Raw genomic sequence first — 113679 nt, 5'->3', positions numbered from 1 at the left:
ACGTTTGACGCCTACAGGGATTTGGGAACGTCAGAGGATTGACGGAGGGGCTGCAAAGACGTTCCGAATGCGACGCGCGTTAGGGCGGCGAAGGTCAATGCGATCGGCAAGCATGACGCGGAGGCACGGGCGGCGGTGAAAACTGAGTAGGCGTTAGGCGCTAACGTATCCCCGAGAACCCGAAACATTTTAGGGTAATTGCATTTTCGACCCGTTGGCGCATGTGTCGCATCATTGGAGATCGCGATCATGCTCGAATGGCTTTCCTGCCTTCTCCGCGGCCACCGACCCCATAGGCGCCGGGTCAAAGCTGGCCCGAACGGGCTGCTCCGCGGTCATTGCAAACGCTGTGGCCGTGCGATTGTCAGAATCAAGGATGCCGAGGGCAGGCGCTGGCGCTTGGACGACGGATAGTGTGAGGACGGCGCGGCTACGCGCGCCTCCAAGAGTCCACTGTTCGCTCGATCGCAACCGCACCGGCATAGGGTACACAGAGCGCCCTTGCGTCCTCTGCCGGCGCTGACTGCCACCGCTCGTAATCATCCGGACGCAGGATCACCGGCATGCGGTCGTGCACTTCAGCCGCAGCGCCGCCCGCATCGGTCATGACCATCGAATAGCAGTCGCCCCACTCGTCGCTGCCGCGCCAGATCCCCGCGCAGGCGAAGATCGGCTGATCGGGCAGGCTTAGCCAGGTGCGGGTCATGGCGCCCTTGGGCCCCTCGGCTTCCGCCCACGCCGTGAGCGGGATGAGGCAGCGCCGTTCCTGAAAGCTGTAGCGCCACATGAAGCTGTCGAGATTGTCAGTGCGCGCGTTGTTCACCGGGCGGGGCTTGAGCGGCAGTCCGGTCCTCGCGCTCTTCTGCGCCAGCGGGAAGCCCCAGACCATCGTCCGCAGCGCGCCTTCGGCCACGACCAGGCCGGGATAGCCGGGGTAGACCTCCTCGGCCGCGTTGCCGATTGTGTTCTCGACACGGAAAAGGCGGGCGATCTCGTCGTTCGCCTTCGTCATGCGGTACAAGTTGCAGATGGCGGGCCTCCCCTATCGGAACGAATATAGAACAAACCGCTTGCGTCGAATCGGACGGCCGGTGTTCCAGTGAGGCATGTGGCCGCCCCCGAAGCAAGAGCGATTGCAGCGAAAGACAGGTGCGCCTCCACGGCGCTTCCCGCTGCCGTGGACGGTGCGTAGCAGCGAGGAATGCTACTGGATCGAGGACGCAAACGGGAAAAGATTCGCGCACACGTATTTCGTAGATCGCGATCTTCCCATCGGGCCCGATTATGAGAGGCGGCTGACTCGGCGCGAAGCGCTGATGATCGTCCGCAACATCGCTAAGCTGCCGGACTTACTCCGGAAGTCCTGACGGGCAGTCCTTCAGCTCCAGCCCCTGCTCTCGCCGGCCGGTCAATTGGCAGATGATCAGGCTATGCGGAACAGCGATACGAGCACGACGGCGAAGGAAACCGCCACCAGCGCGCCGAACACGCCTTGTTCGATGCGGTGAAGGATGCTCGGCCGCTCTTCGTCGCCCCAGGGTTTCATTCGCACCAGACTTCTCTGCGCCCGCTCCACGTTCGAGCGAGTCCTTCCGCGACGAGCTGGTCGCCGACCGAACCGCGTGCGTTCACGACGATCGCGAGCGTGCGGCCGTAGCGGTCCTCTCCCTGCCGATGGATCTCGAACGGCGCGGCGTTGAGGATCGCGAGCAGTCGATCCCGTGCCTGGCGCGCGCGGGCCTTTTCGCTCGGACATTCGCCGCTGAGCTCAGGCGCATCGATATCGGCGATGCGCACCTTCTCGCCGGCAAGCCAGAAGGTGTCGCCATCGACCACGCAGTTGTCGCGAGGACCCGGAGCGCAGAGGGTTAGGGCGATCGCGGCTAGAATCATCCAATCCCGTTAGTTTTCACCGGCAGTAGGATCAACGACAGACGTTGATGCTTGGGTTACCACGGGTTCGCTAGCTATTACGGGAGTCACCGCTACGGCCTGAACCGGCACAGGTGCGAGGGTGGCGCCCTCCGGTAGTGCAACGGGTAGATCGGACTCCAACGTCGCCATGAGTTCCCGTCCCTGTGGGATCACACCGCTGCGCCCGGTAATGAACCCCGCAAAAATCCCCGCCGCAATAACGCCGCCCACAGTGGCGAGAGTGGCACCGTTCCCTTCTTGCCGGTATGTCCCGTCGATGTTGATACGACGACCGGCGAGTTCGAGATATTCGAGCTCAATGTCCATCTTCCCCGACTTGCCGAAAGCGCCCCGGCTGGTCAGCCAGGTTATCCGTCCGACGGCCTTGGTGCCTTCTGGGATGACCACGAAGTCGCCAAGCATGACAGGCGAGGCGACGTTGAGATTGAATTGATCGCCCTCTTCCCAGCCACGCCCTTTCGTGGTGACTTCCTGGGCCATCTTGAGCGCGATCTCGGTGCCGGCCGGCAATCGGGTCGCAGGCTGCGGAGCGAGAGGAACGGCTTGAACCGGCAGCGGCGATTGAGTGTCCTGCGCAGCAAGCGGCACGGCAACGAATGCGGCAGACGCCGCCAAAAGCGTGAATTTCATACTTCCCCCCATTTGAGGGAGCGCTTCCCCAAGCGCTCCTCGCCGGGAGGATGCAAAGAAATCGAGCAGAGTTCCAGTCAAATTTATTTTGCTGCAAGCGGAGGGCGGAGAGAAGCCAGGCTGGTCTCAGGCTATTCGGGAACGCTGACACTCGCTCGGCCTGAGCGGCGAGAGAAGTTCGCTCCCGCCTCTTCCAAGGCTTTCGCAAGTTTCAATCTGTTCTCATCGGTGATGTTCGACCCCGCTTCAAAGCGCGCGATCGTGGCGTATCCCACACCCGACAAATCCGCGAGTTCACGACCCGAGATGTTGAGCCCGCTTCTCGCCATACGGCACTGCTTCGCATCCATGTGATAGCAAATACCGCACGAGAGGGATTGACGCAACTATCGAACAGGTGATAGCAATGCTATCGCCAAGGCATAAGCCAAGGCGACCGAGCAATGGGGCGGCCACCCCAAAAGCCCGGTCTGATCGAAACCCTTGTTCACGAAGGGATACGACTATGAATGCACCTATCACCACACCCGTGGCGGGGAAAGCCGCGCCAGAAATCTACAGACACTCCACTGACGTGCAGATCCTCTGCACTCGCGCTCGAAGCCTAGCCCGCGCGATCGATACGGCTGCGGATGAAGCGCTCGGAGAGGAAAGTCCGGAACTTCGGCGAAGGGCACTCAGCTTGATCGTAGATTTCGCCTCCATGATCGAACGTGAGGCCGAGGACGCGATCGCAAAGGCGGAACGTATTGAAATTCTGTCGAGGGCAATCAAGCCGGTCGCCGAGGAGGAGCAATGATGGGGGCGGTAGTTGACCTTGCCGAAGCCCGCCGGCGCCGCCACGAGCGGCAACGGCAGGAGAGCGACGCACCCGAATGGGCGCACGACATCCAGCATTGCTGCCTTTATGCGCAGATGCTGAAGGCAGAGCACGACGCCGAAACGGCGAGACTCCGATTTGAAAAACATCGGGACGGCATCAGTGCCTGGTGGGAGGCGCCTTCAGATGTGCAGGATCGGGTGCACGCCAATAATCGCGAGTGGGAACGGTACCGTGCGCTGATGCAGCACATCGCCGCATTGCCTGCCCAGACTCGCCAGCAGGCGCAGATGAAGCGCAATACGATCGGGAGCCTCTGGCTTCGGCCCCATCGTGACGAATGGTATGCAAGGTTGCGCGCTGGATGCGAGCAAGACGATCACCTTTTCCCGGCGAGCGCTAAGTTAGCGCGAACTAGCCGAAGCTGACATTGGCCTTTCAGGAGTCACTACCCCCAGATTGCGCCCCGGCCCCTCCGCCGGGGCGTTTCCCTGTGGAGCCGCGAACGCACGACTTCCATGCTAGCCTCGCGCTTTCCAATCAGTACTCTGAAGCGCCGTGGTGGATGGATATCTACCGCCGCGCCTTCCCGACGCTCGTCAGCGCGGTTTCAGTTCGCGATGATGGATGGGCGCAACGCGGCGGCATCGATCGCATCCTGACGCTCGCCTGTGGTCGTGTGTTCACCGTCGACGAGAAGGTCCGCACCAACGACTGGCCCGATATCCTGTTGGAACGGTGGAGCGATGAGGAACGACGCAAGGCCGGCTGGATACAGAAGCCGCTGGCGTGCGACTTCATTGCCTACGCCTTTGCTCCCAGCCGCCGGTGTTATTTATTGCCGGTTGCGCCGCTACAGCGCGCCTGGCGCATAAATGGGCGGCATTGGATCGAGCAGTACGGCCAGCGTCAGGCATTCAATCCGGGGTATCGCTCAACGAGCGTGCCAGTACCGATCTCGACGTTGATGGATGCGATCTCGGCGGCGATGGTGCTCTAATAGATAACGGGAACCACCATGAATTTGGCCGGTTTCATCCGTCAACGGCGAGCAAAGGGGGATCGCCGTGCTGCACCCCCATACCCAAATGCCATCAGAGCACGTCAGCCAGCCGCCCCCGACCCCTTGGCTGGCTTCCTCGACCCCGCTTCGGCGGGGTTCTTTATGCGTTCTTGACGGCCAGCCGCTTCTCGCGTCATTCTGCCGTGAGGGGGAGGGGTAATATGGCTGGTTTGATAGGTTTCAGTATTGGCTGCCTTTTGGGCGGCATGGTCGGGGCTGCGCTTTTCGGGTGGATCGTCGAGCGCTTCGCGTTCCGTGACAAACCCCCTGCCACGAGGGCCGCGTTGACGATTGGCGTGGCGTGGTTGCTGACGGGGACTCTGGCCGCATGGGGATTTGGCAGGGGCGTGGACCTCTACTGGCCAGCAGCTCTCTACTATGTCCCAGGGTGCTTCCTCTATTACCTGCTCTATCGCCGTCGCCTTGAGCGGGCTTATGTGGAGGACACGGACGCTGACGTGTTTACCTGATGGCGGAGGGTGGCGAATATTTCGTGAAGCACTGGCGAGGCGAAATGCCTCTATTCCGGTCGTTTTGGGTGAACTTGGCGGGCACCAACGTACTGTCTGCCATTGTCTTCTTGCTGAGCGAGCCGTGGCCTATCGTAGCGTTGCTCGTTTTCTTTTTAGCCTTCGCCATTTGGCTCTGGGCGGCAGTCGGTGTCTGGCGGAGCGCGGATGCTTATTCCAAGCGCTATCGAGGGAAGGTCTGGGGGCACATCGCATCGACAGTGGTGGTACTCCAAGGCTTAAGCTGGATTGCGCGAGCTATCCCGTAGCATCGCAAGCCCGCGTCGCTGAGGATCGGACGGAGGTGTTGAGCTTGGTCTGCAATCGCTCTGCGGGCACTCAGGGTATGGTCGTGCTGCCCACACCCCAAAACGGTTGAATCTCTCGGCTGCCCGTTTGGTTGAAGGTTTTCGTCTCTCCGTGCACCCGCCAGCTCGCCGTGTTCGCCGTCATCACTAGGCCCGGCCGATCGCGCAGATGACACAGGCCCTTGCTGAAGCGGTCGATGATCCCGCCGAGGCCCGGCATGCCGGGAAGCACCCCAAAGACATCCCCGGTTCCCCATCCGTCGTGGGCGGCTGTCCGCCCGAAGGCATCGAGCCACCAGATAGAGCAGTCGTAGAGATCGGCCCAGCGATTGCGTTCGAAGCCCGGCAGGGGCGCGCAGGGATCGACTGCGCAGAGGCTTTTCCACCAAAACCGCAATTGCTCGGCTGGCGCTCGATTCTCACGAAGACGCGCGGGGGAGGCACTGACGAAACTGACAGAACCTCCTTTTGTCGGTTTTGTCAGTGCCTCGTCAGGCCCTTTCTGCGAAACGAACGCGCGCAGCTCGTCGAGATAACCCATCAGGGCCTCACTGCGGGATTGATGATGTAGGTGGGTAGCGAGGGTCGGCCGCCACGCTCGCCTGGACGATCCCCGGCGACCTCGCGAATCCAGCCGTAGTCGATCAGTATCGAGAGACCCGCCTGTATGCGCTCGCTGTTCGATTGCAGGCCTGCCCAGCCGCGTCGTTCGATCTCACGGCGATTGAAGCCGTCCGGCAGATCGCCCGCCTTCAAGTGGCGTAGGATTGCCTTCGCTGCCTGCGCCGGCTCGTTGACGGCCGATTGGTAGACCCTGAATGCATGGCCTTCCAGAAAATCGCCCCACGCTATGGCCGACAAAAGCGACAAAAGCCCGACCGGCCCCCGCTTTCCGCTCATCAGGTGATGGAGGAGCGCCAGGGAAGGGATGAGCGAGCGATACTTGGAAAAGTGGCTTTCGATCGCAGGATGCAACTCGTCGGAGCGGAGCCGCTCCATGAGTTCGGTTAGCCAGACCTTGAAACGCTCGCCTGCCTCAGCGTCGAAGCGCAGGTAAGGGAAGCGTTGATCGTATTGGTCCGTCTCCGCATCGACGCTCTCTGCAGTCAGCCCGTTCAGGTGATCGAAGACATCGAACGCAGCCTGCCGATATTCGGAGCGCGGCTGTCGGTCGATGTATTCCCACGAGGGCGGTGTGTCCGGCCAGACCATCATTGAGAAGCGCTGAAGAAGACCGTCGTCCCCATCGCCGCCTACAATCCTATCGACGTAGCCCTGGATCTTGGCGGGCTGGGTAGAGCCTAAAACCGAAAGGGTGAGGGCGGGGACATGCAAATTCTCTCCGCGGCCGATGCGGTCGAAAGTGTAGCTGCCATCGCCGTTCCAGCCCTGGAGATAGAAGGCCCGCGCCTCGCTGTTCTCTTCGCGATCAAGAGGCTTCAGCAATCCCATCAGTTCGTCTTTCGAGACGAGCAGTCCGTTCGTGTTGTGCCGCAGCAGCTCTCCGAGCATCTGATAGCTCGAATCGTTCGTGCTGAACCTGCGCAGGGAAGGGCGATCTTCTTCCTCTGCCCGCAAATGCGACACGTCTGCCCGAGGATCGGCGCTGAGCGCCTTCTTCATCGCAGCCTTTGCCGCGTCTCGCCGCAGTTCACGCTCCATGTTCGCAGCGTCGAATTCAGCCTTCTCAAACTGGAACTGCTCGTCTGCAAGGGCCGCCAGCCGCCCCAGGGGCTTGAGCGCTTGCCCGATTGCGGGCGACTTCAGCACGCCGGGGCGGCCGATAATGCAGCCCCACAGGTTTGGTACCTCTCTCCAGTCGTCATGCTGCTTGGGCCGAATCGCGACCTTGCGTCCGACCACGGTTGCCGCCGCCACCATGGCGGGGATTGCCACGTACTCCGGCGGGGTCTGCATCCGCTCGGCAATGTCCTCCACCCACGGGCGAAGCGTGACCGGCAGCAACTCGCAACTAAAGCTCTCCACTGGATGAAGGCCACCGGGAAGCTCTCTCGGCTCCGGCCATGCGTTGATGATTTCGGCGCTCGCGAACGCCTCCTTGATTGTGGCGGCAGTCATGCGCGCGCCCCTTCCATAAGTTCAGAATTGAAATCCTTGGCGCCGACCGGGAAGAACACCCGCGTCTCGATGCCGCGTCTGGTGAAGGCCTTGGCCGCTTTGTCGGCTGCCTCGCGCCCCGCTTCGTCTGCATCTCCGCCGATGGCGATCGACCGAACCAATTCGGGCAGTCGCATCGCCGGCAGCATCGAGGCGCCGGCGGCGACCCAGACTGCCGCTCCGAGCTCTTGCTGAAGCGTCAGCCCGTCCTCCAGACCCTCGCAAACGATCAGGTTGGCAGCAGCGGGCGCCAGCCTTATTGCGCCGCCCGAAACGCGACCAAGCGACAGCTTCGGTTTTGCGACCGCAGCCTTGCCTCGGCCATCATCCGCCAGATAGGTGCGCTGGATCCCCGACAGCCTGTTGTCAGCTCCAGCGACGGCGGCAACCAAACATGGATAGTCGCGCCCCTTCCTGCCGTACCGGAGCTGTGCGAACCGAATTGTCGGCGGAATAGCTAAGTCCAGACCGCGCCATCGCAGATATGTTTCAACCGGGGTGCCCTGGGGCGGTTCTGCATTTCGCCAGATGGCCCGCGCCTCATCCAGCCGGTCGCCTTGATCGTTTGCTGGCAGGGGCTCGACCTCGATGGTCGGCGCATATCCTCCTGTCAGCATGTCCGCTGCCTCGCGCAGGCCGACACCGTGGAGCCGCTGGATGAAGTCCAAGACATCGCCCGAGGCACCGCAGCCGAAGCACTGAAAGCGCTTGCCATCGTCAAAGATCGTGAACGAGGGACTGCGATCCTGATGCAACGGACAGCAAGCCTTCCACTCCTGCCCGGCGCGTTGGAGCTTTACGACAGCCCCCACAACTTCGGGCAGGGCGTAGGATCGCTTGATTGCTTCGAGGTCGATCATGCCGCACCTCCACGCCGCAAGCTCGCGAAGTATGCGTTGCAGTCCCAGAACCCCTTCGCCTCGCGCCGGGTAAGGTGGCCCCCGTCCGCGATGTATCGGAGCAACGACCGCTCACCATCGCTCCAGAACGGCACGACCGACAGCAGCGTAGCCGCCTCTCGTTGATAGTATGGATCGAGGCAGTGCTCGCCGCGCCGCAGGAGGTAGCGCCCCGCATTGGTTCGAATAGCGAGGATCATGCCGCCAGCCTTTCCCCGAAACGCTCCGCCAGCCGGTCGAGCCAGTAGCGTTGCCCCGGTGTCAGTGGCGCGGCTTGCAGGAGTATGGTTTGCAGGAAGTCTCCCTCCCACTGGCTTTCCGGAGCGCGGGCCTGGAGCAGTTGCTTGGCCGTGAATTGGTCGATGGAATAAAAGCCATCGCGCAACTCTCTCGTGCACGGCAGCCTCCATAGCCCGTTCCACGGCTGGAGCCCTTCGACGGGTTGACTGTTAGGCGCCATCATGTGCGCCTCCGTCGATCGCAGCGAGTGCATTGCGCTTGCGCTCCGCACTCCTGTTCAGAGCGGCAAACGCTTCCCGCAGCAGGCGCTCGGCATCGCGGCGAGAGAGTTTACCTCGCCCTGCAAAGCCGCCCCCGTGCAACCAGCCTTCCGCGTCGTTCGGCAGAGACCGCCGCGCTATGTCCCAGCTATTGCGTGCGGCCCACAATGCGTCCTCGAAGCGTTGCGTTTCCGACCGGGTTTCGCTAGATTGTTCGTGCTCGACGCCGCCAAGCTGAGCACTCTTTCTGGAGCCGTTCGATCCTTTCCCCAAGGTCAGGATCGGGCGGCTTCGGCCTTTACGGCTGGCCGAAACACCATCCCTGATGGAAACCACGGCTCATGCGGCCTCGGTTCCTGAGGTCGACTGGAACCTCTGCCGCTCGGACACCCACCTGCGGTAATCGCCAAGACGATATCGGACGAGACGCCCGTCTTTCAGGAACGGCGGTCCATCGCCCTTGAGGCGCTCCTTCTCTATCCGGTTGGGTGGTACATTCCGGAGAGCCGCAAGCTGTTCCGTCGTAAGCAGTGTATCATCATCTGCCATGTGTAGTCTCCGCTACGTCTTCCCGCTGCTGCGGGGCGGCGCAACTGCGCGTCGCGGAAACCCATAGAAGGCATAAGAAATGTTCTGGCCACAGCCACCCAAATGACGCGACAATTCTTTCGCACGACGTTTGGAATGACGGCTAGGAAGCCGTGGGCCGCCGTCCTTTGCGTTGGCCGGTCATAAGTCCTGTAATCGTCTCCTTCTTCGGGACGGGGCCGTCCGTGGTGTCCCAAAGCCTCGCAATCAGGGGGGCTTTTACGTCGCGTATGGCTACCCCCTCGGAATCCAGCCGCGCCGCCAGTTCTTTGCATTTCGCTTCGTCGGCTTTGGAGGGAGCCTCGCAGTCGCCTTTCGCCTCCGGTTCCTCAGGACCTGAGGAAATGCGAATGATTTCACCGTCCGGGTTTATTGGGTCGGGGAACTCGACCGGGACGGCCGGCATGAAGGCTTCCGCGAACGGCTCCTCCTCATCCGGTTCGCGAAGCTGAATGCGCAAGAGGAGCTTCTGCCCCTCAAGGTAGGATGTGAGATCCCGCCAGTCGATCATCACGCCGCTCAGCTTGACCCTGTTGCGTTCGTTAGGAATGGCGACAAAGGTACCAGCGGCCCAATTCTGAGCTGGCGAGAGCTCAATGGACGTCCATAGCTCCGCCGGAATGGGCCAATCGTTCTCTGCTTCAACTAGCTTTCCATTGCCTCCTAGGCCGGCTGCATCAAAGCTTCGCTCCATCCGAGTAGCGATGGCGCGAACGGCGCCTGAAGCGCAGGCATCTCGAAGTTCCTTCGCGCCGTCCGGCGCGCCCAGTCGCATTGGCGGCCCTGAAATGTGAGGGACAAACGGGGCCAGTACCTCAAGTGCATCCGAGACGCTGAGCAACGTTTCTTCGTCGACGAACGTCACCTTATTCACGTTATTGTTGTAGCGCCAAATCTTATCGCACATGCGTTTCAGCCCAATTTCCTCCACCCAAATCCAGTGAGGGAGATCGGGCCGGCTGCTCAGCTCGTCGTCGGGGTCGATGCTCCAGGTGCGGAAGCGAAGAAAAATGTCTTCCGTGTCCCACCATTCTGAGGGGATGGGCTCGACGGGACCTGCGCCACCGATGCGACGATGCCCTGTCACTAGAAACTCGCAGCGGCAAAGCTCAGTAAATTGCTCCGCAATCTGCGTCGCCAGCTTACTGCGGTACTTTGCGAAGCCCGGATTCTCCGTTGGGCCAGGCGATTCCAGCGCATGCACGAAGGAATAGGCCGCTTCGAGACCACTGCCTTCATTTAGCAGCGCCTCGGCTACGGCTGCCACAGCCGCCGATAAGTGAACCCACCCTTCGGGCCACCTGGCCGGATCGGGTATCGGCGTTCCGTCCATCCGGCTCGCCGCCGCGGCCCTTACCACACTCTCCATATCATTCACGCTCGCCTCCGCTGGCGATCCGCATTGTCGGAAGTGGCGCGGCAGGCCGGGCGGAAACCGGCTGTTCGGGCGCTACCCTAGCCGCGCCACGATCACGCTCGCCGATTGGCAAGCGGGACCACGTTTGACTCCTCTGCGCCTCTGACCAGTTGCTCCAGGTGTGCGCCCCACTTTTCGAAGGCGGTGCGCTTCTCCGGTTCGTACTTCCAGAGGTGATAGACCTTTGCAGCACCCGTACCGGCCTCGCCGGACTTGTGGTTCAGGCAGGCATCGGAATGCTCGACTGGGATGCCCAGACTTTGCATCGCGGTGGTCCCTGTCCGCCGGATATCGTGCAACCGCCATGGCTCGAGTTGAACCGACTGAGCCTCTTCGCCCAGCGCCTCAGCGCGACTGTCGGCAAGCTCCTGCAGTTTCGCGAGCATCAGCTTATCCAGCCGCCTTTTCATACGACTGAAACCACTGACTGGCGTTTTCCCGGTTGTGGTGAGGACGAGTCCTCGCCGCTTCCAGCCTCTTTCTGAAAGCTCTCGCAGGGCAAGTTCATTCAATGGGACTAGGTGATCCTCACCGTTTTTCGCGCGCTCGCCGTGAATGTGCCAAAGTCGCCTATTCTGATCGAGTTCCTTCCACGGCAACCCTGCAACCTCGTTACGTCGCTGAAGGGTCGCGAAGAGCAGGCGAATAAACGGACCCCACGGCTCGCCAACTTCAAAGCTGGCACGCCAGGCGGCGATGATTTCGTCAGGCGAAAGAACGCGCTTGCGATCTGCGGGCTTAGGTGGGGGCTTCATTCCCGCCATAGGATTGCTGTTGGCGGGGAGGTCGTGCTGTTCGATGGCCCATGTGAATAGGCGGTTGAGCACTGCCCAGACCTTCCTGGCCAACGCCCTCTGCGAACGGATCGGATCAATCACCGCCCTGATATCAGCCGCATCGATCTCGGGAAGAGCGCGAGATTTCAGCCGAGGGACCACGTGCAAAGTGAGGCAGCGCTCTGCGTCTTCCCACGATCCCTCCCACTCCACCTTCAGGCACTCGTCGGAAAAGCGCTTGGCGTACGCCTCGAACCCTAAAGTGCGCGCATCCTGCGCCTTCTTCTTTGCCATGGCGACGGGATCGATCCCGCTCTTCACCTCGATCAGGATCTGCTCGGCACGTGCTCGCGCCTTGTCGGGGGTCCAGGGCGAGCCGTGGATGCCAAGCGTCATTCGCCGCGCTGGGCGTCCCTTAAGGCGATACTGCACAACGTAGCTCTTGACCCCTCGCGGGGTGACGCGGAGGCCGAAGCCACTCAGTTTGTCGTCCCAGTAGTAGATGTCGCCTGAGGCTCGCGCTCCGGCGGCATCCACTTCCCGCTTTGTGATCCGCATCGATGGCACTGCTTGCCCTCACGTAATCGCCACGTAATCGGTTCAGGGGAAACCCAAAGAACCTTATGGGAACATAGCGGCAAGAACGCGAGTGGAACAAGGGCTGTTTTCTGCGGATAGCGGAAAGCTGGGGAAACTCGATGAAATAGCGACCACCTAATTCGTAATGATGGGGTCACGTGTTCGAGTCACGTAAGCGGCACCATTTCCGACCCACTTTTCCTGACATGGCATCTGGCCGCGCGTAAGTCCGTCACAGGCTTCGCAAGGACGTGCTCGCTGTGGCGCTCCGTCGGCGGGAGAATCGCCGGCAAACCGCACATCCGCGCGCCGGCCGCTGGCGCAGATGCCGCCGAAACGGATCAAGTTGCGGGTCTGAGCGTTTCTTAACATTGATATCAATGTCAGTTGTGATAGAAACGATACCAGATTTTAGCAACGGGTCATCAAGATCCGCGAGAAAATGGAGAGAGGGAATCTGCAGACGCGCCTTGGGCCCCGCGCCGCGCCGGAGCGATCGGTGCGGTGACGCTCGGCTGGGTTTATACGCCCTGTGTTCCTACTCGTCCGCATTGTGACGGGCCATGGACCGTCCGTCCGGCGCCACCGACAGTGCGAGCCGCACGCCGAAGGGTTCGCCCGCCTCGAACAACGCGCGTGTCGGCGTGTGGGCGAGATCGGCGTTCGCGGCCACGCGCTCGCCCGCCTCATTGCGCCCAAGCACCACGGCGACCGGGCCTGAGCGGCTCTCCAGCACGGTATAGGTTTCGACGGTTAGCCATGCGGCCGGCTCCTGCGCCTTGCGCACGGCCTCGGTGGGGGTCGGAACCGCGATCCAGCGGTCGGCGCCCGACCAGTCGGCGGGTTCGGCCGAGTAGATGCCGGCCGAGTACTTGCTCATGAACCCGCCGTTCGCGCCGACCAGCGCATAGCTGCCGCGCCGTTCCCGCAGGCGCTGCACCGCTTCCGCGATGGCATGGGCGGAATAGTTGTTGCCCGCGCCTCCGAAGAACGGCAGCCCGCCGGTCAGGGTCAGCCCGCGCGGATCATCGATCGCCAGTCCGAAATGGTCGGTCACATTGAATACCGGAATCGCGAAGCAACTGTAGAGGTCGAGCAAGGCCATATCGCCGAGCGTACGGCCGCTGCGCTCCAGTGCGGTCTCGATCGAGGCGATCGAGGCAGGGCTGCGCGCAAGATCGGGCCGTTCCATCACCGGCAGCTCCTTCGCGTCGGCGACCGCGTGGATATGGACCCACCGGTCCTCTGAGATCCCCAGCGCGCGCGCCTTGCCGGCCGATGCGATCACGATTGCGGCCGCCTGGTTCACCTGGTCGCGCGCGACCGTCATCCGGGGGTAGGGCTCGGCCACGATCCGGTTGCGCGGGGTCACGCGCGCCAGCTCTGCCGCGCTGCGCACCTCGCGCGCGGCGGCGTGCGGATTGGCCGCCGCCACTTCGGTGAACGGGGCGAAGAGCTCGCCGATCGCCGCGCGATATTCCCCGAGCGAACATCCCAGCCGCGCACGCCGGGCATTCTCGAACAGCGCGTAGTGCGCGATCGCGCTGACCGCGCCGTGGCGAAGCAACTCGGCGTCGAACATGCCCTCCAGCCCGAAGCCGCGGTCCTCCAGCTCGCCGCCGACCTCTTCCGACCAGTCGCGCGTTTCGCCGGCGCCGAGCAGCGCGCGCACGGTCGAGATCGCCTCGGCGCCGACGATCGCGGCCATTTCGCTCTCGCCGCGGGCGATGGCGGCGGCGAACTCGCCGACCAGCTTCTGGTTGGTCTGCCCGCCGGTCGTCTCCAGAATCGCGCGCCGCGGCTCGGCACCGACCCGACGCCCGATCGCGCGCGGCGGATTGTCCGCCCGGCCGAACGGCGCCTTTGCGTCGGGACGCGAGATTTCGAACTGGCGAATGGCGCCGATCGTGTCGATCGCGCGCGCGGCGTCGCCGGCAGCGCGAGTGTCGGCAAGCGCGGCTTTCAGCGCTTCGCCCGCCAGATCCATGTGCGACAGTGCGCGATAGCCCGGGTCCTGGGGACGCTCCGAGGCTTGCCCGACCCCGACGATAACGGGTGTCAGCTCATGGATTTCGGACATCGCGGTTGCTCTTCCTCCCCGGCGAGATTAGCGACGGATGCGTGTTCGACAAGGCCGCTTTCCGCAACGCGCTCGGCAGCTTCGTGACCGGCGTGACGATCGTCACCACCCGCGACGCGTCGGGCCACCCGGTGGGCCTGACCGCCAACAGCTTCAACTCGGTCTCGCTCGACCCGCCGATGGTGCTGTGGAGCCTGTCGCTCGACAGCGGCAATCTCGCGGCCTTTCGCGACGCGCAGAGCTGGGCCGTTCATGTCCTCGCCTCGGGGCAGCAGGCCATGTCCGACCGGTTCGCGCGGCGCGGGGCCGACAAGTTCGCCGGGCTCGAGGTGACCGACGGGCCCGAGGGCGCGCCGCTGATCGAAGGCTGCGCGGCGCGCTTCGGCTGCTGCGCCCGCTTCGAGTACGAGGGCGGCGATCACGCGATCTTCCTCGGCGAAGTGGTCGATTTCGGCCGCAGCGAGGCCGATCCGCTGATCTACCACGGCGGGCGATATGGCCGGGTCATGCCCCCGGCGCGGGAGGAGCTCGATCCGCAGGACCACGCGCAGCTCGTCGCCTCCGGCCTGCTGCGCGAGAGCGGCGGGAAATGGATCCTGACCGGGCAGGGCGAAGCGCAGCTCGCGCTGCTGCAGCGGATCGCGCGCGACAGCCCCGGCTGAAGGCGCCGCAGCCGCAGGATTCTGCGCGCTTGCACATATAACAATATCTTTATATGTAACTCGCATGCGGATCGAGACGATCATGCGGGCGCTTGCCGACCCCACCAGGCTGCGGATCATGCGGCTGCTCGCTGCCATGGAACTGGCGGTGGGGGAGCTGGCGCAGGTGCTCGGCCAGAGCCAGCCGCGCGTCTCGCGCCACGTGGGCATCCTGTGCGATGCCGGCCTGGCCGAGCGGCACCGCGAGGGGAGCTGGGTCTTCCTGCGCGCGAGCGTCGGCAAGGAACGCGGCACGCCGGTGGGCGAGGCGGTCGCGCGGCTGCTCGCCACCGCCGAGCGCGAGGACGCGGACTTCGCCGCCGCCTGCGCCGAGGACCGCCGCCAGCTCGCCGCGATCCGCGCCGCGCGCGAAAGCAGCGCGGAGACCTATTTCGCGCGCCACGCCGAAGTCTGGGACGAGCTGCGCCAGCTCCACAGCCCGGACGAACTGGTCGAGGCGAAGCTGGTCGAGGCGCTGGGCGACGAGCCGCTCGGCCACGTGCTCGACATCGGCACCGGGACCGGCCGCATGGCCGAACTCTTCGCCAGCCGGGCGGAGCGGGTCGTCGCGCTCGACAAAAGCCTGGACATGCTACGCTTCGCACGCGCAAAGTTGCAAAACTTGCCCTCCGGCGCAGTAGAACTCGTCCAGGGCGATTTCGCCGCGCTCCCTTTCCCGGCACGCGGGTTCGACACGGTGCTGCTGCATCAGGTGCTCCATTTCGCACAGGACCCGGCCGCGCCGCTCGCCGAGGCGGCGCGGGTCACTCGCCCGGGCGGGCGGATCGCGATCGTCGATTTCGACGCGCATCAGCGCGAGGAGCTGCGCGACCGCCATGCCCATGCGCGGCTCGGCTTCACTGACGCGGCCATCGCCGGCCTGCTGACCGAGGCGGGGTTCGCCCCCGCCCCGCCGATCGCGCTCGAGGGCGGCGAGCTGGTGGTCAAGATCTGGCTCGGCACGCGGCAAGGCGCTCCCGCCAGTGCGGGAAGGAAAGCAGCGAGATGAGCCCGACGTTCAATCAGATGCAGGAAGCGCGCATGGCGCTCGACGCGCCGCTGTTCTCCGGCCTGCCGGGGGACATCGACGTATCGTTCGAGTTCTTCCCGCCGCGGACCGAGAAGATGGCGCAGACGCTGTGGGAAAGCGTCAAGACGCTCGAACCGCTGGGTCCGCGCTTCGTTTCGGTGACCTACGGTGCGGGCGGCTCGACCCGCGAGCGCACGCACGAGCAGGTCGTCCGGATCAACCGCGAGACGAACATCCCGGCTGCCGCGCACCTCACCTGCGTCCAGGCGACGCGCGAGGAGATCGACGAGATCGCGCGCCATTATTGGGAAAGCGGCATTCGCCACGTGGTCGCGCTGCGCGGCGATCCGCCGGACGGCCAGTCGCGCTACACGCCGCATCCCGGCGGCTATGCCAATGCGGCCGAGCTGATCGCCGGGCTGACGGCGGTCGCGCCGTTCGAGATCTCGGTCGCCGCCTATCCGGAAGTCCACCCGGACGCCCGCGATGCCGAGGCCGACCTCGACAACCTGAAGCGCAAGCTCGATGCAGGGGCGACCCGCGCGATCACGCAGTTCTTCTTCGAGCCCGAGTGCTTCTTCCGCTTCCGCGACAAGGCCGTGGCGGCGGGCATAGACAGCGAGATCGTGCCCGGCGTCATGCCGGTGATGAGCTTTGCCAGCGTCCAGCGCATGGCGGGCCTGTGCGGCACCGCTATTCCTGCATGGATGGAGGGCCTGTTCGAGGGGCTCGACGAGCGGCCGGCCGCGCGCCAGCTCGTCTCCGCCACGATCGCCGCCGAGCTCTGCCGCCGGCTCTATGCCGGGGGCGTGCGGCAGTTCCACTTCTACACGCTGAACCGTGCCGAGCTGAGCTACGCGATCTGCCACATGCTCGGGCTGCGGCCGAAAGGGATCCCCGATGACTGCTAGAGAGTGCCTGCTTGCCGAAGCGGCCAAGCGCATCCTGATCAAGGACGGGCCCTACGGCACGGCGATCCAGCGTGCGAAGCTGTCGGCTGAGGATTATGCCGGCGACACCGGCCTGTCGCACGACCAGAAGGGCAACAACGATCTCGTCAACCTGACGCAACCGGCGCTGATCCGTCAGGTCTGCGACAGCTATATCGACGCAGGCGCGCATGTGCTGGCGACCAACACCTTCAACGCCAATCGCATCAGCCAGGCCGACTACGGCGCCGAAGCGCTGGTGCGCGAGATCAACGTCTCCGCCGCGCGGGTGATCCGCGAAGCGGTCGATGCGGCCACCGCGCGGGACGGCGTGGCGCGCTTCGTCGCGGGCGCGGTGGGGCCGACCAACAAGACGCTTTCGCTGAGCCCCGACGTCGAGGACCCCGGCTTTCGCGAGGTTACCTTCGACGAAGTGAAGGAAGTCTACCGCGAACAGGCCGCGGCACTGATCGAAGGCGGGGTCGACTTCATCCTGGTCGAGACGGTGTTCGATACGCTCAACTGCAAGGCCGCGATCATGGCGGTGAAGGAGCTTGAACGCGAGCTAGGCCGCGAGCTGCCGCTGATGCTTTCGCTCACGCTCACTGACCTGTCGGGCCGCAACCTCTCGGGCCATACGGTCGAGGCCTTCTGGTACACGGTGCGCCACGCGCGGCCGGCGACCATCGGCCTCAACTGCAGCTTCGGCGCCGAGCAACTGCGCCCGCACGTGCAACTGCTTTCCGGCATCGCAGACACTCTGTTGATGGTCTACCCCAACGCGGGCCTGCCCAACGAGCTCGGCGAGTACGACGAAGCGCCGGAAGAGACCGCCGCGCTGGTGAAGAGCTGGGCCGAAAGCGGCCGTGCCAATATTCTCGGTGGCTGCTGCGGCTCGACGCCCGAGCACATCACCGCCATCGCGCAGGCGGTGGACGGCGTGGCGCCGCGTCGCATCCCCAAGGCGCCTGAGGGAACACGGCTCGCCGGGCTCGAACCCTTCACGATGGCGGCCTGACATGGCGGCGAATAGAGTCCCCTGGCGCATCCGTGAAGCGACCCGCGAGGATGCCGGAGCGCTCGCGCTGATCGGCGCGGCGACCTTTCTGGAGACCTTTGCCGACGTGCTCGATGGCGCCGCGATCGTCGCGCACTGCGAACACGCACACAGCCGCGCGACCTATGAAGCCTACCTGGACGCCGGCGCGCAGGCCTGGCTGGCGGAAGTCGAACCGGGATTGGCCCCGGTCGGCTATGCGCTCTCGGCCGAGCCCGATCTGCCCGGCGCGCGCGATGGCGACCGGGAGCTGAAGCGTATCTATTCGCTCTCACGCTTTCACGGCAGCGGGCTCGGCGCAGCGCTGATGGCGGCGGCAGTCGAGGCTGCGGCAGGCCACGAACGGCTCCTGCTCGGCGTTTATGCCCGCAACGCGCGCGCCATCGCCTTCTACTGCAAACAGGGCTTCGAACCGATCGGCGAACGCCGTTTCGACGTCGGGGGCAAGCTCTACGACGACGCCGTACTCGCGCGCGCCCTGCGCTGAGTTGCCGGCATAACGGACCGTTGATGACTGATAATCCTTCCTCCGCCCGCTTCGTCAATATCGGCGAGCGTACCAACGTGACCGGATCGGCCCGCTTCAAGAAGCTGGTCATGGCCGGGGACTATGCCGCCGCCGTCGAAGTCGCGCGCCAGCAGGTCGAGAACGGCGCGCAGGTGATCGACGTCAACATGGACGAAGGCCTGCTCGATGCGGTCGAGGCGATGACGACCTTCCTCAAGCTCATTGCCGCCGAGCCCGACATCGCGCGGGTGCCGGTGATGATCGACAGCTCCAAGTGGGAGGTGATCGAAGCCGGCATCAAGTGCGTTTCGGGCAAGCCGATCGTCAACTCGATCTCCATGAAGGAGGGCGAGGAACAGTTCCTCGACCATGCGCGCAAATGCATGGACTACGGCGCTGCCGTGGTCGTCATGGCGTTCGACGAGACCGGCCAGGCGGACACGAAAGAGCGCAAGGTCGACATCTGCAAGCGCGCCTACGAGCTGCTGACCGGCATCGGCTTTCCGCGGGAAGACGTGATCTTCGATCCGAATATCTTCGCGGTGGCGACCGGGATCGAGGAGCACGACCGCTACGGGCTCGACTTCATCGAGGCGGCGCGGGAGATCAAGGCCGCCTGCCCGCACGTGCATATCAGCGGCGGGCTGTCCAATCTCTCGTTCAGCTTCCGCGGCAACGAGACCGTGCGCCGCGCGATGCATTCGGTGTTCCTTTACCACGCGATCCCGGCCGGGCTCGACATGGCGATCGTCAATGCCGGCCAGCTGGACGTTTACGACGCGATCGATCCCGAACTGCGCGACGCGTGCGAGGACGTGATCCTGATGCGCCGCCCGGATGCCACCGAGCGGCTGATCACGCTCGCCGAGAGTTACAAGGGCAAGGACCCGAAGGCCGACAAGGAAGCGGCCGAATGGCGCGGCTGGCCGGTCGAGAAGCGGCTGGAGCATGCGCTGGTGAAGGGGATCGACGCGCACGTCGTCGAGGACACCGAGGAAGCGCGGCTGGCATTCGACGCGCGAGGCGGACGCCCGATCGAAGTGATCGAAGGGCCGCTGATGGACGGGATGAACGTCGTCGGCGACCTGTTCGGCAGCGGCAAGATGTTCCTGCCGCAAGTGGTCAAGTCTGCCCGCGTGATGAAAAAGGCTGTCGCCCACCTCATCCCGTTCATCGAGGCGGAGAAGGACAAGCTCGCTCCGGAGGATCGCAAGGCCAAGGGCAAGATCGTGATGGCGACCGTAAAGGGCGACGTTCACGATATCGGCAAGAACATCGTCGGCGTCGTGCTTCAATGTAATGGGTACGAGGTAGTCGACCTGGGGGTGATGGTGCCCTGGGACCGGATCCTCCAGACGGCGAACGATGGCAATGCGGACATGATCGGGCTTTCCGGCCTGATCACGCCGTCGCTCGACGAGATGGTCACCGTCGCCGAGGAGATGCAGCGTGCGGGCATGACCATGCCGCTGCTGATCGGCGGCGCGACGACCAGCAAGGTGCACACCGCGCTCAAGATCGATCCGGCCTATGAAGGGCCGGTGATCCACGTGCTCGACGCGAGCCGGGCGGTCGGCGTGGCCAGCCGCCTGCTGTCGGACACCCAGTGCGAGGGCTTCGTCGCGGAAACCGCGGCGGACTACGCGCATGTGCGCGATGTGCGCGCGGGCAAGACGGCGAGCGTGCTCCTCAGCCTCGAGGATGCGCGCGCCAACGCGCCGGCGATCGACTATAGCGACAAGCCGGCGCCGCCCCTGCAGCCGGGCATCCACACGTTTCCCGACTGGTCGTTGGCGGATCTGGTCGAATACTTCGACTGGACACCGTTCTTCCGCGCCTGGGAACTCGCGGGAACCTATCCGTCCGTCCTCGACGACGAAGTCGTGGGCGAAAGCGCGCGCCAGCTCTTCGCCGACGCCCAGGCGATGCTGGAGAAGATCGTCGCGGAGAAATGGCTGACGGCCAAAGGCGTTTGCGGCTTGTGGCCCTGCGCGCGGGACGGCGACGACATCGAGATTCATCTCGCCGAGGAAGAACGTCACGTGCAAATGCCGTTCCTCCGCCAGCAGGTGCGCAAGAGCCGCGATCGCGCGAACTTCTGCCTCGCCGATTTCGTCGATCCGGCCGGCGACTGGATCGGCGGCTTTGCGGTCGGCATCCACGGTGCCGAACCGCACTCCGAACGTTTCCGCGCCGCGCACGACGATTATTCCGACATTCTCCTGAAAGCGCTGGCCGACCGTTTCGCAGAGGCGTTTGCGGAAGCCTTGCACCAGCATGTGCGGACCACCCTGTGGGGCTATGCCGAGGGTGAGCAGCTCACCAACGAGGCGCTGATCAAGGAGCAGTACCGCGGAATCCGGCCCGCGCCGGGCTATCCTGCGTGCCCCGATCACAGCCTGAAGCCGATCCTGTTCGACCTGTTGGGCGCGGGCGGGCGCGCGGGATTGGAATTGACCGAAAGCTTCGCCATGCTGCCCACTGCGGCGGTGAGCGGATTCTACTTCGGGCACCCGGAAAGCGAGTACTTCGGCGTCGCGCGGATCGGGCGCGATCAGCTCGAGGACTACGCGGCCCGGCGCGGGGCCGACCTGTCCACCGTCGAGCGCTGGCTGCGGCCCAATCTCGATTGACCGAGGGCGCGTAATCGCGCAGGGACTCCGGCGTCATCCGGAGGAGCGATTCTTCGGAAGCATCGCGCGGGAGAGATCGCGGGCCTTCGGGTTCGCGGCGCCGAAGGAGCAACCGCCCCGGAAACTCTCAGGCCACCGGACCGCGCGGTGAAGACACTCTGGAAAGCGTCTCCGCCCAGGCGGGGACCACCGAAGGGGTAAGCCGCGGATGCCGCGAAAGCGGAGCGCGGGCCAAGCTCTCAGGTTTCCCGACAGAGGGGGCAGGTGGAACGGCGCTTCACGGCGAAGCGTTGCCGGCCAGTCGGGAAGATTGATGAGCGACGACCAAGACTCCGCGGAACCGCAGACACTCCCGCTCGATGCCTGGCATCGCGCCCAGGGCGCGCGCATGGTGCCTTTCGCCGGTTACTGGATGCCGATCCAATATGAGGGGATCGTCGCCGAACACGAGTGGACGCGCACCCATGCCGGGCTGTTCGACGTCAGCCATATGGGCCAGCTCCTCGTCTCGGGCGAAGGCGCGGCCGAAGCGCTGGAAGCACTGCTGCCCGGGGACATCCTGTCGCTGAAGCCGGGGCGCATCCGCTATTCGCTGCTGCTCGACGAGAACGGCGGTATTCTCGACGATCTGATGGTCACCAATGTCACGCCCGAAGGCGGCACGCCCACGTATTATGTCGTGGTTAACGGCGCGACCAAGTGGGACGACATCGCCCATCTGCGCGAGCATCTACCCGACGAAATCACGCTGACTCACCTCGAGGACCAGGCCCTGCTCGCGGTGCAGGGCCCCGAAGCCGCGAACGCGCTGCGCCGGGTGTTCCGCGACGCGATGGGCGATCTCAAGTTCATGCAGGGCACCTCGTTCCATTTCGGCGAGATCAAGCTCGGCATCGGCCGCTCGGGCTACACCGGGGAGGACGGGTTCGAGCTCTCGATCCCCGCCGAGCATGCCGAGACCATCGCCGGCCGCCTCTGTGCCGAGATCGAGATCAAGCCCATCGGCCTCGGCGCGCGCGACTCGCTGCGGCTGGAGGCGGGACTGCCGCTCTATGGGCACGACCTTTCGCCCGAAACCGATCCCGTTTCCGCCGGCCTCGGCTTCGCCATCGGCAAGCGCCGCCGCACCGAGGGCGGCTTTCCTGGCGCCGAACGTATCCTCGGCCTGATCGAGAGCGGAACCGAAACCAAGCGCGTCGGCCTCACGCTCGAGGGCCGCTTGCCCGCGCGCGAGGGTGCGCTGGTCTATGCCGGCCACGAGGAAGTCGGCCGCGTCACCAGCGGGGGCTTCGCGCCGACGCTCGGCCACCCGATCGCGATGGCTTACGTCGCCCGCGCGCATGCTGCCGAAGGCACCGAACTGGAAATCGAAGTCAGGGGCAAGCGCCTTCCCGCCCGGGTCGCGCAAATGCCCTTCGTCCCCCACCGTTACTACCGAGGGAACTGAACATGGCCCGCTATTTCACCGAAGAACACGAATGGATCGACGTCGAAGGTGATACCGCCACCGTCGGCATCACCGACTATGCGCAGGAACAGCTCGGCGACATCGTTTTCGTCGAACTGCCGGCTGTCGGCAGCACGGTCGAGAAGGGCAAGGATGCCGCGGTGGTCGAGAGCGTCAAGGCCGCAAGCGACGTCTACGCGCCGATCAGCGGGGAAGTGACCGAAGCCAACGGTGCGCTCGAGGATGATCCGGCCCTGGTCAATTCCAATGCCGAGGAAAATGGCTGGTTCTTCAAGCTGACCATCGCCGACAAGTCGCAGCTCGAAGGGTTGATGGACGAAGCGGCTTACAAGAGCTTCGTCGACGGACTGTGACCGTCTCCCCCGTCCCGCTTGCGGGAGGGGCAGGGGGTGGGCATGGGCCGCTAGGCCCACCCCGCTGCGACTAAGACCGCTACGCGGCCCAAGTCTCGCTCCCCTCCCGCAAGCGGGAGGGGGCTAGGAGTTCGAATGCGATACCTTCCCCTGACCGACGCCGACCGCAGCGCGATGCTCACGAAGATCGGCGCTTCATCGATCGACGACCTGTTCGTGGATGTTCCGCAAGAGGCGCGGCTGTCCGGCCCGATCGAGGGGCTGCCGCTCCACGCCAGCGAGATGGCGGTGGAAGCGCACATGCGGCGCCTGTCGAAGAAGAATCTCGCCGCGGCCGACGCGCCGTTCTTCCTCGGCGCGGGGGCCTATCGCCATCACGTGCCCGCCACGGTCGACCACGTGATCCAGCGCGGCGAGTTCCTGACCGCCTACACGCCCTATCAGCCGGAAATCGCGCAGGGCACGCTGCAGATGCTGTTCGAATTCCAGAGCCAGGTCGCGCGGCTCTACGGCTGTGCGGTGGCGAACGCCTCGATGTACGATGGCTCGACCGGCTGCTGGGAAGCGGTCGCGATGGCGGCGCGGGTGACGAAGCGCAAGCGCGTGGTGCTCTCGGGTGCGCTGCATCCGCACTATGCCGAAGTCGTGCGGACGATGGCCAAGTTCACCGACGACGAGATCGCCGACGCGCTCCCCTCGCTGCAGGGGACGCCCGACAATGCGAGCCTTATCGCGCGGATCGACGAGGAGACGAGCTGCGTCGTCGTGCAGTATCCCGACATTCTCGGCCGCATTCCCGATCTTGCCGTGATCGCCGAGGCGGCGCACGACAAGGGCGCGCTGCTGATCGCGGTCAACACCGAGCCGGTCGCACTGGGCGCGATCAAGGCGCCAGGCGAGCTGGGCGCGGACATCGTCGTCGGCGAAGGACAGGCGATCGGCGTCGGACTGCAATTCGGCGGGCCCTACCTCGGCCTGTTCGCGGTGCGCGATCCCAAGCACGTGCGCCAGATGCCGGGGCGGCTCTGCGGCGAGACCGTCGATGCCGAGGGTAAGCGCGGCTTCGTCCTCACACTTTCGACCCGCGAGCAGCACATCCGCCGCGAGAAGGCGACCAGCAACATCTGCACCAATTCGGGTCTCTGCGCGCTGGCCTTCTCGGTCCATATGACGCTGCTTGGCGAAGAGGGGCTGCGGCGTCTCGCTTCCTGGAACCACGCGCTTGCGAGCAAGGCGGCCGATCGTCTGGCGCAGGTGCCCGGGGTGCGAGTGCTCAACGATAGCTTCTTTAACGAGTTCACACTCGTGATCGATGGCGACGCGCGCGAGATCGTGCGCAAGCTGGCCGACGACGGGATCCTTGCTGGCGTGTCACTCGGCCGGCTCTATCCCGCCGAGGATGCGCTCAAGGGCGGCCTGCTCGTCGCGGTCACCGAAACCACCACGGAGGAGGACATCGAAACGCTCGCCTCCGCGCTGCAGGAGGCGCTGGCATGAATGCTCCCAACAAATCCGGCTGGAAGCCCGAGATGACCGCTGCCGCCGACGGCATGCACAGCGGCCCGCGGACCGTCACCGGCAACCGCGCGCTGATGCTGGAAGAGCCGCTGATCTTCGAGCTGGCGGGCACCGACACGACCGGCGTCGACCTGCCGGAGATCGAAGGCGGCGCGAACCGCCTCGGCGGGATGGAGCGCACTGCACCGATCGGGCTGCCCGGCCTCTCGGAGCCGGAAACGGTGCGCCATTACACCCGCCTCAGCCGCCAGAATTACGCGATCGATCTGGGCCTTTTCCCGCTCGGCTCGTGCACGATGAAGCACAATCCGCGGCTGAACGAGAAAGTCGCGCGCATGCCGGGCTTCGCCGACGTGCATCCGCTGCAGCCGGTCTCGACCGTGCGCGGCGCGCTGGAGGTGATCAACGAACTGGCGTTCTGGCTGATCGATCTCACCGGCATGCACGGCGTGGCGATGAGCCCCAAGGCGGGCGCGCACGGCGAACTGTGCGGCATCCTGTGCATCCGCGCCGCGCTTGAAGCCCGCGGCGATCCGCGCGAGGTGATCCTCGTGCCCGAAAGCGCGCACGGCACCAATCCTGCGACGGCGGCCTTCGCTGGCTACCGGGTCGAGAACATTCCCGCCAACGCCGATGGCCGGGTCGATCTCGAGGCGCTCAAGGCCCGCCTCGGGCCTGATGTCGCGGCGGTGATGATCACCAATCCGAACACCTGCGGTCTGTTCGAGCGAGACATGAAGGCGATCTCCGACGCGGTCCACGCCGCGGGCGGCTTCGTCTATTGCGACGGGGCGAACTTCAACGCCATCGTCGGCAAGGTCCGCCCCGGCGATCTCGGCGTCGACGCGATGCACATCAACCTGCACAAGACCTTCTCCACCCCGCACGGCGGCGGCGGGCCGGGCTCGGGGCCGGTGGTACTCTCCGAAGCGCTCAGCCCCTATGGCCCGCTGCCGTTCACCGCGCGGACCGCGGACGGCGTGGTCCATCTGGTCGAGGAGGAGAACGCAGCCGAGTTCGACCATACGCAGGCATTCGGCCGCATGACTGCGTTCCACGGGCAGATGGGCATGTTCACCCGCGCGCTCGCCTATATCCTCAGCCACGGCGCGGATGGGCTTCGCCAGGTGGCGGAGGACGCGGTGCTCAACGCCAATTACATCCTGCGCAGTGTCGAGGACCTGCTGGAGGCGCCGTTCGGCAAGAGCGGGCCGTGCATGCATGAGGCGCTGTTCTCCGACGCGGGCTTCTCCGAGGGGCTTTCGACGCTCGACCTCGCCAAGTCGCTGGTCGATGAGGGTTATCATCCGATGACGATGTATTTCCCGCTCGTCGTCCATGGCGCCATGCTGGTGGAGCCGACCGAAACCGAGAGCAAGGCCGGCCTCGATCAGTTCATCGCCGCGCTGCGCAGCGTGGCGGAGCGCGCAAGGGCCGGGGATGCGTCGATGAAGCAGGCGCCCTATTATGCGCCGCGCCGCCGCCTCGACGAAACGCTCGCGGCGCGCAGGCCGGTGCTGGCTTGGAGCGATCCCGACTCCGCCTGATGCGGATCATCCTGAGCAGGAAAGGCTTCGACAGCACTTCGGGCGGCGGGCCGTCGCCGATCATCGGTGGCCGGCCGCTCAGCCTGCCGATCCCGGCAGCCGAGCATTCGCGCACGACTTATGGCGCGTTGGGGTTGGGCGAGCATGCCGCACGCGCCAGCAGGGGTCGGATCGGCGCGGGTGATCACTGCCACCACGATCCGATGTTCCTCGCGGACGGCACTTGCCTGTTCGGCCAGTGCGGCGCGGCGCAGACGCATCTCGCCAACCGCGGCGTCGGAGGCGGAGACGTATTCCTGTTCTTCGGCCTGTTCCGCGATGAGGACACGGGCGAGCCGCATCACCGGATCTTCGGCTATCTTGAAGTTGAGCGGCGGATCGACCTCGCGAGCTGCGACGCCGTCACGCTCGCCGGCTTGCGCGATCAGGGGCATCCGCACGCCATTGCCATGCATGGCCGCAACGATGCGATCTACAGCGGTCGCGGTAGAGAGGTAGGTGGCGCGCCCCACCTGCTGCGGCTGACCGTCCCCGGCGGTCCGCCAAGCCTCTGGCGCCGCCCTGTGTGGCTGCGGTGCGGCGGCCTGTCCTATCACGATCGGACCGACCGCTGGCTTCCCGGCGGCAGGCTGCGCGCCGTGTCTCGAGGTCAGGAGTTCGTCGCCGAGATCGGCCGGCGCAAGGCCCCGCGCGAATGGCTCGCGCGGGTGATCGCAGCTATCGAAGCGTCTTGATGATCGCCGAGAAGTCGAGCCCGCCGTTCTCGGCCGCGAACGCCTCGTAGAGCTCCTTCGCATGGCCTCCCAGTGGAGTGGGACTGCCTGCCGTTTCCGCCGCTTCCATCGCAAGCCGCAAATCCTTGAGCATCAGCGCAGTGGCGAACCCGCCCTGATAGCCGTTGTCGGACGGGCTTTGCGGGCCGACGCCGGGGACCGGGCAGTAGCTCGTCATCGACCAGCACTGGCCAGAGGAGACCGACGAAATGTCGTAGAAGGTTTGCGGATCGAGCCCGAGCTTCTGCGCCATCGTAAACGCCTCGCACGTGCCGATCATCTGGATCGCGAGCAGCATGTTGTTGCAGATTTTCGCGGCCTGGCCATTGCCCGCGTCGCCCGCATGAATCACCGCCTTGCCCATCGCCTGCAGGATTGGCTCCGCGCGCTGGAAGGCCTGCTCGCTGCCCCCGACCATGAATGTCAGCGTCCCGCCGGCGGCCGCCGCGATACCGCCGGAGACCGGCGCGTCGACCATGTCGTAGCCGGCCGCCTCCGCTGCGGCGATCACCTCGCGCGCGGTGGCGACGTCGATGGTCGAGCAGTCGAGCAGGATCGCGCCTTCCGGAGCATGGCCGATCACGTCGTTCTCGAACACGGCCTTCACGATCGCGCCGTTGGGCAGCATCGAAACGACCGCCTCCACCCCCGCCACGGCTTCCTTGGGGTCGGTGAAGGTCTCGCATCCGTTCTCGCGCGCAGCCGCAAGCGCGGGCTCCGCGAGGTCGAATGCGCGGACCTCGTGTCCCGCCTTGACGAGATTGGCAGCCATCCCGCCGCCCATGTTGCCGAGGCCGATAAAAGCGATTTTCATGTGATTACCCCAGGACTATTATGATTAATGTGATGAGTAAGAAGATAAGGGAAACTGTCAGCTTCCATGCTGCCTTGTAAGCTTCCCAGTGTTCACCAAGTGGATAGAACTTTCCGCGCTCATCGAGGTACATCATAAGCTTGCGGTACGGAATGATGCCGCGTGCTTCTCTTTTTGGACTATCCTGCCACCAAGATATCGCTAACCAACCTGCCATAACAGCGGTCAAAGTTGCGAAGATATAGCTCATCGCCCCTTCCACTGCCCCTCACGCTTCTCGATGAAGGCGGCCATGCCCTCGGCCTTGTCCTCGGTCGCGGTGAGGATCTGGAACAGGCGCCGTTCGTGGAGCAGGCCTTGGTCGAGCGTCATCTCGTAGGCGGCGTTGACCATCTCCTTGTTCACGATCGCAGCCATCGGCGGCATCGCGGCGATTGTCGCGGCGGTCTTCAGCGCCTCGTCCACCAAGCTATCGTGCGGCACGACGCGTGCGATGAGGCCGCTGCGCTCCGCTTCCTCCGCGTCCATCATGCGGCCGGTCAGGCACATCTCCATCGCCTTCGCCTTGCCGACCGCGCGGGTCAGGCGCTGGCTGCCGCCCATGCCGGGCGCGACGCCGAGCTTGATCTCGGGCTGGCCGAACTTCGCCTTCTCGCTGGCGATGATGAAGTCCGCCATCATGGCGAGCTCGCACCCGCCGCCGAGCGCGAAGCCGTTGACCGCCGCGATCCAGGGCTTGCGGGTTGCCTTGACCAGATGGCTGGTCCAGCGCGCGAAGAAGTCCTCGAGGAAGAAGTCGGCGGCGGCCTTGTCGGCCATTTCCTTGATGTCGGCGCCCGCCGCGAAGGCCTTGTCCCCTGCACCGGTCAGCACCGCACAGCGCTGACCGTCATCACTCTCGAACGCGGCGAAGGCGGCGATCAGATCCTCGAGCACCTGCGAGTTGAGCGCATTCAGCGCCTGCGGGCGGTTAAGCGTGATCAGGGTGACGGCGCCGCGCTGTTCGGCGGTGATCGTTTCATAGCCCATAGTATAACCTATCTGGTGAATTTACTTGACATCGTGGCGATGATTTGGCACAAATAGCGAACGTCGGAGAATTGCGATTCGCGAGACCTCATAGTGGTCGCCACTCTTCGGCTTCGGGTAACGGTGCGAAGATGCTGTCGAGCAGGTCCTCGGTCACACCTTCGGGCGTAGCGGGATCCCACTTGGGATCGCCGGTCTTGTCGACGATTACCGCGCGCACGCCTTCGGCGAAGTCTGGTCGGACGATGACACGGCTGGCGATCCGGTATTCGTTGCGCATGTTGTCGGCGAAATCGGTGAAGCCCTTCGCCTCAGCGAGCTGGCGCAATGCGACCTTGCAGGTCTGCGGGCTCTTGGCGTGCAGTGCGTCGAGTTCCTTCTGGGCCCAATCGCCGCCATCCTTCTCCAGGCTGGCCAGGATGTCCTCGAACCGGTCGGAGGCGAAATGCTTGGCGATCCGGTCGGCGTTCCCCGCAATGCGCGCAGAGGGAGGGGTGACCGAAAGCTCGGCCAGGATTCCGCCGATCCGGTCGGGATGCTCGGCAATCCGCACCTTGGCCTCGGGCAGCTTCGCCGCGGGCAGGTAGTGCGTGGCAAGCCCTGCCCACAGACACTCCGCGCCGTCGAGCCGCGCGCCGGTCAGGGCGAGGAACTGGCCGATCCGTCCGCCGAGTCGCGCGAGATACCAGCCGCCGCCGACATCGGGGAACAGGCCGATCCCCGTTTCAGGCATGGCGAAACGCGTGTTCTCGGTCGCGACGCGGTACTTCGCGGGCTGGCTGATGCCCACGCCGCCGCCCATCGTAATGCCGTCCATGAAGGCGACGATCGGCTTGGGATAGACGAACATCTGGTGGTTGAGCTGATATTCGTCGTGGAAGAACTTCCGCCCGCTCACGCCGTTATCGTTCAGTGCGGAGTTGCGCAGGAAGGCGATGTCCCCGCCGGCGCAGAAGCCGCGCCCCTCGGCGTGATCGACGATCACCGCCTCGACGGCATCGTCGCTCTCCCACTCCTGCAGGGCGCGGCTCATCGCGTGGCACATCTCCAGCGTCAGCGCATGGAGCGCCTTGGGCCGGTTGAGCGAGATGTGCCCGGCTTTCCCGTGGGTGTGGATGTTCACGTCTTCGGTCATCGGTTCGCTACTCACTGGCGCAACAGGTCCCGGCCCACGATCATCCGCATGACCTGGTTGGTGCCTTCGAGGATCGAATGTACCCGCAGGTCGCGCCAGAAGCGCTCGATCGGGTAGTCCTTCAGATAGCCGTAGCCGCCGAAGAGCTGGAGCGCGTTGTTGACCACGTTGCTGCCGCTATCGGTCGCGAGGCGCTTGGCCATGGCGGAAAAGCGCGTCTTGTCCGGCGCATTGTCGGTCACCTTGACCGCCGCGAGATAGAGCAGCGCACGTGCCGCCTCGAGCTCGGTCGCCATGTCCGCGAGCATGAACTGGGTGTTCTGGAAGTCCGCGATCGGCTGACCGAACTGCTGGCGATCCTTGGTATAGGCGATCGCCTCGTCCAGACAGCGCTGGGCGCCGCCGAGCGAGCAGGCGCCGATATTGAGCCGCCCGCCGTCGAGCCCGGCCATGGCGAAGCGAAAACCGTCACCTTCGGCGCCGACGCGGTTCTCGACCGGTATGCGGGCATCCTCGAAGATCACCTGCGCGGTCGGGCTGGCGTTCCAGCCGAGCTTCTTCTCCGGTGCGCCGAAGCTGACGCCGGGCGTGTCCTTCTCCACGACGAGGCAAGTGATCCCGCGGCTCTTGTGCTCGCCGGTGCGGACCATGCACACGTAGACGTCGTTGAACCCGCCGCCGGAGATGAACTGCTTGGTGCCGTTGAGCACGTAATGGTCGCCGTCCAGCCGCGCGGTGGTCTTGAGATCGGCCGCGTCCGAGCCGGAGCCCGGCTCGGTCAGTGCGTAGCTGGCGATCTGCTCCATCGTCACCAGCCGGGGGAGGAACTTCTTCTTGACCTCCTCGCCGCCGAAACGGTCGATCATCCATGCAGCCATATTGTGGATCGAGACATAGGCGCTCGTCGCCGGGCAGCCATAGGCCATCGCTTCCATGATCAGCGCCGCTTCCAGTCGGCCGAGCGCGATCCCGCCGCTTTCCTCAGAGACGTAGATCGCGCCGAACCCGAGCTCGCCGGTCTTCTGGATCACGTCGCGCGGGAAGTGGTGCTTCTCGTCCCATTCGGCGGCGAACGGCGTGATGTGGTCGGCGGTAAAGCGCCGCGCCATTTCCTGGATCGCGAGTTGATCGTCGGTGAGCTGGAATTGTCCTGTCATTGGCCCTGTTCAGTCTGTCGCGGTCTCGATCCGCGTGTTCTGGTCGTGCACGAGCCGCCATTGGCCATCCTCGAGCTGGAAGCCAAGCGAGAGATAGGCGGGGCGTCCGGGTGTCGGCCCCGCGCCATCGGGGTCGTAGCTGGTGCGATAGAGCGCGTAACCGTAGTCGCGCCCCTCCCACACCCTCACCGGCTCCAGCACCATCACCCACGCGGGATCGGCGAACCATTCGCGGTGAAAGGCGAGGAACTGCTCGCGCGTGTCGTAGCGCTCGCCGTTCGGGAAGATCAGCGTGAGGGTGTCGCCCGTGGTGATCGTATCGACGATCCCCTGATAATCGCGCGACTGGATCGCGGCAACGTGGCGGTCCAGCGTTTCGCGGAAGCTCGCCGACGACGGGTAGGGCACGCTCTGGCATGCGCCAAGCGCAAGCGGCGCGAGACAAAGGGGCAGCGCGTATTTCACGCGCTGCTGCGTCCCGAGCCGCCTGGTCTGAGCCTCCGCCGGTGCATCTTCACCCGCAGGTGATCTGGGTGATGATCATCGCGTCGTCGTACATCACGTTGACCCGGTCCTGCCGGAAATCCATCGTGAAGGCGGCGCGCGGCGGGCCCCAGCGAAGCTGGCGCGCACCGGTCGCGTCGAGGATCTGCTCGCCGATCTGGGCGGTGGCCTTCTGGCCGACGTAGGACTGCGCTGCTGCGGGATCGCACATGGCGGTCTCCCCGTTTTCGGCGTCCGGCGTGCCGGGCTCATTGGCGGACGTCGTGGCGCACGCCGCGAGCGCAGCGGCGGGCAAGAGGGCGATCAGCTTTCCAGTGTGCTTCATCATGCGTCTCCTTCGGAGCACCGGCTATAGCGCAGTGGATCGGCCATGGCGTCCTCTCCGTATTCGGTGCGGACCAGCGTCTTGCCGCCATCCTGCGCGGCGAGCGCCATGTCGCGGGTCCAGGTCATGCCCTCGCCGGTGAAGGAGAACTTGGCGCGGATGCTGTCGTCGGTGCGCTGGGCAACGTCGTCCAGCGTGGCACGCGATTCGTAGAACGTGATCGTGTTGCCGGTGACCTCGATCAACCCCTTGGCGTCGCCCCGCGTGGAGGTGCAGTCGGCCGCGACGAGACCCCAGCGGCCCTGAAGCGCGACCGGGATCGAAGCCATGTCGCCATCGGGCGAGGACGTCTCGCCGGCGGGCGGCGTTGCGCCGTCGCCAATGCCCCCATCCGGTTCGACCGGCATCGGGGTTTCGGTCGCGGCATCCGCGCCATCGGCACTATCGTCGGCAGGCGCACCGCAGGCCGCGAGCGCGAACGCCGGGGCGGCGGCAAGAGCAATCATCAGTCGCATGGAGTCCTCCAGTCTTTGCTGCGCTGCCTAAACTCGCGAACCGCGCGGATTATCCCGGCTCAGCCCATCGTCGGGATGAGGAAGGCGTTCGACCCGTCGCCCCCGCCGTCGGGCCAGCGCTGGGTGACGGTTTTGACCTTGGTCCAGAACTTGAGCCCTTCGGTGCCGTACTGGTTGGTGTCGCCGAAACCGGAACGCTTCCAGCCGCCGAACGAGTGATAGCTCACCGGTACGGGGATGGGGACGTTCACGCCGACCATGCCGACATTGACCCGGCTGGCAAATTCCCGCGCGGCGTGGCCGTTGCGGGTGAAGATGGCGACCCCGTTGCCGTACTGGTGCTCGCTCGGCAGGCGCACCGCTTCCTCGAAGTCTGCCGCGCGTACGATCTGGAGCACCGGGCCGAAGATCTCCTCCTGATAGGATTTCATCTTCGGCGTCACCCGGTCGATCAGCGTCGGGCCGACGAAGAAGCCCTTCTCGTGCCCTTGCAGGCTGAACCCGCGCCCATCGACCACGATCTCGGCGCCTTCCTGCTCGGCGGTGTCGATCCACTGCTCGATCCGCGCCTTGTGCTCGGGTGTGACCACCGGGCCGTAGTGCGCGTCCGGATCGTTCGAAACGCCGACGCGCAGGGCGTTGATCGCGGGGATCAGCTTCTCCTTAAGCCGCTCGGCAGTGTCCTCGCCCACGGGCACCACCACGGGCAGCGCCATGCAGCGCTCGCCGGCCGAACCGAAGGCGGCGCCGGCCAGATCGTTCACCACCTGATCGAGATCGGCGTCGGGCATCACGATGCCGTGGTTCTTCGCGCCGCCCATCGCTTGGACGCGCTTTCCGTTCTCCACCCCGCGCTTGTAGACGTAGTGCGCAATGTCGCTGCTGCCAACGAAGCTGACGCCAGCAATGTCGGGGTGGTCGAGGATCGCATCGACCATTTCCTTGTCGCCGTGAACGACCTGCAGCAGCCCCTCGGGCGCGCCGGCTTCCAGAAACAGCTCGGCGAGCCGCACCGGCACGCTCGGATCGCGCTCGCTCGGCTTGAGGATGAAGGCGTTGCCCGCCGCGATCGCCATGCCGAACATCCACATCGGGATCATGGCCGGGAAGTTGAACGGGGTGATGCCCGCGCCGATACCGATCGGCTGGCGCATCGAATAGACGTCGATGCCCGGGCCGGCGCCGAGCGTGTATTCGCCTTTCAGTACCTGTGGGATGCCGCAGGCGTATTCGATCACTTCCAGTCCGCGCTGCACGTCGCCCTTGGCGTCGTCGACCACCTTGCCGTGCTCGCTGGCGAGAAGCTCGGCGAGGTCCTGCATGTTGGCTTCGATCAGTTCCTTGAAACGGAACATCACCCGCGCGCGCCGCTGCGGGTTGGTCATCGCCCAGCCGGGCTGAACCTTCTTCGCAGCCGCGATCGCGCGGTCGAGCAGAGCGGCATCGCCCAGCGCGACTTCGGCCTGAACCTCGCCGGTGGAGGGGTTCCACACCTTGTGCGTGCGCCCGGACCCGCCGCCGCTTCCTCCGACGATGAAATGGTCGACCTGGCGCATGACATATCTCCTCTACCAACGCGTTGGGCGTGGATCGTGCCGATTGCAAGCTTGCAGACAACCTTCAATTTCGCAGGTAGAGGCTGCAAATATGCAGGATCTCAACTGGAACGACATCCGCGTGTTCCTGGCGGTGGCGGAAGCAGGCCAGATCGGCCGGGCGGCGCGTGCTCTCCGGCTCGATCCAACCACGCTGGGCCGCCGATTGCGGAGGCTGGAGCGGCAGCTCGAGATTACCCTGTTCGAGCGCACGCGCGAAGGCCAGACGTTGACCGAAGCGGGCGAGAGCCTGCTGGCCAAAGCCGAGGCCATGGCGCAGGCGGCCCGCACGATCGACGCGGTTCAGAGCCGCCAGACCGGCCTCGGCGGAAATCTGCGCCTCAGTGTCTCGGAAGGCTTCGGCAGTCAGTTTTTGACGTTGTATCTCCCCGATTTCGCCCGAGCCCACCCGAACCTTTCGATCGAGCTGGTCGCGAACAGCGGATTCCTGAGTCCCTCGAAGCGCGAAGCGGACATCGCCGTCATGCTTTCGCGTCCCAAGGCCGGGCCGGTCATCTGCCGCAAGCTTTCGGATTACAGTCTGATGCTCTATGCGAGCCGTCGCTATCTCGCCGCATACGGCATGCCGCAGCGTCCGCGCGACCTCGCGCAGGGCCACACGCTGGTGAGCTACATCCCCGACCTGCTCTATGCGCCCGAACTCAACTACCTCGACGACTTCCATGCCGGGCTGACGGCGCATATCCGCTCGTCCAGCATCAACGCGCAGAACCGCCTGATCGAGGAGGGGGTGGGCATCGGCGTCCTGCCGCGGTTCATCGGCGATCGCGGCGCGGATCTCGTCCCCGTCTGCCCCGACCGCTCCATCCGCCGCAGCTTCTGGATCGTGACCCACCGGGACACCCAGAACCTCGCCCGCGTACGCCTCGCCAAGGAATGGCTGCTCGACTGCGTACGGACGGGCCGCAGGGTATTGATGCCGGATTAACGCGCAAGCGCACCCGAACGTCCGAAGCGGCGATCAGGTTTTGATGTTGGCGTAGTACGGGATCGGCACGTCGTCTTCTCCGGCGCTATCGCCAACCATCATCTTCGTACGCGGGTGCATGACCGCCGGATCGGTTATTATATTGAGGCAGTACGGCTTGCCCGAGGCAAATGCCTCTTCGATGGCGCTGGTGATGTCTTCATACCGGTCGATCCGCCGGGCCTCGACGCCGAAGCCGCTCGCGACGAGATCGTAGCGCGTATCATCGAGCGCGACGATGACTTCGCGATCCTTGCCGTAAAGGAGATTCTGCGCGTTGCGCGACATGCCCCATTCGGAGTTGTTCAGGATAACGGTGACGATCGGCAGACCGTGCCGAACCATCGTGTCGAATTCCTGTATGTTGAAACCCACGCCGCCATCGCCCGCAAAACAGATTACCGGGCGATCGGGATTGGCGCGGGCGGCGCCAATCGCAAAGCCGGGCGAGATGCCCAGGCAGCCGAGATAGCCGCACCGCAGGTGCTGGCCCGCGCCCGGAGAACGGACGAGGTCGCCGACCCAATTGCCGGCCTCGCCGCCGTCGGCGATCACCGCCGTTCCCTCGGGCAGCGCGTCCATGATCGCGGCAACGGCGTGGCCCGGATGAATCTTGCCGGGGCTCGGCTCCTTCGGCGCGCTGGCGAAACCGTCGCGGGCCATCGAACGGAAGCTGCGCAGCTTGTTGGCCCAATCGGTTCGCTCGGGCCAGCTCTCGCCTTGCCCGCCTTCGATCAGTGCATCGATCGTCGTGCCCGCGTCCGCGACGATGGGCAGGTCGGCCATTCGGACGCGGCCGATTTCTTCCGGATTTACCTCCACTTGCGCGACGTAAGCGTCCTGCGGAATGATCGCGCCCATTGCACCGCCGAGGAACATGCCCATGCGCGCACCGATCAACAGAACGGCATCGGCCGCTGCGCCCGAAGCGGCTGCCGCGGCCAGACCGGCCGCGGCGCCGGCGTAGAGCGGGTGATCGTCGGGAAGGACGCCGAGGGCCTTCTGACTGGCGATCACGGGAACGCCGACAAGTTCGGCCAGCTGGCGCAGGCGCTCGCCTGAATCGGTCAGCATCACCCCGCCGCCCGCGATGATAACCGGTCGCTCGGCCCCTCGAAGCATGTCGAGAACCTTGGTGACGGCGTCGGGCCGCGGGGCCGGAGGCACGGGCCGCTCCCATGAATCGGTCTCGGGCGGCGCCTGGTCGGTCGGCCAGAACATGACATCGATCGGAATCTCGAGAAAGACGGGGCCCGGAGGGCCGCTAAGCGCGATCTCTCCGGCCCGGCGGACGAACTCGACGATTCGTTCGGGCTCGGCGACGCGCTGCGCCCATTTGGTGACCGGGCGGGCCATGGCCACGGCGTCGAAGCCGCCCTGCAACGTATTGGCCTCGACCTCACGCAGCGGAGCGGCGCCGGCAATGAAGAGAGTCGGAATTCGGTCGAGATGCGCGTTCGCCATGGCGGTCAGCGCATTGGTAAAGCCCGGGCCGGCAGTGACTGCACAGACGCCCAGCTTTCCGTTTGACGAACGCGCGTAGGCATCGGCCGCGTGGCCGGCCGACGCTTCGTGCCGCGTGTCGGTGAGCCTTATGCCGAACTCCTCGCAAGCCATGTAGAGCGGATCGAGGTGGCTGCCATGCAGAGCAAATATCTCGCTTACGCCGAGGCCGGCCAGTGTTGCGGCGACCAGTTCACCGGCAGCGCGCTTCTTCGTCATTGGATTCTCCCAAGCCGTCATGCTTCTTTTCTCATGCCTATGTCAGTGGCCGCGCCAACACAAGCCAATTGTATGCAATAGAGAATGCATTTTCCAATGAATGGCATCTCGCTGAATGCGACTGCCCGTGGTGGATCATCGCCGTGACGAGGCCGAATATTTGTGCTTTGATGGGTTTGGGAATTTATCGGTTGAACCGGCATTGATTGGATGCAATATCGGGAGGCCGGATCCACCCACGGGTTCGCTCTCGAAGTCAGGAGCGCTTGAAAATTGGCCCAGGTCGCGCAGAACGGAGCAGATCTAGATGAGCGCCGTGAGCGCCCATCGCTGCGTGTGGCGGTGATCGGTGCAGGTATGGCTGGTATCCTGGCGGCAATCAAGCTGCGGGATCGCGGCATCGAATGCGACGTGTTCGAGAAGGGCGATGGCGTTGGGGGCACCTGGCGGGAGAACACCTATCCCGGCCTCGCCTGCGACGTCGCCGCCCATTGGTATACCTATTCGTTTGCGCGCAATCCCGAATGGGATTCATTGATGGCCGAGGGCAAGGACATTCGCGCCTATTTCCAACGGGTCGCGCATGATTTCGGCGTTTTGGAGCGTACGCGCTTCAACAGCGAAGTCACCGAACTCCGCTATCGCGAGGGCGCCTGGGATCTCGCGTGCGCCAACGGGTATGAAGGCAGGTATGACTTTGTCATCGCTGCCACAGGGGTGCTGCATCACCCCAACATTCCGCAGTTCGAAGGTATCGAGACATTCAAAGGCGCCGTATTCCACTCGGCGCGCTGGGATCATGACGTTGCGTTGGATGGCAAGCGTATCGGCGTGATCGGCACGGGCTCGACCGCCGCCCAGCTTGCGACGGCTTTGGTGCCTCGGGCAAAGCGTTTCGACCTGTTTCAACGTACGGCGCAATGGGTCCTGCCCCGGGACAACGTGCCGTACAGCGAGGAGGACAAGGCCCGTTTCCGCAAGGATCCGGAGGCGCTCGAAGCGCTGATCCGCGAACTGAGGGCCAAGACTCTCGAGGGCTTCGCCACCGCGGTCATTGACGTCGATTCGCCCGAACTGGCCGCGATAGAGCAGATCTGCCGCGAGAACCTCGATACGGTGAAGGATCCCGAGCTGCGGCGCAGGCTTACACCGGATTACCGGGTCGCCTGCAAGCGGCTGGTCATCTCCAGCACGTTCTACGACGCCATTCAGCAACCGAATGCCGACCTCGTCACGTCACCGATCCGGCGAATCGAACCGACCGGCGTGCGCACCGCCGACGGGGCGCTGCACGATCTCGATGTCCTGGTTCTTGCAACCGGGTTCCTTGTCGATCGTTTCATTCGCCCAACTCGGGTAGTGGGGCGCGATGGCATCGACCTGGACGATGTCTGGGCCGACGGACCGCTCGCTTACTTGTCCGTAAGCGTCCCGAATTTTCCCAATTTCTTCCTACTCAACGGCCCGAACAGTCCCATCGGCAACTTCTCGCTGGTCGAGGTCGCGCAGCATCAGATCGAATATATCATGCAGCTAATCGACGGTATTCGCTGCGGCGAATATTCTGAAGTGAGCGCCACCCCCGAAGCCATGCATACCTTCGAAGCCGAGCGCTGCGAGGCCGCTCGCAAGACGGTCTGGGTTACCGGCTGCGACAGTTGGTACCTCGATAAAAATGGTGTGCCTGCATCGTGGACCTTTTCCTACGACCGTTTCGTCGAAGAAACCGCCGCGCCGCGGATGGAGGATTTCGAGGTGCGGTGAATCGGCGGCGCGTCCGCGGACGACAGATCGGCCCAGGCCAGCAATTGTAAAGGAGAGCGACATGATCACCCGTGAGGCCATTGCAAAGGCGCTTCGCACCCTGAACGAAACAGAGAACGCCCGGCCGCATACAAGCGTCGAGGAAGTAAGCGCCGGTATCGACGAGGTGATGGCGCCCGATGTCGAGGGTTGGCGCAACGGCGCTCATGTGCCCGATCGCGCGAGTGAGCGCGAGGTCGAGCGGCGCGCTTTCGGCGCGCTCGCCGACTATCACCGCGTGGTGGAACGCACGATTATCGACCCGCCCTTCGCAGCCACAGGCTGGACCATCCATGGGTCGTTCGACGGGCAGCCGGTGAGTGCGCCGGGTTCCTCGCAATTCGAATTCAACGAGGAAGGGCGGGTCAAGCGCTACTGGATGAACTTTAATCCCGAGGACTTCTTCTACCGAAAGGGCTGACCTTTCGGGGACGCATATTGATAACGGAGACGAATTGCATGGCAGTCAGCGTTGAGCTTCCCAGCATCAGCATGGGCGTGACGGAAGCGACGATCGTCAATTGGCTCAAGAACGTCGGCGAGCAGGTCGAAGCGGGCGAAGTCATCGCCGAAGTCGAGACTGCGAAGTCGACCGTGGAAGTCGAATCTCCGGCTTCCGGCACTCTGGCATCGATCGTGGTGCAGGTCGACGAGACCGTCGACATCGGCACCGAGATCGCCACGATCGAGGAAGCCTGACATGCCGCTGGACCGCGCGCAGCAGCTCGAGATGTTCCGGCGGATGCTGCGCATTCGCCTGTTCGAAGAGGCGTTGATTGCGCACAACCCGGTCGGTCACCTCAGTATCGGGCAGGAAGGCGCGATCGCCGGCGCGTGCATGGCCCTGCGTGACGACGACTACGTCACGGGCACGCACCGTTCGCACGGTCATCCGATCGGTAAGGGCGCAGAGATCGGGCCGTTGATGGCGGAGATCTTCGGTAAGCGGACGGGCATCTGCAAGGGACTGGGCGGGTCGATGCACCTGACCGACACCAAACTGGGTCTGATCTGCGAATCCGCGATCGTCGGCGGCGGTTTCCCACTCGCGACCGGCGCGGGGTTGAGCGCGCAGGTGCGTGGCAGCGACCAGGTCAGCCTGTGCTTCTTTGGCGACGGCGCGGTCAACCAGGGCACTTTCAGTGAGAGCGTGAACATGGGCGCGGTGTGGAAACTGCCGGTCATCTATTTCTGCGAGAACAACGGCTACGCCGTGACCACGCCGGTCGAGAAGTCGCACGGTCAGCCCGAGATCGCGCGCCGCGCCGACGGATACGGAATTCCCGGGGTGGTCGTGGATGGGCAGGATGCCGAGGCCGTACACGCGGTGACGCTCGAAGCAGTCGAACGGGCGCGGGCCGGCGAAGGACCGACACTGATCGAGGCCAAGACCTACCGGTTCGACGAGCACTCGAACCGGCTCGCCATCCCGATCGAATACCGCAGCAAGGAAGAGATCGAGCATCATCGCAATGAGCGCGATCCGATCACGCTCTACCGCGCCGTCCTGCAAACGCGCGACCTGCTTTCCGAAATCGAGGCGATCGAGGCAGAGGTGCGCACCACCATCGACGAAGCGGTGGAATTCGCCAAGGCCAGCCCGGAGCCCGAGATGAGCGATCTCTGGGACAGCATGTACGTCAACCCGATCAGTGCACCCGCCGGTGAGGGAGAGCTCTGATGACCATGCGCAACGCGACCCAGAAGCTGTCGTACCTCCAGGCCATCGTGGAAGCGCAGCGTGAGGAAATGCGCCGGGATGAGCGCGTGATCCTGATGGGCGAGGACATTGCAGTCTACGGCGCTCAGTCGCTGTTCGACGAATTCGACAACAAGCGGCTGCGCAACACGCCGATTTCGGAAAACAGCTTCGTCGGCGTGGGGGTCGGCGCCGCGCTGACCGGCCTGCGCCCGATAGTCGATCTGACGATTGCGAGCTTCTGCTACCTCGCTTCGGACCAGATCATCAACCAGGCGGCGAAGCTGCGCTTCATGACCGGCGCGCAACTGGCAGTGCCGCTGGTGGTGCGCACAAGCACGTTCTACAACAACCGCACCGCGGCCCAGCACGCCGACCGTCCCTATCCGCTGTTCATGAATACGCCGGGGCTGAAGGTTCTGGCGCCGTCGACTGCGAGCGATGCCAAGGGCCTGCTCAAAGCGGCGATCCGCGACGACGACCCGGTCGTGATATTCGAGGACATCAACCTCTGGGGCAAGAAGGAAGAGGTCCCCACCGACGAGGATTTCCTCGTGCCGATCGGCAAGGCTGCCGTACGGCGCGAGGGCGGAGACGTCACCATCGTCTCGATCGCCGGATGCCTGCCGCATGCGCTGTCCGCAGCCGATGCGCTGGCGAAGGACGGTGTCGAGGCCGAAGTGATCGACCTGCGCACGATCGTGCCGCTCGACAAGGAAACCATTCTCACCTCGGTGGCCAAGACCGGCCGGCTGATCGTCGCCGACAATTCGCACAAGGTGGGCAGCGTGGCGTCCGAAATCGCCGCCGTGGTCTCGGAGGAAGGCTTCGAAAGCCTCAAAAGGCCGATCCAGCGTGTTGCGGCGCCGCAGGTCCACGTGCCCTACAACGCCGCGCTCGAGAAACGGCTCTTCGTGAGCAAGGATCGGATCATCGACGCCGTGCGCGCGATCACCTGATCTCAACCCGCGCAATTCGAATTCCAAGGGAGACCCCAATGGCAAACAGCATCACAAAAGGTTCCATCACGCAGGAGGCGAGCGATCGCCTGATCGAGGCCGCGACCGCCAAGGCGGAAGAGATGGGCGTGCCGATGTGCATCTCGGTCGTAGACGAATCCGGCAATCTCAAGGCTTTTCGCCGGATGGACGGCGCCGCGCTTCTCTCGATCGATATCGCGACCAACAAGGCCTATACCGCCGTGAGCTTCGGCATGCCGAGCCATGGCTGGTATGACTTCATCAAGAACGATCCGCCGCTCCTGCACGGCATCGTCCATACACCGCGCCTGGTCGTATTCGGCGGCGGCTATCCGGTGAGCGAGAACGATCAGATCATCGGCGCGATCGGTGTGAGCGGCGGGCACTACGAGCAGGACATGGCCGTAGCCGAAGCGGCCCTCGCTGCGCTGGCCGGCTAGGCCTTGCAATCGACCTCGGGCGCCTCGCATGGATGATATCTCTTCGATACTCTTCGAGTCCGCGCAGCGCCTGCTGAGCGATTTGTCGGCGCGCGCGCCCATCGGTCAGCCCATGGCCGAGCAAGATCGTGCCGACGGATGGCGGCAGATCGAGGAAATGGGTCTGCCCTTCGCGCTGACGAGCGAGGAGCAGGGCGGGCTCGGCCTCTCCGATGCCGACGCCTTCGAACTCGTGCGCATCTGCGGGCGTCGCATCGCGCCTTGGCCGCTGGTCGAGACCATGCTCGCCAACCGCTTCGCAGCGGAGGGCGGTACCGTCTCTGCCGAGGGCCCGGTCGAACTACTCGGTGAGTTGACTGCAGAGCAGAGGGAAGTGGCAGCGTTGGCGCGGGCCATGCAGATGGCGGGGGCGCTCGACATGATCCTCGGCATGACCATTTCCCATGTGCAGGAACGCAGCCAGTTCGGCAGGCCGTTGGCAAAGTTCCAAGCCGTTCAGCATTCGCTCGCCATCCTGGCAAGCGAGGTTGCCGCCGGTCAGGCGGCGGCCGAGCATGCCGTCGCCCGGTTAGCGCAGGGCGGCTCCTCTGCGACTCTGGCGATTGGCATCGCCCGGGCGCGGATCGGCGAAGCAAGCTCGAAAGCGGCCGCCATCGCGCATCAGTTGCACGGCGCGATCGGCTATGCCCGTGAGCATCGCCTCCACCTCTATACGACTTCGCTCTGGAGATGGCGCGATGAGTACGGGACGCAGGCGTGGTGGACGCGCCAGGTCGGCCGACAAGTTCTGGCTGCTGGTCCCGATGCTCTCTGGCCAATGGTAACCGCGGCATGACTACGCTGACTTTTCCTCCCCCGGTCGAGAGCGAAACGGCAGAAGTCTTGCGGACGGAAGTCCGCACCTTTCTCGCCGAGACCAATGCTCAACGGATACCGCTCGAGCGCGCGGAAAGCTGGAACGGATTCGACCGCGAATTCAGCCGCGCCATGGGCCGACGGGGCTGGCTCGGCATGACCTGGCCCAAGGAATACGGCGGGCACGAACGTAGCGCCTTCGAACGTTATGTGGTGGTGGAGGAAACCCTGGCAGCAGGCGCTCCGGTCGCGGCGCACTGGATCGCCGACCGGCAGAGCGGCCCCACGCTTCTGCGCCACGGTACGGAAGCACAGAAGCGCGCAATCCTACCGCGCATAGCGGCCGGAGAATGCGTGTTCTGCATCGGGATGAGCGAACCCGACGCCGGCTCCGATCTCGCCGCCACGCGGACCCGGGCGGAACGGCAGGGCGATGGCTCATGGAAGGTCAACGGTACGAAGCTCTGGACGACCTACGGCCACGAAGCCGATTACATGATCCTGTTCTGCCGCACCTCGGGCTCGCCCGCGGATCGGCACAAGGGGACGAGCCAGTTGCTGGTCGATATGAAAGCCACGAGCGGCGTTACCGTACGGCCGATCCACGACCTGATGGGCCAGCATCATTTCAACGAAGTCCACTTCGAAGACGCAGTTCTGCCTCCCGACGCGCTCCTTGGCACGGAAGGGCAAGGCTGGGCCCAGGTGATGGGGGAACTGGCCTATGAACGGTCGGGACCGGAGCGGTTTCTTTCCTCCATCCAACTCCTGATCGAACTGATCGGCGCTCTGCGAAGCAGCGAGAGCGTTGCGGCGCAGAGTGCGGTTGGCCGCCTGTTCGCGCACCTAGTCACGTTGCGGCAGATGTCGCGTGGTGTGGCTGCCCTGCTCGAGGCAGGCGAAGATCCGACAGTCCATGCCGCGATCGTCAAGGATCTCGGCGCCACCTTCGAACAGGACCTGCCCGATATCGCGCGCAGCCTCGTCGACGAGGAGCCGGACCTGCAGAGCACTAGCGATTTCGCTGCCGTGCTCGCCTATACCACGATGGCCGCTCCCGCGTTTTCACTCCGGGGCGGAACGCGTGAGATCCTGCGCGGCATCATCGCGCGGCAACTGGGGCTGCGCTGAGGAGATCGGGATGATCGAACTGGTCGAGGTTTCCCCGAGAGATGGACTGCAAAACGAGCCGGTGACTCTGCCGGTCGACAGCAAAGTCGCGTTGATCGAGCGTGCGATCGCAGCAGGTGCTCGCCGGCTCGAGGTCGCCAGCTTCGTGAGGCCCGATGCGGTCCCGCAGATGGCGGGAGCCGAGGAGGTGGTCGCCAGGCTCCGGCCCGGTGCAGCGCGGTATATCGGTTTGGTGTTGAACAAGCGGGGTGCCTTGCGAGCGCTCGATACGAACGTCGACGAGGTGGGATTCGTCTGTGTTGCCAGCGACACCTTCGGGATGCGCAACCAGCGCCAGACCAGTGAGCAATCACTGGCCGAGGCGTGCGATGTTCTGAATCTGCTTCGGTCGGAGAAACGTGACGCGCATGCAATGATCGCTGTGGCCTGGGGTTGTCCGTTCGAAGGGCCAACGCCCCGGAACCAGGTCTTGGCGATGGCTCGCAAGCTGGCAGAAGCAGGAAGTCTCGAGATTGGCCTGGCGGACACCATCGGCGTTGCAAGGCCCAGCGAAGTCGAGGAGCTGACGCGCCTCGTCAAGGAAGCGGTCGCTCCCCTGCCGGTGCGCGTTCACCTGCACGATACGCGCGGAATGGGCGTGGCCAACGCTCTTGCCGCCATCCGCGGCGGAGCCAGCATTCTCGACGCGGCGATCGGAGGGACGGGCGGCTGTCCTTTTGCGCCCGGTGCGGCGGGGAATCTCGCCACGGAGGATCTCGCCTATGCCCTCGGCACGGACTTCGAGATCGATCTTGATGCGCTGATCGACACCGCTCTCTGGCTGAACGGCGAACTATCCCGCGATAGGGTCAGTGCCCTCGTTCGCGCGCGGATGTCCGGCGGTTGCTGATCCGATACGCTGCTGGGCACCTGGCCATCGCTTCGGCTGGCCGGTTCATTCACCCAGCCAGCGCCGCCTGATTTCATCGGTATCCTGTCCCACTTCGCGTGGCGCATTGCGGCGCACGCTTGAGGGGGTACGCGAGAGTTTGGGAAAGGTGCCTTGCATGGGGGTGGGGCCGAGTTCGGGATCGTCCACGGTCACGATTGCCTCGCGTGCGGCGAAATGCGGGTCGGACAACATGTCTTCGGCGTCGAGGATCCGGCCGGCCGGCACACCGTATTCGATCATCGTGCCTTCGAGTTCATCAACCGTGAACTGCGCAGTCCACGCACTGATAAGATCGTCGAGTTCCTGCTGGTGGCGCCCGCGCGCGGCGTGATCGGCATAGCGTGGATCGGATATGAGGTCGGGCCGCCCCATCGCGTCGCACAGCCGTGCAAAGACGCTGTCCTGGTTTGCGCCTATCAGGAATTCTCCGTCACTGCAGCGATAGACGTTCGACGGTGCGATGCCCGGCAAACGTGAGCCTGTTCGCTCGCGCTTGTGCCCGGCGACCGCCCACTCGGGAATGAGCCCTTCCATGACCTGCAGCACCGACTCGTAAAGAGCCACGTCCACGATCTGACCCCTGCCGCTCGTCTCGCGCTCGTGCAGAGCGGCAAGCGCGCCCATGCAACCATAGGTTGCCGCCAAGGTATCGCCGATCGAAATGCCCATGCGCGACGGTGGCCGGTCGGGTTCGCCGACGATCTTGCGCCAGCCGCCCATAGCTTCGGCGATGCCGCCGAAACCCGCCCGCTGAGCATAGGGTCCCGTCTGCCCATATCCGGAGACGCGAACAACGATAAGGCGTTCGTTGAGCTTGATCAGTTCCTCGGGATCGAGCGACCATCGCTCAAGCGTGCCGGGTCGGAAATTCTCGATCAGGACGTCGGCTTTGAGGATCAGCTTTCGGGCGAGCTCTTGCCCGTCAGGCGTTCGGAGATTCGCAGCAACTGAATACTTGTTGCGTCCGATCACGCGCCACCAGGTTGGCCTGTCGCCTTGCCCCCAGGCGCGCATCGGATCGCCCGTCTCCGGGGGTTCGATCTTCACCACCTCGGCCCCCATGTCGCCAAGCAACTGCCCGCAGAAGGGCCCGGCGATGAGCTGACCGACCTCGACGACCCGAATGCCGTGGAGCGCGCCCTTTTTTTCCGTCTGTTCCGTCAATTTGATTGTACCGCCTTTGTCACCCATGTGCGCCGATGCCGCCGGCGGTTCCGGGACCGACGGCTCGATCGCCAACTGGCCGGACCCTTTGATCAGCCGTGGCAGGGGCCGCTTCTATCCAAATCGGATGCAGTTTGCCGACCACTGCTATGGCGCACAGGCGCCGTTCTCCGATCGACTGAGACTTGCGGACCTTTCCGGCTGCCGTGCCCCGTCCTCTGGCAACTCGGGGAGATAAAGCCATTTTTGCACCAATCGACAAGGCAATCCCCCTCCTTGGTAGCGCGTCGATCCTAAAGCCTGCCGATCCGCAACCACCGTTGATGCACAGAAGCTTTGACTAAATTGCATGCAAATGGCAAGAGTGTTTCTTGTCGAAGATCGCGAGATCGAGCGGTTTCCAGACCTGCCGGAGAGAGGAAGTGAATGTCATCGTATTCCGCTGATGCGCCCTCGGTGTCGCGAGTGGGGGACATTGATCCCGAGGCTGCCCGCCGGCTGGAGCAATGGATGGCGCGGCATATTGACGATCACGAGGGACCGGTAGCGGTCGAGCGGTTCGCCGGGGGGCAATCAAATCCCACTTTTCGTCTTGGCACGCCCCGGCGAGATTATGTCCTGCGCCGCAAGCCCCCTGGCACGCTCTTGCGTTCGGCTCATGCGATCGAGCGCGAGTACACCGTCATGTCGGCGCTCGGTCCGCATGGCTTCCCCGTTCCGCGCACCTTCGGGCTATGCGAAGACGAATCGATCATCGGCTCCGCCTTCTTCTTGATGGAATTGGTGGAAGGTCGGATCTTGTGGGATCCCAAGCTTCCCGGTGAACGCCCGCGGGATCGGCGCGCTATCTACGACGCGCAGATCGACGCGCTGGTGGCGCTGCACGATTTCGACCCAGCGGAGATCGGCCTTGCGACCTTTGGAAAACCGGGAAACTATTTCGCCCGCCAGCTCACCCGCTGGACCAAGCAGTACCGCTCGTCGGAAGCACCGCACGACGAGCACATGGAAAAGCTGATCGACTGGCTTCCCGAAACGATGCCATCCGAAGCGTCGGCGCGTATCGTCCACGGCGATTATCGTATCGACAACATGGTGTTGAGATCTGACCGGCCCGAGATCGCTGCACTGCTCGATTGGGAGCTGTGTACGCTGGGCGATCCGGTTGCCGATCTGACTTATTATCTGATGATGTGGCGCATGCCCCCCGGCGAGCGGATCGCAATGGACACGGTCGACTTCGCAACCGCGGGCATTCCGACGATGGAGGAAGCGCTCGATCGCTATCTCGCCGAGAGCGGACGGGTGCTGGACCGGCCGATCGACTGGTACATCGCATTCAATCTCTTCCGCCTTGCCGCCATCTTGCAGGGTGTTGCAAGACGCGCGGCTCAGGGACAAGCCAACAACGACCGGGCGCTGTCGGCGCAAGGTCGCGTCGGGCCGCTGGCTCGCGCGGCCTGGGAAAACGCTCGCCGTGCGGGAGCTCCCGTATGAACTGGCCGGTTTGCTCGGTCGCGGAGGCGCGCGCGGCGCTCACGGCGCCGGGAGCGCCATTTGAAATGCGCACAGAATCGATCGCCGGTCGAGCGGTCCGAACCTACGTCAATGCCCCTGCGCATATGCGGCAGGTGCTCGACGAGAGCCGCCGCTTCGGTGACGCCGAATTCTTGGTCTACGAAGGCGAGCGCATAAGCTTCGAGGCACACTGGCGCGCGGCGAACGCGTTCGGCCGAGTTCTTGCCGAACGCTACGGCGTGGCCAAAGGCGACCGCGTGGCCGTTGCCATGCGCAACTTTCCCGAATGGTCCGTCTGCGCCTTCGCAGCCATGGCGATAGGTGCCGTGTTCGTTCCGCTGAATGCTTGGGAAACCGGCGAGAACCTTGCCCGCATGATCCGAAAGAGCGGCGTGAAAGTCATCGTAGTCGACGGCGAACGGTCAGAGCGGCTCGGGGGAGAGGATCATGGGTCGACGCTCGTCACAGTTCGTCATGGTACCGGTGAGGACACGTTCGAAGCCCTGATCGGAGCCGCCGAGGGTTGGTCAAAGTTACCCGATCGTCCGGCTCCCGACCGTGGCCTGAGGCCTGACGATCTTGCCATGATTTGCTTTACATCGGGAACGACGGGCGAAGCCAAAGGTGCGCTTGGCACGCATCGCGCCGCGCTTACGAATCTGGTCAATACGCAATACCGCGCAGCGCGGGCAGCCCTGCGTCGCGGAGAGGCTTGGCCTCCGGCTCCTGCTGTCGCGCAACAGGTTGTTCTCCTGCCTCTCCCTCTCTTCCACGCGACGGGTATGCATTCGGCGCTGGTCCCGGCGCTGGCGCGGGGGAATCGGCTGGTCCTGATGTACCGCTGGGATATCGAACAAGCGCTTGGCCTGATCGAGCGTGAAGGCGCGCATGTTCTCATCCTGGTGCCGACTTTGGTCGTGCAACTTCTGGAACGCCTGCCCAATGGAGGGACGCCCGGGCTGGAGACAGTGCATACGGTTACCTACGGCGGAGCACCCGCTCCAGGGGATCTCGCAGCGGGCGTGCAATCCCGTTTCCCCGGCGCCGTGCCGGCACAAGGTTACGGTGCGACCGAGACGTCGTCCCTCGTCGCTTCCAACAGTCATGAGGACTTGCTCGCGCGGCCCGACAGTGTCGGCACTGCGGTGCCGTGCTGCGACGTCCGCATTGTGGACGACCACGGCAATGATGTGGCGCCGGGCGACCCGGGCGAACTGTGGGTCCACGGTCCGCAGGTGTTTCGTGGCTATTGGAACAACGACGAGGCGACCGAGGCGGCGCTTCACAATGGCTGGTATCGGACAGGCGACATCGTAACGATGGACGACGAGGGCTTTCTCTACGTCATGGACCGGAAGAAGGACATGGTGATCCGCGGCGGCGAGAACGTCTATTGCGCCGAGGTGGAAGAGGCGATCGCCCGGCTTCCAGAGGTGGTTGAATGTGCCGTTTTTGGTTTGCCGGATCGCCTCATGGGGGAAATCGTCGCCTCGGTTGTTACTTTGCACGCCGGCGCCACTCTCACTGCGGAGGCAGTGCGCGAACGGGTTGCGGCCGATCTTCCAGCCTTCAAGGTGCCGGAGCGGATCGAAGTGCGGACGGCCAGCCTGCCGCGGAATGCCGCCGGGAAGGTGATCAAGCGGCAACTACGTGATGCGATGGTGTCTGCGCGGGAACGATTGCCGCAGAGCGCGAACTACGAGAACGGAGAACCATAATGGTGGAGAACGAGGCCGCACTCGAAGCCGGGCAACGTCTATTTGAGACCGTCGAGCACGGCGACTTGGAGGACTTGCGGCAGATCTTTGCACCCGGCGCGCTGGTCTGGCACAATACCGACAATGCGTTCACAGATGTGCCGACGACCATCCGTAACCTCGATACCATCCGCACCAGCGCTGTCGAATTCCGCTATGAGGATATCCGCCGCAGTCCGACGCCGGAGGGTTTCGTGCAGCAGCACACCCTGATCGTGGCGATGCCGGACGGGCGATCGATCCGCGACATGTGCTGCTGCATCTGCACCGTGACCGATGGCCGCATCGCGCGGATGGATGCCTATCACGATTCGGCTGCTACCGGGGCAATGGCGCACAAGAGCACTAAGCCGGCGGACGAGTGACACCGAGGCACTATCCAGCGCGTCATTGCCACCGAAGGTCCGTTCTAGTCCTCGCCACTCTCGCCGGGCGCGTTACCCTCCGCCGGGAGTGCGGCAGATTCCCCACCGTCCGTCTTGGACATGAGCGTCTGACGCGCCGAGCGGATGTGCGCGGTCATGATCGCCGCCGCCCAGTCGGGCTCGCGCGCGGCGAAGGCGTCCGTGAGTTCGAGATGCTGGGCTGACGAGCGTCGGATCTGCTCGAGCGAATACGACCTGAAAGTGTTGAGAACGAGTGGTATCTCCACGATGCTGCCGAGCAGATTACGCAGCCGCACGTTTCCGCTGGCATCGAGCACGAGCTTGTGGAACTCGTCGTTCAACTCCGTCACTTTCTCGACGTCGGGCGCGTCCCTCTGCGTGGTCGCGTGCATCTGCTGCGCAATCTCGCGCAGGCGACCGAGCTGCTCGTCGGAAATGTGCAACGCTGCCTCACGCGCAGCGAAGCTTTCGAGCAGGATGCGCAAGTCGTAGATTTGCTCGATTTCGCGCCGGCTCCAGGTGGCGACGAATGCACCACGATTGGGGATGAACTGGATCAGTGCCTCGGCATGGAGGCGGCGCATCGCCTCGCGCACAGGTGTCCGGCTGAACCCGGATGCTTCGGCCAACGCTTGCGCAGTAAGGTGTGATCCGGGGGGATATGTGCCGTTTCGGATTCCATCGCGGATGGTTTCGTAGGCGATGTCGACCGCTTTGACCAAAACTGCGTCCTTACCCTGTTGTACCGGCGCCGCGACTATGCCGCCCAGACTGTCTCAATCGACCCACCAGTCGTGCCTGCCCGACGGGACACGATAAGCGCCATCCAGCCGGATCACTGTGCCGTTTAGCATCCGATTGCACACGATATGCGCCACCATTTCTGCGAATTCAACAGCGTCGCCGGGTCGATCGGGGTAGATCACTTGCTCGCGCAGCCAATCCACCATGGGACCCCGTGCTTGCGAGAACATCGGTGTCTCGAAGATACCCGGGGCGATGGTGACTACCCTGATCCCGTACGGACCGAACTCACGTGCGAGAGGCAGGGTCATCGCATTGATACCGCCTTTTGCCGCAGCATAGGCGGCGGTGCCGATCTGTCCCTCAAAGGCCACGATAGACGAGGTATTGATGATGACACCGCGTTCGCCCTGTTTATCTGCTTCGGAGGCGATCATGCGTTCAGCCGCGGCCTGCGCTAGGATGAAGCTGCCGAGCGTATTGACGTCGAGCACACGGCGAAACCCCTCTGCGGTCACTTTCCGGTCCGGCCCGGCGGACAGGCCGGAGTGCCCGATACCCGTAGTGTTGATAAGGCCGCGAAGCTGGCCAATCTCACTCGCGAGTGCGTCCAGGGCCCGATCTACGCCGGTTTCGTCAGCAACATCCGCATGTGCGAACGCGCCGTCCCACTCGCCTTGTTTCAGATCGAGCACTCCCACCCGAGCTCCCGCCTCTCGCAAGCTGAGCGCAGTGGTCAATCCCAGCCCCGATCCGCCTCCGGCGATGACAAATCCGCTTCCCTTGATCTTCATTTGGCAACACCCTCGACCTCTGCAATCTCGCGGGCGATCGAGCGGCTAGCGCGCCAATAGAGAAAGCCTGACGCCAGCCCGGCGACGAGACCGAGGAGAATTCCTGCTCGAAGTCCTTCACCCTCGCCTAGGCTGGGAGCGAGCAGGTCGCTGGCGAACCCGATCAGCAGGGGGCCGAAGCTCAGCCCGACCGCGCTGTTGATGAACAAAGCCACTGCGAGGGCCGTAGCCTTTGCATCTGCGCCCGCCAGGCGCTGCATCGCCAGCGTGCCAGGACCGTACCAGACGCTCGTGAAGAATGCTGCCACCGCGAATACTACCAACGACATCGCCGCGCTGGGGACCGTGAACATCACCGCATAGCTGATCGTGCCGAGCAAGGAGCCGATGGCAGGGATTAGCACCAGGGCGCGCAAGTTTCCGACACCGAACCGGTCGCCGAGCCGGCCCCCGACCAAAGCGCCGAGCGCGCCGCCTGTGGCTCCAAAAATGCCGAGTCCGAGCCCGATTACGCCGAGCGGTTCTTGTCCAACCGCCGCCCCGATCTTGGTGAGCTCTGGTGAATGGAGGCGAAGATAATACGAACCAGCGAACGCCATCGCACCGTAATTACAGAAACTGAGCAGGGCGCTTGCGAACGCGATGAGCGTGAATGTTCGGCGTGAAAGCAGCAATTTCAACGCTGCGATCAGGCTCGGTGTTTCAGCAGCGCCCGTCGCCTTGCCGCCGTGCGCTGCGCGGGTGTCGCGCAAAGTAAGCAGCACCAGCGCACCGATGAGGAGCCCCGGAACCCCCGCGCACACCATGGTCCAGCGCCAGCCGATCACCCCTTCAAGAAGCCCGCCGCCGATCAGGCCGATGGCGGCGCCTACGGGGGCGCCCAGGGCGAATATGGCGAGCGCGCCGGAGCGGCGGTTGGCTGGAAAACGATCCGCTATCAGCGACTGGGAGGGCGGGGCGCCGCCGGCTTCCCCGACTCCCACTCCCAGCCGAAAGATCAGCATCTGTACGAAGCTGCCGGCCATGGCCGTCGCTGCGGTGAAAAAGCTCCATATCAGGATCGCTGCACCGACGACCCGAACCCTGTTCGATCGGTCCGCATAGCGGGCGATCGGCAAAGCGGCCACGCTGTAGAGCAGAGCAAATGACAGGCCGCTCAGAGCCCCGAGTTGCCAGTCCGCCAGGCCGAGATCGCGCTTGATCGGTTCCGACAGGATATTGATGATTTGCCGGTCGAGCAGGTTGAGCCCATAGCCCGTGGTCAGCAGACCGAGCATCCATCCGGCGCTGCTTCTTGCCGTATCACCGGCTGCTCCGGTGTTCGGAGCGGCCGGCGGCACTCTTGCCTTACTCGCCAAAGGAATAGCTGAACTTGATGCCCACAGTTCGGCTCGAATCCAGCGCGGGAATGTTGGAGTATCCGATCGTCGACAGCGGGGTCGAATTGTCCGTCCCGGAGTCGAGCGGCGTGCGGAATATTCCCGCGACGAAGTGCTTGTCGAGAAGGTTGCGGGCGAACAGTGCTACCCGCCAGCGGTCGTCCGAGTCCCCTATGCTCACCTGGCCGTTCAGCAGGCCGTAGCTCGGAACGATGCTGTTCGGATCGGCGACAACGCCATAGGTGCTGCTGCGGTGGCTGTACGAGGCACTGACGTCGAGCGAGAGGTCGTTGCCGACATACGTCTCGTAGTTGGCGCTCGCGCCCCAGGTCCATTTTGGCGAATAGGTCAGCGGATATCCAGCCGCGTTGAACTGCGGCGGAGTCCCCTCCGGCAGACCCGGCTGGACGTAGTTGCACTCGCCCGGGGTGGTCGCCGGATTGGTGTAGCGATCGTAGCATTGCACCGCGAACTCGGTGAACTTGGTCGGAATGTAGGCGACGTGTCCGGCCAGAGTCAGGCCGGGCGCTGCACGCCAGGTCAGATCGGCTTCCACCCCCTTGGTCTGAAGGCCGCCGGCATTGGTGGTGGTATAGTAGAAGGTCGGTGCGACCCCGACACGCTGCTGGCCCTGGAAGTCGTCGTAGTCCACCTTGAACAATGCCAGATTAAAGGCGAGCGTCCGTGCGAACAGCTCCGCCTTGAGGCCGACCTCGTACGATTTGGACAGCTCGGGCCGAAGCAGCAACTGAGGCTGGTTCGCCGGATGCGAAATCATCGGCCCCTTGTAGCCGGTTGCGTAGGTCGCATAGACATTGACCGCGGGCGTGATGTCGTACTTGGCAGTGAACTTGTAGGTGAACTTGTCCGCCTTCACCCTGGCCTCGCCCGACGAGAGGGGCAGGTCCAGCCCATGACACGATTGCCCGAAGGCATACGCCGCGCGGCACAGCCATGGCACGTCGAAATAGTCGATGGTCTGTCGTACGTCATCGTTGGTATAGCGGCCGCCGGCGATGAGCGTCAGGCCCGGGATCACCTCGGCTTCCAACTGCCCGAACAGCGCGTAGCTCTTGATCTTCGCCTTGACCCAGGATCCGTAGCCTTGGCCCGAATAGGGGCCAATCGCATTGAGCGAGAGCAGGATCGAGGAGTCATCGGGAAGATAGCCCAGGGTGCCCCCGTTCATGCCCTTCTGATACGGGCGCGCATCGTAATAGAAGCCGCCCAGGGTGTAGTTGAGGATCCCCGTGTCCCCGTTGATCCGCAATTCCTGGGTGAACTGCGTTCCGCCGGAGATGTTCTCGTTGCGGGAGTAGATTGCCGCGGGCGTTGCGTCGGTGTCGAGCGAGATCGGCTGCAGGATGTCCCGATAGGCGGTGATCGACGTCAACGTCGCATTGCCGAGATCGTAATCGATCCGGCCACTGAACGAATACGCCTTCTGCTTGGTGTAGCTGTTTCCGTCGGTCGCTACCTCGAGATTTTCCGGACCTGCCTCAATGCCATAGGGCTCCAGTTCGGCGCAGGGATCGAACGCTCCGAAGCCGCTGCCGCAATTTCGGAAGGTCCACAGGCCGTTCGCGTTGTCGGTCAGGTGGCGATATTCGCCGTTCAAGAGGATGCTGAGGTCGTCGGTGGGCTCCCACAGGAGCTTGCCGCGCAGGGAATAGCGCTCGTAGGCCCAGCGATCCTCGCCGCTATAGAGATCGCGCACGAAGCCGTCGCGGCGTTGGAGCCCTCCAGCGATCCTGAGGGCCGCGGTGCTGCCGATCGGCAAATTGAGGACCGACTCTGCATTCAGCTCGTTCTTCGTACCATAGGATAGCGATCCCTCGAGAGAGCGAACGCCGATCTCCGGATTTGCCGTGATGATCTGAATGACGCCGGCCGAGCTGTTCTTGCCGAACAGAGTGCCCTGCGGTCCCTTGAGAACCTCGATCCGCTCGATGTCGACCAGCGACTGATAGCTCGGACCTGCAAAGGAGACTTCCGGAAGGCCCTGGATCACGTCGTCGATCACCAGCGCAACCGATTGCTCCGCCGACATCAGCAGGGACTGTGTGCCCACGCCGCGAATGTTGAAGCCGCCTCCGAAGTTGGCGTTGTAGTTCACACCCGGTGACAGAAACTGGATGTCGGCAACGGTGGTGAGGTTGCTCTGCTCGAGAGCTTGGGAGGAGACGACCGATATCGAGATCGGAACGTCCTGCTGCGATTGCTCACGCCGTTGGGCAGTGACGATGATCTCGCCAGGCGCCGGAGCCGCGCCGTTATCCGACGCCGGATCCTCCATTGCTGACGGGGCCGGATCGGTCGGCACTTCCTGTGCCACGGCGGGGCTCGCCAAAGCCGCGAGGCTCGCTCCGCCCAGGAGTGCGATCTGCTTGCTTCTTTTCACCTCTAATCCTCCCTCAAATCGAATGTTCGTTGACGTCCTCGATCGAATTTCCGCGATGCGGCTCCGCGGCGAGGGCGCTGCCGCACACCTCGCTCAAACGCGCATCCCGCCATCGACGAACAGGGTCTGACCGGTCATGAAACTGGCATCATCACTTCCGAGAAAGGCGGCGACGGCGGCCATCTCACGCGGCTCGGCCGCTCGGCCGAGCGGGATCCGCGTGGAGACGAAGCGACCCATAAGTTCCTGCGGAGTCGTGCCTGGATTTTGCGATGCCAGCGTCTCGTATCGCTGGCGTACATAAGGCGTCAGCGTGATGCCGGGGGCGAAGGCATTCACGCGGATGCTTTCGCCCGCGAGCTCGAGCGCGAGATCGCGGGTAAGGGCAGTCACCCCGTACTTGGCAGCCGAATATGCCGATAGCCCGGCGACGCCGTGATAGGCGCTGATCGACGTCGTGCTGACGATCGCTCCACCCCCTCGAGCGCGAAGCGCAGGGACGGCATGCTTTGCACACAAGTAGACGGACGTCAGACTGACGGCGATCGTGTAATCCCACGCCGAACGGTCGAGATCGCTGACCGGGGTCTGGTCGACAGGACCTGCTCCCGTGCCGCCCCCGGCATTGGCGAACAGTACGTCGATGCCGCCCAGCGCATCGCGAATTTCCGCCATGGCGCTTGCAATTTCATCCTCATCGGTGACGTCGCAGCGCACCGCGAGGCCCTTCTCGCCAGTCTCGCCGAGCGAATCCGCAACCGATTGCAGCGAACGGAGGCTGCCGAAGCTCTCACGGGGCGCTTCGGGCTTGTCGCGGCAAAGATCCAGGACGGCAACACGGCCGCCTTCGCTCGTGACGCGGCGTGCGATCGCTTCCCCGATACCTCCGGGGCGTCCAGCCCCGGTGACGACCGCTACTTTTCCTTCGTAGCGCCGCATCATAAACTCGTGCGAGCGTGAGCTGCCGAGCCGCGCTCGCCGCTCTGCCTACGACTAGCGAGGTCCGTCGTGAGTGCAGAAATCCGTGGCTGCCAGAAGGACATTCCCGCTCTTCCCAAGTTCATCGACCGCTCTTTCCGGCGGCCAATGCAGGCAAGCTATCTCATCAGGCAATTGCATGCAAGATTCTTTGCATACAATATGAGGGGATGGCCGGTCGGGTGATGAATATTATAAAAGAAATGCTTTTAATCAAATAGTTGTGACTTGTGGCGCGCGGTCTGCCTCTGGCTGAGACCGAGGCGAAGTGTCATTATCGCATGCAAAAAATGTGCGGTAGGGCCTGATTCGTCATCGCTTGGTGTCAAGGCGATGGGGTTTCAATTCGGCGCGTGCGATGACGCGTGCATGCACCTCGTCCGGACCGTCGACGATCCGCATCGTGCGAATCTTGGCGTAGAGCCGCGCCAAGTCGAAATCTCCAGAAACACCGCCTCCACCATGTGCCTGGATTGCGTCATCGATCACTCTCAATGCGGCGCGCGGCACCGCCAGCTTGATCTTGGAGATATCGGCGCGCACGTCCCTGGCGTCGTTCTCGTCGAGCAGTTGCGCGGTCCGCAGCGTGAGGAGCCGCGCCATGTCGATCTCGGTGCGGGCCCAGGCGATCCGCTCCTGCCAGACCGAGCGTTCCGCCAGCGTCTTGCCGAAAGTCGTACGCCCACTCAATCGCGCGCACATCAGATCGAGCGCTTCTTCGGCCGCGCCGATTGTGCGCATGCAGTGATGGATACGCCCCGGGCCAAGCCGGCCTTGCGCGACCTCGAAGCCGCGCCCCTCACCTAGGATCAGGTTCTCCGCGGGCACGCGAACGTTCTCGAGCACGACTTCGCCGTGACCTGCAGGCCGGTCTTCGTAACCGAAAACCCCGAGCATGCGCTTTACAGTCACGCCCGGCGTGTCGATGGGCACGAGGATCTGGCTCTGCTGGGCATGCGTCGGCGCATCGGGTGCGGACTTGCCCATCACGATCAGGATCTTGCAATCGGCATCGCCGGTCCCGGTCGACCACCACTTGCGGCCGTTGATGACCCAGTGATCGCCGTCGCGTTCGATCCGGGTCTCGATGTTCGTGGCGTCGGAACTGGCGACATCCGGTTCGGTCATCAGGAAGGCCGACCGTATCGCCCCCTCCATCAGCGGCACCAGCCAGTGCTGCTGTTGTTCGGCAGAGCCGTAGCGCAGTAGCAGTTCCATGTTGCCGGTATCGGGCGGCGAACAGTTGAAGATGCGCGAGGCGAACTCGTACCGCCCCATCATCTCGGCAAGCGGGGCGTAGGCAAGGTTGCTCAGGCCGGGGCTATCAAACGCGAAGCCGTTCGCCGCGTGCGCCTGCGCCGCAGGGGGAAGAAACAGGTTCCAGAGGCCCGCAGCCTTGGCCTGAGCTTGCAACTCGGCGAGGACCGGCGGGCTTTGCCAGGGCCAATCGAACGCCGCTTCGCCGGCATGAACGAAAGCCTCCTTCGCAGGCAGGACGTGGTCGGCAAGGAAGGCGCCAAGGCGGTCGAGCCAATGGCGCTGCTCGGGGGAATAGTTGAAGTCCATGGTGGATCCGTGATCTGGAGAGATGGTCAGTAGAATTTGGGACCAGAGCCGTCCGGCCAGATGTCCGGCATGCCGTCGGACACTTGGCTGGCGAAGTTGGCTTCACGTTTCTGAAGGAAGGCCGCGACCGCTTCCATTGTGTCGGGCGAACTGCGCAGCGCGGCTATGGCGCGACTGTCGACGCGATGCGCTTCCATCGGGTGAGCCGCGCCGGCCATCCGCCACATCATCTGCCGGGTTAGGGCCGCCGCGACGCGCGAGCCGGAAAGGAACCGCCTGGCGATCGCACGGGCACGGGGAATGAGATCGTCCCGCGCGCAGAGCTCGCGAACCAAGCCTGCCTCCAGCGCCTCGTCTGCCGCCACCATGCACGCCCCCATCGTCCATTCGAGCGCGCGCGAAAGACCGACGATGCGCGGTAGGAACCATGACGAAGCCGCCTCCGGCACCAGGCCACGCTGGGTGAAGACATAGCCGAAGCGCGCCGTGTCGCTGGCAATCCGCACGTCGCAGGCAAGGATCATCGTCGCGCCCACGCCGATCGCAGGGCCGTTGATCGCGGCGATCACCGGCTTCAGGCTCTCGAAAATACGCAAGGACGCGACGCCGCCGCCGTCGCGCCATAAGCCGCCATGGCGCAGCGCGGCACGCTCGGGATCTTCGCTGAGCTGCGCAAAAGTGCCCGCGCCGCCTGAGAGATCGGCGCCTGCGCAGAACGCATCACCGCTGCCGGTGAGGATGACCGCACCGACGTCGTCGTCCGCATCGGAACGATCGAACGCGGCGACCAGCTCGTTCATCATCCGGGCGTTGTAGGCGTTGCGCTTTTCAGGCCGGTTCAACCGGATCGTCGCGATGCCGTCGCTTGCTTTGTATTCGAGCGTTTCGAACACATCCCCTCTCCGCAATTGCATGCAAACATAATGCAGAGAGGAAGGGAGATTGTCGAGACTCGCGCGCTTTCGTTCCGCTGTGGTTGCGACATATAGTAGGGAGGTTGCGCCGATACATCTCGCTATCTCCCACGTCGAGGGATAGCTTGCTCCCACATCTCTTGCTATGCTGATTTGCATGCAATAGATGGCAGGACAGCTTTGAGAAGCAAAGGGACCGAAATGTCGAAGCAACTACTCATCGAACGCGATGGTGCGGTCGTGACGATCACGCTCAATCTGCCGGAGGCGCGCAATCCGATATCGGACAACGCGATGGTAGACGCGATCGTTGATGCGTTGCAGGCGGCGGATGGCGATCCTTCGGTTCGCGCCGTCATCCTTACAGGCGCCGGCTCGGCCTTTTCCTCGGGTGGAGATCTGTCGAAGATGAAGCCGGGCTTGGGGCTGCGCGGCGAGCAGCCGGTCGCCACCGTGCGCAACTATCGTGACGGTATCCAGCGCCTGCCGCTCGCCTTTCAGCAGATCGAAGTGCCTGTCATCGCCGCCGTCAACGGCCCGGCGATCGGTGCGGGCTGCGACCTCGCTTGCATGTGCGACATTCGTATAGCGTCGCAGGCGGCGCGCTTTGCGGAAAGCTTCGTGCGGGTCGGCCTGGTCCCTGGCGATGGCGGAGCCTGGCTCCTCCCGCGGGTGATCGGCTGGCCTCGCGCCACCGAACTGGCACTGACCGGGCGGATGATCGACGCGGCGGCGGCGCTCGACTGGGGGCTGGTGACCAAAGTGGTCGAACCCGGCGAACTGATGCCCGCCGTGCGCGCGCTTGCCGACGAGATCGCGGCCAATCCGCCACGCGCCGTACGCCTGACCAAACGCCTGCTGCGCGAGGCGCAGGACGCCTCGCTGGGCACGGTGCTCAATCTCTCGGCTGCGCTGCAGGCCGTGGTCCACGAAACGCGGGATCACGAGGAGGCGGTCGACGCCTTCCTCGAACGGCGCAAGCCGACCTTCACCGGCAACTGATTTCACGAATGGGAAAGCGATAATGGGAATTCTGGAAGGTCGCGTCATCGCGGTAACCGGCGCGGGGCGGGGGATCGGGCGCGAACTGGCACTGCTCTGCGCGCGCGAAGGGGCCAGCGTCATCGTCAACGATTACGGGGTCGCCGCCGACGGTGAAGGCAACGATCAGGGGCCGGCATCCGAAGTCGTGAGCGAGATCACGCAGGCAGGGGGAGCCGCCCATGCCAACCTCGCCAGCGTCACCGACCCGGCCGGCGCCACCAGCATCGTCGAGGACGCGGTGCAGAAATTCGGCCGGATCGACGCGGTGGTCAACAACGCCGGCTTCCTGCGCGACAGGATCTGGCACAAGATGAGCCTCGAGGACTGGCGCGCCGTCGTCGACGTGCATCTCAACGGCGCATTCAACGTGTCGAAGGCGGCGACGCCTTACTTCCGCGAGCAGGGTTCGGGCAGCTTCATCCATTTCACCTCGACCTCGGGCCTGATCGGCAATCTGGGGCAGGCAAACTATTCAGCGGCCAAGTTGGCGATCGTCGGCCTGTCGCAGTCGATCGCGCTCGACATGCAGCGTTTCGGCGTGCGGTCGAATTGTATCGCGCCGTTCGCATGGAGCCGGATGATCGCGACCATCCCGTCCGACAATCCCGACGAGCAGAAGCGGCTGGAACGCATGCGGGCGATGAGCGCAGACAAGATCGCGCCGCTGGTGGCGTACTTGGCATCCGATCAGTCGAAGGATGTGACCAACCAGATATTCGCCGTTCGCAAGAACGAGATGTTCCTGTTCTCGAAGCCGCGTCCGATCCGCGCCATGCACCGGTCGGATGGATGGACGGCGCAGTCGATTGCCGACGAATTCATTCCCGCCGTCCGTTCGGACTTCGCATCGATGATCCGCTCGCCCGAGCTGTTCAGTTGGGACCCGGTCTGAGATGAAGCGGGCGGAATTCGAATGAGCGACTTCGGCATTCTGTCGTGCGGTGTCTATCTGCCGCGCCGCCGCCTCGACCGGTCCGCGATCTATGCCGCGAACCGGTGGTTTGCGCCGGGCCTCAAAGGCCTGGCGCGAGGGCATCGCGCCATCGCTAACTGGGACGAAGACGCCGTGACGATGGCGGTCGAGGCGGCTCGCGCGTGCCTCGACGGGTGCGATCGGGCGGCGGTTGAGGGGCTCACGCTGGCCAGCGTGACGCATCCTTTCGCCGATAGGTCCAATGCGGGCATCGTCAAGGAGGCGCTGAACCTGTCTGACGGGATCGCCGCGCTCGATGCGGGCGGCAGCATGCGGGCGGCGACGAGCGCCTTGCGCGATGCGCTGGAAGGATCGCGCACGCGCCTGTGCATCGGATCGAACCTGCGCAAGGCCCGCCCCGCGTCCGAAGCGGAGCTGATCCAAGGGGACGGCGCGGCCGCGATACTCATCGGCCGCGGCACACCCATCGCTAGGCTGGTCGCCAGCCATTCGGTAACGGTCGACTTCGTCGATCACTTCCGCGCCAGCGGCGAGATCTTCGATTACCAATGGGAAAGCCGCTGGGTTCGCGAGGAAGGCCATCTCGCGATCCTCGCTGACACGGTGCAGGCCTTGCTGGCGGAGGCCAGGGTGGCGGCGGGCGATATCGACCACGTCGTCCTGCCCATCGCGCCCGGCGGAACCATCAAGGCGATCGCCCGCAAGCTGGGATTGAAGGACGGGGCCGTGGTCGACACCCTGTCCGCCGAAATCGGAGACACGGGTGTCGGGCATTCCCTGCTGTTGCTCGCCAGCGCCCTCGAACGCGCGGCACCCGGCGAGCGAATTCTGGTCGCGGGCTTCGGGCAGGGCGCGGACGTTCTGCTGTTCGAGGCCACGGAGGCCATCGCGGATCACAGACCGGCTCGCCCGATCGCCGCCTGCGTCCAGGATGGCGTGGTCGACGACAACTACATGCGCTTCCTGTTTCACCGCGGCCTGATCGGTCTCGAGCGAGGCATTCGCGCCGAGCTGGATCAGAAGCAGCCGGGCACGACGCTCTACCGCAAGCGCACAGCCGTCCTGGGCCTAGTCGGCTCGCGCTGCACCGTAACCGGCACCGTCCAGTTCCCGCCGAGCGGGATTTCGGTCGATCCCAACGGGCGCAACCAGGGAACACAGGAGGATTATCCGCTGGCGGATCGCACCGCGCGGATCGTCTCCTATACTGCCGATGCACTCGGCCATTCGCCAGATCCGCCGACATATTACGGCACGCTCGATTTCGACGGTGGCGGGCGGCTCGTCACCGAGTTCGCCGAAGTCGGACCCGACGACGTGGAAGTCGGCCGCGCTATGCGCATGGTCTTTCGCGTCAAGGCGGAAGACGAGCACCGCCACTTCACCAAATACTTCTGGAAAGCCGTGCCGCTGAACGAGGGAGGCGCCTGATGGCCCGCGGAATCAAGGACAGGGTCGCGATCGTCGGCATGGGTTGCTCGCGGTTCGGCGAGCGGTGGAACGACGATGCGGAAACGTTGATGGTGGAAGCCTTCGACGAGTGCATTGCCGATGCCGGGATCGATGTCTCGCGTATTGACGCGGCCTGGCTCGGCGTCGGGTTCGAGGCGCAGAACATCGGCCCCTCCGGCATTCCACTGGCGACGGCGCTTCGGCTCCCGGACATCGGCGTGACCAAGGTCGAGAACTATTGCGCAACCGGTACCGACTCGTTCCGCGGTGCGGTCTATGCGGTGGCGTCCGGTGCGGCGGACATCGCTTTGGCCATGGGCGTCGAGAAGCTGAAAGACACCGGCTACGGCGGCCTGCCCGCCCGCAGCCGGGGGCTCAACTTCGACATGTACGGCGTCACCGGCTCGGCCCCCGGCAACTTCGCGCAGATCGCTGCACCCTATCGCGCCAAGCACGGGGTCTCGCGCGACGACCTCAAGCGGGCGATGGCACACGTTTCCGTCAAGAGCCACGCCAATGGAGCCAAGAATCCCAAGGCGCATCTGCGCAAGGCGATCGATATCGAGACGGTGCTGAATGCGCCGATGATCGCCGAGCCGCTCGGCCTGTTCGACTGTTGCGGCGTATCCGACGGCGCCGCCTGCGCAATCGTCACCACGCCCGAGATCGCGCGCGAACTCGGCAGAGCCGACCCCGTCTTGGTCAAGTCGATCCAGCTCGTCACCTCCAACGGCTGGGAGCTGCAGCACGGCGGCGGCTGGGACGGGACCTACTTTCACACCACTCGCAAGGCCGCAGCCCGCGCCTACGCCGAAGCCGGTGTCACCGATCCTCGCGAGGAGATCGACCTGCTCGAAGTGCACGACTGTTTCTCGATCACTGAGCTGGTCACGATGGAAGACCTCTTCATTTCCAAAGAGGGCCAGGCTTGGAAGGATATTCTCGACGGCTTCTACGACGCGGACGGTCACACGCCCTGCCAGATTGACGGCGGCCTGAAGTGCTTTGGCCATCCCATTGGCGCATCGGGGCTGCGCATGATCTACGAGAATTATCTGCAGTTGCAGGGCCGGGCCGGCGAGCGCCAGCGCGCGGATGGGCCGAAGCTGGCGCTGAGCCACAATCTCGGCGGCGCGCCGATCCAGAATGTCTCGGCGATCACAATCGTCGGGCTTGAAGGTGCGTGACGCCCTGGCGATGCAGGTCCTGAAAGCTCGAAGGATGAGAACCGATGTACACGTTGCTTGACGGGCTCCGGGTGGTGGAGGCGTCCTCGTTCGTCGCTTGTCCGACGGCTGGCCTCTACCTGTCGCAGATGGGCGCAGAGGTCATCCGCGTCGATCAGATCGGCGGCGGGCCGGACTTCCGCCGCTGGCCGCAGGCCGAAAATGGCGACAGCTTCTATTGGGAAGGGCTGAACAAGGGTAAGCTCTCCGTCGCGCTCGATCTGTCCACCGACGAGGGACGCGAACTTCTGGCCGAAATAGCAACCGCGCCGGGTGAGAAGGCGGGGGTCTTCCTCACCAATTTCCCGGTCGGCGGGTTCCTGTCGTGGGAGCGTCTGTCGCCCCGCCGCGAAGACCTGATCCTGACGCGCATCATGGGCCGCGCGGACGGCGGCCCGGCGCTCGACTATACCGTGGCCTCGGCCTTGGGCATTCCCTTCATCACCGGGCCGGAAAGCCTGGGCGACGAGCCGGTGAACGCGGTTCTGCCCGCATGGGATCTCCTGACCGGCGCCTATGCCGCTTTCGCCACGATGGCTGCTCTGCACCACCGGTCGGAGACCGGCGAAGGGCAGGAGGTCCGGATCCCGCTGGCCGACGTCGGCATCGCCACGATCGCGAACCTGGGGCAACTGGCGGAGACGCTCCACGGTGGCGATCGCAAGCGCTACGGTAACGATGTCTTCGGTGCGTTCGGCCGCGATTTCATAACCCGCGATGGCGAGCGTGTCATGCTCATGGCAATCACCCCGCGACAGTGGCGCGGGCTCGTCGCCGTGCTGGGCATTGCGGACGACGTGGCCCGCATCGAGAAGGAGCGCAGGACATCGTTCGAGCGCGACGAAAGCGAGAGGTTCGTGCACCGCGATGCGCTATACCCTCTCGTGGAACGCGCCGTGGCCATGTGGGAAAGTGGCGAACTCGCGTCCGCGCTCGACAGCGAAGGATGTTGCTGGGGCCCTTATCAGCGGATGGAGCAAGCCGTACGCGATCCGAATCTGGTGACCGACAACCCGCTGTTCTCAGCTATCACTCATCCAAGCGGCGCGCACTACGCGGCACCTGGCGCTATGGCGACTTTGCCAGCACATGCGCGCGGTCTGGTTCGCCCCGCTCCTTGCCTCGGTGACGACACGGAGAAGGTGCTGACCGAAGTGGTCGGTCTAGGCGAAGGACAGTTCGCTGCGCTTGTCGACCAAGGAATTGTCGGGGATCCGAAGGCCTAGTATGCATGCAAAGTGCAGCTCTGTGATCTTCCCTTGGTTTGTGGAGAGTCCTAATTTACGTGGCCTCCACCGAATGAGTCTGGACGACGTATAAAACTCTCGCCATAGTTTGCATGCAATATGGAAGAGCCTGCCGAGTGGGCTTTCCAACAAGCGTCGGGAGAAGGGCGTGGCGAAGTTTCAAGGGGCGGGTTCGCATAAAAAAAGGGACCACAGCGGTGAATCGGCTGCGGGCGGTGTTCTGCGCGCCGCAGCCCCCGTTGGCCCGGGCCTCTGATGCCGCGTCTCCCGCTCGTCAGCCGCGCGGCTATCGACGATCCTCTCGTGACGTTCATGTACGATCGCAAATACCCGGGGCGTGATCCTGCCACCCAGCCGGGGCAGACCGCGTCGGGTGCGCCGGGCAATTATGAGGCCGTACTCGCTCATTCGCCCGACGTGCTTGAGCATGCGGTGCGTGGATTTTACCTGAAGCAAACGAAGAAGCGCAAACTGCCGCTGCGTTACATGGAATTGGCGATCACTCGCATCGGCTGGGCCTGTTCTTGCCGCTGGATGTATTCCGAGCACCGCAAGATTCTGCGCGGACTGGGCTATTCGGAGCAGGCGTTGGACGACATCCCCGCCTGGCAGACCAGCGGGCAGTTCGACCGTGCTGAGCGAGCGGTGCTCGCCTACGCGGACTGCATTGCGCTCGATCACGGGCGCGTGCCCGACAGTCTCTTCGCGCTGCTGCAAGATTCGTTCGATCCCGGACAGATCGTCGAGCTGACCTATGTCGCAAGCATGTTCATGATGAACGCCGGCATGATCCGCGCGCTACGGCTCGAGCACGACGACTACGACGAGCGTGTGCGCGAGATGCCGTCGCCGCCCGACTATCGCTTCGTCGACGCCGAGCCGGCGCCGCTACCCCGTCGGGACTGACCTCCTATGTGGATGCGCGCAGCTTATCCTTATTACGTCGTCTGCTGCCTGATGGTGGCGAGCGCGCTGTCGTTCCTCGACCGGCTTGCGCTCAGCATGCTGATCGAACCGGTCAAGGCGGACTTGGGGCTCAGCGATACCGAAGTCAGCATCTTGGCCGGCGCAGCCTTTGCGGGATCCTATGTCATCTTCGCGTTCGTTTTTGGACGATGGGTCGACACGCGGGGGCGGCGCAATGCCATAGTCCTCGGGATGTCGCTATGGAGCCTCGCAACGGCGGCATGCGGCCTGGCCCGCAGTTTCGGCAGCTTGTTCGCAGCTCGATCGCTTATCGGCGTGGGTGAGGCGAGCCTCAATCCCGCGGCCTACTCGATGATCGCCGATTATTTTCGGCCGTCGCGACGGGGTATCGCGACGGCCATTTTCGCTTGCGGCGCTACTGTCGGCGGGGGGCTTGCCATCATGCTCGGCGGCCAGCTCGTCGACTGGGTCAATGCGACCGGGGCGACATTGCCGCTGATGCCCGGCGCCGCCCCTTGGCAGGTCGTCTTCGTTGCCATTGGTTTGCCCGGGCTGTTCGTGGCCTTGCTCATTGCGCTGACGGTGCGCGAGCCGGAGCGGCAACTGACGAGCGGCGAGACGCGGGATGTCCCGGGCATTCGCGATGCCCTTTCGTTCATCGGCAGCAACGCTCGTGCGCTGGTGCCGCTCTTCGCCGGCTATTCGTGCATCGCGATCATCGGCTATTCCTTCATGGTCTGGGGGCCGGTCCATTTCATGCGATTGCACGGTCTCGATGCCGGGGGCGTCGGCCTGCTTCTCGGCCTTGGTTACGGTGTCGGTGGCACGATCGGATTGCTCGCGGGTGGCATGGTGGCCGACATGCTCGTCTCGCGCGGGAAGATCGAAGCGCCGGTGCTGGTTTCGCTCGTGGCGGTTGCGATCGATGCTCCCCTATTCATCGCGGCGTATCTTGCCGGCGACTTCACGACGGCGGCGGTGCTGTTCTGCCTTGGCATGGCAGCGGCCAGCGTCGTCGGCGGGCTGCAGATCTCTATGGTGCAATCGCTTGCTCCCAACCGACTGCGGGGGATCATGGCGGCGGTCTTCGGTGCATGCGTAAACCTCGCCGGGTTCGGTATCGCACCGACGATCACGGCCTTGCTCGCCGAGAACCTGTTTGGCGGCGAGATGGGGATTGGCAAGGCGCTTGCGACAATGACGGCCATTGCGGGGATCGGAGCGGCCACGCTTATCCTGATCGGCTTGAGGCCCGGCCGCCTTCTTGCGCAGCGATTGGCAGGGGAACTCCCGGTGAACCCATCCCGGACCTGAACTAGCGGCCCGTCCAATTAGTATTGATTGCATCCAAATATGCGCTGAGCGCACCGCTAGCCCAGGCTGCTCATGCAAAATCAGGCTTGCCTCAGTCTGTAAGGGGAGTAATCTGCATGCAATAATCCAAATCGCGGCATGTATGGTGCGATGTGAGAGAGGAGGGGAATCGTGAAGAACTCGGCTCATCTGAAAGCAGGGGCGGCATGTGCGGCTATGGTTTCGGCTTTGTTGTCAGGCGTGGCGCAGGCACAGGATCAAGACGCACAAGTCCCGGCCACGAGTTCCGCGCGTCCGCAGTCCATCGGCGAGATCGTCGTCACGGCGCAGAAGCGCGAGCAGAAGCTCCAGGACGTTCCTGTCTCGATCACCGCGATCACGGGTGCGAAGATCGAGGATCTCAAGATCACCGATCTGCGCAGCGTGCAAAGCTATGTGCCCAACATGGCGGTGCTCAATTCGGGCGTTAACCCGGTCGTCTTCATCCGCGGGTTCGGCTCCGGTCCGAACAATGTTGCTTTCGATCAGGAAGTATCGGTCTACCTCGATGGTATCTACGGAGGGCGCGGAGCGCAGTTCAGTGCACCCTTCTTCGATCTCGAACGCATGGAGGTCCTGCGTGGTCCGCAAGGCGCGTTGTTCGGGCGCAACACCGCGGCAGGTGCGATTAGCCTCATCTCAGCAAAGCCGGGCCCCGCGTTTGAAGGCTATGTTTCCGCCGGATACGATTTCGAGCGTCAGGGCGTGGACTTGACCGGCGTGGTCAGCGCGCCGCTCTCCGATACGTTCGGTGTGCGCGTCGCCGCGAAGCTGACGCATCAGGATGGCTATATCCGCAATCTCTACAACGACCGCGACGAACCTGTTCTGCGCGACGAGATGGCGCGTGTGACCCTGCGCTGGCAGCCCTCGTCTGATATCGATGTCTCGTTCAAGAATGAATACGGCAGCCACGTGCTCAAGGGCGGCGTGACAGTGTCCGGCTCGCTGACCGAGGATGTTTACGACAACGATTTCGGCGACGAGCGCTACGTCTCCGACAACTATGCGGGGGCGGGCCTCGATGAAGAGAGCGGGATCGAAACCTGGAACAGCGCGCTCAACGCAGACATCGGCATCGGGGATCACACGTTGACGCTGATCGGTGGCTACTCACACTACAAGACCCGCCGGTTCACGGCCTATGACGAGATCGCCCCGGACGGCAGCATTCCGGCCGATGGCGGCAATGCGCGGTTCGGCAACGGCTTCCCGGAAGATTTCGACCAATGGTCGGTGGAGGCGAGAATTGCTTCGCCACTCGACCAGTTTCTCGAATACGTCGTGGGTCTCTACTACGACACGTCGGAATATCACCTGCATCAGGACACCTATTATCGCGACATAGCCTCGCTGACCGGCCACCAATCGACGGATTTCTACCAGGATAGCGATGCCTGGTCGGCCTACGGCCAAGGCACCTTCAACTTCACGCCCGACCTGCGTCTGATTGCGGGCTTGCGGTATTCGGAAGTCAAGAAGTCCGCCGAATTCACGCAGCGCACCGTATCGGGCGACGCGCTGAACGCGATCGGCCCGGACCGCGAGGGCCGGCTGTCGGAGGATTATTTCGACCCCTCGGGCACACTGCAGTTCGACGTGACGCCTGACATAATGCTCTACGCCACCGTTGCGCGCGGCTCGAAGTCCGGCGGGTTCGTGTCGAACACCTACAATGTCTCGGAAGACGGTTTCCAGTTCGCGGCCGAACGGTCGATGAACTACGAGTTCGGCGTTAAGTCGACGCTCGGCAACGGCCTCGCCACCATAAATCTGGCAATATTCCGGATGGACTTCGAGGACCTGCAGCAGTCCGCCTACGACCCGGACCGCCGCACCTTCTTCACCCGCAACGCAGCCAGCGCGCGGTCGGAAGGCGTGGAACTGGAAGTGCAGGTCATCCCGACCGACAGCCTCTCGCTCAACGCCAATGTCGCCTATCTGGACGCGAGGTTCGAGGACTATCCGGGGGCACCGTGTCTGGCTTACGAAACCGTCGAGCAGTGCGATTCGGCGGATCCCAACAGTCTCGCCCAGCATAACATCGCCGGACTACCGCTGATGTTCGCGCCGAAGTGGAGCGGTAACGTCGGCTTCCAGCACGAGGCGGACCTCGGCTCGCTCAAGCTGGTCACGGGCGGTAACGCGCAGTTCCGCTCGAAGTACTTCGTTGCCGACGGATACAGCCCGATCTGGGGTGTGCAGGACGGCTGGGTCAAATTCGACGCGCGCATCCAGCTCGGCGCCCAGGACGATCGCTGGAGCATCGCGCTCGTCGGCCGCAACCTGACGGACGTGCATTCCCGCGGCGCCGCGATCCGCTTCCCCGGGTCGATCACGGCGACCTCCCGCACGCTGAGCTGGATGGACGAGTATCGTGCGATCTCGCTCAACGGTACCCTGCGTTTCTGAGGTCAGGAGGGCGGTCGGTGTAATGCAGACCGCCCCGCCAACCTGAAAAGGTGTGATGGAAGAGGTCGAATGAATGAGTAACGACGGCGGCGGCGAGAGGGACGTCGATATCGAGGCATTGGCCCGCCGCTACGCCGAAGAACGCGAGAAGCGCCTGCGCGCCGATGCGGTGAGGCAATATCAGCCACTGAAGGACGGATTCGCCGCTTTCGACACCGATCCTAATGCCGCCTCTGATTTCGAGCGCGAGCCGGTGGAGCGGGAGGCCGACGTGGTCGTCATCGGCGGCGGTTTCGGCGGACTGTTGACGGCGGTGCAGTTGCGCAAGCGCGGCGTCGCGAACATCGTCATCATAGAGAAGGGCGCCGACTTCGGCGGGACCTGGTACTGGAACCGCTATCCCGGCATCCGCTGCGATGTCGAATCCTACATCTACCTGCCGCTGTTGGAAGAGACGGGTTACGTCCCGAGCGAGAAATATGCCAAGGGCGCGGAGATCCACGAGCAGTGCCGCCTGATTGCGGGGAAGTTCGAGCTCTATCGCGACGCCTTGTTCCAGACCCTCGCCGAAACGCTCACGTGGGACGAGCGCACGCGGCACTGGATCGTGACCACCAATCGCGGCGACCGAATAACGGCACGCTTCACGGTATCGGCTACGGGACTCTACAGCAGCCCCAAACTGCCCGGCATTCCGGGCATCGAAACCTTCGAGGGGCCGAGCTTTCATACCAGCCGCTGGGACTATGAAGTTACCGGCGGCGATGCAGAAGGCGAGTTGACGGGCCTGCGCGGAAAGACCGTCGGCATCATCGGCACCGGATCGACCGGCATCCAGTGCGTGCCGCCCGTGGCGCAATCGGCGGAGCATCTCTACCTGTTCCAGCGGACCCCCGCCTCGGTCGACGTGCGCGGCAACGGGCCGACCGACGTCGAATGGTTCCGCTCGCTCCCCCCCGGCTGGCAGCGCGAGCGCATGCTCAATTTCACGCAATGGACCTCGGGTCTGCCTCAGGTCGTCGACATGGTCAGCGACAGTATGACCGATCTATTCCGCGAGAAATCGACCTCGGCCGGGATCGAGATGAGCCCTGAAGAACGCGAAAAAGCCGAAATCCTGAAGATGGAGCGCGTGCGCCAGCGGATCGACGGGATCGTGGAGGACAAGGCGACGGCCGAGGCGCTCAAGCCGTACTTCCATTATTTCTGCAAGCGCCCGGGTTTCAGCGACCACTACCTGCAGGTCTTCAACCGTCCGAACGTGACCCTGGTCGATACCGCAGGCAAGGGTGTCGAACGTGTGTCTCCGCGCGGGCTCGTGGTCGAAGGGCAGGAGTACGAACTCGACTGTCTCATCTACGCAACCGGCTTCGACTTCATGACCAGCTATACGCGCGAATCGGGCCTTTCGATCACCGGCCGGGACGGCCTTTCGCTCGACGACCATTGGCAGAATGGCGCGCGCACTCTGTTCGGCATGCAGACGCGCGGTTTTCCGAACTTCTTCGTGCTCACCATCGTGCAGGCAGGGACCTCGATCAACTATCTCCACACCGCGGACGCCCAGTCGATCTACATGGCCGACCTTATCGCTCATTGCTGCGATAACGGCATAGAAACCGTCGAGCCCACGCAGGCGGCGGAGGATGAATGGGTCGATCTGTGTGTCGAGCTGTCGGCGGATCGGCACGCTTTCTTCGAGAAATGCACGCCCAGCTACTTCAACTTCGAAGGCGCCAGACCGCGGGAGGCCGAACTGAACTCGCCTTTCGGGGGCGGACCGCTCGCGTATTTCGAGTACTTGGCGAAGATGTCCGAGGAGAAGTTCGCCAATCGCCTCGAGTTCGGATGAAGCTCCGCGACGAGCATCTCGATCAAGCGCCAGAGGCCACCAAGATGCCGGCCATTGCCGGAAAGCCGGCATGCTTCCGGCCATAATCGTGACCGGCGCTGCCGCAGGCATCGGCCTGGAGACGGCAATAGCCCTGGGCGAGCAAGGGCGCACCGTCGCACTGTGCGATATCGACGGGCCAATGCTCGCGGCTGCAGCGGCTCGAGTCCGCGCCGCCGGGGGCGAGCCGGTGGTCATCGCCGGCGACCTGAGAGACGAGCATGCCATAGTCGATCTCGTACGAACGATCATGTCTCGGGGCAGTCTGGGCGGGATCGTGCACAGCGCGGGTCTGTTTCCTCAGTTGAGCTTTGCGGAAAGCGAACTGGAAGATCTCGATCACGTGATGGCCGTGAACTTCCGGGCGGCTTTCCGGCTCGCCAAGGCCGGTGTGGCTGCCATGGGATCGACGGGTGGCACACTCGTATTCCTGACCTCGGGCGCGGGCCTGCTCGAAATGGCGTCGGATCCCTTTCAGCAGCATTTCTCACTCTATGGGGCTTCGAAAGCCGCGCTCGATCGTTGGGCACTGGGTATCGCCCGCGAGCTGCTCGAGGCCAACGTCGTCGTTTCGACGATTACCCCAGGTGCGTTCGTCCGCACTTCTGGCACTGCGCGCATCGACTTGGAAGAAATGGCCGACCTTAAGGAAATTGACGCGAGCGCCGTAGGCAAAGCCGTCGCCTGGCTGGCGTCCGAACCCCGGATGCATCTTTCCGGGTGTAGGCTGAACGCCACCGAGTTCGGCGAGACCTGGGGCGAATGATCTCCCGAGCCACGGCGCCCCGTCCCGGAGGGGTCTACCGCATCAACAGACCGCCATCGACCGGAAGGACGATTCCCGTAACATAGGCTGCCTCATCGCTCGCCAGATAGACCGCGGCGTAGGCAATATCCTCGGGCTGCCCTACGCGGCCCAGTGGCACAAGGCGGGCTGCGGTTGCGACCGGATCGCTGGCGGCAGCGTCCACCCCTTCCATGCGGCCGAAAATAGGTGTCGCAATCACTCCAGGCGCGATTGCGTTTACACGCACGCCATCGCCTGCGGCAGCGCTGGCCTGCGCCGATGAACGTGCAAGCGCAATGACACCAGCCTTGCTGGCGGCGTAGGGCGCGAATACCGCCGAGCCGCGGATTCCCGTGACCGATGCGATCAGCGTGATCGATCCGCCACCTCCGCCTTCGCGGAGCAAGGGCAGCATATGCTTGATCGCAAGGAAAGCGCCATCGAGGTTGATCGCCTGTTGGCGCCGCCAGCTTTCGAGCGGCAGAGTCGTCAAGTCGCCCCCAACACCGATCCCGGCGGAGTGAACCAGCGCATCGAGACCGCCGAACATGCGCGACACCTTTGCGGCGGCGGCTGCCCAGTCCCGTTCGTTGGCCACGTCCAGCGGCAAGGCCTCGGCCATGCCTGCTTCGTCGGCCACGGCGGCCAATGCCAAACCGTCGATATCGCTGCCGATCACGCGCGCTCCGTGCGAAACCATGACCTGCGCGCAGGCCAGACCAATTCCGCTTGCTGCCCCGGTGATGAGCACGCGTTTGTTCTCAAGTCGCATGTGTTCTCCAGTTTGCGTGCTCTCGTTGGCGATCGCTCCTCGTGTTCCTGGACGTCTGATAAACCATGAGGATGGTTGAAAGGGCAGTGGAAGGAAAAGTCTGTGTTGACGGCCGCCGGCTTGCCATGGCAATCGCGCGAACGCACCGCCGCAATCAACCGCGCGATCGTGCACAAGTGCCTGAAATGCGGGTGTAGCTCAATGGTAGAGCAGCAGCTTCCCAAGCTGACGACGAGGGTTCGATTCCCTTCACCCGCTCCAGTTGGCTGCCTGTCATGGTGCCAGTGCGCTCCTTAAGCGCCGCTCCAGGCCGTTTTCCGGTATGAGTCTCCGGAGGTTGGCGCTAGTTCATCCCCTCCAAACACGGGTGGCGCCCCGGATCGCGCAATCTCAAGCGACGCGCATTTCGAGGGGTGCGGATGGCCGGTGCGTATAGGCACTTACGCGGGAACGAAGGTGCGATGGAAGAACGAGTTCGTATCTTGAATGCTTCCGAGCTGCCTCCGCAGCTCGACGAAATCGACCAGCCGATCCTGGATCAGCTTGCTGCGAGCCGGCAGGAAGCGACGCTTACGCAGCGGCTGGTACTGGTTGCGGCGTTCGCCTCGCTCGGCGGCGGAATTCTGGCGAGCACAGCCATGCCCGAGCCTGCCATCGCAGCCAGTTCGGTCAGCCCGCTGGTGCCGGACAGTCCGCTTGCATGTTGCGCACCGGTGGGGTCGCGCGGATGACTTCGTTTCAGCGCGTGCTCATGATTGGACTCGTGGCCTTCGTGTCGGCGGTGGCGGGCGTGTTTGTCGGCCAGCAGATCGTCGACAAGCCGCGGGCCAGCGAGACCGAGCTCCACGCGCAGCTGCACGAACGGCTCGACCTTACGGCCGAGCAGCGGGCGCGGCTCGAGCAAATCGAAGCGGATTTTACCGCGCGCCACCATGCCCTCGAGCAGGAAATGCGGGCGGCCAACGTACGGCTGGCGAAGGCGATGCAGGCCGAACATGGGTATGGCCCGGAAGTTACTCTGGCGATCGATCATTCGCACCAGGTGATGGGCTCGCTGCAGAAGGAAACGCTGCAACACCTCTTCGCCATGCGCGAGGTGCTCGACCCCGAGCAGGCGGAAGTGTTCGACAGCATCGTGGTCAAGGCGCTGACCGCCGATGCGCGGTGAACCCCACCCTTAACCAGCTTAGCGACCGGGACCTTGCTGAGCGGGCGAAAGGCCGCGATCAGCTCGCCTATCGGGAGTTCCTCCGCCGCTACAAGGCGCCCGTCTTCCGGCTGATCCGCAGCACCATCGGCGACGAGGCGGAAGCGCTCGATCTCACCCAGGAAACCTTCGTCGCGGCATTCCAGGCGATCGGCCGCTACGACGGCGTGCGGCCGTTCCGCGTGTGGATCGCACGGATCGCGCTCAACAAGTGCCGCGACTGGGCGCGACGGCGCAAGGTGCGTGCGTTCTTCGCCTCGGCTTTGCCGCTTGAGAGCGCGAACCATGTCGCCAGCGACACACCCTCTCCCGACCGGAACGCCGTCGACGCGGACGAGCTGTCGCGTGTGCGCTCGGCCATGGCGGCGCTGCCGGTCAAGCTGCGCGAAGCGATCGTGCTGTGCGGCGTGGAAGAGATGTCGCAGCAGGATGCCGCCGATGCGCTCGGGGTCACCGTCAAGACGGTGGAGACGCGGCTATATCGCGCGCGCCAGCGGTTGCGCGCGCTGTTGAACGAGGGCGGCTAGACGGCGAGCCTCGGGGTCAGCTCGAGATGCCGGGCAGATCGAGCCCCCGCTCCCGTGCGCAATCGATCGCGATGTCGTACCCCGCGTCTGCATGACGCATCACCCCGCTGGCGGGGTCGTTCCACAGCACGCGTTCGAGCCGCGCGGCGGCTTCGGGAGTGCCGTCGGCCACAATCACCATGCCGGCGTGCTGCGAATAGCCCATGCCGACCCCGCCGCCATGGTGGAGCGAGACCCAGGTCGCGCCGCTCGCCGTGTTGAGCAGGGCATTGAGCAGCGGCCAGTCGCTGACCGCGTCGCTGCCATCCTTCATCGCCTCTGTTTCGCGGTTGGGCGAGGCGACCGAGCCTGAATCGAGATGGTCGCGGCCGATGACGACTGGGGCTTTCAGCTCCCCACTCGCGACCATTTCGTTGAACGCGAGGCCGAGCCGGTGGCGGTCGCCGAGGCCGACCCAGCAGATGCGGGCCGGGAGACCCTGGAACTGGATCTTCTCGCGCGCCATGTCGAGCCAGTGGTGGAGGTGCGTGTCGTCGGGCAGCAGTTCCTTCACCTTGGCATCGGTCTTGTAGATGTCCTCGGGATCGCCGGACAGTGCGGCCCAGCGGAACGGTCCGATGCCGCGGCAGAAGAGCGGGCGGATATAGGCGGGGACGAAGCCGGGGAAGTCGAAGGCGTTCTCGACCCCCTCGTCCTTCGCCATCTGGCGGATGTTGTTGCCGTAGTCCGTCGTCGGCACGCCAGCCGCCTGGAAATCGAGCATCGCGCGGACATGAACCGCCATCGATGCCTTGGCCGCCTTCGCGACGCCCTCGGGATCGCTCTCGCGTTTCTCGACCCAGTCGGCGACGGTCCAGCCGATCGGCAGGTAGCCGTTCACCGGATCGTGCGCGCTCGTCTGGTCGGTCAGCAGGTCGGGACGGATCCCGTGGCGATAGAGTTCGGGGAGCACTTCCGCAGCATTGCCGAGCAGGCCGACCGACACCGGCTTCTTCTCGGCGCAACTCTTTTCGATCACCGCCATCGCTTCCTCGATCGTCTGCGCGGCGACATCGAGATAGCCGGTGCGCAGGCGCATCTCGATCCGGCTCGGCTGACATTCGATCGCGAGGCACGAGGCGCCCGCCATCACCGCCGCGAGCGGCTGTGCGCCGCCCATGCCGCCCAGGCCGGCGGTGAGCAGCCATTTGCCCGACAGGTCTCCGCCGTGGTGCTGGCGCCCCATCTCCACGAAGGTCTCGTAAGTGCCCTGTACGATGCCTTGGGTGCCGATGTAGATCCAGGAGCCTGCAGTCATCTGCCCGTACATGGCGAGACCGCGCTTATCGAGCTCACCAAAATGCTCCCACGTCGCCCAGTGGGGCACGAGGTTGCTGTTGGCGATCAGCACGCGCGGCGCATCGGGATGGGTGCGGAAGACGCCGACCGGCTTGCCCGACTGGACGAGCAGGGTCTGATCGTCCTCCAGCCGCTCCAGCGTTTCGACGATGCGGTCGAAGCTCTCCCAATCGCGCGCGGCGCGGCCGATGCCGCCATAGACAACCAGCTCCTCGGGCCGCTCGGCGACATCCGGGTGGAGATTGTTCATCAGCATCCGCAGCGGCGCTTCGGTGAGCCAGCTCTTCGCGTTCAGCTCAGGGCCGGTCGGCGCCTTGATCACGCGGCTGTTGTCGAGACGTGTCATCGTCATCCTTTCGCAAAATCGAGCGCGGCGCCGATCACCCGGCGCAGTGTCGGCTGGATCGCCGGTGCGCTGTCGAGGGGGCTGGGCCAGTTCGTTTCGTCAAGCGTCGCCGGCTCGGCCATGTAGCCGCGCATGGCGAGTTCCATCTGGATTGCATGGACCCCGTTCTCGGGGCGGCCGTAGTGGCGCGTCGTCCAGCCACCTTTGAAGCGACCGTTGACGACATGGCGTTCCCCGCTCGCGGCGCAGATCTCGGTGACGGCGCTTTCGAGCTCGGGAGCACAGGTCGCGCCCCCGTTGGTGCCGATATTGAACTGCGGCAGTTCGCCGTCGAACAGGCGTGGGACATGGCTGCGGATCGAATGGGCATCGTAGAGGACGACGCGGCCGTGCAGGGCGCGCAGGCGCTCGATCTCGGCAGAGAGTGCCGCGTGATAGGGTTCGAAGAAGGCCTGCTTGCGCCGCTCGATCTCCGCCGTATCCGGGCCGCCGCCACGGTAGAGCGAATCGCCGTCGAAAGTGGACGTCGGGCACAGCTCGGTCGTCGCCTGCCCCGGATAGAGCGAGGCGCCCGAAGGGTCGCGGTTCATGTCGATCACGCTGCGCGAGATAGTGGTCGCCACCGTCGTCGCGCCGAGATCGCGCACGAAGGCGTAAAGCTCGCTCACCCACCAGTCGGTGTCGAGCCGAGCGCGCCAGGGCGAGACGAAGGCATCGTCGAGCCCGGCCAGCCCTGTGCCGCCGTGCGGAAAGGCGACGACCAGCGGCGCGCTGCCGCGATGCACGCTAAGCCAGTCCATCAGGCGATCCCCGGCAGCGCCAGCCCCGCCGCCTCGGCCACTGCGCCGCTGCGCACCAGCGCATTCGCTGCTTCGATGTCAGGGTGGAAATGACGATCGTGGTCGAGTGTGGGCACTTGCTCCCGCAGCAGCGCGCGCACGGTCTCGAGCGTCTTCGACGAGGTCAGCCCGGCATGGAAATCGCACCCCTGCGTTGCTGCGAGCAGCTCTATGCCGATCACCGCACTAGCGTTTTCCGCCATGGCGAGCAGCCGCCGCGCCCCGTGCGCCGCCATCGACACGTGATCCTCTTGATTGGCGGAGGTGGGGATTGAATCGACGCTCGCCGGATAGGCGCGCTGCTTGTTCTCGCTGACCAGCGCCGCGGCGGTGACCTGCGGGATCATGAAGCCCGAATTGAGCCCAGGCTGCGGAGTCAGGAAAGCGGGCAGGCCCGACAACGCCGGGTCGACGAGCATGGCGATCCGCCGTTCGGCGATCGAGCCGATCTCGCACAGCGCGAGCGCAATCATGTCGGCGGCGAAGGCGACCGGCTCGGCATGGAAGTTGCCGCCCGACAGCGCCTCGTCGGCATCGGGGAAAATCAGCGGATTGTCGGAGACGCCGTTGGCCTCGATCTCCAGCGTCGTCGCGGCCTGGCGCAGCAGATCGAGCGCGGCACCCATGACCTGCGGCTGGCAACGCAGGCAATAAGGGTCCTGCACGCGCGCATCGCCTTCGAGATGGCTGGCGCGGATCGCAGACCCGGCCATCAGGCTGCGCAGCGCGGCGGCGACCTCGATCTGCCCGCGATGGCGGCGCAGCTCGTGGATGCGCGGATCGAACGGCGTGTCGGAGCCTTTGGCCGCCTCGGTCGAGAGCGCGCCGGTAACGAGCGCGGCGGTGAACAGCGTCTCCGCCTCGAACAGCCCGGCGAGTGCATTGGCGGTCGAGAACTGCGTGCCGTTGAGCAGCGCCAGGCCCTCCTTCGCCGCCAGTTCCAACGGGGCGAGCCCGGCGCGGGACAGCGCTTCGGTGGCCGGCAGGCGCTCACCCGCCAGGTCGATCTCGCCGACCCCGATCATCGCCGCGGCCATATGCGCCAGTGGCGCGAGATCCCCGCTCGCACCGACCGAGCCCTGCGCCGGGATCACCGGTGTCAGTCCCCTGACGAGCATGGCTTCGAGCAGCGCAACCGTCTCAGGCCGCACGCCCGACGCACCCTGCGCCAAGCTTGCGAGCTTGAGCGCCATCATCAGCCGCACCACCGCCACCGGCGAGGGCTCGCCAGTGCCCGCGGCATGGCTGAGAACGATATTGCGCTGGAGAGTCGCGAGATCATCGTCACCGATGCGCACGCTCGCCAGCTTCCCGAAGCCGGTGTTGATGCCGTAGACCGGCGCGCCCTTGGCGAGGATGCGGCTGACCGCCGCGGCGCTTTCGGCGATGCGCGGGGCGCAGGCGGGATCGAGCGTCGCCACTGCTCCACGGTAGATCGCGCGCCAGTCGGCCAGCGAAACCGCGCCGGGGACGAGTATCAGATCGGTCATCGACCACTCCAGATGCGGGCATGGAGCGGGTTGAACCCCATGCGATAGACAAGCTCGGCCGGATGCTCGATGTCCCAGATCGCGAGGTCGCAGCGCTTGCCCGCCTCCAGCGTGCCGATTTCATGCGAAAGACCGAGCGCGGCCGCGGCGTGGCGCGTCATGCCGAGCAGACATTCCTCGACGGTCAGGCGGAACATCGTCGCGCCCATGTTCATCGCCAGCAGCGGCGAGGTGAGCGGCGAGGTCCCCGGGTTGCAGTCCGTCGCGAGGGCGATCTTCACCCCCGCCGCGCGCAAGGCTTCGACCGGCGGCAGACGTGTCTCGCGCATGAAATAGAATGCGCCGGGAAGCAGGGTTGCGACTGTCCCCGCACGCGCCATCGCAGCGACGCCATCATCGTCGAGGTGCTCGAGATGGTCGGCGGAAAGCGCGCCGTATTGTGCCGCCAGCGCCGCGCCGTGCTGGTTCGAGAGCTGCTCTGCGTGGAGCTTCACGCGAAGCCCCACGCGCGTTGCAGCGTCGAACACACGGGCTGTTTGCTCGGTGGTGAATCCGATCCCTTCGCAGAAGGCGTCGACGGCATCGGCAAGGCCCAAGCGCGCGATTTCAGGGATCATTTCGCCCGCGACCAGTGCAATATACCCGTCCGCATCGCCGGCGTGTTCGGGCGGCAGAGCGTGAGCACCCAGGAATGTCGTGGCGACGCGTATCGCGCGCACGTCGCCCAGCCTGCGCGCGGCGCGCAGCATTCGGATTTCGGTGTCGATATCCAGGCCGTAACCCGACTTGATTTCGACCGTGGTCACGCCCTCCGCGATCATGGCGTCGAGGCGGGGGAGCGCGCTGTCGACGAGTTCGTCCTCGCTGGCGGCGCGGGTCGCCTCCATGGTGGAGACGATCCCCCCGCCTGCGCGGGCGATCTCCTCGTATGACGCGCCGGCCAGCCGCATCTCGAATTCGCGCGCGCGGTTTCCGCCGTGGACCAGGTGGGTATGGCAATCGATCAGACCGGGCGTGATCCAGCGGCCCTCGCAGTCGATCGTCTCATCGGGTTCGAACGAGGGCGCGTCCTCCTCCACCCCGGCATGAACGATCGCGCCATCGCGCGAAGCGACGAGGCCGGCGTTCACCAGTCCGAGGCCCGGCCCCGCCATCGTGGCCAGCCGTGCATTGCGCCACAACCTGTCGCATCGCATTGCCCGAGTCTCCTTCGCGGCAATAGATTGCATTGATCGCCGATAATGTATAGACATAATTGACGACTTCGAGAGGCCCGCGAATGAGCCACGACGCACCTCCTGCACGCCGGCATACGATCCATTTCAGCCGTGCCCTGCTGCCCGGCAGTTGGGCCGAGAACGTGCGCCTTGCCCTCGAGGACGGGGTTATCGCGGCGGTCGAAACCGCGGTCGGTCCGACTCCTGCTGACGAGTGCCACGCGATCGGCATTCCGGGCATGCCCAATGTCCACAGCCATGCTTTCCAGCGCAGCATGGCCGGGATGGCGGAGACACGCGGCGCGGGCGACGACAGCTTCTGGACCTGGCGCGAAATCATGTATCGCTTCGTCGACCGGATCGATGCCGAGGCGCTGCAGGCTATCGCCGCGCTCGCCTATGTCGAAATGCTGGAAACGGGTTTCGTCCGTGTGGGCGAGTTTCACTATCTCCACCACGATCCCGCCGGAGCACCCTATGCCGACCCCGCGGAGCTGACGCATGGGATCGTCGCCGCGGCTGCCGAGACCGGCATCGCCCTGACGCATTTGCCGGTGTTCTACGCCCACGGCGGGTTCGGCAGCCTTCCCGCGAATGAGGGGCAGCGCCGGTTCGTCCATGATCCCGAGAGCTTCGCGCGCCTGCTCGAAGCAGCGCGGGAAGCGGTGACCGTGCTCCCCGACGCGCTCGTCGGCATCGCGCCTCACAGCCTGCGCGCAGTCACCGCGGAAGAGCTGCGGCTGCTGCAGGAAATGGCCGGCAATGCGCCCGTCCATATCCATATCGCAGAGCAGGTGCGGGAGGTGGAGGATTGCCTGGCGTGGAGCGGTCGGCGTCCCGTCGAATGGCTGCTCGACAACGCGGAGGTCGACGGGCGCTGGTGCCTCGTCCACGCGACGCATATGGACGCGGCGGAGGTGACGGCCCTGGCAGCCACCGGTGCCGTCGCGGGCCTGTGCCCGGTGACCGAGGCCAATCTGGGCGACGGCCTGTTTCCTGCTCCGGCTTTCCTGGGCGCTGGAGGGCGGATCGGTATCGGGTCCGATTCGAACGTGCTGATCGATATGGCGGAGGAGCTTCGCTGGCTCGAATATGGCCAGCGCCTGGTTGCGCGCTCGCGCAATGTCGTCGCGCCGGGCGCCAACCGCTCCACCGGGCAGACGTTGTTCGATGCAGCGCTGGCAGGCGGTGCACAGGCGCTGGGCGCCCCCGCCGGGCTCGCGCCCGGGAACACGGCCGACTTCGTCAGCCTCGATGCGGATCACCCTTCCCTCGCCGATCGGCCTGCCGCGTCGATCCTCGACGGGTTCCTGTTCGCCTCCGGTCGGGGTGCCGTGGATTGCGTGTGGCGGCGCGGCGACAAGCGCGTCAGCGGCGGCCGGCATGTCGCGCGCGACGCGGTCGTGGCCCGCTACCGCAGGGCGATCGGGGCGCTGATCGCGTGAACCTGCCCCTGCACGAGAAGATCCGCAGCGAGATCGAGGCGGACATCCTGACCGGCGTACGTACTCCGGGCTCGCGGTTGCCGACCGAACACGATCTGATGCAGCAATACGGCTGCTCGCGGATGACGGTGAGCAAGGCGCTCTCGGCGCTTGCCGGCGGAGGGCTGATCGAGCGGCGCAAGCGCGCCGGATCGTTCGTCGCCCGCCCGAAGGCCCATTCGATGATGCTCGATATTCCCGATCTGGAGCAGGAGATCGTACAGCGGGGCCAGCGCTACCGCTTCGAACTGTCCGAGCGGACGATCGTGCCGCCGGGCACGCCACAGGCGCGCGAGGCCGGGCTGGCGGAAGAAGGCGAGCTGCTGATGATCGCCGGCGTTCATCTTGCCGATGACGTACCGCTCGCCTGCGAATTGCGGCTGGTCAGCCTTGCAGCGGTGCCGGAGATGGCCGCGCAGCCGTTCGATGACGATTCCCCTGGTGCGTGGCTTCTGAAGCATGTTCCCTGGACCGAGGCGGAAACGCGGATCGCCTCGGTAGCCGCCAGCACAGGCGTTGCCGCGCAGTTGAAGCTCTCCGTCGGAGCGCCCTGTCTCTTCGTCGAGCGGCGCACCTGGCGGGGCAGCGAAGGCATCACCCAGGTGCGCCAGCATTTCGTCGGCTCCGCCTACAGCCTCGTCGCCAGGTTCGGCCCCGCGAAGCGCGCGCCGGGCTCCTGAGCCGTGCGCAGTTTGCCTGATGGGCTGAGGGCAAATCGGCGCGCCTGCGTATGAACGACAGGGCATGGCATCCACTTCACTCCCGGAGTTCAATTCATGACGTCGACGATCGACCGCCGATCACTGCTGCGCGCGGGCGCAATGGGTGCCGCGGGGCTTGGCTGGTCTGGCCTGTTCCCTGCCTGGGCGCAGACCGGCTCGCCCGGACTGCGCCCGCAGATGCCGACCCTCTCCGGTGAGGATATCCGTCTCACCGTAGGGCACAGCCCGTTCACCGTGGGAGGCCGCAACGGTCACGCCATCACTCTGAACGGCGTGCTGCCCGCCCCTCTCATCCGGCTGCGCGAAGGGCAGAATGTCCGGATCCACGTCGAGAACACGCTCGACGAGGATACGTCGATCCACTGGCACGGCCTCATTCTGCCGTTTCACATGGACGGCGTGCCGGGCATCAGCTTCCCGGGGATCCTTCCCAAGACGACGTTCACTTACGAGTTTCCGATCGTCCAGAACGGCACCTACTGGTACCACAGCCACTCCGGATTGCAGGAGCAGAGCGGTCACTACGGGCCGCTCGTGATCGATCCTGCCGATAGCGACCCGGTCGCCTATGACCGCGAGCACGTGATCGTCCTGTCGGACTGGACGTTCCTGCATCCGCACGAGCTGTTCGGAAAGCTCAAGCAGCAGGGCGGCTATTTCAATCGCCAGCGGCAGACGCTGGCCGGATTGATCGGCGGCGAGGACGAGCTCGCGCATACGATGCCGCTCGAGGAACGCATGATGTGGGGCAAGATGCGGATGGACCCCGCCGATATCGCCGACGTTACCGGTGCGACCTATACCTTTCTTGTCAACGGCCACGGGGCAGCGGAGAACTGGACCGGCCTGTTCCGTCCCGGCGAACGCGTGCGACTGCGCTTCATCAACGCATCCGCGATGACCATCTTCAACATTCGCATCCCGGGCCTGCCGATGACGATCGTCAGTGCGGACGGGCAGAACGTGCAGCCGGTGGAGACCGACGAGTTCCAGATCTCGGTCGCCGAGACCTACGACGCGATCGTCACCCCGACGGAGGACAGGGCCTTCACGTTGGTCGCGGAATCGATCGACCGCTCGGGCATGGGGCGTGCGACACTGGCGCCGCGCATGGGCATGCAGGCGCCGGTTCCGCCCCTCCGCCGCAAGCCGGTTCTGGGCATGAAGGACATGGGCATGGGGGGAATGGACCATGGCTCGATGCCGGGCATGGACCATGGCTCCGGCTCGATGAATCACGGCATGCGCGACAAGTCGCTTGTACCTGACGATGTCGATGTCGACGTCGGCGTCGGCGTCGACATGATCGCGCCGATGCCGGTCGATCGCACAGGCGACCGGCCGCTGGGTCTCGAAGACGAGCCTCACCGCGTCCTCACTTATCACGATCTCGCCCCGCTGAGGCCTTTCCACGACAAGCGCCAGCCGACACGCAGCGTCGACATCCATCTGACCGGCAACATGGAACGCTTCATGTGGTCGTTCGACGGCAAGAAGCTTAACGAAGGCGCCGAGCCGATCCGCTTCGCGCGGAACGAACGCGTCCGGGTCAATCTCATCAACAACAGCATGATGAGTCACCCGATCCATATCCACGGTCACTTTTTCGAGCTGGTGACCGGCATGCCGGCCGGTAACCCGGTCAAGCACACGGTGAACGTCATGCCCGGCGGCAAGGCGAGCTTCGATCTCACCGCCGATGCGCCGGGTGACTGGGCGTTCCACTGCCACCTCCTCTACCACATGCACGCCGGCATGATGAACGTGGTGAAGGTCCGGCCGATGGACGACGAAGGAGAGAAAGCATGAAGCGTTCGCTCCTTCTCGTGGCCGCCTCCATGTTCGCGTGGACCTCTCCCGCGGCCGCCCAGGAGACGGGCCATGGGGCCGAGCATGCTCCGCCGGCATCGCCCGCGACGCCCGGCAGCAGTTGCACCCCAGAGCATGCCGCGATGGGCCACTGCACGCTTCAAAGCACACCGAGCGCGGACCCGCGCGCTGGTCATGCCGCCCCGGAACATCAGCCGTCCGGCGCTGAGAGCAGCGCTCCGGACTGCACGCCGGAGCATGCGGCGATGGGACATTGCACGCCCCGGGCCAGCCCGGCGTCCGATCCGCATGCCGGGCACAAGGCGCCCGAACCCTCGGCCGATCCCCACGCCGGCCATGCGATGCCCGGGATGGCGGCATCCGATGCGCCACCTGTCGCGCCGCCGCCACCTGAGGCATTCTCAGGCCCGGAACACGCCGCCGCGACGATCTTCGATCCCGAGCTGTTCGAACGAAAGCGACAGGCGAGGCTGATCGAGGAGCATGGCGGCTACGTCACTGCGATGTTCCTTGCCGACCAGCTCGAATACCGCGCCCGCGACGGAAGCGACGGCTACGCATGGGATGTCCAGGCATGGCATGGCGGCGACTACGACAAGCTCTGGCTCAAGAGCGAGGGCGAAGGTGTGTTCGGCGAGAGTCCTGAAGAGGTCGAGGTGCAGGCCCTCTACAGTCGCGCCATCGACCCGTGGTTCAATCTCCAGGCGGGTGTCCGCCACGACTTTCGGCCCGATCCCGAGCGGACGCACCTGGTGCTCGGCATTGAGGGCCTGGCCCCGTACTGGTTCGAGATCGGCGGATCGCTGTTCCTTTCGGACAAGGGCGAACTCGCCGCCCGCTTCGAGGCCGAGTACGACCAGCGCATCACCCGGAAGTTGATCCTTCAGCCGGCGGTGGAACTGGATATTTCGGCCGAGGACGTGCCGGAACTCGGCATCGGCTCCGGTCTCTCGACCGCGGAGATGGGGCTACGCCTGCGCTACGAATTCGTACCCGAGTTCGCGCCCTACATCGGCGTCGAATACGAACGAGCGTTCGGCGACACCGCGGATTTCAGACGATCCGACGGGGAGGGCATCGGCGGTTGGAGCGTGCTGCTCGGCATCCGAAGCTGGTTCTAGGCTAACCGGCGGGACAAACCGCGGCGCGCCGATCAATTCGCTGGCGGATCGCGCCACCCGCCGCCCAGCGCCTTGAACAGTGCCACCGCAGCCTGCGCGCGCTCGCGCCGGGCATCGGTGGCAGCCCGCGCCTGGTTGAGCATTGCGCGGCGGCTTTGCGCCAGCATGAGGCGGTCCGTCTCGCCTGACGCGGCGCGTAGCCTTGCAAGCGCCAGTGCGCTCTCCTGACGTTCCAGCGCGGCGGCTTGGGCAGTCGCCGCCGCCTGGGCGGTGGCGAAGCGATTGAGCGCCGTTTCGCTGTCGGCGAGGGCGGTCAGCACGGCCTTCTCGTAAACCGCCGCGGCGGCTTCCGCCCGCGCGTCGGCGGCGCGGATGCGGGCGCGGATCGTGCCGCCTGCAAAGATCGGCCAGGACAGGCTGGGGCCCACCTGCAAACGCGTCGCTCCGCCCGTGAACAGGTCGTCCACGCTCCGTGCCTGCTGGCCGATGCTGCCGAGCAGCGAGAAGCGGGGGAACAAGTCGGCGGTCGCGACGCCGATGTCGGCAGTGGCGGCCGCGAGGCGGCGTTCGGCCGTGCGGACGTCCGGCCGGCGGGTCAGCAGGTCCGAGCGGATACCGGCGGCAATGACGTCCGGACCGGCGGGCAGGGGTGCGGGCTGGGAAAGCAGCGGCGCCATGTCCTCCGGCTGGGCGCCGACGAGCACCGCGATGCGATAGGCGGCAGCCGTCGCCTGCGCACGCGCCGTCGCGACCGCTGCCTCGCTTGCCTGCGCTGCCGCGGCCGTACGGTCGAGCGCGTCGCGCGGGTCTTCGCCTGCCTCGACCCGCAGCCGGGTCAGGCGTTCGGCCTCGGCATCGGTCTCTGCGAGGGTCTGCAGGGTAGCGGCATCGGCCTGCGCCGCGCGCAGATCGAGATAGTTGCGCGCGACTTCGGCGGCGAGCGTCAGCATGACCTCGCGCCGTCTGGCGAGCGCAGCGTCCGCGCGCGCCTCGGCCGCCTGCACCTCGCGCGTGCGGCGGCCCCACAGGTCGATTTCCCAACTCGCGTCGAAGCCGAGGTCGAACAGCGGGAAATCGCGCTCGAAGCCCGGGATCTGGCCGACCGGCAACTGGCCTTCCTCGCTCAGGACGTTCTCGGTGGCTGAGCCGGTGGCGTTAACGCTTGGCAAGCGCCCGCCCGCCGCCGCGTCGCGGTTGGCGCGAGCTTCGGCGAGCCGCGCGGTCGCTTCGGCGAGATCGGGGCCATCAGCGAAGGCGCGCTCGATCAGCGCGGTGAGCTGCGGATCGCCGAACCCGCGCCACCATTCCAGATCCACTTCGCCGGGAACGCCGCCTTCGACCCATTCGGGCGCGACCGCGGTCTGCGGTGGGGCGTAGTCGGGGCCGACGGTGCATCCGGCGAGGAGAAGCGCGGCGAGAGGGAGAATACGAGCGGTCACGAACATCACTCCATGCGGGCGCGGAACAGCCAGGCCGATGCGGCCAGAGTCGCGCAGGCGATCACGACGAGCGGCCAGAGCTGCTCGAACACTTGCGCAGCAGGCATCGCCTTGAGGAACAGGCCCTGGACGAGGATCAGGAAATAGCGCGCCGGATCGGCATAAGTGACGATCTGGAGCCAGCCCGGCATGTTGTCGATCGGCGCGGCGTAGCCCGACAGCAGGATCAGCGGCACGGTTGCGAGGAACGATCCGAGGAACGCCTGCTGCTGGGTCGCTGAGGCGGCCGACACCAGCATGCCGACGCCGATCAGCGCGAGCAGATAGACCGACAGCGCGAGGAAGAAGAGCAGGTATGAGCCGGTGAAGGGCACGCCGAACACCAGCGGCGCGATCACCAGATAGAGCGACCCGTTGAACATGCCGACCAGGAACGGCGGCACCATCTTGCCGATCAGGATCTCGTGGACGCGCAAGGGCGAGACCATGAGCTGATCGAACGTTCCAAGCTCTCGTTCGCGCGCCACGCTCTGCGATGTGATGGCGATACCCGCCACCGCGACTATGATCGCGACCAGCGATGGCAGCGTGAACCAGATGTAGTCGAGGCTGGGGTTGTACCAGTTGGTCACGACCGAGCCGGCCGTAGCGGCCTCCGCCGCCCGGCGCGGCAGCAGTTCGGCTCCGTAGCTGCCGGCAATGGCGCTGAGATAGCCGGACACGATCTGAGCCGCGTTCGAACGCCGCCCGTCCAGCACCACGCCGACCGTGGCGGGTTCGCCGCGTGTGACCCGGGCATCGAAATCAGAGTCGAAGACAAGGGCTGCGATCACCTCCTGCCCGTCGATTGCCTGCTCGAGCTCGTCGGTGGAGGACAGGCGGCGGATGTCGCGGAAATTGGGGCTGCCTGCGACCCGCGCCATGAACTCCGCCGCATGGACCCCGCCGGAACGGTCGAGCACCGCGACGTCGACGTTCTTCACGTCCAGGGTGGTCGCATAGGAGAAGATGAAGAGCTGCAGCAGCGGCGGAACCACCAGCACGATGCGCGACTTCGGATCGCGCAGCAGCGCCCACATCTCCTTGACGATCATGGCGGACAGGCGGCGCATCAGTCGAGGCTCCGCTTCGTCACCCGGAAGGAGAGGAAGAAGAACAGCGCGCCGAAGCCCAGCATGATCGCAATATCGGGCAGGATCAGGCCCCACAGATCGCCGGCCAGAAACACCGTCTGCAGGGGCGGGATCAGATAACGCGCTGGCACGATGTAGGTCAGCGCCTGGATCGGCCAGGGCATCGAGGCGATCTCGTAGAGAAAGCCGGAGAGGAGGAAGGTCGGCAGAAAGGCGGTGAGCAGTGCGATCTGGCTGGCGACGAACTGGTTCTTGGTCGCCGCCGAGATGAACAGGCCGAGGCCCAGCGCGGGCATGAGGAAAGCTGCGGCGATGGCGGCGAGCGCGAAGGGCGATCCGCGAAACGGCACGCCAAACACGAACACCGCGATCAGCGTGCACAGCGTCATCGATCCGATGCCGAGCAGGAAGTAGGGCACGACCTTGCTGGCGATGAATTCCGCCATTCGCATCGGCGTCGCCATCATCGCTTCCATCGTGCCGCGCTCCCATTCGCGCGCGACGACTAGCGCGGTCAGCAGCGTGCCGATCATCGTCATCACGATGGCGATCGAGCCGGGGACGAGGAAATAGCGGCTCTGGAGGCCCGGATTGTACCAGTAGCGGGGCGACAGGGAGATCGGTGGCGCAGTGGCGCCGCGGCCCGTCTCCGCCGCCATCCACGCCGCCCGTACCCCTTCGCCATAGGCGGCGGCGAAGTTGGCGGTGTTGGGCTGCGATCCGTCGGTCACGATCTGGATCGGAGGCGGCGTGCCCGCGACCATGCCTTCGCCGAAGCCCTGCGGGATGACGATGATGGCGCGCGCGGTCCCGTCGATCAGCGTATCCCGCACCTGGGCCACGCTACGCGCCGGGATCACCTCGAAATAGTCCGAATGGGCATAGGCGCTGGCGAGGTCGAGCGCCTGCGCGGAACTGTCCTCCACCACCAGCGCGATCCGCGTGCGGGACGAATCGAGCGATACCGCGTAGCCGAACAGGAACAGCAGGATCAGCGGCAGCAGGAAGGCGATCAGGAAAGTGGAGGGATCGCGCATGATCTGCGCGAATTCCTTGATCGACAGGGCGATCAGCCGGCGGCGATTGAAGTTCGCACTCATGCCGCCGCCTCCAGCTCGCGCGCACGGTCGCTGTCCTCGATCAGGGCGATGAAGGCATCCTCCATCGTCGGGTCGGCTGTGTCGGAGAGTTCCGCCGCCCTGGCCTTCAGTGCGTCGGGCGTGCCGCTGGCGATCTGCTCCGCGCGATAGATCAGCGTGACCTCGTCGCAGTACTCGGCCTCGTCCATGAAGTGCGTGGTGACGAGCACGGTCACGCCCTTCTCGACGAGACCATTGATGTGCGTCCAGAACTCGCGCCGCGTCACCGGGTCGACGCCCGAGGTTGGCTCGTCGAGGAACAGCACCGGCGGCTCGTGCATGACCGCGCAAGCGAGGGCGAGGCGCTGCTTGAAGCCGAGCGGGAGCGTGCCGGCGTTGACGTTCATCCGCTCGCCGAGCTCGAAGATCTCTGCCATCGCCTCGATCGCGTGCGCGCCTTCCTGCCGGTCAAGTCCATAGGCGCCGGCGAAGAAGTCGAGGTTCTGCCGCACCGACAGATCGCCGTAGAGGGAGAACTTCTGGGCCATGTAACCGAGCGAGGCGCGCGCGTCGGCGGCCGCGCGCCGCAGGTCGTTCCCGGCCACGGCGCCCGTCCCTTCGCTGGGCGTCAGCAGGCCGCACAGCATCTTGAACGTGGTCGACTTGCCCGCGCCGTTGGGGCCGAGCAGGCCGAAGATCTGCCCGCGCGGGATCGAGAAGTTCATGTCGCGCGCCGCGGTGAAATCCCCGAAGCGGCGGGTCAGTCCGTTCGCCTCGATCATCGGCGTGTCGCTGGGTGGGATCTCGCGATAGCGTTCGGCCAGCGCGCTCGTGCCGCGGGGTCCGCCGCCGAGCCGTTCGATGAAGCCGTCCTCGAAGCGCGGGCTGGCCGGCTCGATCCGGGTGTCCGGCCCCGCGTCGAGCATGACGGCATCAGGCACCTCGCGGCCGTCGCGGATCAGAAGACGCACCGAGCGGCCCTGGATGGTCCCGTCGATGACGTCCTCGCGGTCGAGCGCCTCGGTCAGGAACCGCCGCCGCCGGGCCTCGAACCCGCTCACCCGGATCACGCGATCGGCGACCGCGCCGGTGAGGTCGCCTGGCGGGCCTTCGAACAGCAACTTGCCTTCGCTCAGCAGATAGACGGTGTCGCACTTCTCGGCCTCGTCGAGATAGGCGGTCGACCACAACACGCCGATGCCTTCGCCGGTGAGCTCGCCGACCATAGCCCACAATTCGCGGCGCGAGATCGGGTCCACGCCGACGCCCGGCTCGTCGAGCAAGAGCAGCTTGGGGGTCTTCACCAGCGCGCAGGCGAGGCCGAGCTTCTGCTTCATGCCGCCCGAGAGCTTGCCTGCGAGGCGAGCCTGGAACCGCTTGAGATCGGTGAAATCCAGCAGCCGATCGAACACCGCCTGCCGCTCGCCGCGCGGCAGACCGCGCAGTTCGGCGTAGAGCGTCAAGTTCTCGGCAACCGTCAGATCCTCGTAGAGACCGAAGCGCTGCGGCATGTAGCCGAGATCGTCGAGCGCGGCCCCCGGCGGCCCGCCGAGCATCGAGATCTCGCCCTCGTCGGCCTTCATCAGCCCGGCGAGGATGCGGATCAGCGTGGTCTTGCCCGCGCCATCGGGGCCGACCAGGCCGGTGATCCGGCCCGGCGCGACGTCGATCGCTACGCCATCGAGCGCCGTCACGCCCTCGAAGCGCTTGACCACCCCCTTCGCGCTGGCGACGGCGGCGCTCACCGGATCAGTCCTCCGCGGCGGCGGGTGTGGGGATGGTCACCGTCACCGGCTGGCCCTGGCGCAGCGCGTCGTCCGGGTCCTCGACATTGATGCGCAGGCGGTAGACGAGGTCGGTGCGCAAGTCCTCGGTCTCGACCGACTTGGGCGTGAACTCGCTGCGGGGCGAGATGTAGCCGATCGTCCCGTGATAGGCCTTCGGATTGCCGTCGGCCTTGATGGTCACGCGCATGCCCGGCCGCACACGGCTGAGGTCCGGCTCGCCGACATAGGCGCGGACGCGCAAGGGCCGATCGATGGACAGCGTGAGCACGGTCTCGCCCGGCTGGACGATGGCGCCGGGTTCGCGTGCGCGGGTAACGACGGTGCCATCGACCGAGGCGGTCAGAATACCATCGCCTCGATCGATGGAAGCGCTCTGGCGCGCGGCCCGAGCGGCGGCGACCTGGGCGCCGGCGGCCCGGATGTCCTCCGCACGGGCGCCATCCTGTGCGAGCGAGAGCGCCTGGCGTGCCTCGGCTACCTGGGCTCGTGCCCGGTCGCGGGCGGCGACGGTCTGGGCCCATACCGCCGCGCTGATCGCGCCGGGCTCGACGAGCGGCTGGCGCCGCGCGTAATCGCGTTCGGCGTTGACGAGAGCGGCCTGCGCCGCGGCGAGTTGCGCGCGGGTCTGGGCGACCTCCTGCGGCCTGCTGCCGTTTGTCAGGCGGGCAAGCTCGGCCTCGGCCCGGGCGACGTCGGCATCGGCGCGTGCGATCTGCGCGTCGAGGCTGGCGGTGTCGAGCGTCGCGAGTTGCTGGCCGCGTTTGACCTTCGCCCCTTCCTCGACTGCGATGTTGTCGATCCGGCCCGGGACCCGGAACGCCATATCGACCTCGCGCACGTCGACATTGCCGTAGAGCGTCAGCGGATCATCCCGATCGCTTCCCAGCAGGCCGAACCCGCGGGTCACGATCGCTACGATGACGAGGGCGAGGAGTACTGCAATGGCAATGAGGCGGCGGCGGTTCATGTAGGTTCCTCCCGCAGGATGGCGAGCAGATTGCTGCGCAGACGGGCCCGAAGCAGGGCGGCGACATCGTCGTCGATCGTCTCCACGCCGATGACGCGGCAGACGGTGGCGCGGCCCGCGCGCAGGATCATCGTCTGGCCGAACATCACGACGGCGGTCGCGCGTGCCTCGCGTTCCGACAGATCGGACCGGGCGAGGCGCAGCCACTCCACCACTTGTTCGGACATGCGGCGCATCACCCCGCCGTAAAGCCGCTCGAACGCCTCGGTCGGCTCCTGCTGTTCGCGCAGGATGAAGCGGGCCCAGGGCGCCGATTCCGCGCAGAGCATCATCAGCGCGAAGCTGTCGAAGAGGCCCAGCAGCGCGGCGATGGCCCCTTCGCGCGAGCCGTCGGCCAGTTCCCGCATCCGTTCCACGGTGGGCGCCTGCATTTCCGCGATGCGCTGCGCGATATGGTCCGCGGCAGCCAGATAGAGCCCGTGCTTGCTGCCGAAGTGGTAGGTGATCGAGGACATCGTCGTTCCGGCAGCCGCAGCGATCGCCCGGGTGCTCGCCCCCTCGAAGCCCTTGCGGCCGAACTGATCGATAGCGGCTTCGAGAATCGAGGGCATGGCCATGCGCCCTTCTCTAGTTCGTTCGAACGAACAAGAAAAGTGCGAACATCCCGGAAAGGTATTTTAAGGTGGGTTGAATGGACTATCGCGCCTGGGCTGTGCGGCGGTATTGACGCGGGGTCATGCCGAAGCGCTCGTGGAACCGGGCGCTGAAGTGTGAGGGGCTGGAGAAGCCCAGGCCGTAGGCGATCTCGGACAGCGATGCGCCGGAGGTGGCGATCCGGCGCGCGGCGAGATGGAGGCGGTAGACCCGTGCGTAGTCGGTGAAGTTCATCCCGAAGACCCGCTTGAAACGGCGGGAGAAATAGGCTGGCGACAGGTTGCACGAGGCGGCGGCGTTCTCGAGCGAGATCGCTGCGGAGGGATCCCGCCTGAGTTGCTCCACCGCGGGCAGCAGTCGCTCGACCTGCGTCGCATCGCTGGTCGCCTCGCTGCCGGCAACCTCCGGGGCTGCGGCGATCTGGCAGAGCAAGAGTTCGACGATGCGCCCGATCAGCGGATCGAACGGATCAGTGCCGGCCACATCGATCAGCCAGTCGCCCAGAACGTCGATGCGGCGGCGTGCGGTGGCGTCCGGCATGGCGCAGAAGGGCCGGTTCAACCGCGACAGCGACGGCTGATGCGCGAGATTCTCGACGATGTACGGATCGATCTGGATCAGCGCCCAGTCCTTCCGGCCCGGCGCGAGCGCGAAGTCGTGGTGGCGCATCGAGGGGGAGAAGGCCACTGCGCCGTCGCTCAGCGGATGCTGCCTGCCGTCGGCGATGAAAGCGCCCTCCACACGGCCGAACAGCACCAGTTCGCTGACGTCGTGAAAATGGAGGAATTGCCCCGACGCGGGCGCATCGACGGCCGAGACGACGCGCTCGGCGATCACGCTCGCACCGAGCGGAAGCTCGACCGGCTCGCAGATGGGGCGGAGAGTCATGAGGGCAACAGGGTGATAGTTTTTCCCGTTGTGCGCAAGGCCCTGCTGATGTTGACGTTATCGCGAGAGGGTCAAATGCTCGATATCCAGTGCCGGCGGACACCGTCATTCTATTTTCTGCTGACGCTTCCCGCCACTGCAATGGGCTTTGCCCTGTCGGTGCAGATCTCGGTGCTGAGCTGGATCCTTGCGACGCGGTACGGCCTCGACATTCACGAGATCGGTCTCGTCTGGGCGGCGGGCCCGATGGCGGGCATCATCGGACAGGTTGCCATCGGGCTGATCAGCGACCGGCTGTGGATCTGGAACGGGCGGCGGCGGTTCTTCATCATAGTCGGCGGCGTGCTCGCGGCGCTGATGATCCTCGCGCTTCCGGCCATGGGACTGATTTCCACTGCGCTGGGACTGGAGAGCGTGATGGGCGTCGCGATCGCCGTTGCGCTGGCGCTCGACCTCGCGGTCAACGTCGGCTTCAATCCGACGCGCTCGATCATCGCCGACGTGACCGAAGGCGGCGCCGAGCGCTCGCGCGGCTATAGCTGGATGCAGACGGTGTCGGGCAGTTTCAGCCTGCTCGCCTATGCGATCGGTGCGCTTCTCGGGAACATTGCGCTGATCTACTTCGCGGTGGGGCTTGTCCTGCTCTTCTCCGTCGTTCCCGCCCTACTCATAGAGGAGCCGAAACCCGAAGATGCGAGCGATGGCCCGGCTGCACTTCGGGATGGCGTCACGTTCCTCAGTGCGATGCTGATGCTGTCGCCGCTATGGGCGATCGCGATCTACGACATCTACGCCATGGTCGTACGGTTGGCGGGGACGATGCCCGCCGGCTACGGCGCCGAGATTGCCTGTGCGGCGGCGACGGCTCTGCTCATCGGCCACGCGCTGCTGTCCCGGTCCGACGGGAGCACGATGCCCGAGTTCCGCAAGGTTCTCGCCGCGCATTCGTTGAGCTGGATCGGTATCCAGTCGCTCTTCATCTACCTCGTATCGTTTTTGCAGTACCGGATGCCTTCGCTGGATACGGATGGGCTGGGGCGGACGGCCGCGCTCGCTTTCCTTGCCCTCAACGCCGTGGCGGCGCTTGCGCCTGCGCTGCTGCTTGCTCCGCTCGCCCGCCGGTTCCGCCGTACGCATGTCCATGCTGGCGCCCTGGCGCTGATGGCAGGGGCGTTCCTCGCGGCGTGGATGTTCGTTCGGGCGGAGCCACTGCTCTACGCACTGATGGCGGTTGCCGGTATCGGCTGGGGCGCGATGGTGAGCCTGCCTTTCGCGATCATGTCGGAGCGCGTCGACGGACGCCGCATGGGTCTATTCATGGGGCTGTTCAACCTATCGGTCGTTCTACCGCAGCTCGTCGCGAGCTTCGGCGTGGGTGCTTTCATGAGCCGGGTCGAGGACAAGGGAGCGCTATTCCTGATTGGCGCGGCCACGATCGGCCTGTCTGCGGTTGCATGGCTGTTCCTTCGCCCAAGACAGGCGGAGAACGAGGGTGGAATAGAGCCACGCAAGAACGGTACTGCACCAGATGGCGATATTCCCGCTCCGGCCATATAGAGCAAAATCACGATAGTTTATCCACTCGGTAGCAACAGTGTGGCCGGCTGACGGTGCACCACAGGCGGCCTATCATGGTCGGCATGACAAGCGCCCCTTCCGCGACGGCTCCGGCCGCCCTCTCGCCCGCCCAGCAGCTCGAGCAGAACGGCTTCGTCCGTTTCACTGATGTGCTCGATCCCGTCACCATGGACACCTTGCTGCTGCGCGCCCACGCGACGCTGCTGCGCGAGAAGGAGGCCGCGCGCGAGGCGGTGAAGTCCAACGGTTCGCTGATCCATCTGAGCGACAATCCGGAATATGCCGACGTGATCGGATCGCCGAAGATCGCGGAGCTGCTTCGCGAGGTCGGCGCCACCGATCCGCGCTGGACCGGCGGTTTCCTGATTTCCAAGCCCGCCGGGGGACCCCCGCTGTTTTGGCATCAGGACTGGTGGGGTTGGACCGAGCCGGAAAGCTACGATGTCCGCGCGCACCAGCTGTTCGTGATGATCTATTTGACCGATACGACGCCGGAGAACGGGTGCCTGCGCGTCATTCCCGGTACGCACTTGCGCGATCATCCGCTGCATCATCTGGAAGCGGCGCATTCCGAAGGCTTGCAAAGTTTCGCGAACCCGGATGCGGTCGACTACGCCGCACATCCCGACGAAGTGGCGGTGCCGGTAAAGGCCGGCGATGTGCTGATCGGCGATTCCCGCCTGATCCACGGCGCCTACGCCAACCGGACGAACGAGGAGCGGCCGCTGCTGACGCTCTGGTATATGCCGCACTGGAGCGGCATGTCGCCCGGCATGCGCGCGCGCGGGATGGAGAACTACCTCCGCCGCGACGACATCCACACCAGCGTCGCGCGGCCGCTCACGCCGCTCGACTGGACGCCGGTGTTGCGCCAGCGGGTCGAGGCGGTGCTCCCGACTTACGAGGACTCCGAACCGCCCGTGCCATGGCACCGCACTCCCGACACCAGCCGGTTGATCCCGGCATGAGTGTGCTGACCCGCGCCTGGCCGCTCGCCGCCGCTGCCACCCTGCTCGCGTCCTGCGCAAGCGTTCCCACGCCTGCGCCGCAAGCGTCCGCGGCCCTCGCGCCGTCGGATGAGGTGTTCTACCACGTCTTCAATCGCAGCCTGCGCGACAGCGATGGCGACGGGCATGGCGACCTTCAGGGGATTATCGACAGCCTGGACTACCTGAAGGAGTTGGGCGTCACCTCCATCCTGCTGACGCCGCTCTATCCCTCGGCCTTCTACCACAACTATTTCGCGTCGGATTTCGAAGGCATCGATCCCGAATACGGAACGATGGAGGACTATCACCGTCTCGTGGCGGAGGTGCACAAGCGCGGCATGAAGATCTATCTGGATCAGGAGATCCAGTATGTCGCCTACGACCATCCCTGGTACACGCAGTCGCTCGGCAACCCCGCGTCGCCCTACAGCGACTTCCTCGTCTGGCGCGGGCCGGGCAATACCCAGCCCGACGAGGGCCCGTTCGCGATCGTGGTGGCGAAGCACTGGCCGGACCTCGAGACCGGCATCACCACGCTCAACATGGAATCGCCGGAGCTCAAGGCGTACTTCGACCGCTACTTCCTGAGCTGGGTCGATCCCAACGGTGACGGAGATTTCAGCGACGGCGTAGACGGTTTCCGGATCGACCACATGATGGACAATCTCGACGAGCGGGACATGCATACCAACCTGTTCGCCGAGTTCTGGCGGCCGCTGTTCGACAAGGTGCGGGCGGTCAATCCGCAGGTCATTTTCATCGCCGAACAGTCCGATTGGGGCTACGGCGAGGATTTCCTGACTCGCGGCGATGCCGACTACGTCTTCGCCTTCCCGCTGCGCGAAGCGATCCGCAGCTTCGACAAGGCCAAGATCGTCGAGGCGATCCGCGGCACGGCGAACGCGACGCCGCAGGGCAAGCACCAGCTCATCTTCATCGAGAACCACGATATGAACCGGGTAGCGTCGGATGAGGGTATGACGCCGACACGGTTGCGCACCGCGGCGGCGCTCGGCATCCTGCTGCAGGGCACGCCGCTGCTCTACTACGGCCAGGAACTCGGCATGCACGGCGTGCAGGACATGCGCTTCGAGACCGACGAGAAGGATATCGGCATCCGCGAGGCCTTCGAATGGGAGGCTGAGGTGGAGGCGCCGATTCACGCCAACTGGTACCGCGATCCGAGCAAGAGCTATTGGACCGACAAGTACTCGCAGAGCCATGACGGCATCTCGGTCGAGGAGCAGGACGGCGATCCGGACTCGCTGCTCAACTTCTATCGCCGTCTGCTGGATCTGCGGACAAAGCATCCCGCCTTGTCGCGCGGTTCGCTCGAGGTGATGGAAAGCGCACCGGAGCTGTTGGTGGTAGAACGCAAGCTGGATGGCGAGCGGTTTCACCTCGTCGCCAATCTGTCGGACCGGATGGTGAACTATCAGGGACCCGGCCAAGCTGATCTGCTCGGCGGTTCGGGCCGGGCGCTGGCGCCCTACGACATCGCGCTCTTCAAGCTGAACTGACGTCCGAGCCCGCGATTACTTCTGCTCTGCCTTCCGCCCGAGCAAGAAAGCCAACGGTAGGTGGACGCGTTCGCGCCAGGCGCTTTCGTCGTGCGGGGCGCCGGGGAAGGACTCGGTCCTCCAGTTGCGCCCGCGCTCGTATCCTCCCGCTGCGACGACCTCGTCCATCCTGAGCTGATAGGGCTCGTAGAGCGCATCGATCGTCGCAGAGCCGTAATCGAACCACAGCCGGTGATTTTCCGGCGCGGGGAGGGCGGTGCGCAGCCAGGTCTCGAAAGTCGCGATAACCGCTGCCCGCTCCGCGGCGGGGCGCGGTTCGACCGGCCAGCTCAGGAACAGCGGCCAGTGCGTCGAGATCATCGCCGCACCGCCGTACACCTCGGGATACTCGCTGATCGCATAGAGCGAGATCAGCCCGCCCATGCTCGATCCGGCGATGAAGGTGTCGTTGCGGCCGGTGAGCGTGCGGAAGTTCGCGTCGACCCAGGGCTTCAGTTCCTCGACCAGGAACCGCAGATAGCGGTCCGAGACGGGCGTCCCTTTGTAGAGCTCGGCCAGTTCGTCTTCGTATGGGGCCGGAAGCGCCGCGAAGACCTCGTTCGGCATATATTCGAGAAGGCGCTTCGGCGTGTTCCATACGCCGACGACGATCGCAGGCCGCGCCTCGCCGGCGTCGACAAGCTCCGTGAGGGCCTCGTCGACGCCCCATTCGCCCTTATCGCCCACGATCGCCGGATCGAACAGGTTTTGCCCATCGTGCATGTACAGCACCGGATAGCGCTCGCTCGCGCCATCGTATCCGGCGGGCAACCAGATCGTGACGCCGCGCGGATCGACGTGGCGCGAGGGAAACGCTTCGTAGCGGACGAGACGGCCCGGACCCGCATCCTCGGCCGCTGCCGGTGACGCGAACGCCAGCAGCAGGGCGGAAAGAAAGACCGCGAACCTCATTCGGCGACGAAGCGGATCGCCTGTCCGCCGCCCGAGGCAAGTCGCAGCGTCAGGACATCGCCGGCGTCGACCTTGCGTTCCTCGATGACGATATCGTGGCCGTTGGTCTTCCAGTCGGCATCGGGACCGTCGCGATAGATCTGAGCCGTGTAGGTACGGCCGGGGTCGAGGAAGTCGAGCTTGACCTCGAGTTCGCGTGCGTCCTCGTTGGTGACCGCGCCGAGATACCAGTCATTGCTGTTCCGGTCCTTGCGGGCAAAGGTCACGTAATCGCCGATCTCGCCGTTGAGCACGCGGCTGTCCGTCCAGTCGACCGGCACGTCCTTGATGAACTGGAATGCCGCCATGTGCTTCTCGTAGTTCTCGGGCAGGTCGGCCGCCATCTGGATCGGGCTGTAGATGACCACGTAGAGCGCAAGCTGCCGCGCGACGGTCGACTGCAGCTTCTGGCCGCGGCCCTGGAGGCTGAGAACGCCGGGCGTATAGTCCATCGGCCCCGACAGCAGGCGCGTGAAGACCAGCTCGGGCACGTGCGCGGGGTCGTTGGGCGGATCGCCCCAGGCGTTGTATTCCATGCCCCGGGCGCCCTCGCGCGAGACCCAGTTGGGGTAGGTGCGGCGGAGGCCGGTGTCCTTGATCGGCTCGTGCGGATTGACCGCGATGTGCCGCTCTGCCGCCTCCTTGACCACTTTCAGGTGGTGGTTCGACATCAACTGTCCGTCGTGCCACTCGAAGCGGATCTCGCCGTCCGGGCCGAGCGCCTGGATGCCGCCGCTATCGGCGACATAGCCGGTCTTGACCGAGTCGATGCCGAGCCGCTTGTAGAGGTCGAGCGCATCTTCGAGCTGGCTCTCGTAGTTCGCGACGTGCCCCGACGTCTCGTGGTGACCAATGAGACGGACGCCCTTCTTGCGCGCGTAAACCGCCAGTTCCTCGATGTCGAAATCGGGATAGGGCTTGGTGAAACTGAACACCGCGCCGTTGTTGTACCAGTCGCCGTCCCAACCCTGATTCCAGCCTTCGACGAGCACGCCGCGAAAACCGTGCTTGGCAGCGAAGTCGATGTAGCGTTTGACGTTCGCGGTGTTGGCGCCGTGCTTCGGGCCCGACCCCCAGCTCTCGGTATCGAGATGCATGCCCCACCAGACCCCGACGTACTTGTACGGCTCGACCCACGAGACGTCGCCGAGCTTGTTCGGCTCGTTGAGATTGAGGATCAGGCTGGATTCGACGAGGCCGCCCGCCGTCTCGGAAATCTGGATCGTGCGCCACGGCGTGTTGAAGGGCGCATCGCGGCTCACCTTGGCGCCGTGGGACGAGGGGGCGAGCTCAGCCCGGAAGCGGCGGCCTTCGACACGCCGGAACCACATCGAGGAGTAGTCGACCAGCGCCGCTTCGTGGAACGAGATATGCAGCCCGTCCTCCGTGCGGATGGTGATCGGCGTGTGTGCTTGCGTTACCTCGCTCACCGGCGTTTCGTGGTAGAGATATTCGTAGCGGTTCCACTCGCCGGCCGGGATCCACCATGCCGTACCCGGGTCCGCGATCACGAACTCGGTCAACTCCTCGGCGATGTTGACCGTGTCGAGCGATGCCTGCTCGGGGAATTCGTAACGGAAACCGACCCCGTCGTCGTAAACACGGAACACGACATCGACGCTCCGCATGGCATGCGCCCTCTCCGTCAAGCGGACGCGCAACTCATTGTAATGGTTGTGGACGAAGCGGCGCTCGCCCCATGGCTGCTCCCATGTCTCGTCGAAGCTGCGCGTCCAGGTTCCGCCGAGCTTGAAATAGCGGTCGAGCTTCTCGGCATCGGTGAAAAGGAAGCCCAGCCGCGAGGGCTCGATCACCGCTTCGCCATTACGCTCCACCGAGTAAGTTGCGTGACCCGCAGGGTTGATGTCGATCTCCACGGTCAGCACCTCGCCGGGCGAACTGACTTCGGCCACGACCTCGGCACAGGCGGGCGCGGCAGAAACGAAGGCGATGAGGGCAATCAGGCGTCCAAACATGGCTCGGCTCCGTGCAAAATCCGGGTTGCAAAATCCGCGCGACACTGCGCAATTCGGCTCATGAAAATGTTTGTGGCAAAATTTGCATAGTGGCCGGGCGCAGCACCAGGCTGGAGGATATCGCAAAGCTGGCTGGAGTGTCGATCTCCACGGCCAGCCGCGCCCTCAACGACAGCCCCTCGGTCAACGCGCGCACCAAGCAGCTCATCTGGAAGCTGGCGCGCGAGCATGACTACCCGTTCCGCCGCTACATGCCGGCGGGCCCGATCGGGGCGAACGGCACGATCGCCATCATCATTCCGCGCCCGCAGGGGCGGGAAGGCCAGATCGACGATCCGTTTTTCCTCGAGCTGTTCGCAGGCGTCAGTGACGCGGCGCGCGCCCGGGGCTGCGACGTGCTGGTCAGCCATTTCACACCGACCAATTTCGACGATCTTTCGAGGGCGATGAACACCAGCCGTGCGGACGGTGCGGTCTTCCTCGGCCAGAGCACGCTGCACCACTCGCTGAACCGGCTGATGGAGCGCGATGACCGCTTCGTCGTCTGGGGCGCCAAGCTTCCGGACCAGCAATACTGCTCCGTCGGAAGCGACAACCTGGTGGGTGGCCGCCGCGCCACGATGCACCTCATCCGTCTGGGCCGCCGGCGGATCGTCTTCCTCGGCGACAGCGAGGCGCCGGAGGTGACGCAGCGGCTGCGCGGCTATCTCGAGGCGCTCGACCAAGCGGGGCTGCCCCAGGACCGGGCGCTCATGGTGCCCGCCCATTTCACGGTCGAGTCGTCCGAGGCGACCGTCGATGCCCTGATCAGCCGCGGGCTCGACTTCGATGGCATCGTCGCTGCGAGCGACCTGATCGCGCTCGGGGCGATACGGGCGCTGCAGCGGGCAGGACGCGACGTGCCGGGCGACGTGTCGGTCGTCGGCTACGACGATGTTCCGTTCGCCCGCTACAGCCGGCCCGCGCTCACCACCGTGTCGCAGGACACCGCACGTGCGGGCCGTCTGCTCGTGTCGAAGTTGCTCGATTCGAGTGGCGTCGGCGACATGCGGTCGGAGCGCATGCCGACCGATCTGATCGTGCGGGAATCCTGCGGCGGCTGACGCGCCCGTCATGCCATTCGCTGCGCCACGAAGCCGGAGAGCGGCGGCACCACCCCAACGGCCTCAACGCCTACGCGTTCGATGACATGCCAGCCCTCCGGCAGGGTCCATTGAACGGGCTCGTCGGCAAGGTTGAAGACGCATAGCAGGCGCTCGCCGTCATCGCTGCGTTCGAAGGCGAGCAAGGGATGCGGAACAGCGATGGGCCGGAAATCTCCGATCTTCAGGGCTGAGTGGCGTTTGCGGAACGCTACCAGGCGGCGCGTGAGATTGAGGATCGAGGCCGTCCCCGCTTCCTGCCGGTCTACCGCCAGGGCCACGTGTTCCGGATCGACCGGAAGCCACGGTTCGACGGCCGAAAAGCCGGCGTGGGGTTCGTCGCCAGCCCACGGCATCGGCGTCCGAGCCCCGTCGCGGCCCTGGCCGTTGGGCCAGTTGGCGATCGCCTCTGGATCCTGGAGCCGCTCAAACGGAACCTCCGCCTGGGGCAGGCCGAGTTCCTCGCCCTGATAGAGGAACACGTTCCCGCGCAGCGTCAGCAACAGCAGCAGCAGCATGCGCGCAAGCGCGTCGCGGTCCCGCGCGGCGAGCCAGCGGGATACGCCGCGGGGTGCGTCGTGGTTGGAGAAGGCCCAGCTCGGCCACCCCTCGCCATCGTCTCCGGGCCAGAGGCCGATCGTCCGCTCGATCAGCTCGGGCGTCAGAGTCTTCTCGTAGAGGAAGTTGAAGCCGTAGGCGCTGTGGAGCCGGTCCGCCCCTTGCGTGAATAGCTTCATCTCCCGGTCGGCCTGCTCGCCGCCGACTTCGGCAACAGTAAACAGATCGGCGCCGTAGCCGTCGATCACCTTGCGCAGCCGGGTCAGGAACTCGGGGATGTCCGGGTGGGACTGGTTATGGAAATGATGCTGCCGGTCGAAGGGCCGCGCCCGTTTGGGCGCGTCTTTGACCGGCGGATTGTCGGTCAGCGCCGGGTCGTGCATCAGGAAGTTGAGCGCATCGAGCCGGAAGCCGTCGACCCCGCGGTCGAGCCAGAACCGGGCGGTCTCAAGCAGCGCTTCCTGGACCTCGGGATTGTGGACGTTGAGATCCGGCTGCGACGGCAGGAAATTGTGCAGGTAGTACTGACCGCGGCGCTCGTCCCACGTCCAGCTCGACCCGTGGAAGACCGACTGCCAGTTGTTGGGCGGCGATCCGTCGGCTTTCGCTTCGGCCCAGACGTACCAGTCCGCCTTGGGATTGTCGCGGCTGGAGCGGCTCTCTGCGAACCAGGCATGCTGGTCCGAGGTATGACAATAGACCTGGTCGACCAGAACCTTGAGCCCGAGCTCGTGAGCGCGGGCGAGCATCCGGTCGAAATCGGCAAGGGTCCCGAAGATCGGATCGACATCGCAATAGTCGGCGATGTCGTAGCCGAAATCCTTCATCGGCGAGGTGAAGAACGGCGACAGCCAGATCGCCTCGACGCCGAGCGAGGCGATGTGCTCCAGCCGGTCGGTGATGCCGGGCAGGTCGCCGATGCCGTCGCCGTTCGAATCCGCGAAGCTGCGCGGGTAGATCTGGTAGATCACCGCGCCTTTCCACCACGGGCGGGCCTCGGCCAGCGGCGGTGCCACGGCATCCAGAACCTGCTGCTCTTCGCCGATCATCGGGCGGTCTCCGACTTGCAGATCAGATATTCGAGCGGCGCAAGCTCCACGTTGTAGCTGCCCGGCGCCGTCGCGGCCGCGGCGCACTGGCCATGCAGCGATGTCCAGGCGAGCGAGTTCGTGTCTACCTGCACCTGCGCGGTGATCGGCTTGGTGCTCGTATTGAACACGGCCAGTGTCTCGCCCTCCGAACCGGCGATACGGCGGGAGAAAGCAAAGAGGCCGGGCTCATCGCCATAAGCGCGGACGATCTGGTCGCCGGAACGCAGCGCCGGATCGGATCCGCGCACTTTCGCCATGCCGGCAATGGCTTCGTAGAGCGGGTGACGCATGTCGAAATTCGCCTCGGCCGTCGTGGCATCGGTGCCGACGAGATCGTTGTCGTTGTAAGTCGCGACCCGGCTCGGGAACATGTCGGCACGCGCGTCCTGATCGCCGCCGTCACCGGCGAAGCCCTGTTCGTCGCCATAATAGATCACCGGCACGCCGCGCGAGAAGAACAGCATCGCGTGGCCGAGGATCACGCGCTTCAGCACGTCCTCATCGCTGGCGCCGGGATGCGCTTCGCGCACGAAGCGGGCGAAACGGCCCATATCGTGATTGCCGAGGAACGTCGGCAGGCGCTTCGCCGCATCGGCACCGCCTTCGTAAAGCGCGTCCGCCGCGAACAGTCGGGCGAGATTGGCGGTCGGCGCGCCTTTCGCCACCACATCGGTGACCGTCCCTTGAAACGCGAAGTCGAGCACGCTGGGAAAGCCGTCGACGCGCGTGAAGCGGGCCAGTGCGCCAGGATCGCCGTCGTAGACCTCGCCGAAGATGTGGAAGTTGGGAATGCCGCGCGCCTCCGCGCGCTCCAGCATGGCGGGCACGAAGGCCTGCCAGAATTCCGGGTTCACGTGCCGGGCGGTGTCGATGCGGAAGCCGTCGATGCCGAAATCGTCGATCCAGGTGCCGAAGATGTCGACGAAGCCTTGCACGACGCGCGGGTTCTCGGTGAACAGATCGTCCAGCCCCGCAAAATCGCCGAAGGTCGAGCTTTCGCCACTGAAGGTCGTGTCGCCCCGGTTGTGGTAATAGATCGGATCGTTGAGCCAGGTCGGAACCTTCACGTCCTCCTCGCCTTCCGGCGCATAGGGCGTGTAGGCGTAGTCGGCGCCGGTCAGCTTGGCAAAGTTCTCCGCCGTGTGGTCCTCGACGCCCGAAAAGCCCTGGTTGATCCGCTCGCCCTTCGCATCGCCGCGCGTGGAATAGGGATAGTCCGCATGGTTGCGGTAGGCGCAGTCGTTCTTCGGGCACTCGCGGTACTTGATAACGTCGGCGGTGTGGTTGGTGATGATGTCGAGATAGACTTTCATGCCCCGGGCATGGGCCGCATCGACGAACCGCTTCATGTCCTCGCGCGTCCCGAAATGCGGGTCGACCTGTGTGAAATCGGTGATCCAGTAACCGTGGTAGCCGGAGGACTCGTTACCGGGAGGGCCCTGGACCGGCTTGTTCTTGTAGATCGGGCCAAGCCAGATGGCCGTCGCGCCGAGCGACTGGATATAGTCCAGCCGCTCGGTCAATCCGGCGAGGTCGCCGCCGTGATAGAAGCCCTTGTGAGCGGGGTCGAAGCCGTGGTCGAGCCGGCCGCCGGCGATTCCGCCACGGTCGTTTGCCTCATCGCCGTTCGCGAAGCGATCGGGCAGGACGAAGTAGACGACCTCCTCTTCGGGCGAACGGTCGCGAAAGGTCTCGGCCGCCAGCGGCGACGCCGCAAGCGCCGTCAGTCCGGCGCTGAACATCAGCCTCTGAATCGACCCCATTTTCGTCCTCTCCATCGTCCATGCGTGTTGCCCAAAGGGAACAGCAACTCTCTTTTGCAAATATTTGCAGAGACGGACCAGTGCGTCAAGCGTCTCGTGAGCATCTGTTCAATTTGAAGTAAATATATGATTTCAATACTAGATATATCGATATCAATCTTCTGATCCCCGGCGGCAGCAGGCCCAAGCAAATTTTGCGCTTGCACTGATGTCGCAAATTTGCATTAATTTGTGAAACTGGAAGGCGCGCCGAACCCGTGTGCGCTCCGGATGCAAGAATAGCCCGGCCGAGGGTCGGGAGTGGAGAGACGAGGCAACCCATTTTTCACCCGTGTGCGCCGGTTCGGCGCCGAACGGTTGCCTGAAGGCAAAGACCGCGCGGGCGGGGTGCCCGGCCGGTATTGGAGGGGTAGGTAAAATGACGAGTTTCATCGACATGCGGAAGCTGTTGCTGGGCGGCACGGCCATGTTCGCGTTGACGGCAGCAGGTGCCGCTCCCGCTTTCGCGCAGGATGATGCCGCCACCCAGGAACAGGGTGAGCAGGCGGAGGATCAAGCCGCAGGCGATGTCATCGTCGTCTCCGGCTATCGGGCCGCGCTCGCCGAATCGATCGCGACCAAGCGCGAGATGGACGTCATCGTCGAGTCGATTTCCGCCGAGGACATCGGCAAGCTCCCCGATAACAGCATCGCCGAAGCGATTGCCCGCCTGCCGGGCCTTACCGCGCAGCGCATCGACGGCCGCGCGCAGGTGATCAGCATCCGAGGTCTCGCGCCGGACTTCTCGACCACTCTGCTCAACGGGCGCGAGCAGGTCACGACCGGTGACAACCGGGGCATCGAGTTCGACCAGTATCCGTCGGAGTTGATCGGGCGGGTCGACGTCTACAAGACGCCCCATTCCGGCCTGATCGGGCAGGGTCTGTCCGGCACGGTCGACCTGCGCACCATCCGCCCGCTAGAGTACGGGCGCCGGGCGCTCAGCGTCAGCGCGCGGGGCGAGAAGGTCTCGCTGGGCGAGCTGAATTCGGGCTCCACCGATACCGGCTACCGCGTCAGCGCGACCTACATCGACCAGTTCGCCAACGATACGATCGGGGTCATGCTGGGCGCCGCCCATATGGTCTCGCCGAGCCAGATCGAGCGCTACAACAGCTGGGGCTATCCCACCCTCGGTGATGGCGGCCCGTTCGTCATCGGCGGCTCCAAGCCCTACGTGCAGTCGAACGAGCTCACCCGCACGGGTGTGATCGGCTCGATCGAATTCCAGCCGAGCAGCAACTTCAACACGCGCATCGATGCGTACTACTCGAAGTTCAAGGACGAGCAGATCCTGCGCGGGATCGAGCTTCCGCTGCTCTGGGGTGGCCTCGCGCTTCAGCCCGGCTACACGGTCGAAGACGGCCTGGTCACCGAAGGCACGTTCGCGGGTGCCAAGGGCATCGTTCGCAACGATGCGAACACGCGCGATTCCGACCTCTATTCGCTCGGCTGGAACGCGGAATACGAAACCGGGCGGTGGACGCTGATCGGAGACGTCAGCTACTCGCGCGTCGACCGCAAGGACACGATCCTGGAAACCTACGCCGGCACGTCGCGCGGCGCGGGCAGCGGTCCGTACGACACCATCGGCTTCACCTTCGATCCGGAAGGCTTCTATCGGTTCGACACCGGTCTCGACTACAGCGATCCCGGCCTCATTCAGCTCACCAGCCCGCAAGGCTGGGGCGGCGACATCGTTCCCGGCGGCCAGGACGGCTACCTCAACATGCCCAGCATCAAGGACGAGCTCACCGCCTTCCGCGGCAGCGCGAATTACGCGCTGGGCGGCGGCATCGACAGCATCGAGGTGGGCGCCAACTTCACGATGCGCTCAAAGAGCTACACGCCCGACGAGTTCTTCCTGAGCCTGGCGGCGAACGTCGCCGATCCCGACCACAACACCAGTGTTCCCATACCGCAGGATGCGCTGCTCGATCCGACCGAGCTTGCCTATCTCGGCATTCCGGGAATGGTCGCCTACGACCCGATCAAGCTGATCGACAGCGGCATCTACGACCTCATCCGCGACTCCAACAACGACGTCGGCGTCAAAGGTTGGTCGGTCAACGAGGATGTGCTGACGGGCTGGGTGAAGGCGAACATCGACCAGCCGGTCGGCGATAACGGCTCGCTTACCGGCAATATCGGCCTGCAGGTCGTCTACACCGACCAAAGCTCGGAAGGCTTCGCGAACGGCAACATCGCGGTGAACGAAGGCTCGAAGTACACCGAGCTCCTGCCGAGCATGAACCTCTCGTTCCGTTTCGACGATGCGAACGTGCTCCGCTTCGGCCTTGCGCGCACGCTGGCGCGGCCGCGGATGGAGCAGATGAAGGCTTCGTTCAACTTCAACACGACCGACGCGTTCTACAACTCGACCGACCCGACCAATGCGTTCTTCAGCGGCGAGGGCGGTAATCCGCACGTGCGGCCGTGGATCGCGGACTCGGTCGACATCTCGTACGAACACTATTTCAGCCCGGAGGCCTATGTCGCCGTGGCGGGGTTCTACAAGTACCTCGAGACCTACATCTACAAGCAGAACATCCTCTACGACTTCACCGGCTTCGATTACACGCCGCCCCCGGGCGCCGGGCCGGAGCCGGGCACGTTCCTCGGTCGCGTGAACGCGCCGGCCAACGGATCGGGCGGCACCATCTATGGCCTCGAGCTTTCGGGGACCCTGCCGTTCAACCTGTTCACCGGCGCCCTCGACGGCTTCGGAGTGGTGGGCAGCTATTCCTATACGGAAAGCAGCATCCAGCCGGACCCGAACAACCCGTCGCAGCCGCTCCCGGGCCTGTCGAAGCACGTGGCGAATGGCACGGTCTATTTCGAGAAGAGCGGCTTCTCCGCCCGCGCCAGCGTTCGGCACCGCTCCAAGTTCCTGGCGGAAGTGGTCGGTTTCGGCGTTTCGCGCGTGAACCGCACGGCCAAAGGCGAGACGATCATCGATGCCCAGATCGGCTACGAGTTCCAGGACGGGCCGCTGGAAGGTCTCGGCATTCTGCTGCAGGGCCAGAACCTGACCGACGAGCCGTTCATCACGTATGAGAACGGCGACCTGCGCCGTGTCATCGACTATCAACGCTACGGCCGCCGCTATCTGCTCGGCCTGAGCTACAAGTTCTGACCGTGGCACTGGCCGCGATCTGAAGCGACTGACGGGAAAGGGCGGTGCGAGAGCGCCGCTCTTTCCCTATGGATTGTCCGATCCGGAATGCCGGACGGTTTTGAGGAGGCATGGATGGACAAGCCGAAGCTCGGCTTCTGGCAGCTCTGGAATATCTCGTTCGGCTTCTTCGGAATCCAGATCGGCTTTGCGCTGCAGGGCGCCAACGTCAGCCGGATATTCCAGACCCTCGGTGCCTCGATCGACGACTTGCCGATCCTGTGGATCGCGGGGCCCGTCACCGGCCTCCTCGTCCAGCCCGTCGTCGGCTATCTGAGCGACCGCACCTGGACCTGGCTCGGCCGCCGTCGACCCTATTTCCTCGCGGGAGCGATCCTCAGCACGGTGGCTCTTTTCTGGTTTCCGCACGCCGGCGCTCTATGGGTCGCGGCGGGGCTCCTGTGGCTGCTCGACGCTTCGATCAACATTTCGATGGAGCCCTTTCGGGCCTTCGTCGGCGACATGCTCGGGCGTGCGCAACGAACCGCCGGCTACGCGTTCCAGACCGTTTTCATCGGGGCCGGTGCGGTCGTCGCCTCGGTCGCGCCGATCGTCATCACCCAGTATCTCGGCGTCGCCAACACGGCGCCCGAAGGGGTGATCCCGCCATCGGTTCGCTACGCCTTCTACGCCGGCGGCGCGGCACTCTTTCTCGCCGTTCTATGGACCGTGGTTTCGACCAGGGAATATTCCCCCGACGATCTTGAGCGCCAGGGTGGCTATGAGCGCATCAGCGGCCCTGCGGGTCACGAGGATCTCACTGTGCCGCAAGGCGGCGTCTGGTGGCTGCTGGCCGGCATTCTGGTCTTCGCGCTGGTGGCCTGGTTCGATCTCGACAATCCGCTCTACATCCTCGGCGGCGGCCTCGCCGCGTTCGGGCTGGCGCAGATCGTCAGTGCGGCGAGAGTCCGGCGCCGCGCGAAGGTGGGGGCGTTGTCGGAGATTCTGAGCGATCTTCATGCGATGTCGCCGGTGATGAAGCGGCTTGCGGTGGTCCAGTTCTTCTCCTGGTTCGCTCTCTTCATCATGTGGATTTACGCGACGCCGGTGGTGACGCAGCACCAGTTCGGTGCCGCCGATCCGACCAGCCAGGCGTATAACGATGGGGCTGACTGGGTCGGCGTGCTGTTCGCGGTCTACAACGGCGTTGCCGCCCTCTACGCGTTCGTTCTGCCCTGGATCGCGGCGCGGCTTGGGCGGCCCGTCACGCACATGCTGAACCTCGCAGCAGGGGCGGCCGGCTATCTCTCGTTCTTGTTCATCAGCGACCCGGACCTGCTGATCGTCTCGATGATCGGCGTCGGGATCGCCTGGGCATCGATCCTGACCATGCCCTACGCGATCCTGTGCGACGCGCTGCCGCAGAACAAGCTCGGCATCTACATGGGGCTGTTCAACATCTTCATCGTGCTGCCGCAGCTGCTGGTCTCGACCGTGATGGGCAGCGTTTCGAGCGCGTTCTTCCCGGGAGCGCCGATCTGGTCCATGCCGATCGCCGCCGCGTTCATGCTGGCCGCGGCCGTCGTTGCCGCCGGCCTGCCGCGGCACACGGACCCTTATGGCGCCGGAGAGGTCTAGGCTGCCACGTTCGCGCGATGACAGTTTTCCGCCGCCATCGCGACAGGGTGCATGACTGACGGCGGGAGGCACCGCGGCTAGTCTCGCACCCATGCCGACACTGCCATCGCCTTCGCCGCGCACGGCCCTTGCCGCGATTGCGGACGGGGCGGGCGCTTTCGTTATCGAGCCCGTCGAAGTTCGCGCGCCGGTGCCGGACGAAGTGCGCGTGCGGCTGAAGGCTGCCGGCGTCTGTCATACCGATCACGCGTCGCTGCACTGGCCCGGCCCGCTCGTCATGGGCCACGAGGGCGCGGGCGTGATCGAGGCGGTGGGCGAGGCCGTGACGGATTTCGCGGTCGGCCAGCCGGTCCTGCTCAACTGGGCGATACCCTGCGGGCGCTGTGCGCAATGCGCTCGCGGCAATGCTCCGCTTTGCGAGCGGACGCTGGCGCGCGACGCGTCGCTGGGGACGAGTGCCGCCGGCTCCGGCCACACTCTCTGGAACGGCCGGCCGATCGAACGCTCGTTCAACCTCGGCACCTTTGCCGAATACACGCTCGTCCGGCCCGAGGCGCTGACCCCGCTGCCTCCGGAGCTTCCGCTGGCGCAGGCCTGCATCCTCGGATGCGGCGTGATGACGGGCGTGGGATCGGCGATCAACATCGCCGACGTACAGCCGGGCGAGAGCGTTGCCGTGGTCGGATGCGGCGGCGTCGGTCTCAGCGTGATCCAGGGCGCGCGCCTGGCCGGCGCGGGACGGATCATCGCGATCGACCTCCATCAGGCGAAGCTCGACCGCGCGCGGGAGCTCGGCGCCACCGATTGCATCGTCGCCTCGCGCGGCGATACGGACCATCAGGCGCTGATAAAGGCCGTGCTGGCTCTGACCGGCGGCCGCGGTGCCGACCATGCCTTCGAGGCGACCGGACAGGCCGCTCTGTCCTTCCTGCCGCTGCGCCTCGTGCGCGATGGCGGCAACGCGCTGCAGCTCAGCGGCTCGCACGGGGAGGTCACGGTTCCCATGCCGTGGTTCCAGTGGAACAAGCGCTACCTGACGCCGCTCTACGGCGGTTGCGTTCCGGATCGCGACTTGCCCCGGCTGATCGACTGGGCCCTGTCCGGTGCGCTCGAGCTCGCGTCGATGGTCGATGCGACCTATCGTCTGGAGGAGCTGCGAGCGGCGCTGGACGATATGCTCGCCGGCCGGACCACGAAGGGAGTTGTGCTGTTTGACTGAGCGGCCGCCTTTCCGAACGATCGAGTGTTCCGATTCCGCGCTGACGGAGCCGGGCTTCACTTTCGTGACCGTCTCCAGCCCGGCGCTCGGGCACCGCGCCGATATCACCTTCTATGCGCCGCCTGGTACGGAGGGCACCGCGGACCTGCCGATCGTTCTCCTGCTCCACGGCGTTTACGGCTCGCATTGGGCGTGGGCATTCAAGGGCGCGGCGCATCGCACCCTGGCGGATCTGGTCGCTTCAGGAGCGGTGCCTCCGATGGTACTCGCCATGCCGTCCGACAGACTGTGGCGCGACGGATCGGGCTATGTCCCGCACCGCGATCAGGACTTCGAGCACTGGATAGCGGACGAGGTTCCGCTGGCCACCCGAATGGCGGTACCCGCCTGCAGCGAACACTCGCCCACGCTGATCGCAGGGCTCAGCATGGGGGGCTTCGCGGCGCTTCGCCTCCTGGGCAAGTATCCCAGCCGCTTCCGTGCCGCGTCAGCGCTTTCGGCGATCACCGAGGCCAACCAACTCGACGCCCTCATGGCGCCCGGATCGCGCCGCGGCTGGAGCACGGACGCGGCGGATACCAGCGTTCTCGCCGCGCTTCGCAGTGCCTCGGCGCCGCTGCCGCCATTCCGCTTCGACTGCGGGCGGGACGACGATCTTCTCGCTGGCAATCGCGCCCTGCACGAGGCGCTTGAGGTTGCCGGCATCGCGCACGACTACGCCGAGTACGAAGGCGGCCACGACTGGCCCTACTGGCGCCGCCGTCTGGCGGACACGCTACTGTTCTTCGGCGAGGTGCTTCGCGGGTCGAAGGCCTGACGCCGCGGCGCTCGTCACCGCCGTTCGGGCGAGACATCGACTCCGGCGCTCAGAAACCATTGCCGGTCCGCACGCTTGCGGCGCTGGACGATCTCTTCGTGCAGTTCGAACATGCCGGGCAACGGGTCCGTGGCCTGATGCGCGCCGTGATCGAAGCGTATGTAGGCCTCGCCTTCGCCGTAGCCGGGCCATGCCGGTCCGTGATCGCTTCGCGGCGTTCCGGTGGCGGCGAAGGAAACCCAGTAGTCCATCATTGTCTGCGATAGTGCCGCGTCCGCCGGCCCGCTCGGAACCGGCCAGTTGGGCGGCAGATCCTCGCGTCGGAGCCGTCCGAACACGAAGGCCAGCTCGCCCGCGTGGAATGCGCACAAGTCTCTCGCGCGCGCTGCGGCATAGCAGTGGTCGAAGACGAAGAAGTAGGCGTTCTGCCCCTCAGCGGCCTGTTTGCGGACGATGCGCTCGGTTGCCCAGCCGTAAATCCCGTCGCGGGCCGTCGCCAGCATCGACTGGTCTATTCGGTCGGAGGGATAGAGCCGGAGGAACGCTGCAGCGAGATCGCCGTGCGCGGCCTTCGCCGCGTCCTCGTAAGCCTCAGCGCTTGTAGGGGCGGGCGGCAGGAGCGCGCGTTGGGCTCGTACCTCGCCGCTGTTGATCCCGGCAAGGACCGGCACTTTCGCCTGAGCCCCTCGATCGAACGCGTCGATGATCTGCATGGGCAGCACCTCGCCGTCGATCGTGCCTTGCGGCGAGAAACCCGCCTGCGCCGCGCGGTCGACGAACTGCTGGGCGTCCATCGCGCGGGCAGTCGGGAGATCGCGCAGGTCCAGCTTGTCGAATAGACGTTCGCCGGTCGTCTCGGCCGAAGGCATGCCGAACACCGGTTCCGCGAGCGCGGGGAAGGCCCGGGCATTGGCGCTCTGCACGATGGCCTTGTCGAACAGGCCGCGGGCGAGGGGCGAGACGAGCAGATAGCTTACGCTGAGTGCGCCGGCAGACTCACCCATCACCGTGACGTTGTCGGGATCGCCGCCGAAAGCCGCGACGTTCGCCCGGACCCAGCGCAGCGCGGCGATCTGGTCGAGCAGACCGTAGTTGCCCGACACGTGGCCGGAAGATTCGTCGCTGAGGGCGCGATGGGCCATCCACCCCAGCGCGCCGAGCCGGTAGTTGAGCGACACGAACACCGCGCCGCGCCGGGCGAAATTCGCCCCGTCGTACATCGGTGAGGCGCTGCTGCCGACGCGTAGCGAGCCGCCGTGAAGCCAGACGATTACGGGAGCCTTCCGCGCTCGCTCAGGCGCCCAGACGTTGAGTGTCAGGCAGTCTTCGGAGGTTCGGCGGAGCGGCTCGTAGTAGAGGCTGGAGGGCGGCAGCGCCGGCTGCGTGCACGCCGGGCCGAACTCCGGCGCGCTACGTACTCCGCTCCAGTTCGGAGCAGGACCGGGCGGCTTCCATCGCCGCTCGCCCACCGGCGGCGCGGCATAGGGAATGCCGCGATAGACCGCGAGCTCGCCCTCGCGCGTGCCGGCCAACTGCCCTTGCTCGATCGTCACTTGCGGGGCGCCCGCCTCGTCCGAGCCCGCCCAGGCGCCCGCCGGGAGCAGTGCGAACAACAGCGCCAGTGGCAGGCGAAGCGCTTTCATCGCACTGCAGAGGCCAGCAGATCGCGGAACGCCAGTGTCGTCTGCGCCACGGCTTCGGCTGAGACGCATCGTTCGTCGTCCTCGGCGACGTGGTGATAGCGGTGGACGCCGAACACGCCGGCGACCGGGCCGTAGCCTGCCGCCACGATGTTCGAGAGCTCGCCTGCGGTAATCTCCTCGGTCGAGTAAGGCGCTTCGAGTCCCGCAAGCCCCGCGAACCGCTTGCGGGCCGGAGCGACGAGTTCGGGGCTGACCGCGAGGAAGCGCTGCGAATCCGTGCCCGGGAGCGGCTTGCTCGCCCCGACCGTGTCGTGCCAGTCGCGCGCGGCGAGATTGGCACCGAGGTGCAGCCAGAAGGCGGTCTCCTCCGGCCGCGGCGCGACGCGGTGGATCAGCTCTTCCGCGCCGAGGTAGAGGTATTCGTGGCCGCTGTTGCAGACGAAGGCGAGATCGTGGTGCGGAAGGGCTTTGGCCGCCCAACGGGCGATGTGCAGCCACGCCGCGATCCCGCCCCCGCGCTCGCCTGCACAGGTGAACCAGCCCGAACGGGGCGTCGATACCACCACCCATTTCCCGCGGTCGCGATCAAGCCGTCCGACGAGATTGAACGCCTCGCGCCGTCCCTCTCGGCCCGTGAGCGTAAGCCGTGCCTCGCGCCCCTCCGCAGCAGCGGTGAAGAACGGCGCGGCATCGTCTGGGGCGAGCAGCGCAACGGGGCCGCCGTAGAGAGGCTTCCGCCCGTCGGTATTGAGCGCGATCACTTTGCCCGTCGGGCCATGGGTGACGATCACGCACGCCGCCGCCCCGGCGGCAAAGGCCGCATCGACCGGCGTCTTGACCCCCGGCCAGTTCATCGCCGACCAGCGGCCGAAGGGCAGGTCGACCAGCGCGATCGCGCCCCGCAGCGGCCGTGCCGCATACCCCGCAGAATCGACCCTGACGAGCGGCGCCGACAGTCCTCCGGCGGGCGTGGTGCGCACGATCGGCTGGGGCCAGACCGATGCCCGGGTGCTACCCGCCATCAGCTCGGCCGTCTCTGGCTCGAACCAGGGAACCGAGAACGTCTGCCGCTGCGTCGCGAAGCCGCTTGCGACCAGTTCCCGTTCCAGCCATTCGCCACAGGCGATGTCGCCGGCCCCGCCGGATTGCTTGTTGCCGAAACCGATATAGCGCGCGAGATCGTCTGCCACGGTCGCGGTGAGGGCCTCGTCCGACCGTGCAAGCGCCGGCACTGCCGCAAGCAGTGGCGCCGTCCCCGTAGCGGCCAGGAAGGCGCGCCGGGTGCTAGTCATCGATGTTCCGGCGGAAGGTCTCGGGCAGGAACAGGATACCGATCACGGCGGTCATGGCGCACACCAGCACCGGATACCACAGCCCGTAGTAAATATCGCCGGTGGCCGCGACCATCGCGAAGGCGGTGGTCGGCAGGAAGCCGCCGAACCAGCCGTTGCCGATGTGATAGGGCAGCGACATGGAGGTATAGCGCACGCGGCTGGGAAACAGCTCGACCAGCATCGCCGCTAGG

Annotated in this window: 105 protein-coding genes, 1 tRNA gene and 2 riboswitches (2 of these 108 only partly in view); of the genes, 55 read left to right on the top strand and 51 right to left on the bottom strand. The window is 65.1% G+C overall.

Annotation, left to right across the window (positions count from 1 at the left end):
- Nucleotides 1-42, top strand: the 3' end of a protein-coding gene (locus tag D2V04_RS15105; protein ID WP_147391842.1) for a hypothetical protein. 333 nt of this gene lie to the left of the window's left edge; 42 of the gene's 375 nt are visible here — the last part of the coding sequence; its start codon lies beyond the left edge, outside the window; it ends in the stop codon at nt 40-42.
- A gap of 388 nt (nt 43-430) precedes the next feature.
- Here D2V04_RS15105 and D2V04_RS15100 read toward each other — a convergent pair whose 3' ends face one another.
- From D2V04_RS15100 to D2V04_RS15080, 5 genes are all read right to left on the bottom strand, one after another.
- Nucleotides 431-1030, bottom strand: coding sequence for an SOS response-associated peptidase (locus D2V04_RS15100; protein ID WP_119514544.1), 600 nt, complete (start codon nt 1028-1030; stop codon nt 431-433).
- 393 nt (nt 1031-1423) lie between these two features.
- Nucleotides 1424-1546, bottom strand: a complete 123-nt coding sequence (locus tag D2V04_RS18320; RefSeq protein ID WP_267463460.1) for a hypothetical protein — start codon at nt 1544-1546, stop codon at nt 1424-1426.
- On the bottom strand, nt 1543-1893 hold the full coding sequence (locus tag D2V04_RS15090) for a thermonuclease family protein (RefSeq protein ID WP_119514542.1): 351 nt from the start codon (nt 1891-1893) through the stop codon (nt 1543-1545). Before D2V04_RS15090 ends, D2V04_RS18320 begins: the two co-directional genes overlap by 4 nt.
- Before the next feature lie 9 nt (nt 1894-1902).
- Nucleotides 1903-2565 carry a hypothetical protein gene (locus D2V04_RS15085; protein WP_147391841.1) on the bottom strand — a complete coding sequence of 221 codons (663 nt, stop codon included), beginning with the start codon at nt 2563-2565 and terminating at the stop codon, nt 1903-1905.
- A 131-nt stretch (nt 2566-2696) separates the two neighbouring features.
- Nucleotides 2697-2915 carry a helix-turn-helix domain-containing protein gene (locus D2V04_RS15080; RefSeq protein WP_119514540.1) on the bottom strand — a complete coding sequence of 73 codons (219 nt, stop codon included), beginning with the start codon at nt 2913-2915 and terminating at the stop codon, nt 2697-2699.
- A 155-nt stretch (nt 2916-3070) separates the two neighbouring features.
- Here D2V04_RS15080 and D2V04_RS15075 point away from each other — a divergent pair, with 155 nt between their 5' ends.
- The 4 genes from D2V04_RS15075 to D2V04_RS15060 all read left to right on the top strand — a co-directional run bounded on the left by D2V04_RS15075 (nt 3071) and on the right by D2V04_RS15060 (nt 4918).
- Entirely contained in the window at nt 3071-3364 is a 294-nt protein-coding gene (locus D2V04_RS15075; protein ID WP_147391840.1) for a hypothetical protein, read from the top strand.
- Nucleotides 3361-3813: a hypothetical protein gene (locus D2V04_RS15070; RefSeq protein WP_119514538.1), complete on the top strand. Its 453-nt coding sequence runs from the start codon at nt 3361-3363 to the stop codon at nt 3811-3813. Before D2V04_RS15075 ends, D2V04_RS15070 begins: the two co-directional genes overlap by 4 nt.
- Nucleotides 3814-3950: 137 nt before the next feature.
- Nucleotides 3951-4385 (top strand): hypothetical protein, encoded by a 435-nt coding sequence (locus tag D2V04_RS15065; protein ID WP_228766475.1) that lies wholly within the window; start codon nt 3951-3953, stop codon nt 4383-4385.
- Between the two features lie 224 nt (nt 4386-4609).
- On the top strand, nt 4610-4918 hold the full coding sequence (locus tag D2V04_RS15060) for a hypothetical protein (RefSeq protein WP_119514537.1): 309 nt from the start codon (nt 4610-4612) through the stop codon (nt 4916-4918).
- A 378-nt stretch (nt 4919-5296) separates the two neighbouring features.
- Here the strand turns inward: D2V04_RS15060 and D2V04_RS15050 are convergent, their stop codons facing one another.
- The 9 genes from D2V04_RS15050 to D2V04_RS15015 form a co-directional block, all read right to left on the bottom strand.
- Complete coding sequence (locus D2V04_RS15050; protein WP_147391839.1) at nt 5297-5806, bottom strand: hypothetical protein; 510 nt, start codon at nt 5804-5806, stop codon at nt 5297-5299.
- Nucleotides 5806-7344 carry a YfjI family protein gene (locus D2V04_RS15045; RefSeq protein ID WP_119514534.1) on the bottom strand — a complete coding sequence of 513 codons (1539 nt, stop codon included), beginning with the start codon at nt 7342-7344 and terminating at the stop codon, nt 5806-5808. The genes D2V04_RS15050 and D2V04_RS15045 overlap by 1 nt, the downstream gene beginning before the upstream one ends.
- On the bottom strand, nt 7341-8243 hold the full coding sequence (locus D2V04_RS15040; RefSeq protein ID WP_119514533.1) for a DUF7146 domain-containing protein: 903 nt from the start codon (nt 8241-8243) through the stop codon (nt 7341-7343). The genes D2V04_RS15045 and D2V04_RS15040 overlap by 4 nt, the downstream gene beginning before the upstream one ends.
- Nucleotides 8240-8482, bottom strand: a complete 243-nt coding sequence (locus tag D2V04_RS15035; protein WP_119514532.1) for a hypothetical protein — start codon at nt 8480-8482, stop codon at nt 8240-8242. Before D2V04_RS15035 ends, D2V04_RS15040 begins: the two co-directional genes overlap by 4 nt.
- Nucleotides 8479-8745 (bottom strand): hypothetical protein, encoded by a 267-nt coding sequence (locus D2V04_RS15030; RefSeq protein ID WP_147391838.1) that lies wholly within the window; start codon nt 8743-8745, stop codon nt 8479-8481. The genes D2V04_RS15035 and D2V04_RS15030 overlap by 4 nt, the downstream gene beginning before the upstream one ends.
- Nucleotides 8732-9118: a hypothetical protein gene (locus D2V04_RS17995; RefSeq protein WP_182849777.1), complete on the bottom strand. Its 387-nt coding sequence runs from the start codon at nt 9116-9118 to the stop codon at nt 8732-8734. The genes D2V04_RS15030 and D2V04_RS17995 overlap by 14 nt, the downstream gene beginning before the upstream one ends.
- 355 nt (nt 9119-9473) lie before the next feature.
- Nucleotides 9474-10748 carry a hypothetical protein gene (locus tag D2V04_RS15025; protein ID WP_147391837.1) on the bottom strand — a complete coding sequence of 425 codons (1275 nt, stop codon included), beginning with the start codon at nt 10746-10748 and terminating at the stop codon, nt 9474-9476.
- Between the two features lie 92 nt (nt 10749-10840).
- Nucleotides 10841-12121: a tyrosine-type recombinase/integrase gene (locus tag D2V04_RS15020; RefSeq protein WP_119514529.1), complete on the bottom strand. Its 1281-nt coding sequence runs from the start codon at nt 12119-12121 to the stop codon at nt 10841-10843.
- 559 nt (nt 12122-12680) lie between these two features.
- A complete protein-coding gene (locus tag D2V04_RS15015; RefSeq protein ID WP_119514528.1) occupies nt 12681-14222 on the bottom strand; it encodes an acetyl-CoA acetyltransferase in 1542 nt (513 codons plus the stop codon).
- Between the two features lie 41 nt (nt 14223-14263).
- On the opposite strand from D2V04_RS15015, the gene D2V04_RS15010 reads away from it, so the two are divergent.
- The 11 genes from D2V04_RS15010 to D2V04_RS14960 all read left to right on the top strand — a co-directional run bounded on the left by D2V04_RS15010 (nt 14264) and on the right by D2V04_RS14960 (nt 26700).
- The gene (locus tag D2V04_RS15010) at nt 14264-14884 is read left to right on the top strand and encodes a flavin reductase family protein (RefSeq protein WP_119514900.1); all 621 of its coding nucleotides are present in this window, start codon (nt 14264-14266) and stop codon (nt 14882-14884) included.
- Between the two features lie 64 nt (nt 14885-14948).
- A complete protein-coding gene (locus D2V04_RS15005) occupies nt 14949-15932 on the top strand; it encodes an ArsR/SmtB family transcription factor (protein ID WP_119514527.1) in 984 nt (327 codons plus the stop codon).
- Nucleotides 15929-16864, top strand: a complete 936-nt coding sequence (metF, locus tag D2V04_RS15000; protein WP_119514526.1) for a methylenetetrahydrofolate reductase — start codon at nt 15929-15931, stop codon at nt 16862-16864. The genes D2V04_RS15005 and metF overlap by 4 nt, the downstream gene beginning before the upstream one ends.
- Nucleotides 16854-17900, top strand: coding sequence for a homocysteine S-methyltransferase family protein (locus D2V04_RS14995; RefSeq protein ID WP_119514525.1), 1047 nt, complete (start codon nt 16854-16856; stop codon nt 17898-17900). Before metF ends, D2V04_RS14995 begins: the two co-directional genes overlap by 11 nt.
- Nucleotide 17901: 1 nt before the next feature.
- A complete protein-coding gene (locus D2V04_RS14990; protein WP_119514524.1) occupies nt 17902-18426 on the top strand; it encodes a GNAT family N-acetyltransferase in 525 nt (174 codons plus the stop codon).
- 23 nt (nt 18427-18449) lie between these two features.
- Nucleotides 18450-21080 (top strand): methionine synthase, encoded by a 2631-nt coding sequence (gene metH, locus D2V04_RS14985; protein WP_119514523.1) that lies wholly within the window; start codon nt 18450-18452, stop codon nt 21078-21080.
- Between the two features lie 57 nt (nt 21081-21137).
- A riboswitch (glycine riboswitch) is annotated at nt 21138-21233 on the top strand.
- Nucleotide 21234: 1 nt separating this feature from the next.
- Nucleotides 21235-21339: riboswitch (glycine riboswitch) on the top strand.
- A gap of 54 nt (nt 21340-21393) precedes the next feature.
- Entirely contained in the window at nt 21394-22527 is a 1134-nt protein-coding gene (gene gcvT, locus D2V04_RS14980) for a glycine cleavage system aminomethyltransferase GcvT (protein ID WP_119514522.1), read from the top strand.
- Between the two features lie 2 nt (nt 22528-22529).
- Nucleotides 22530-22901, top strand: a complete 372-nt coding sequence (gcvH, locus tag D2V04_RS14975) for a glycine cleavage system protein GcvH (RefSeq protein WP_119514521.1) — start codon at nt 22530-22532, stop codon at nt 22899-22901.
- Between the two features lie 135 nt (nt 22902-23036).
- Nucleotides 23037-24398 (top strand): aminomethyl-transferring glycine dehydrogenase subunit GcvPA, encoded by a 1362-nt coding sequence (gcvPA, locus tag D2V04_RS14970; RefSeq protein WP_119514520.1) that lies wholly within the window; start codon nt 23037-23039, stop codon nt 24396-24398.
- On the top strand, nt 24395-25966 hold the full coding sequence (gene gcvPB / locus D2V04_RS14965; protein WP_119514519.1) for an aminomethyl-transferring glycine dehydrogenase subunit GcvPB: 1572 nt from the start codon (nt 24395-24397) through the stop codon (nt 25964-25966). The genes gcvPA and gcvPB overlap by 4 nt, the downstream gene beginning before the upstream one ends.
- Complete coding sequence (locus D2V04_RS14960; protein ID WP_119514518.1) at nt 25966-26700, top strand: Nmad3 family putative nucleotide modification protein; 735 nt, start codon at nt 25966-25968, stop codon at nt 26698-26700. The genes gcvPB and D2V04_RS14960 overlap by 1 nt, the downstream gene beginning before the upstream one ends.
- Here D2V04_RS14960 and mmsB read toward each other — a convergent pair.
- From mmsB to D2V04_RS14920, 9 genes are all read right to left on the bottom strand, one after another.
- Nucleotides 26684-27553, bottom strand: coding sequence for a 3-hydroxyisobutyrate dehydrogenase (gene mmsB, locus D2V04_RS14955; RefSeq protein WP_119514517.1), 870 nt, complete (start codon nt 27551-27553; stop codon nt 26684-26686). The two genes, D2V04_RS14960 and mmsB, sit on opposite strands and share 17 nt — an antisense overlap.
- 4 nt (nt 27554-27557) lie before the next feature.
- On the bottom strand, nt 27558-27803 hold the full coding sequence (locus tag D2V04_RS17800) for a hypothetical protein (protein ID WP_147391836.1): 246 nt from the start codon (nt 27801-27803) through the stop codon (nt 27558-27560).
- Complete coding sequence (locus D2V04_RS14950) at nt 27800-28582, bottom strand: enoyl-CoA hydratase-related protein (RefSeq protein ID WP_119514516.1); 783 nt, start codon at nt 28580-28582, stop codon at nt 27800-27802. Before D2V04_RS14950 ends, D2V04_RS17800 begins: the two co-directional genes overlap by 4 nt.
- 88 nt (nt 28583-28670) lie before the next feature.
- Nucleotides 28671-29717, bottom strand: coding sequence for an enoyl-CoA hydratase/isomerase family protein (locus D2V04_RS14945; protein WP_119514899.1), 1047 nt, complete (start codon nt 29715-29717; stop codon nt 28671-28673).
- Nucleotides 29718-29728: 11 nt separating this feature from the next.
- A complete protein-coding gene (locus D2V04_RS14940) occupies nt 29729-30874 on the bottom strand; it encodes an acyl-CoA dehydrogenase family protein (RefSeq protein ID WP_119514515.1) in 1146 nt (381 codons plus the stop codon).
- 9 nt (nt 30875-30883) lie between these two features.
- Nucleotides 30884-31282 carry a YybH family protein gene (locus D2V04_RS14935; protein WP_182849776.1) on the bottom strand — a complete coding sequence of 133 codons (399 nt, stop codon included), beginning with the start codon at nt 31280-31282 and terminating at the stop codon, nt 30884-30886.
- A 106-nt stretch (nt 31283-31388) separates the two neighbouring features.
- Complete coding sequence (locus D2V04_RS14930; RefSeq protein ID WP_119514898.1) at nt 31389-31703, bottom strand: I78 family peptidase inhibitor; 315 nt, start codon at nt 31701-31703, stop codon at nt 31389-31391.
- Nucleotides 31703-32218 (bottom strand): hypothetical protein, encoded by a 516-nt coding sequence (locus D2V04_RS14925; RefSeq protein ID WP_147391835.1) that lies wholly within the window; start codon nt 32216-32218, stop codon nt 31703-31705. The genes D2V04_RS14930 and D2V04_RS14925 overlap by 1 nt, the downstream gene beginning before the upstream one ends.
- Nucleotides 32219-32277: 59 nt before the next feature.
- Complete coding sequence (locus D2V04_RS14920) at nt 32278-33774, bottom strand: CoA-acylating methylmalonate-semialdehyde dehydrogenase (protein WP_119514512.1); 1497 nt, start codon at nt 33772-33774, stop codon at nt 32278-32280.
- 91 nt (nt 33775-33865) lie between these two features.
- Here D2V04_RS14920 and D2V04_RS14915 point away from each other — a divergent pair, with 91 nt between their 5' ends.
- Entirely contained in the window at nt 33866-34762 is an 897-nt protein-coding gene (locus D2V04_RS14915; protein ID WP_119514511.1) for a LysR family transcriptional regulator, read from the top strand.
- Nucleotides 34763-34795: 33 nt separating this feature from the next.
- Here D2V04_RS14915 and D2V04_RS14910 read toward each other — a convergent pair whose 3' ends face one another.
- A complete protein-coding gene (locus D2V04_RS14910; protein WP_119514510.1) occupies nt 34796-36523 on the bottom strand; it encodes a thiamine pyrophosphate-binding protein in 1728 nt (575 codons plus the stop codon).
- 273 nt (nt 36524-36796) lie between these two features.
- Here D2V04_RS14910 and D2V04_RS14905 point away from each other — a divergent pair, with 273 nt between their 5' ends.
- From D2V04_RS14905 to D2V04_RS14865, 9 genes are all read left to right on the top strand, one after another.
- The gene (locus D2V04_RS14905) at nt 36797-38287 is read left to right on the top strand and encodes a flavin-containing monooxygenase (protein ID WP_228766474.1); all 1491 of its coding nucleotides are present in this window, start codon (nt 36797-36799) and stop codon (nt 38285-38287) included.
- Between the two features lie 61 nt (nt 38288-38348).
- On the top strand, nt 38349-38747 hold the full coding sequence (locus D2V04_RS14900) for a nuclear transport factor 2 family protein (protein WP_119514509.1): 399 nt from the start codon (nt 38349-38351) through the stop codon (nt 38745-38747).
- Between the two features lie 38 nt (nt 38748-38785).
- Nucleotides 38786-39025, top strand: coding sequence for a biotin/lipoyl-containing protein (locus D2V04_RS14895; protein ID WP_119514508.1), 240 nt, complete (start codon nt 38786-38788; stop codon nt 39023-39025).
- Nucleotide 39026: 1 nt separating this feature from the next.
- Complete coding sequence (locus D2V04_RS14890) at nt 39027-40007, top strand: thiamine pyrophosphate-dependent dehydrogenase E1 component subunit alpha (RefSeq protein ID WP_119514507.1); 981 nt, start codon at nt 39027-39029, stop codon at nt 40005-40007.
- Nucleotides 40007-40984, top strand: coding sequence for an alpha-ketoacid dehydrogenase subunit beta (locus D2V04_RS14885; RefSeq protein ID WP_228766473.1), 978 nt, complete (start codon nt 40007-40009; stop codon nt 40982-40984). Before D2V04_RS14890 ends, D2V04_RS14885 begins: the two co-directional genes overlap by 1 nt.
- Before the next feature lie 38 nt (nt 40985-41022).
- On the top strand, nt 41023-41445 hold the full coding sequence (locus tag D2V04_RS14880; RefSeq protein WP_119514506.1) for a GlcG/HbpS family heme-binding protein: 423 nt from the start codon (nt 41023-41025) through the stop codon (nt 41443-41445).
- Between the two features lie 28 nt (nt 41446-41473).
- Entirely contained in the window at nt 41474-42280 is an 807-nt protein-coding gene (locus D2V04_RS14875) for an acyl-CoA dehydrogenase family protein (protein WP_119514505.1), read from the top strand.
- The gene (locus D2V04_RS14870) at nt 42277-43431 is read left to right on the top strand and encodes an acyl-CoA dehydrogenase family protein (RefSeq protein ID WP_119514504.1); all 1155 of its coding nucleotides are present in this window, start codon (nt 42277-42279) and stop codon (nt 43429-43431) included. The genes D2V04_RS14875 and D2V04_RS14870 overlap by 4 nt, the downstream gene beginning before the upstream one ends.
- A 10-nt stretch (nt 43432-43441) precedes the next feature.
- Nucleotides 43442-44320, top strand: a complete 879-nt coding sequence (locus D2V04_RS14865) for a hydroxymethylglutaryl-CoA lyase (protein ID WP_119514503.1) — start codon at nt 43442-43444, stop codon at nt 44318-44320.
- A 45-nt stretch (nt 44321-44365) separates the two neighbouring features.
- On the opposite strand, the gene D2V04_RS14860 is transcribed toward D2V04_RS14865, so the two are convergent.
- Nucleotides 44366-45526, bottom strand: coding sequence for a CaiB/BaiF CoA transferase family protein (locus D2V04_RS14860; RefSeq protein WP_228766472.1), 1161 nt, complete (start codon nt 45524-45526; stop codon nt 44366-44368).
- 510 nt (nt 45527-46036) lie between these two features.
- On the opposite strand from D2V04_RS14860, the gene D2V04_RS14855 reads away from it, so the two are divergent.
- Genes D2V04_RS14855 through D2V04_RS14845 form a run of 3 tightly spaced genes read left to right on the top strand, consistent with a single transcriptional unit; the run spans nt 46037 to nt 49166 of the window.
- Complete coding sequence (locus D2V04_RS14855; RefSeq protein ID WP_228766471.1) at nt 46037-47023, top strand: phosphotransferase family protein; 987 nt, start codon at nt 46037-46039, stop codon at nt 47021-47023.
- Nucleotides 47020-48762 (top strand): class I adenylate-forming enzyme family protein, encoded by a 1743-nt coding sequence (locus tag D2V04_RS14850; protein ID WP_119514501.1) that lies wholly within the window; start codon nt 47020-47022, stop codon nt 48760-48762. The genes D2V04_RS14855 and D2V04_RS14850 overlap by 4 nt, the downstream gene beginning before the upstream one ends.
- Entirely contained in the window at nt 48762-49166 is a 405-nt protein-coding gene (locus D2V04_RS14845; protein WP_119514500.1) for a nuclear transport factor 2 family protein, read from the top strand. Before D2V04_RS14850 ends, D2V04_RS14845 begins: the two co-directional genes overlap by 1 nt.
- Nucleotides 49167-49210: 44 nt before the next feature.
- Here the strand turns inward: D2V04_RS14845 and D2V04_RS14840 are convergent, their stop codons facing one another.
- The 7 genes from D2V04_RS14840 to D2V04_RS14810 all read right to left on the bottom strand — a co-directional run bounded on the left by D2V04_RS14840 (nt 49211) and on the right by D2V04_RS14810 (nt 57963).
- Complete coding sequence (locus D2V04_RS14840) at nt 49211-49909, bottom strand: GntR family transcriptional regulator (RefSeq protein WP_119514499.1); 699 nt, start codon at nt 49907-49909, stop codon at nt 49211-49213.
- A gap of 54 nt (nt 49910-49963) precedes the next feature.
- Complete coding sequence (locus D2V04_RS14835; protein WP_119514498.1) at nt 49964-50725, bottom strand: SDR family NAD(P)-dependent oxidoreductase; 762 nt, start codon at nt 50723-50725, stop codon at nt 49964-49966.
- Nucleotides 50722-52002, bottom strand: coding sequence for a spinster family MFS transporter (locus D2V04_RS14830; RefSeq protein WP_119514497.1), 1281 nt, complete (start codon nt 52000-52002; stop codon nt 50722-50724). Before D2V04_RS14830 ends, D2V04_RS14835 begins: the two co-directional genes overlap by 4 nt.
- Nucleotides 52003-52072: 70 nt before the next feature.
- Entirely contained in the window at nt 52073-54505 is a 2433-nt protein-coding gene (locus D2V04_RS14825; RefSeq protein WP_119514496.1) for a TonB-dependent receptor, read from the bottom strand.
- A 93-nt stretch (nt 54506-54598) separates the two neighbouring features.
- Nucleotides 54599-55444 (bottom strand): SDR family NAD(P)-dependent oxidoreductase, encoded by an 846-nt coding sequence (locus tag D2V04_RS14820; RefSeq protein ID WP_182849775.1) that lies wholly within the window; start codon nt 55442-55444, stop codon nt 54599-54601.
- A 351-nt stretch (nt 55445-55795) separates the two neighbouring features.
- Nucleotides 55796-57049: an acyl-CoA dehydrogenase family protein gene (locus tag D2V04_RS14815; RefSeq protein ID WP_119514494.1), complete on the bottom strand. Its 1254-nt coding sequence runs from the start codon at nt 57047-57049 to the stop codon at nt 55796-55798.
- Between the two features lie 26 nt (nt 57050-57075).
- Nucleotides 57076-57963, bottom strand: coding sequence for an enoyl-CoA hydratase-related protein (locus D2V04_RS14810; RefSeq protein WP_119514493.1), 888 nt, complete (start codon nt 57961-57963; stop codon nt 57076-57078).
- A 201-nt stretch (nt 57964-58164) separates the two neighbouring features.
- On the opposite strand from D2V04_RS14810, the gene D2V04_RS14805 reads away from it, so the two are divergent.
- The 10 genes from D2V04_RS14805 to D2V04_RS14760 all read left to right on the top strand — a co-directional run bounded on the left by D2V04_RS14805 (nt 58165) and on the right by D2V04_RS14760 (nt 71215).
- A complete protein-coding gene (locus tag D2V04_RS14805) occupies nt 58165-58965 on the top strand; it encodes a crotonase/enoyl-CoA hydratase family protein (RefSeq protein WP_119514492.1) in 801 nt (266 codons plus the stop codon).
- A 22-nt stretch (nt 58966-58987) separates the two neighbouring features.
- Complete coding sequence (locus tag D2V04_RS14800) at nt 58988-59899, top strand: SDR family NAD(P)-dependent oxidoreductase (protein ID WP_119514491.1); 912 nt, start codon at nt 58988-58990, stop codon at nt 59897-59899.
- 21 nt (nt 59900-59920) lie between these two features.
- A complete protein-coding gene (locus tag D2V04_RS14795; RefSeq protein WP_119514490.1) occupies nt 59921-61372 on the top strand; it encodes a 3-oxoacyl-[acyl-carrier-protein] synthase III C-terminal domain-containing protein in 1452 nt (483 codons plus the stop codon).
- Nucleotides 61372-62580, top strand: coding sequence for an acetyl-CoA acetyltransferase (locus D2V04_RS14790; protein WP_119514489.1), 1209 nt, complete (start codon nt 61372-61374; stop codon nt 62578-62580). The genes D2V04_RS14795 and D2V04_RS14790 overlap by 1 nt, the downstream gene beginning before the upstream one ends.
- A 44-nt stretch (nt 62581-62624) precedes the next feature.
- Nucleotides 62625-63845 (top strand): CoA transferase, encoded by a 1221-nt coding sequence (locus tag D2V04_RS14785; protein ID WP_119514488.1) that lies wholly within the window; start codon nt 62625-62627, stop codon nt 63843-63845.
- Between the two features lie 276 nt (nt 63846-64121).
- Entirely contained in the window at nt 64122-64772 is a 651-nt protein-coding gene (locus D2V04_RS14780) for a carboxymuconolactone decarboxylase family protein (protein ID WP_119514487.1), read from the top strand.
- Between the two features lie 6 nt (nt 64773-64778).
- Nucleotides 64779-66107: an MFS transporter gene (locus D2V04_RS14775; protein ID WP_119514486.1), complete on the top strand. Its 1329-nt coding sequence runs from the start codon at nt 64779-64781 to the stop codon at nt 66105-66107.
- Nucleotides 66108-66347: 240 nt separating this feature from the next.
- Complete coding sequence (locus D2V04_RS14770) at nt 66348-68558, top strand: TonB-dependent receptor (protein ID WP_182849774.1); 2211 nt, start codon at nt 66348-66350, stop codon at nt 68556-68558.
- Between the two features lie 73 nt (nt 68559-68631).
- Complete coding sequence (locus D2V04_RS14765; RefSeq protein WP_119514484.1) at nt 68632-70410, top strand: flavin-containing monooxygenase; 1779 nt, start codon at nt 68632-68634, stop codon at nt 70408-70410.
- Nucleotides 70411-70498: 88 nt separating this feature from the next.
- Nucleotides 70499-71215: an SDR family NAD(P)-dependent oxidoreductase gene (locus D2V04_RS14760; protein ID WP_182849773.1), complete on the top strand. Its 717-nt coding sequence runs from the start codon at nt 70499-70501 to the stop codon at nt 71213-71215.
- A 34-nt stretch (nt 71216-71249) separates the two neighbouring features.
- Here the strand turns inward: D2V04_RS14760 and D2V04_RS14755 are convergent, their stop codons facing one another.
- Nucleotides 71250-72008, bottom strand: coding sequence for an SDR family NAD(P)-dependent oxidoreductase (locus D2V04_RS14755; protein WP_119514482.1), 759 nt, complete (start codon nt 72006-72008; stop codon nt 71250-71252).
- A 187-nt stretch (nt 72009-72195) separates the two neighbouring features.
- Between D2V04_RS14755 and D2V04_RS14750 the strand changes: the two genes are divergently transcribed.
- From D2V04_RS14750 to D2V04_RS14735, 4 genes are all read left to right on the top strand, one after another.
- Nucleotides 72196-72269 (top strand) — tRNA-Gly (locus tag D2V04_RS14750).
- 221 nt (nt 72270-72490) lie between these two features.
- On the top strand, nt 72491-72739 hold the full coding sequence (locus tag D2V04_RS14745) for a hypothetical protein (protein ID WP_147391833.1): 249 nt from the start codon (nt 72491-72493) through the stop codon (nt 72737-72739).
- Nucleotides 72736-73176, top strand: coding sequence for a periplasmic heavy metal sensor (locus D2V04_RS14740; protein ID WP_119514480.1), 441 nt, complete (start codon nt 72736-72738; stop codon nt 73174-73176). Before D2V04_RS14745 ends, D2V04_RS14740 begins: the two co-directional genes overlap by 4 nt.
- A complete protein-coding gene (locus tag D2V04_RS14735) occupies nt 73173-73742 on the top strand; it encodes an RNA polymerase sigma factor (protein ID WP_119514479.1) in 570 nt (189 codons plus the stop codon). The genes D2V04_RS14740 and D2V04_RS14735 overlap by 4 nt, the downstream gene beginning before the upstream one ends.
- Nucleotides 73743-73758: 16 nt before the next feature.
- Here D2V04_RS14735 and hutU read toward each other — a convergent pair whose 3' ends face one another.
- The 4 genes from hutU to hutI are packed head-to-tail and all read right to left on the bottom strand — an operon-like array spanning nt 73759 to nt 78951.
- The gene (gene hutU / locus D2V04_RS14730; protein WP_119514478.1) at nt 73759-75426 is read right to left on the bottom strand and encodes a urocanate hydratase; all 1668 of its coding nucleotides are present in this window, start codon (nt 75424-75426) and stop codon (nt 73759-73761) included.
- Nucleotides 75427-75428: 2 nt separating this feature from the next.
- On the bottom strand, nt 75429-76226 hold the full coding sequence (gene hutG / locus D2V04_RS14725; protein ID WP_119514477.1) for an N-formylglutamate deformylase: 798 nt from the start codon (nt 76224-76226) through the stop codon (nt 75429-75431).
- A complete protein-coding gene (gene hutH, locus D2V04_RS14720) occupies nt 76226-77755 on the bottom strand; it encodes a histidine ammonia-lyase (RefSeq protein WP_119514476.1) in 1530 nt (509 codons plus the stop codon). The genes hutG and hutH overlap by 1 nt, the downstream gene beginning before the upstream one ends.
- Entirely contained in the window at nt 77752-78951 is a 1200-nt protein-coding gene (hutI, locus tag D2V04_RS14715; RefSeq protein ID WP_119514475.1) for an imidazolonepropionase, read from the bottom strand. The genes hutH and hutI overlap by 4 nt, the downstream gene beginning before the upstream one ends.
- Before the next feature lie 83 nt (nt 78952-79034).
- Between hutI and D2V04_RS14710 the strand changes: the two genes are divergently transcribed.
- From D2V04_RS14710 to D2V04_RS14695, 4 genes are all read left to right on the top strand, one after another.
- Nucleotides 79035-80417 (top strand): formimidoylglutamate deiminase, encoded by a 1383-nt coding sequence (locus D2V04_RS14710; RefSeq protein WP_119514474.1) that lies wholly within the window; start codon nt 79035-79037, stop codon nt 80415-80417.
- On the top strand, nt 80414-81136 hold the full coding sequence (gene hutC / locus D2V04_RS14705) for a histidine utilization repressor (RefSeq protein ID WP_119514473.1): 723 nt from the start codon (nt 80414-80416) through the stop codon (nt 81134-81136). The genes D2V04_RS14710 and hutC overlap by 4 nt, the downstream gene beginning before the upstream one ends.
- A 96-nt stretch (nt 81137-81232) precedes the next feature.
- The gene (locus D2V04_RS14700) at nt 81233-82987 is read left to right on the top strand and encodes a copper resistance system multicopper oxidase (RefSeq protein WP_119514472.1); all 1755 of its coding nucleotides are present in this window, start codon (nt 81233-81235) and stop codon (nt 82985-82987) included.
- Nucleotides 82984-84129: a copper resistance protein B gene (locus D2V04_RS14695; protein ID WP_119514471.1), complete on the top strand. Its 1146-nt coding sequence runs from the start codon at nt 82984-82986 to the stop codon at nt 84127-84129. The genes D2V04_RS14700 and D2V04_RS14695 overlap by 4 nt, the downstream gene beginning before the upstream one ends.
- A 32-nt stretch (nt 84130-84161) precedes the next feature.
- Here the strand turns inward: D2V04_RS14695 and D2V04_RS14690 are convergent, their stop codons facing one another.
- From D2V04_RS14690 to D2V04_RS14660, 7 genes are all read right to left on the bottom strand, one after another.
- Nucleotides 84162-85568, bottom strand: a complete 1407-nt coding sequence (locus D2V04_RS14690; protein WP_407672120.1) for an efflux transporter outer membrane subunit — start codon at nt 85566-85568, stop codon at nt 84162-84164.
- 5 nt (nt 85569-85573) lie between these two features.
- A complete protein-coding gene (locus D2V04_RS14685) occupies nt 85574-86680 on the bottom strand; it encodes an ABC transporter permease (protein WP_119514469.1) in 1107 nt (368 codons plus the stop codon).
- The gene (locus D2V04_RS14680; protein WP_119514468.1) at nt 86680-87801 is read right to left on the bottom strand and encodes an ABC transporter permease; all 1122 of its coding nucleotides are present in this window, start codon (nt 87799-87801) and stop codon (nt 86680-86682) included. Before D2V04_RS14680 ends, D2V04_RS14685 begins: the two co-directional genes overlap by 1 nt.
- Nucleotides 87798-89525 carry an ATP-binding cassette domain-containing protein gene (locus tag D2V04_RS14675; protein ID WP_119514467.1) on the bottom strand — a complete coding sequence of 576 codons (1728 nt, stop codon included), beginning with the start codon at nt 89523-89525 and terminating at the stop codon, nt 87798-87800. The genes D2V04_RS14680 and D2V04_RS14675 overlap by 4 nt, the downstream gene beginning before the upstream one ends.
- A 4-nt stretch (nt 89526-89529) precedes the next feature.
- Nucleotides 89530-90534, bottom strand: a complete 1005-nt coding sequence (locus D2V04_RS14670) for an HlyD family efflux transporter periplasmic adaptor subunit (RefSeq protein ID WP_119514466.1) — start codon at nt 90532-90534, stop codon at nt 89530-89532.
- Nucleotides 90531-91151, bottom strand: a complete 621-nt coding sequence (locus tag D2V04_RS14665; protein ID WP_119514465.1) for a CerR family C-terminal domain-containing protein — start codon at nt 91149-91151, stop codon at nt 90531-90533. The genes D2V04_RS14670 and D2V04_RS14665 overlap by 4 nt, the downstream gene beginning before the upstream one ends.
- A 79-nt stretch (nt 91152-91230) precedes the next feature.
- Complete coding sequence (locus D2V04_RS14660; protein WP_119514464.1) at nt 91231-92076, bottom strand: helix-turn-helix transcriptional regulator; 846 nt, start codon at nt 92074-92076, stop codon at nt 91231-91233.
- Between the two features lie 75 nt (nt 92077-92151).
- Between D2V04_RS14660 and D2V04_RS14655 the strand changes: the two genes are divergently transcribed.
- From D2V04_RS14655 to D2V04_RS14645, 3 genes are all read left to right on the top strand, one after another.
- Entirely contained in the window at nt 92152-93633 is a 1482-nt protein-coding gene (locus tag D2V04_RS14655) for an MFS transporter (protein ID WP_182849772.1), read from the top strand.
- Nucleotides 93634-93707: 74 nt separating this feature from the next.
- On the top strand, nt 93708-94622 hold the full coding sequence (locus D2V04_RS14650; protein WP_119514463.1) for a phytanoyl-CoA dioxygenase family protein: 915 nt from the start codon (nt 93708-93710) through the stop codon (nt 94620-94622).
- Nucleotides 94619-96163, top strand: a complete 1545-nt coding sequence (locus D2V04_RS14645) for an alpha-amylase family glycosyl hydrolase (RefSeq protein WP_182849771.1) — start codon at nt 94619-94621, stop codon at nt 96161-96163. Before D2V04_RS14650 ends, D2V04_RS14645 begins: the two co-directional genes overlap by 4 nt.
- Nucleotides 96164-96178: 15 nt before the next feature.
- Here the strand turns inward: D2V04_RS14645 and D2V04_RS14640 are convergent, their stop codons facing one another.
- Together D2V04_RS14640 and D2V04_RS14635 are read right to left on the bottom strand one after the other, a co-directional pair.
- Nucleotides 96179-97114, bottom strand: coding sequence for an alpha/beta hydrolase (locus D2V04_RS14640; protein WP_119514461.1), 936 nt, complete (start codon nt 97112-97114; stop codon nt 96179-96181).
- Nucleotides 97111-99129: a glycoside hydrolase family 97 protein gene (locus D2V04_RS14635; RefSeq protein ID WP_119514460.1), complete on the bottom strand. Its 2019-nt coding sequence runs from the start codon at nt 99127-99129 to the stop codon at nt 97111-97113. The genes D2V04_RS14640 and D2V04_RS14635 overlap by 4 nt, the downstream gene beginning before the upstream one ends.
- Nucleotides 99130-99218: 89 nt before the next feature.
- Here D2V04_RS14635 and D2V04_RS14630 point away from each other — a divergent pair, with 89 nt between their 5' ends.
- Nucleotides 99219-100232, top strand: coding sequence for a LacI family DNA-binding transcriptional regulator (locus D2V04_RS14630; RefSeq protein WP_119514459.1), 1014 nt, complete (start codon nt 99219-99221; stop codon nt 100230-100232).
- A gap of 8 nt (nt 100233-100240) precedes the next feature.
- Here D2V04_RS14630 and D2V04_RS14625 read toward each other — a convergent pair whose 3' ends face one another.
- On the bottom strand, nt 100241-101878 hold the full coding sequence (locus tag D2V04_RS14625; protein WP_119514458.1) for an alpha-glucosidase family protein: 1638 nt from the start codon (nt 101876-101878) through the stop codon (nt 100241-100243).
- The gene (locus tag D2V04_RS14620; RefSeq protein ID WP_182849770.1) at nt 101875-103683 is read right to left on the bottom strand and encodes an alpha-amylase family glycosyl hydrolase; all 1809 of its coding nucleotides are present in this window, start codon (nt 103681-103683) and stop codon (nt 101875-101877) included. The genes D2V04_RS14625 and D2V04_RS14620 overlap by 4 nt, the downstream gene beginning before the upstream one ends.
- Before the next feature lie 418 nt (nt 103684-104101).
- Between D2V04_RS14620 and D2V04_RS14615 the strand changes: the two genes are divergently transcribed.
- The 4 genes from D2V04_RS14615 to D2V04_RS14600 all read left to right on the top strand — a co-directional run bounded on the left by D2V04_RS14615 (nt 104102) and on the right by D2V04_RS14600 (nt 110511).
- Nucleotides 104102-106858 (top strand): TonB-dependent receptor, encoded by a 2757-nt coding sequence (locus D2V04_RS14615; protein ID WP_119514457.1) that lies wholly within the window; start codon nt 104102-104104, stop codon nt 106856-106858.
- Between the two features lie 114 nt (nt 106859-106972).
- Nucleotides 106973-108475, top strand: coding sequence for an MFS transporter (locus D2V04_RS14610; RefSeq protein ID WP_119514892.1), 1503 nt, complete (start codon nt 106973-106975; stop codon nt 108473-108475).
- Between the two features lie 91 nt (nt 108476-108566).
- Nucleotides 108567-109694 (top strand): alcohol dehydrogenase catalytic domain-containing protein, encoded by a 1128-nt coding sequence (locus tag D2V04_RS14605; RefSeq protein ID WP_119514456.1) that lies wholly within the window; start codon nt 108567-108569, stop codon nt 109692-109694.
- Nucleotides 109687-110511 (top strand): alpha/beta hydrolase, encoded by an 825-nt coding sequence (locus D2V04_RS14600; protein ID WP_228766469.1) that lies wholly within the window; start codon nt 109687-109689, stop codon nt 110509-110511. The genes D2V04_RS14605 and D2V04_RS14600 overlap by 8 nt, the downstream gene beginning before the upstream one ends.
- Nucleotides 110512-110525: 14 nt before the next feature.
- Here the strand turns inward: D2V04_RS14600 and D2V04_RS14595 are convergent, their stop codons facing one another.
- The 3 genes in view from D2V04_RS14595 to D2V04_RS14585 are tightly spaced (each overlapping or abutting the next) and all read right to left on the bottom strand, a layout consistent with a single transcriptional unit that may run on beyond the window.
- The gene (locus D2V04_RS14595) at nt 110526-112154 is read right to left on the bottom strand and encodes a carboxylesterase/lipase family protein (RefSeq protein ID WP_119514454.1); all 1629 of its coding nucleotides are present in this window, start codon (nt 112152-112154) and stop codon (nt 110526-110528) included.
- Nucleotides 112151-113446, bottom strand: coding sequence for a PA domain-containing protein (locus D2V04_RS14590; protein WP_119514453.1), 1296 nt, complete (start codon nt 113444-113446; stop codon nt 112151-112153). The genes D2V04_RS14595 and D2V04_RS14590 overlap by 4 nt, the downstream gene beginning before the upstream one ends.
- Nucleotides 113439-113679, bottom strand: partial view of an MFS transporter gene (locus D2V04_RS14585; protein ID WP_119514452.1) — the 3' portion only. Its footprint extends 1427 nt past the window's final position; the window shows 241 of its 1668 coding nt (coding positions 1428-1668); its start codon lies beyond the right edge, outside the window; its stop codon occupies nt 113439-113441. Before D2V04_RS14585 ends, D2V04_RS14590 begins: the two co-directional genes overlap by 8 nt.

Source organism: Pelagerythrobacter aerophilus, from assembly GCF_003581645.1.
In the GTDB taxonomy this organism is placed as follows: domain Bacteria; phylum Pseudomonadota; class Alphaproteobacteria; order Sphingomonadales; family Sphingomonadaceae; genus Pelagerythrobacter; species Pelagerythrobacter aerophilus.
This window is presented reverse-complemented; position numbering and strand designations above follow the sequence as displayed.

Bases quoted from the DNA above. Each gene is read 5' to 3' on its own strand.
- metH (WP_119514523.1), top strand. From the start codon at position 18,450: ATGACTGATAATCCTTCCTCCGCCCGCTTCGTCAATATCGGCGAGCGT.
- D2V04_RS15030 (WP_147391838.1), bottom strand. From the start codon at position 8,745: ATGATGGCGCCTAACAGTCAACCCGTCGAAGGGCTCCAGCCGTGGAAC.
- D2V04_RS17800 (WP_147391836.1), bottom strand. From the start codon at position 27,803: ATGAGCTATATCTTCGCAACTTTGACCGCTGTTATGGCAGGTTGGTTA.
- D2V04_RS14990 (WP_119514524.1), top strand. From the start codon at position 17,902: ATGGCGGCGAATAGAGTCCCCTGGCGCATCCGTGAAGCGACCCGCGAG.
- D2V04_RS14780 (WP_119514487.1), top strand. From the start codon at position 64,122: ATGCCGCGTCTCCCGCTCGTCAGCCGCGCGGCTATCGACGATCCTCTC.
- D2V04_RS14950 (WP_119514516.1), bottom strand. From the start codon at position 28,582: ATGGGCTATGAAACGATCACCGCCGAACAGCGCGGCGCCGTCACCCTG.
- hutG (WP_119514477.1), bottom strand. From the start codon at position 76,226: ATGGACTGGCTTAGCGTGCATCGCGGCAGCGCGCCGCTGGTCGTCGCC.
- D2V04_RS14835 (WP_119514498.1), bottom strand. From the start codon at position 50,725: ATGAAGATCAAGGGAAGCGGATTTGTCATCGCCGGAGGCGGATCGGGG.
- D2V04_RS14685 (WP_119514469.1), bottom strand. From the start codon at position 86,680: ATGCGCCGCCTGTCCGCCATGATCGTCAAGGAGATGTGGGCGCTGCTG.
- D2V04_RS15050 (WP_147391839.1), bottom strand. From the start codon at position 5,806: ATGGGTTATCTCGACGAGCTGCGCGCGTTCGTTTCGCAGAAAGGGCCT.
- D2V04_RS14785 (WP_119514488.1), top strand. From the start codon at position 62,625: ATGTACACGTTGCTTGACGGGCTCCGGGTGGTGGAGGCGTCCTCGTTC.
- gcvH (WP_119514521.1), top strand. From the start codon at position 22,530: ATGGCCCGCTATTTCACCGAAGAACACGAATGGATCGACGTCGAAGGT.
- D2V04_RS14925 (WP_147391835.1), bottom strand. From the start codon at position 32,218: ATGCGACTGATGATTGCTCTTGCCGCCGCCCCGGCGTTCGCGCTCGCG.
- D2V04_RS14800 (WP_119514491.1), top strand. From the start codon at position 58,988: ATGGGAATTCTGGAAGGTCGCGTCATCGCGGTAACCGGCGCGGGGCGG.
- D2V04_RS14765 (WP_119514484.1), top strand. From the start codon at position 68,632: ATGAGTAACGACGGCGGCGGCGAGAGGGACGTCGATATCGAGGCATTG.
- D2V04_RS14845 (WP_119514500.1), top strand. From the start codon at position 48,762: ATGGTGGAGAACGAGGCCGCACTCGAAGCCGGGCAACGTCTATTTGAG.
- D2V04_RS14605 (WP_119514456.1), top strand. From the start codon at position 108,567: ATGCCGACACTGCCATCGCCTTCGCCGCGCACGGCCCTTGCCGCGATT.
- metF (WP_119514526.1), top strand. From the start codon at position 15,929: ATGAGCCCGACGTTCAATCAGATGCAGGAAGCGCGCATGGCGCTCGAC.
- D2V04_RS15020 (WP_119514529.1), bottom strand. From the start codon at position 12,121: ATGCGGATCACAAAGCGGGAAGTGGATGCCGCCGGAGCGCGAGCCTCA.
- D2V04_RS14875 (WP_119514505.1), top strand. From the start codon at position 41,474: ATGGATGATATCTCTTCGATACTCTTCGAGTCCGCGCAGCGCCTGCTG.
- D2V04_RS15060 (WP_119514537.1), top strand. From the start codon at position 4,610: ATGGCTGGTTTGATAGGTTTCAGTATTGGCTGCCTTTTGGGCGGCATG.
- D2V04_RS14620 (WP_182849770.1), bottom strand. From the start codon at position 103,683: ATGGGGTCGATTCAGAGGCTGATGTTCAGCGCCGGACTGACGGCGCTT.
- D2V04_RS14595 (WP_119514454.1), bottom strand. From the start codon at position 112,154: ATGAAAGCGCTTCGCCTGCCACTGGCGCTGTTGTTCGCACTGCTCCCG.
- D2V04_RS14590 (WP_119514453.1), bottom strand. From the start codon at position 113,446: ATGACTAGCACCCGGCGCGCCTTCCTGGCCGCTACGGGGACGGCGCCA.
- D2V04_RS15075 (WP_147391840.1), top strand. From the start codon at position 3,071: ATGAATGCACCTATCACCACACCCGTGGCGGGGAAAGCCGCGCCAGAA.
- D2V04_RS15045 (WP_119514534.1), bottom strand. From the start codon at position 7,344: ATGACTGCCGCCACAATCAAGGAGGCGTTCGCGAGCGCCGAAATCATC.
- D2V04_RS14700 (WP_119514472.1), top strand. From the start codon at position 81,233: ATGACGTCGACGATCGACCGCCGATCACTGCTGCGCGCGGGCGCAATG.
- D2V04_RS14995 (WP_119514525.1), top strand. From the start codon at position 16,854: ATGACTGCTAGAGAGTGCCTGCTTGCCGAAGCGGCCAAGCGCATCCTG.
- D2V04_RS14915 (WP_119514511.1), top strand. From the start codon at position 33,866: ATGCAGGATCTCAACTGGAACGACATCCGCGTGTTCCTGGCGGTGGCG.
- D2V04_RS14920 (WP_119514512.1), bottom strand. From the start codon at position 33,774: ATGCGCCAGGTCGACCATTTCATCGTCGGAGGAAGCGGCGGCGGGTCC.
- D2V04_RS14635 (WP_119514460.1), bottom strand. From the start codon at position 99,129: ATGTTTGGACGCCTGATTGCCCTCATCGCCTTCGTTTCTGCCGCGCCC.
- D2V04_RS15080 (WP_119514540.1), bottom strand. From the start codon at position 2,915: ATGGATGCGAAGCAGTGCCGTATGGCGAGAAGCGGGCTCAACATCTCG.
- D2V04_RS14740 (WP_119514480.1), top strand. From the start codon at position 72,736: ATGACTTCGTTTCAGCGCGTGCTCATGATTGGACTCGTGGCCTTCGTG.
- D2V04_RS15035 (WP_119514532.1), bottom strand. From the start codon at position 8,482: ATGATCCTCGCTATTCGAACCAATGCGGGGCGCTACCTCCTGCGGCGC.
- D2V04_RS14755 (WP_119514482.1), bottom strand. From the start codon at position 72,008: ATGCGACTTGAGAACAAACGCGTGCTCATCACCGGGGCAGCAAGCGGA.
- D2V04_RS14890 (WP_119514507.1), top strand. From the start codon at position 39,027: ATGCCGCTGGACCGCGCGCAGCAGCTCGAGATGTTCCGGCGGATGCTG.
- D2V04_RS14940 (WP_119514515.1), bottom strand. From the start codon at position 30,874: ATGACAGGACAATTCCAGCTCACCGACGATCAACTCGCGATCCAGGAA.
- D2V04_RS14820 (WP_182849775.1), bottom strand. From the start codon at position 55,444: ATGCGGCGCTACGAAGGAAAAGTAGCGGTCGTCACCGGGGCTGGACGC.
- D2V04_RS14655 (WP_182849772.1), top strand. From the start codon at position 92,152: ATGCTCGATATCCAGTGCCGGCGGACACCGTCATTCTATTTTCTGCTG.
- D2V04_RS15085 (WP_147391841.1), bottom strand. From the start codon at position 2,565: ATGAAATTCACGCTTTTGGCGGCGTCTGCCGCATTCGTTGCCGTGCCG.
- D2V04_RS14610 (WP_119514892.1), top strand. From the start codon at position 106,973: ATGGACAAGCCGAAGCTCGGCTTCTGGCAGCTCTGGAATATCTCGTTC.
- D2V04_RS14650 (WP_119514463.1), top strand. From the start codon at position 93,708: ATGGTCGGCATGACAAGCGCCCCTTCCGCGACGGCTCCGGCCGCCCTC.
- D2V04_RS14855 (WP_228766471.1), top strand. From the start codon at position 46,037: ATGGCGCGGCATATTGACGATCACGAGGGACCGGTAGCGGTCGAGCGG.
- D2V04_RS14850 (WP_119514501.1), top strand. From the start codon at position 47,020: ATGAACTGGCCGGTTTGCTCGGTCGCGGAGGCGCGCGCGGCGCTCACG.
- D2V04_RS18320 (WP_267463460.1), bottom strand. From the start codon at position 1,546: ATGAAACCCTGGGGCGACGAAGAGCGGCCGAGCATCCTTCACCGCATC.
- gcvPB (WP_119514519.1), top strand. From the start codon at position 24,395: ATGAATGCTCCCAACAAATCCGGCTGGAAGCCCGAGATGACCGCTGCC.
- D2V04_RS14680 (WP_119514468.1), bottom strand. From the start codon at position 87,801: ATGAGTGCGAACTTCAATCGCCGCCGGCTGATCGCCCTGTCGATCAAG.
- hutI (WP_119514475.1), bottom strand. From the start codon at position 78,951: ATGCGATGCGACAGGTTGTGGCGCAATGCACGGCTGGCCACGATGGCG.
- D2V04_RS14795 (WP_119514490.1), top strand. From the start codon at position 59,921: ATGAGCGACTTCGGCATTCTGTCGTGCGGTGTCTATCTGCCGCGCCGC.
- D2V04_RS14880 (WP_119514506.1), top strand. From the start codon at position 41,023: ATGGCAAACAGCATCACAAAAGGTTCCATCACGCAGGAGGCGAGCGAT.
- D2V04_RS14640 (WP_119514461.1), bottom strand. From the start codon at position 97,114: ATGAGGTTCGCGGTCTTTCTTTCCGCCCTGCTGCTGGCGTTCGCGTCA.
- D2V04_RS14695 (WP_119514471.1), top strand. From the start codon at position 82,984: ATGAAGCGTTCGCTCCTTCTCGTGGCCGCCTCCATGTTCGCGTGGACC.
- D2V04_RS15090 (WP_119514542.1), bottom strand. From the start codon at position 1,893: ATGATTCTAGCCGCGATCGCCCTAACCCTCTGCGCTCCGGGTCCTCGC.
- D2V04_RS15015 (WP_119514528.1), bottom strand. From the start codon at position 14,222: ATGTCCGAAATCCATGAGCTGACACCCGTTATCGTCGGGGTCGGGCAA.
- D2V04_RS14930 (WP_119514898.1), bottom strand. From the start codon at position 31,703: ATGAAGCACACTGGAAAGCTGATCGCCCTCTTGCCCGCCGCTGCGCTC.
- D2V04_RS14960 (WP_119514518.1), top strand. From the start codon at position 25,966: ATGCGGATCATCCTGAGCAGGAAAGGCTTCGACAGCACTTCGGGCGGC.
- D2V04_RS15065 (WP_228766475.1), top strand. From the start codon at position 3,951: ATGGATATCTACCGCCGCGCCTTCCCGACGCTCGTCAGCGCGGTTTCA.
- D2V04_RS14815 (WP_119514494.1), bottom strand. From the start codon at position 57,049: ATGGACTTCAACTATTCCCCCGAGCAGCGCCATTGGCTCGACCGCCTT.
- D2V04_RS14870 (WP_119514504.1), top strand. From the start codon at position 42,277: ATGACTACGCTGACTTTTCCTCCCCCGGTCGAGAGCGAAACGGCAGAA.
- D2V04_RS14615 (WP_119514457.1), top strand. From the start codon at position 104,102: ATGACGAGTTTCATCGACATGCGGAAGCTGTTGCTGGGCGGCACGGCC.
- D2V04_RS14895 (WP_119514508.1), top strand. From the start codon at position 38,786: ATGGCAGTCAGCGTTGAGCTTCCCAGCATCAGCATGGGCGTGACGGAA.
- D2V04_RS15070 (WP_119514538.1), top strand. From the start codon at position 3,361: ATGATGGGGGCGGTAGTTGACCTTGCCGAAGCCCGCCGGCGCCGCCAC.
- D2V04_RS14805 (WP_119514492.1), top strand. From the start codon at position 58,165: ATGTCGAAGCAACTACTCATCGAACGCGATGGTGCGGTCGTGACGATC.
- D2V04_RS14625 (WP_119514458.1), bottom strand. From the start codon at position 101,878: ATGATCGGCGAAGAGCAGCAGGTTCTGGATGCCGTGGCACCGCCGCTG.
- D2V04_RS14660 (WP_119514464.1), bottom strand. From the start codon at position 92,076: ATGACTCTCCGCCCCATCTGCGAGCCGGTCGAGCTTCCGCTCGGTGCG.
- gcvT (WP_119514522.1), top strand. From the start codon at position 21,394: ATGAGCGACGACCAAGACTCCGCGGAACCGCAGACACTCCCGCTCGAT.
- D2V04_RS14790 (WP_119514489.1), top strand. From the start codon at position 61,372: ATGGCCCGCGGAATCAAGGACAGGGTCGCGATCGTCGGCATGGGTTGC.
- D2V04_RS14710 (WP_119514474.1), top strand. From the start codon at position 79,035: ATGAGCCACGACGCACCTCCTGCACGCCGGCATACGATCCATTTCAGC.
- mmsB (WP_119514517.1), bottom strand. From the start codon at position 27,553: ATGAAAATCGCTTTTATCGGCCTCGGCAACATGGGCGGCGGGATGGCT.
- D2V04_RS14670 (WP_119514466.1), bottom strand. From the start codon at position 90,534: ATGAACCGCCGCCGCCTCATTGCCATTGCAGTACTCCTCGCCCTCGTC.
- D2V04_RS14945 (WP_119514899.1), bottom strand. From the start codon at position 29,717: ATGACCGAAGACGTGAACATCCACACCCACGGGAAAGCCGGGCACATC.
- D2V04_RS15005 (WP_119514527.1), top strand. From the start codon at position 14,949: ATGCGGATCGAGACGATCATGCGGGCGCTTGCCGACCCCACCAGGCTG.
- D2V04_RS14865 (WP_119514503.1), top strand. From the start codon at position 43,442: ATGATCGAACTGGTCGAGGTTTCCCCGAGAGATGGACTGCAAAACGAG.
- D2V04_RS14810 (WP_119514493.1), bottom strand. From the start codon at position 57,963: ATGCAATTGCGGAGAGGGGATGTGTTCGAAACGCTCGAATACAAAGCA.
- D2V04_RS14665 (WP_119514465.1), bottom strand. From the start codon at position 91,151: ATGGCCATGCCCTCGATTCTCGAAGCCGCTATCGATCAGTTCGGCCGC.
- D2V04_RS14885 (WP_228766473.1), top strand. From the start codon at position 40,007: ATGACCATGCGCAACGCGACCCAGAAGCTGTCGTACCTCCAGGCCATC.
- gcvPA (WP_119514520.1), top strand. From the start codon at position 23,037: ATGCGATACCTTCCCCTGACCGACGCCGACCGCAGCGCGATGCTCACG.
- D2V04_RS14775 (WP_119514486.1), top strand. From the start codon at position 64,779: ATGTGGATGCGCGCAGCTTATCCTTATTACGTCGTCTGCTGCCTGATG.
- D2V04_RS14910 (WP_119514510.1), bottom strand. From the start codon at position 36,523: ATGACGAAGAAGCGCGCTGCCGGTGAACTGGTCGCCGCAACACTGGCC.
- D2V04_RS14645 (WP_182849771.1), top strand. From the start codon at position 94,619: ATGAGTGTGCTGACCCGCGCCTGGCCGCTCGCCGCCGCTGCCACCCTG.
- D2V04_RS15040 (WP_119514533.1), bottom strand. From the start codon at position 8,243: ATGATCGACCTCGAAGCAATCAAGCGATCCTACGCCCTGCCCGAAGTT.
- hutH (WP_119514476.1), bottom strand. From the start codon at position 77,755: ATGACCGATCTGATACTCGTCCCCGGCGCGGTTTCGCTGGCCGACTGG.
- D2V04_RS14900 (WP_119514509.1), top strand. From the start codon at position 38,349: ATGATCACCCGTGAGGCCATTGCAAAGGCGCTTCGCACCCTGAACGAA.
- hutU (WP_119514478.1), bottom strand. From the start codon at position 75,426: ATGACACGTCTCGACAACAGCCGCGTGATCAAGGCGCCGACCGGCCCT.
- D2V04_RS14830 (WP_119514497.1), bottom strand. From the start codon at position 52,002: ATGCTCGGTCTGCTGACCACGGGCTATGGGCTCAACCTGCTCGACCGG.